Source organism: Chryseosolibacter histidinae (assembly GCF_018598225.1).
Classification (GTDB): Bacteria; Bacteroidota; Bacteroidia; order Cytophagales; family Cyclobacteriaceae; genus Chryseosolibacter; species Chryseosolibacter histidini.
Map to the genome: position 1 here is coordinate 1 of NZ_JAHESF010000021.1, position 115,343 is coordinate 115,343.

Genomic DNA, 115,343 nt, shown 5'->3' on the forward strand with positions numbered 1-115,343 from the left:
GCGCCCATTCACTCCGTTATTGCAAACGTTGTAATAAAAAACTTTCGCACCGAAACCGATTCATGCCTGTTTTAAGCGGCATTTTTTTGTGAATCATGCACCTGCTTTTCCGCAAACGTTATTTAAGAAATTAAAACAGGTTTCCTTACAAGTTTCGAACCCGCGCATACACCTGCCGTATATTTGTACAGTAAACAAAAACAAAATACAATCATGAAAACAAAATCACTTTTCTTCGCAGCGCTGGTGTTAGTGAGCTCGGTTGCCTTAGCCGCTGGAAAGGATGAGCCACGTAGAACTGGTATGGCTATCGTACCCGTTAAAGGATCTGAAGTGTTCAAAGTTATTTATAAAGGTGAATCAACTGGAAAAGTAAAGTTGAACATTTACAATGCCGAAGACAAAGTAATTATGGCTGAAGTATTCACTGGCGTGGATGGTTTCATCTGCCCGCTGAATTTCGCTGGCCTGCAACCTGGTGAATATACGATCGAACTGATCGATGCTGCCGGAAAGAAGATCGAAAAGATCGTTTACGGTTCTAAAAAATCTGCAAAGTTTGTACACGTAAGCAAACTCGTGAACGCGGAAGGTAAATACCTCCTGTCAGTAGTGAACGCAGGTTCGAACGAGCCTATCAACGTTAAAATATTCGATGCAAAGAACAACCTCATCCATTCTGAAACTAAAGAAGTGGATGGTGACTTTGCTCAGGTATACAAATTGAACAATGTGTCAGGCGCCTATACATTTGAGGTTTCTGACAACTCAGGAAATTTAAGAACCATTCGGTTTTAATTAAGGGTAGATTGATTGGAAAAGAGCCTTCCCGGGAAACCGGGGGGCTTTTGTTTTTTTATGGCTTGCCTGATCGATCAATTTCCTATATTTCCCTAACATTGATCATCAATTTGTCATTATGAAACCTCTGTTCTCCCTATCATTGTTTCTCTCGGCTTGTGTGTGTTTCGCACAACAGAATGCCCCGGCGCTGTTCAAAGCTACAGACCATACCGCCGAAAATCTTTTTACCAACAACATCGAAGGGCCGGCCTTTGACAAAAAGGGAAACCTGTACGTGGTGAACTTTCAGCAGGATGGTACCATCGGCCTGGTGAAACCCGACGGTACCGTGAGCCTGTTCGTAACCCTTCCCCAGGGCAGCACCGCCAACAGCATCCAGTTTGACCGTAAAGGCAATATGTACCTTGCCGACTTCACGGGGCACAATGTGCTAAAGGTGGAGCGCAAAAGCAGGAAGATCAGCGTGCATGTGCACCGCGACGATTTCAATCAGCCGAACGACCTCTGCATCAACAGCAAAGACCAGCTCTTTGCCTCAGATCCCAACTGGAAAGAAAGCACGGGCAAGATCTGGCGCATCGATCCCGATGGAAAAGCCACGTTGCTGGACGGCAACATGGGCACCGCTAACGGCATCACGCTCAGTCCCGATGAAAAAACATTGTATGTGAACGAGAGTGTTCAACGAAAGATATGGGTCTTTGATGTGGATGCATCGGGCAACATTTCCAATAAAAGACTCTTTGCCGAGTTCCCCGACTTTGGCTTCGACGGAATGAAGTGCGACAAGAAAGGTAATCTCTACGTAACGCGGTATGGCAAAGGTACCATTGCTGTGTTGTCACCCGATGGGAAACAGATCCGCGAAGTAGCGCTCAAAGGTAAAAGGTGCAGCAACCTTGTGTTCGGTGGAAAGAAAGGCCGCGAAGTTTTTGTGACCTTACAAGACCGGAAAGGCATGGAAAAGTTTCTGAACGATATCCCAGGGAGATAAAGTACGAAATACGAGGTACGATCGGTGCACCCCCGTACCTCGTATCTCGTACCTCGTACCTTTTTCTACCCGCATTGGGCAACAAGCGCTAACCTCCCCACAACGCTGCGTGGTTCGAGTATCGTACCCGGTGACAGGACCGCATTTGCGCCGATCTTGGTGTGGTCACCTATCAGTGCTCCGAATTTCTGACAACCCGTAGGCATACATTTTCCATTGATCAGCACCGCGATCTCTTTTTGCTCACGTTCATTGTAGTGGTTGGCGATCACCGATCCCGCTTCCATATTCACATGTGCGCCGACGATGGAGTCTCCTACAAAATTGAAATGTGCCAGCGCGCTGTTGGCCAGTACGATGCTGGTCTTCACTTCACAACCCGGTCCGATGGTGACGCGCTCATCCAGGAATACGCCACCCCGCAGGTAAGCATGCGCGGCGATGAAGCAGTTTGCCGAGATGATGGCGGGCCCTTTGATCACGGCATGGTCTTCGATCCTGGCCGACTTATGAATGGCCACGTCGTCTTGGATCCTGTATTCACCCGTAAGCGCGTTGAATTTTTCGGTCAGCATCTGTCCGAGCAGCTGCGGAATGTGCCAGGGATTTTCCTTCAGTTGTGAGGGGAAGATCTTCGAGAACGTTTGCAGGTAGGCGCCAAGGTCGATGCTATTTTTCATAAAATTCGATGGGAAGGTTATCGGGATCAGCAAAGAAGGTAAATCGTTTGCCGGTATACTCGTCAATGCGTACGGGCTCGGCTTCGACCTGATGTTGCTGCAAATGGCGGAGGGCGAGCGAAAGATCTCCCACTTCGAAGGCGAGGTGCCGCAGGCCGCGGGCTTCGGGTCTGGATACGCGCGGGGGAGGATCGGGAAAGGAGAACAGCTCGATCACATATTTTCCATTGAGGCTCAGGTCAAGCTTCCACGATTGTCTTTCCTGCCGGTAATGTTCAGCCGCCACGGTCATTCCCAACACCTGTGTGTAGAACTTTTTAGATCTTTCGTAATCGGAGCAGATAATGGCTACGTGGTGAATGCCGTTGGGTGTGAACATAGTTGGGTATATTGTCTTTCAATTTGTGAATTTTAAACCAATATTGAAATCATGGATATTTTTCTGCTGGTACTCGGTTCTCTGCTGATGCTGCTTGGGCTGGCAGGTTGTGTTCTGCCATTCCTGCCGGGACCTCCATTGTGTTACGTGGCGCTGCTCATCCAGCAGCTCCAGACCGACGCACCCTACACAACCCGTTTCCTGGTGATCTGGGCCGTGGTTACTGTGGTGGTTACTTTACTCGATTATGTGATACCTGTCTACGGCACTAAAAAATACGGCGGAACGAAGTATGGTATGTGGGGATGTGTGATCGGGCTGATCGCAGGGTTGTGGCTCGGACCTGTGGGCATCATTGTCGGGCCCTTTGCCGGAGCCTTCATCGGTGAGCTGGTGGCCAATAGCAGTTCTGAACAGGCGTTGCGCGCTGCGTTCGGTTCTTTTTTAGGATTTCTGGTGGGAACGTTGTTGAAGCTGGTGGCGTGCTTTGTGATGGTGTGGTATTTTGTGAAGGCTTTTTAATGATCCTCTAATCCGGTGCACTGACAAACGGCATTTTTAATTTTATCTGAAATAGCTACTTTTACCCTCTTCATACAATAAACCTCACGTACATGAAAAAGATACTGGTACCTACTGATTTTTCCAAGCCCGCTCAGATCGCCGTGGATGTTGCTGCAGACATCGCTAAAAAGTCGAATGCCGAGCTGGTGCTGCTCCACGTTGTGGAGGAAGCCACCGGAGATTCGCTGACCATCGATGGCGAAGTTTCTACGGGCACAGACTGGGAAGACAGGATCTTCACCATGCGCCTCATCGAGCGTGGAAAGAAACAGCTGGCCAAGATGGTGGAAGATGCGAAGCTCACAGGCGTTAAAGTAAGGCAGGAGCTGCGACTGGGTACACCTTTTCATGGCATGAGAACGATCATCACCGATCAGAAAGTAGACCTTGTGGTGATGGGAACCGCAGGTAAGACCAAGCTTGAAGAAATGATCATCGGGTCTAACACAGAGAAAGTAGTGCGCCACGCCAACTGCCCCGTGCTCACCGTGCATAAGAAACCCGCCAAGTCTGACTTCAAGAATATCGTCTATGCAACCTCCATGAGCAAAGACGAAGAGGTGTTTTCAAGGATCGTGAGAAGAACCCAGCAACTGTACGACGCCACGGTTCACCTGGTGCGCATCAATACACCTGGAAATTTTCAACGCGATACCGTGGTAAAAAAATACATGCAGGATTTTGCGAAGAAGCTTCAGTTGAAAAATTTCACCATCAATGTTTTTAACGATCTCACCGAAGAGGAGGGCATCGTTTATTTTGCTGACAGCATTAACGCCGACATGATTGCGATGGCTACGCATGGCCGCACAGGTTTTGCACACGTGCTGGCAGGAAGCATTGCCGAAGATGTGGTTTCACATTCCAAACGCCCCGTGCTGACGTTTGTGACGAAGCAGAGAAAATAATACTGACACTGGAGGCCCCGCAAGGGGCTTCTTTTTTTTCAAAGGCCCGGTGAAAAATTATTATTCCATTCTCGGTGTACAGACCTCTGCTTCCATGGCGGAGATCAAACGTGCTTATCGCAGGCTGGCGGTGCTTTATCACCCCGACAAGAATCCCGATCCACGCGCACATGCGCTGTTTCAGGAAGTAAATGAGGCATACGATGTGCTGGGTGACCCGGAAAAAAGACAAACCTATGACCTGAGGCTTGCCAATCCTTTTGCGGAGATATTGGATCAGGCGCCGGCTCCACCCGCACACCGCGATCCTGCTTACAGAAGAAGACGGCCGAATCCCGGCGTACGGCGCGATCCTACACCGCGCGACCTGATGGGACAGTACCTGCCGTATTTCAGATGGCTCACGGTTGTGGGACTGGTGCTTACGGTGTTCCTTGCAATTGACCTGGCCTTGCCTGCCCGGGAGTACGATGATGAGATCGCCGAAATATACAGCGTCAGGGGACGCCGTGGCGCCTATAGATACCACGTAATGATCACCACCAGCGGAAGAAATTTCAGAATATATGAACGGGAAGCAACCACTTTCCATGAGCAGCCAATACGCATCGTTGCCACACCCATTTTTTCCACTGAATTGAGTGTGTCTAATCGCGAGGGTACGCATGTTGTGAGGCTGGCTTATATTTACAGGGGTGCCCTAAGCTTGTTCCCCCTGGTGCTGTTTATTATTTCGCTGCTGGCTATTATGCTGCCACGGCGAACGGAATTTGTATTCAACGCCAGCATAGTGTGTGGAATCTTAATTGTTATACTTTTGTACCTGGTATTCAGTATATGAGCAAAAAGAACGATTGGAAAAAACGCGAAGGAGTTGTCTATTCAACAGACAACAGCTTCAGCTACGAATATCAGCAGCAGAACGAAGCAGAAACGCTTCCCCCGCAGCAGCAGAACCTGAAAGCTTCGCTCGACAAAAGCGGCAGGGCAGGCAAGCAGGTAACGCTGATCACCGGGTTTGTAGGAACAGCTGCCGACCTTGAAACGCTGGGCAAGCTGGTAAAATCGAAATGTGGCGTTGGTGGCTCGGTCAAAGATGGCGAGATCCTCATCCAGGGCGACGTTCGCGACAAAGTAGTACAGATCCTGACAAAAGAAGGGTATAAAGCGAAACGTGTAGGATAACGTGCATTTACCGATCACCGAATACCGGTTACCGATTACCTGCTTCCGTCAAACCATTCCTTAAACTCACCTACCTTCTCGCGGCTTACGATGATCTCTTTATCGAACTCCTGCTGAAGGGTGATCTTCAGCCTGCTGTTCGAATACACCAGCACATCTTTGATAGCGTTGATATTGAGAATAAATGTGCGGTTGAGCCTGAAGAACAAGGCGGGATCGAGAATGTCTTCCAGCGCCTCGAGGGTATAATCGATAATGAACTTACGGTTTTGTGTGGTGACCAGGTATACGTCGCGGCCGTCGGCATAGAACAGGCCGATCTGGTCGGTCGTGATGGAGCGGATGTGCTCTCCCAGCTTTACCATGAACCTGTTTTTATATTCTTTGGTCTTCAGCGATGAGAAGGCCTGCTGCACTTTTTCTTCCTGGTCTTTATTCCATTGAAACTGCTGCCGGAGGGTTTCCAGTTTTTTCAGGCTCGCGGAAAGGTCGGTAAACGTAATAGGCTTCAGCAGGTAATCGATGCTATTCACCTTGAAGGCGTCGAGCGCGAACTCGTTGAATGCAGTTGTGAAGATCACAGGTTTGCGCACCTGCACCTGTTGAAAGATCTGGAAGCTCAATCCATCGATGAGCTGAATATCCATAAAGATGAGATCGATCTTGTCCTGATTTTCTTTTAACCAGCTTACAGTGTTCTCTACGGAATCGAAACGTGCCATCACCTGGATGGAGGCATCATATTTTTGCAGGTACCGCTCGAGCTTTTCTGCGGCGGGCACTTCATCTTCGACGATAATTACCTTCATGCTACTGTAATGCGATTTCTTCGGCCACACGGATCACGGGCAATTTAACATAATTTTCCTGGTAGGCTTTTACCTTGATCAGCGGAAGATCGCTGTAAAGAGAATATGACTTCTGCAGGCGGGTAAGCGCAAGCTCGCTGGTAGGATGAGTCACCAGGCGGTCGTTAAGCCGGCTTTGAATGGTGATGTAATCGTCTTCAACATAACACCTGATCACAAAAGGTTCAAAGCGTGTGATGATGGTGTTGCGTACCATACTTTCGATGATCACGGGCAACGAACCTGGAATGAGCATGCAATCGAGCTCGTCGTTTTCGAGGGCGGGTTCGAACCTCAGCTGTCCATGATATTTTTCGTTCAGCAGTCGCACCATGATGCGGGCAGCCTCCAGCTCGGTGGCGGCGCTGACCAGTTCCTGTTGACGGTTGCTGAGTACATAACGGTAAGCACTCGCCAGGCAATCGATGTACTCCTCCGCCTGTTCTACATCACGATACATAAGGCCGATCAGGTTCTCGAGGCTTTCATAGAGCAGGTCGGGATTGATGTCATTCTTGAATTCCAGCATTTCCATTTCCAGCACTTCACGCTGTTGCTTTTCTGCATTCAGCTTCAGGGTGTTCTCCTTTTGCAGGTAGTAATTGCTGAAGTAGAGCAGGTTGTAAAGAAACGCGGTAACGGTGAAGATGCTGCCGAAGGTCATCAGCTGGGTGCCGCTGATGGTGAACCCGATCATCAGTTTGAAATAGAAGCTCAGGCACACCAGCACAAGGGCTACCGAAAGCGCCGCCGTGATGACGAACTGAAGCGCTATGCGAACACTCTGGTAGCGATCCTTCAAAAGTTTGTTCATCACGATGATGATCAGGCGTGTGAACTCGAATGAAATATAAGACAACCCGATGCAAACGTATACTTCCTGGCTGATGAACAGCTCGTTTACCTGGGCCACATTGTTGTTGATGAGCAGGATCAGCAGGTAGATGAGCACACCGTAAATGGCGGGTGCCAGTATTCGGAAGAGGGGATTATGGATAAAATAACGTTTCATTTACGCTGAAAATTTTTGCTCTGCCGGCTCGTGTTTATGAATTACCGGCAGGGATACCGTGAATTTCTCCTCGTCCTTAACTTCGATCCGTTTGTCCGTAAAGTAGCTGTACCGTTTCCGGATGTTCTCCAATCCTACGCGGAACGAGCTGATGCTGTCGAGGGTGGCCGTTTTGGTGTTGATCACCCTCAGGTAAGTATTGTCCTGAGCCGTGATGTAGATGAAAAGTTTTTTATCGCTGGTAAGCGTGTTGTGTTTGACAGCATTTTCCACCAGCATTTGCAGTGTGAGCGGTGGGATCTTGCTGTTCATAATTCCCGAGGGAAGATTGATTTCCACATTCAGCTGTTGCTGGAAACGGATCCGCAGTAAATAATAGTAAGACTGAACAAAATCTACTTCCTCTTTCAGTAATACATATTTTTTGTTCTGCGTGGCCATGATATACTGGTAGGTCTGCGCCAGCCGGCGGATGAACTGTTCGGCGGAGGGAAGGTCTTTAAAGATGAGCGACGAAATGGTGTTCAGGCTGTTGAACAGATAGTGGGGACTGATCTGTCCTTTCAGCGCTTCGAACTGAAGCTCGAGCTGCTTGCGCTCGCTTTGCAGGTTCTCGATCTGCGCCACGGCGTAGTGCTGATAAGAATACAGCAGTGCATAGACCACGTTGTAGATGAACAGCGCGCTGAGCATCAGGATGGAGATCTTCCAGATCACGTCTTCATCATTGCGATTGAGGCCCGTCCAGAAAAACGTTTCTTCTGAAAGAGAGATGAAGATCATTGCCATGCCAAGGCTTATTGTCATGGCAATGACCATGTTGCTGAGGTAGCCTGTCAGGAATCGCGCTGCGAAATATTTTCTCCACGGGATCCACCGATCGAGCAGATCGTTGAACAGGTACAGCACAACTCCCAGTATGGCTCCGATCAGCACGCTGGAGAGGATCTCCGTGCTTGCCGAGATCGGGTGCGGGAACCTGGCTGTTTCACTGAAGTGAAGGTACGCGTAGAACAATCCCGCTGCCGCTCCCGCCACGAGCGCTGCTATGGCTATTTTGCGGATCCGCTCATTCATAAGATGACGCAACGAAAGGTCTGACATCGTAACCTAAGTTACCCAAAATTACAGTGCCATTCGATCTCATTTTAACTGTTTTTTATGATGGTCAGAAATAGACTATTATCAGTTGTACGGGATGATTACTCAATGGCTTTGAGTGCTCTGCCGTAATACGTCTCCGATCCGATCTCACGTGCTGCGTTGCGGTAGGCATCGCGTAACGGAACGCTTCCGTTTTTCACCCTGGGGGCCGCCTCCAGCAACACTTCAGTGGCGTAATGATCTGAGTCGATCCTTCGTGTCGTATTGAGCACCGCGATCACTTTACTGTCTTCGATGTTGGGTCTTCTCAGGGCCAGCCGCAGCACCTCGTGCATGTAGTGATCACTGCCGATGTGCCCGGCGTTATCGATTACCTTGCCGAATTGCGCATCTGTCAGGTCTTGTCTGCTCAACAAGGTACGCAGCACGTCTGAGCGATAATGATCGGATTCAATGGAGCCAGTCACATCCAGCAACAGGGTGAGGTGCTCATCGGTAAGTTTGCTGTTCAGCAGGTCTTTGATCACCTCGGTGATGTAGTGATCTGATTCAATGCCCTTTATGGACTCGATCACACGCTGATAGGAGAGGCTGGAAAGGCCGTTCTTCTGCAGTGCCTTTCTCAGGATCTCGGACCTGTAATGATCGGATTCGATGTTGTTGGTGGTGTTGATCATTTCTACCATCACGGCATCGCTCAGGTTGTTCTGATTCAGCAGCGCGCGCAGCACTTCTGAGATGTAGTGATCACTTTCCATCTGGCCCGCAGCCTGCAGGATGATCCTGACGTTCTCCGGCGAAGCTGCCTGCCCGCGCAAGGCTTCTTTGATCACTTCCGTTTTGTAATGGTCAGAGCCTATCCTCCGCGTTGCAGCGAAGACAGCGGTGGTAGCTTCCTTGCTCTGCATGAACTTTGAAATGTTTTTGCGCAGGAACTCAGACATATAATGATCTGAGTTTACCTCTTCCGCTACTTTATTGACGATAGAAACATAATCTTTCGTTTGCACGGGCTGTTTCATCAGCAGGTTGGCATAGTGCGATTTAACGTGGTCGCTGTCGATCTTGTCGATCTCTGCCAGTACTGCGGCCGTGCCTCCCTGTTTGAAGAACCGGTTCACCCGGGCTTCTGCCGCGATGGTGGTATTGCGTACAATGTCAGGCAGGATCTCGCCGAGCCATGCCTTGCCGTTCGGCTCCCAATCCATCTTGGTGCGGCCTTCATAATATTCCCGTTTCATTTTGCCGCCACCGAGCGACTCGATCACAATGGAACGTTTGCTGCCGAACACGGTCTTGTTGATCTCCAGGTAGCCGTCGTCCGAAATACTTTTAATATCCTTGTCGTCTTCGGTAAGCTCGATCCTTCCACGCATCTCGATATTGAAATCGGAGTACCCGTTTGACGTACGCCACCGCATGGTGCCCCCCTTGTCCTGCTGGATGATCGTGGTATTGGATGATTTGGATTCACTGCTGGCTGACACTTCCTGGCTGAACACCGGTTGGAAACTCAGTCCTGCCAAAGCCATGCTTACAACCCAGGAAATCGATCTACGGAAAATCATATCGGTAAAATTTGGTTCTGTACACTATTACGATACAATAATGGTGATTGGATACACGGTACCCAAGGCATGTGTACTGAAGTGTTGAAGGAGTGTATCGAGTTGTAGCGTAAAAGTACGGGATACGAGGTACGAAGTACGATAGCTCGATCTGCATTCATCGTACCTCGTATTTCGTACCTCGTACTTCATATTTCGTACCTCGTACCTTTCTATTGCCACTGGTGTACAACCCTTGTATGCCAGCGTAAACTGATCTATTTTACAGGCTTAACCTAAACCTAATGACATGAAGAGATTCTACCGCAGCCGCATTTGCCTGAAATTCATGGTAATGCTGGCTTTAGGCTGGCCTGCCCTGCTCCAGGCGCAGCAATTTCAGCAGCAACCGCAGGAAGAAAAGGAGCTGTCGCCTGTCAGCCGAACGTATGCCATTACCAATGCAACCGTTTTCCAGGGGCCGGGACGCAAGCTCGATAGGGCCACCGTTGTGATGAAAGACGGCCTGATCACCGCCGTGGGAAAAGGTGTTGCCATTCCGCCGGAGGCCATCATCATCAAAGGTGACAGCCTCTATATTTATGCGGGTTTTATCGATGGCCTTTCGCGGGCCGGTGTAAGCAAGCCCAAAGAAGAAGCCAACCGTGAGCGCCCCAAGGATCCCGGCAACCCCACGCCCGAACTGGCAGGCATCACACCCCAGAATGACGTACGCACTTTCCTGAATCCGTCCGATAAATCAGCAGACGATCTGCGTGCCCTCGGTTTTACCGCTGCACAGGTTGTGCCTTATGGAAACATGTTGCCGGGTAGTGGCGCCATCATCCAGCTCACCGGCAAAACATCTGATGCCATGGTGCTCGCTGGAAAGTCGGCCCTGTTCTCTGAGCTTACCGGCGCACCCCGTGTTTATCCCTCCACCATTCTTGCCGTAATGTCTAAGTGGCGTGAGTTGTATCGCCAGGCCGTTCAGAACAAGAACTATGAAACGATGTATGCTGCCAACCGGGCGGGCCTCAGCCGTCCTGCGTCAGACCGTATCCTGGAAGCTTTTTATCCTGTGATCGACAAACGTATTCCCGTGCTGTTCGAAGCCGACAAATACCTTGAAACACAACGTGTGATGACCCTGCAATCTGAGCTCGGTTTCTCCCTGGTGCTGGGTGATGTAAAAGAGGGATGGGATGCTATCGCCAGGATCAAAAGCTCAGGCGCGAAGGTTTTTTTGAGTCTCGATCTTCCGGAAGACAAGAAAGAAGAAAAGAGCAAAGACAAGAAAGAAGAAGCCGGCACACTGACGCCTGCTGAAAAAGAAGCCCTCGAAAAACGTAAGGCGGAATTCCTCGCGTTATACACAGGCCAGGCCGCAACGTTTCAGAAAGCCGGCGTCACCTTCGGGTTCTCTTCGCTGAGCGCGAAAACATCTGATATTCGCACCAACCTGCGCCGTATGATCAAGGCCGGTCTCACCGAAGACCAGGCACTGGCAGCGCTCACCACAAGCCCTGCGCAACTTCTGGGGTTGTCAGACAGACTCGGCACGGTTGATAATGGCAAGATCGCCAGCCTCGTGTTGAGTGATAAACCTTACTTCCATGAAAAGGCAAGAGTCCGTTACGTATTCGTTGATGGAATCATGTATAAGTACGATGTGAAGGAGACTCCGAAAGCTGATGCAGGTGCAAAAGCGGAGATCACCGGTACCTGGTCTGTGACCACAGAAACGCCGCAGGGCAAAAGTGAAGAGACCGTTACCTTCAAAAAAGATGGCAGCAACTATTCAGGCTCCATCACGGGTGGAAGGTTAGCGCAGGCGGTGTCACTGGAAAAAGTTGAGCTCAATGGAAACGCACTGCGATACAGCTACACGGTGCAGGTAGGAGGCCAGAGCTTCAAAGTGGATGTTGATGCCACGGTAGACGGTAGCAGCTACAAGGGATCGGCCACGGTAGGGCAGTATGGAAGCTTCCCCGTAGAAGGCAAGAAAGATCCGAATCGTTGATCATTAACTGACTGAAATCATGAAAAAGATATTACTGATAATTTGTATTGCTGTTCTGGCACAGCAGCTGAGCGCCCAGGTGGAGCGCGGCAATATGCTGATCAAAGGAGGAACGGTGCTCACTGTCACCAAAGGAACACTGGAAGGCACGGATGTGCTGGTGACCAACGGAAAGATCGCGCAGGTGGGAAAGAACCTGACGGCACCCGCCGGTTACAAAGTTATTGATGCACAAGGAATGTTTGTGATGCCCGGCATCATCGATGCGCACTCGCATGCAGGTCTCGATGCCATCAACGAAGGCACGAGCCCGGTGACAGCAGAAGTGAACACGGGAGATGCACTGAACCCGTTTCAGGTTAATCTTTATCGTGCGCTGGGTGGCGGCGTTACCACCATCCACGCCATGCACGGTTCTGCCAACGCCATTGGTGGACAGTGCGAAACCATCAAGCTTCGCTTCGGTGTAAAAGACCCCGAGTTGTTGCGTATGGAAGGAGCGCCCCGCACCATCAAGTTTGCATTGGGTGAAAACCCCACACGCGTTCACGGTGGTGGCGGTATCGTTCCGCGCACCCGCATGGGCGTTGAGTTTGTGATCCGCCAGGCATTCTCGCAGGCAAAGGAGTACATGGCGGCCTGGGATACTTACAACAAGCAAAAGATCCAGAAAGGATTTCGCGGCGCACCCCCGGCCTACAACATGAGGCTGGAGACGCTGGCCGATGTGCTCAGGGGCAACATCATTGTGCACTGCCACAGCTACCGCGCCGATGAGCTGCAGATGATGCTCAAAGTTTGCAAAGATTTTGGTGTGAAAAGGATCGTGTTCCAGCACGTGAACGAAGGCTTCAAAGTAGCGCCCGAGCTTGCTGCTTACGGTGCCATGGCCTCAGTATTTTCAGACTGGTGGGCTTACAAGCTCGAAGTGTATTATTCAACAGCTTACAACGCTGCCATTCTGACGAAGAACGGCGTTACCACTTCGATCAACTCGGACGATGCCGAGCTGATGCGGCACCTGTATCACGAAGCGGCCAAAACCCAGAAGTATGGCGATCTTAATGACGATGAAGCGTTGTCGCTCATCACCATCAATCCCGCCAGGCAGCTGGGCATCGAAGACCGTGTAGGCTCTATCGAAACAGGCAAAGAGGCTGACATCGCCATCTTCAGCAAACATCCGCTCTCCATCTACGCCATTCCGATGATCACGGTTGTGGATGGCATCGTGCGGTTCGATCGTTCCAAAGACCCGGATGACATGCGCATCTTTGTCGATCCCAGACAGTCGGTAGAGACCACAACGTTACGCGAAACCCGCAATGCCCATGAGCAATGTATGGAAGGCGCTGACTACATGTTTGTAAAAATGTTTGGCTTAAACCTTAACGAGCAATGATCAGAACAATAAAATATATCGCAGGCCTGCTTCTGTTGCTGGTTTGCGTCATGGATCTCGGGGCACAAAGTCCCAAGGGAAAATACGGCACTTTCGCGCTCACCAATGCTTCTATTGAAACGGTCACGAAAGGTGTGATCAGCAATGGCACTGTTATTATCCGCAACGGCAAGATCGAAGCGGTGGGAACAAACATCCAGGTGCCGCAGGGCGCTGAGGTGATCGATTGCAAAGGAAGCTGGATCTATCCCGGCATGATCGATAGCGGAACCCGGCTCGGTCTTTTTGAGTTTGGCCAGGCACCACAGGCTACCGATGTGAGCGAGCTTGGCGACGTTGTGCCGCAGATGAAAGCCCTCACCGCCATCAACCCTAATTCTGCTGCTATTCCCATTAACAGGATCAGCGGTGTTACCACCACGCTTACATTGCCTGAAGGCGATCTGTTCTCTGGCACCGCGGCGCTGGTGAGTCTGCATGGTTATACACCGGACCAGATGTTCGAAGGTTTTGAGGCCGTGCTGTTGAATTTTCCGCGCACCGGCCGCAGGGGACCTTTCGACCGCCGCTCTGACGAAGACATCAAGAAGGCCACTGAGAAATCACTGCTCCGCATCAGCGAGGTGTGGGAACGTGCCGTACAGTACCATAGAATAGACTCGGCAACCAAAGGTAAGGGCACCTATTATCCTGAGATGCAGGCGATGCTTCCCGTGGTGCGTGGAGAAATGGCTTTGATCATCGATGTGAATGCCGCCAGGGATATTCAGACTGCGCTCAAGTGGATCAAGGAGAAAAAGATCAAAAAGGTGATCCTGAGCGGTGTTGCAGAAGGATGGCGCGTGGCCGATGAAATTGCGAAAGCCAACATCCCCGTGCTGGCAGGTCCGGTGCTGGAGCTCCCCACCCGCGACTACGACCGCTACGACAAAGCTTATGCGAACCCCGGTTTGCTCAGAAAAGCCGGTGTGAAGGTGGCCATCAAAACCGATGACGGTCATCTGAACTACCGGAATTTGCCCTACCACGCCGGCTTTGCAGCAGCCTATGGCATGGGACGGGAAGAGGCGCTCAAAGCCATCACCATCGTACCCGCGGAAATCTTTGGTGTGGCCGATAAGCTCGGCTCCATCGAACAGGGAAAAAGTGCAACGTTGTTCGTTTGCAATGGTGATCCCTTCGAGCCCAAAACCCAGGTAAGCCAGGTATTTATCGATGGCTGGCAGATGCCGATGGTCAGCCGCCAGACCTTGTTGTATGACGAATTCTTACAGCGCGATCCCGGTGTAGCCAAGGAAAAATAAAAGATCCGAAAATATTACGTTGCGAAAGAAGCCACAGAATTTCTGTGGCTTTTTTAGTATTTTCCGGCCATGTCTACCTATCAGCGTTTTCAAAAGCTCAATGAACTTCGCATCAAACGCATCAACTTCGAACGGGCGATAAAAGATATTGTCTTTATCTCCTTCGGCGTGATGTCTGCGGCTTTCGGACTGAAAAGTTTTCTGCTGCCCAATGGTTTTCTCGATGGCGGTGTGGTGGGTATCTCGCTGCTCACCAACGTGCTTACACAGATCGATGTGTCTATCCTGCTGGTGCTGATCAATTTTCCGTTTATGGTGATCGGCTACACCCAGGTATCCAAGCTCTTTGCCCTGAAAACATTTGTAGCCATCATCACCCTGGCGCTCTGTCTCGCCTTTATCAATTTCCCACTGGTCACCAACGATAAGCTGCTCATCTCTTTCTTTGGTGGATTCTTCCTCGGTCTTGGTATCGGACTTTCCATTCGCGGCGGATGTGTGATCGATGGAACGGAAGTGCTGGCCATCTATACCAGCCGCAAGACCACGCTTACCGTCGGTGATTTTATCCTGTTCCTGAACATCATTATTTTTTCGGTGGCGGCCTACCTCATCAACATCGAAACGGCGCTGTATGCCATCCTCACATACCTGGTTGCTTCCAAAACGGTCGACTTCGTGGTGCACGGTATTGAAGAGTATACCAGCGTGATCATCGTTTCGCAGAAGAGCGAGCTCATCAAAGATGCCATCATCAATCACATGGGGCGCGGCGTTACCGTGCTTAAAGGGAAAAGCGGCTTCGGCAAGCAAGGACATCGCGATTCCGATATCGACGTGCTTTATACCGTGATCACGCGCCTCGAGCTTCAGAAGCTGAAGACGGAGATCACCAAGATCGACGACGAGGCCTTCGTGGTGGAGAACAGTGTGAACGATATTAAGGGCGGCATGATCAAAAAACGCCCGTTGCAGGAGTAACAACCCTTTGAGGGTTTTGAACCCTCAAAGGGTTACTCTGCTCCGATCCATTTCCTGAAATCAGGCGCCGTCTCTTTGCTCACGTGGATCTCTTCTTTCATTTCGGGTTTCAGGTAAACCCTGATCTTTCCATTGTCGGGTTTGAACTTCTCGATGGCATTGATATGGGCGATGAACTTGCGGTTGATGCGGAAGAATTTCTTGGGGTCGAGGTCCGCTTCAATTTCTCCCAGGTTTTTGTCTACGATGAACTGGTGGCCGGCAAGATCTTTTACAAACACGATGCGGTGTTCGGTAAAAAAGAATGCGATCTCATCGAGGGTGAGGGCAATGAATTCGGTTCCTTTCTTTACAACAATGCGGTCTTTGCCGGAAGCATTTACCTGGCCGATCAGCTTCATGATGTTGCCCTGCACAAAATGCTGCTCGAGTTTTTTAAGTTTTGTTAGCGATCTTTTTAATTTCTCTTCCGTGATCGGTTTCAGCAGGTAGTCGATGGAGTTGAACTCGAAACTTTCCAATAAATATTTGTCGAAGGCTGTGGTGAAGATCACGGGAAACTGCACGGGATATTTTCTGAAGATCTCGAAGGAGTGGTCGTCAGCGAGTTGGATGTCGACAAAGGCAACATCGGGTGACGCGTTTTGCAAGAGCCATGCCAGCGTATCTTTCACACTGCCCAGTCGCGCCAGTACCCGGATGCCAGGGTCGAGACTTAGCAGCATGGCTTCGAGCTTAGCCTGGGCGAGCAGTTCGTCTTCGATGATAATAACTTTCATGTGCGGTGGTTTAGCTTTTCAGCGGTATCAGCGGTAATTGCACTTTGAAAAAGTTGTCTTCATTTTTTCCGGAGAGGATATTCTTTCCTGTCACCAGCCTGAAGCGCTCATCAAGGTTTCTGAGTCCGATGCGGGAAGAGTGCTGAAGGTTCCGCTTCTCGCGGATCTTGTTGCTGATGATCAGGTGATCTTCCTTTAAGTCAATATCAACTTGTAAAGGATGAAGCTCCGAGATCTCGTTGTGCTTCACCGCATTTTCAAGCGCCACAAACACGGAAGTAGGAGGGATGAGATAACTTTTTTCAAGCGCGCCGTTAAAATGTCTTTTAAAATGAAGCGCCTTGCCGAACCTGAGGTGAAGCAGCTCGGTGTACTTGTGTGTGAACTCAAGCTCGTCTTCCAGCAATACCAGCGTCTGGTCTTTCTGGCTCAGGATGTAACGATAAACCTCGGCAAGGTTCTCAGTGAACAATGAAGCTTTCTGCTGATCTTGCGAGATCAGGTAAGACAGGCTGTTCAGTGAATTGAACATGAAGTGCGGATCGATCTGGTTCTTTAGCGCAGCAAGCTCAGCCTCGGCTTTGGCCCGTGAGAGCTCCGCATTCTTGAGCTGCTCACCCTGCTGTTCCTTTACCATAAACACAGTCTCATACACATGCGTTACAAACAGCACACAGATCACGTTGATCAGCACCACGATCTGGATCACATCCCAGCTCACTTTTTCAAAGCCAGCCAGGCGGTACCACAGGCAAAGCCACGCCACAGTGAGTGGTGATGTGTAGAAGACGTTGTTCAGTAATAATAGAATGAGCTTTTCAATGGGCTTGTCGAACCAGGTAAAACGCTTGCGGGTCCTGAAAAGCAGGTAGCGATTACCTTCCCAGATCAGTGCCGCCAGCATGACGAAGTAAACGTATCCCGCCCAGTAGGCTGGGTCAGTTACTTTCAGGTTGCCGAACAAGCCTGACACGTTGGGTATGGTGATGCCAAAGAATGGAATGCCGATCAGCCTGATGAGCGTATCGTTCAGTTTTACATCTCCGCTATTGTTGATCGTGTCAGCCATCGGTCGGTTGAGACAATTATTTTTCCGTTTCGCGCGCTAAGTTCTGTCTTGTGTTTATAAAGTTCGCAAATTCATTGAAGTAAACGATCACCCTGTGCGAATTATCATTTTTATAACCCTGCTCCTGATGTCTTCTTTTACTGATGTTGATACAACGGCTGAGCGCATCAGCAGGTGCGCGGTCATTACACTGAACGGACCGATCGAAAAAGTTTTTCCATTGTTCGGGCCGGTGATGGAAAAGGAGTGGGCCGAAGGATGGAACCCTGAGATCATCTATTCAAGCTCAGGTATTGTGGAAGAGCACATGATCTTCAGAACAAAAGCGCATCACCCGTCTGAGTCTTACTACACATGGGTGATCACACAATACGATCCGGACCGGTATCTCATTGAATATACAGTGTCTACCGCAAACCGGATCTGGTTCATTCGTGTGGCGTGTAAACCCGAGGCATCCAAAACCATTGCCGAGGTGTGCTATACTTATACAGGTCTGAACGAGACAGGCAATGAACTCAATACGAAAGCCCTTGAGAAGATGTATACCCACGACCTGAAGGACTGGGAAACGGCCATTAATTATTATCTTCAGTATGGAAAACAACTTACAAGTCACTGATCACCAATCAATGAAACGAAGATCGGCAACCACAATGATCCGCAGCCTGGCCGGTATACTTTTGCTGATACCGGTGATGTTCTGCGAACAAAATGAAGTATGCGCCCAGGTGCTGTCTGCATCGGAGCAGGCGCTCACCAAAGAAAAGGTGCTGAACCTCTACGTCCGCATCAATGCACCCCTTGACAGTGTCTGGGAAAGGGTGAGCACGGAAAAAGGCTTTCACAAATTTTTCGCGCCTTCGTGCAAGCTTGAGCCGAAAACGCTGGGATTCATGGAAGTTCTTTTTGCCCCCGGAGCGCCTGAAGGACAACGCGGCGCCGAGAACAACCGGGTGCTCGCCATTCAGCCAAAGCAGATGATCTCCTTCACATGGGATGCTCCCCCGCAGTGGCCCGAGATCAGAAAGAACAGGACGGTGGTCTCCCTCCGCCTCTATAAAACGAGCGACCGCGAAACGCTGTTAACCTTGAGCCAGGCCGGTTGGGGAGTTGGCCCTGAGTGGGAAGCCGTCTTCAACTACTTCGAAAAAGCGTGGGGCGGATTTGTGCTGCCCAACCTGAAGTATAGCCTGGAGGTGAAACCCGTCGACTGGAGAGAGTTTCCGAAATACGCGCCGAAGGAATTAAAACCCGCAGAAAGATTTTAAACCCCTAATTGATATCTTATGGAACAACTGAACATCTGGGCGGTACTCGTCGCTGCCTTATCAACCTTTCTGATCGGTGGATTGTGGTATTCACCCGCTGTATTTGGCAAAGCGTGGATGCGGGAGAATGGATTTACGGAAGAAAGTATGAAAGGCTCCAACATGGTAAAAATATTCGGCCTCGCTTTTTTCCTGGCCGTGATCTCGGCCATCAACCTGGCCATGTTCATGGGGCCGGAGAATAAGCCGGAGATGGGCGCCTTGTGGGGATTCCTGGCCGGCTTCGGCTGGGTAGCAACGTTTGTGGGTACTCACTATCTTTTTGAGCGCAAGTCGTTTACACTTTTCCTCATCAACGCAGGTTACAGCGTGGTGGCCCTCACCATCATGGGCGTGATCATTGCCGCCTGGAAGTAGTAAGCGGTATTCGGTAATCGGTAGCCGTCGGATTCAAAACCGATTACCGGTTACTGATTACCGATTACCATTTTACTGACTATCTTTGGTTCTTGTGAGCACAGATCAGCAATACATTTCGGCATTTGGAGAAGTACTTCTGTTCATCATCGGAGGCATCATCTTCGTGGTGGGCGGCCTTATTGCCTCGCGGCTGATCCGGCCCAACCGTCCCAATGCAGAAAAGCTCGCCACCTATGAAAGCGGTGAAGAACCCATCAGCACTGCCTGGACGCAGTTCAACGTACGCTTCTACATCATCGCCCTGATATTTTTATTGTTTGAAGTGGAGATCGTGCTGCTGTTTCCCTGGACAACCGTTTTTGCAAAAAAAGAGCTCATCGAACAAACCAACGGCCGTTGGGGATGGTTTGCAGTAACAGAGGCGGTGATCTTTATTGTTGTGCTTGGACTGGGACTTGCCTATGCCTGGGTGAACGGTTTCCTGGACTGGATCAAGCCAGATCCTCAGCCTACAGAATACAAATCACCGGTTCCCAGAACATTATACGATAAGATCAACGAGCAGTACGCCGGCGGCCCGAAGCCAAAGGCAGATGATAAGTTATGAAAGGATTACTCGATCAGCGATTTGAGAACGGGGGCTTCATCATCACCAAGATGGAAGACCTCATCAACTGGGCCAGGTTGTCGTCCATGTTTCCCATGACGTTCGGCATCGCCTGCTGTGCCATTGAGTTCATGAGCACGGGAACCACCGTTTATGATATGGACCGCTTCGGCATGGCACCCCGTTCATCACCCCGGCAATCTGATGTGATGATCGTGGCCGGCACCGTCACGTTCAAGATGGCTGACCGCATCAAAAGATTGTACGAGCAGATGGCGGAGCCGCGTTACGTTATTTCCATGGGCTCATGCTCCAACTGCGGCGGCCCTTACTGGCAGCATGGCTACCACGTTGTGAAAGGTGTGGACCGGATCGTGCCCGTGGATATTTATGTGCCCGGATGCCCGCCCCGCCCCGAAGCGCTGATCGGTGGCTTTCTCAAGCTTCAGGAAAAGATCCGGAGCGAAAGCCTCGTGGCCCCGAAAGCAATTGAAAAACTAATGCAGCAGGAACATGCTAACGTTTGACGACCTCTTAGTCTTCGTTCAGAAACACTGCAGCCATGGCGAAGCGGTGGCCGATGTCAACGCCACGCCCAAAGCTGTGAAGTTACCCGCTGCCGATCTTCTGAACGTATGCCATGCACTTCACCAGGACCCTTCCACCTACTTCGACTCGTTGTCGTGTGTCACCGGTATCGATAATGGCCCCGAAGCTGGAACGATGGAAGTGGCCTATAACCTGTATTCGATCCCCTTCGGCTATCACCTGATGTTGAAGGTGGCAGTGCCGCGTGAAAAGCCCGAAGTTGATTCCGTCACGGGGATCTGGAAGGCTGCCAACTGGCACGAACGTGAGGTGTTCGACATGTTCGGTATCGTGGTGAAAGGCCACCCTGATCTTCGCAGGATCCTGATGCCCGCCGACTGGGAAGGACATCCGCTACGCAAAGATTACAAGCAACAGGAGTATTATAGAAATATCAAAGTGGAGTATTAATGCCCACAGACCAGATCCAATATAAGAATCACCCGGGAAGCCTGCTTCAATCTGAGCCCAACAAGCTCAGGGTGGAAGATCTGCGGTCGGAGGAGATGATCATCAACCTCGGCCCGCAGCACCCGTCCACACACGGGGTGATCAGGCTGGAAGTGCTCATGGACGGAGAGATCGTGCGAGAGGTGGTTCCCCACATCGGGTACCTGCACCGTTGTTTCGAGAAGCATGCGGAGAACCTTCCTTTCAACCAGATCATTCCTTTCGTAGACCGGCTTGACTATGTGGCCGCCATGAACTGTGAGCATGTGTATGCCATGGGTGTTGAGCGTATGCTGGGCATTACCGATCAGATCCCGAAACGAGTTGAGTATGCAAGAGTGCTGATGGCCGAGCTGAACCGCATCGCCTCTCACTTTATTGCCATCGGTACGTATGGAATGGATATCGGCGCCTTCACACCATTCTTCTGGATCATGCGCGATCGCGAGCACATTCTCCGTCTCCTGGAGTGGGCAAGCGGCGCAAGGCTGCTGTACAATTATATGTGGATCGGCGGACTGTTCTACGACCTGCCCGTGGGCTTCGAAGAGAAATGTGCGGAGTTCATCCGTTACATCAAGCCGAAGCTGAAAGAGCTGGAGTCGATCCTGATTGACAATAAGATCTTCATCAACCGCACTGCCAATGTAGGAGTGCTTCCACTTGACCTCGCCATCAACTGTGGGGTTACTGGTCCGATGCTGCGGGCATCAGGTCTTCGGTTCGACCTGCGAAAAGTGGATGCCTATTCTATTTACCCTGAGCTCGATTTTAATATCCCGATAGGAGAGGGCAGGGTGGGGTCTGTAGGCGACTGCTGGGACCGCACCTGGGTGAGGATGCAGGAGATCCATGAATCGGTGAAGATGGTGGAACAATGCCTGCAAAAGCTTACCGGTGACCATAAGCGTACACGTGATTTCGATCCGCAGGCACTGGTGCCGAAAAAGATCCGTCCCAAAGCACAGGATTTTTACATCAGGGGAGAAACGCCAAAAGGTGAGCTCGGCTTTTTCTTCAGAACTGACGGCCGTAACGATATCCCGTTCAGGTGCAAGGGACGCTCATGCTCTTTTGTGAACCTGTCAGTACTTCCAGAGATCGCGAAAGGCGTGCTGATCGCCGACCTCATTGCCATCATCGGAACGATCGATGTGGTGATGGGTGAAGTGGATCGTTAGAATTGTTCTTCTTTTGTGAAGACGCTGGTAAGATCGAGGGTGAAGCCAGGCAAAACATTCTCTCCATCAAGCGTTTCATGAAAGGCCCTGACTTCCACACTGCCATTTTTGCGGTAGATGGTTGTTTCTTTCTTCCTGGGATTGATCATCCACGAAAGCTCGCATCCGTTCTCCATCCACTCTTTCATTTTTTCGTGTAGAAATCTTTCATGATCCGTTTCAGAAAGCAATTCGATCACAAAATCAGGGCAGACATGAGCGAATCTTTTGCGGTCTGCAGGAGCAACTCTTAGCCACTCTTCTTTTTTGATGTAAGCAGCATCAGGGGATCGCACGGCGTTGTTGGGTAAGGTAAAACCAGCGTTGTATCCAAACACATGTCCAAGTTTGGTTTTCCTGTTCCAATAAACCAGGTCTGAGGCTATTTCAAGATTAGATTCGTCCGTGTCAATTCCAGTAGGTGCCATGATGATAATTTCTCCTTTAGCGTTCCTTTCAAAATTGATGGAATCGTTCTCCTGGCAGAACCAGAAGAACTGCTCTTCCGTCATCCCTCCGATCGATTTGGTCTTGATCAAATATTCCATCGCCTGGCAAGCTATTTATTCAAATATACATAATTTGAGGTGTTATTCTCTTGAGATGGTCAGGATACTCAATACCAAACAGATCAAAGCGCTGGATGCTCACACCATTGAGCATGAGCCGGTAAAATCTATCGATCTGATGGAGCGGGCATGCCGCGCGTTTGTAAACTGGTTTGTGCAGCGCATCGACGCTACTAAAAAGATCGGTATCGTCTGTGGTACCGGCAATAACGGCGGCGACGGTCTGGGTATCGCCCGGATGTTGCACGACTGGGGTTATCCCGTGAAGGTCTGGATCGTGCGGGGACTGGTACCCGAATCGGCCGATTTTAAAACGAACCTCGAGCGGATCAAAGGCGAACCCGAGATCGCGGACATCATCACCGAATCGGATAAAGGATTGTTTACCGACCGAGATGTTTTGATCGACGCCATTTTCGGTTCGGGACTGTCGCGTCCCGCAGACGGCATTTATGCACAGGCCATCCGTTGCATGAATGAAACAGATGCCATGCGCATCGCTGTCGATATTCCTTCAGGCCTGTTGGCAGATAATCCCTCATCAGGAGACATCATCAAAGCGCACTATACAGTCTCGTTTCAGATCCCCAAGCTTGCTTTTTTCTTTCCGCATTCGCATCCATTCACTGGCGAGTGGACCACGGTCGACATTGGTTTGCATAAGGACTTCATCAGGCAATCGGAGACCTCCCATTTCCTGGTGACAGCAAAAGATATCACCAGGATCATAAGACCACGCAAACGGTTTGATCACAAGGGCACTTTTGGCCATGCACTGATCATCGCGGGAGGTTACGGCAAGATGGGCGCCGCATTGCTGGCTTCCGCGGCGGCTTTGCGTTCAGGCCCTGGGTTGTTGTCTGTGCACGTACCTAAGAGCGGTTACACCATCCTGCAGACGGCGTTGCCCGAAGCCATGGCCAGCATCGATACGCACGAGCATTTCTTCACAGAAGCACCCTCGCTTGAGAAATATTCCACGATAGGCATTGGTCCCGGCATCGGGCAGGAGCCCGCCACGGTCAAAGCGCTGGCACAGGTGCTGGCGAACTTCAAGGCACCCCTGGTGATCGACGCCGATGCGCTGAACATCCTTGGCGTCAATCCGGAGCTGATGAAACGGATCCCGGAGAACAGTATCCTCACACCCCATCCGAAAGAATTTGAACGACTGGCGGGCAAATGGGACAATGACTTCCAAAGACTGGAAAAACAGAAACGCCTGGCTTCAGAGCTTAAGTGTGTTGTGGTGCTCAAGGGCGCTTATTCTTCTATTGCCACTCCTGACGGAAAGGTTTATTTCAACCCTACAGGAAACCCGGGAATGGCCAAGGGCGGCAGCGGCGATGTACTGACAGGAATTCTCACCGGCTTGCTCGCGCAGGGCTATTCTGCGGAAGAAACGGCCCTGGCGGGTGTGTATTTGCATGGTTTGGCAGGTGATATCGGCAGTAGGGAAAAGGGGACTTTTAGTCTGATCGCCACAGATTTGGTGGAATTTTTACCCCAATCATTCAAAACCGTTCTAAATAAATTTTAGCCGGTGTTAAACTTTTAGCGGCCGTTTTGCATCTAAATATCAAAAAACGGTGTTTTGACCCGAACTTTGGTGCGAATTTTGTCGTATATTGTAATAACTTAAATGGATATGCGTTTACTCAAATTGTTTCTGGTGTTGATCCTGGCTGCAGCCTCCCAGTTGGGCTGGGCACAGACGGCACATCAGGATGAGCCAGGTATAAGCCTGGAGCGCGATCCCATCAAATCGGTTCAGATCTTTCCCAACCCTGCTACCGAATTCCTTCATGTAAAAGTTGAAGACCTCCCCGCCGAAAAAGTAAAGCTTACGCTGCACAGCATCATCGGCAATCAGATGGAGGTTGAATCTGAAGTAGTGAACGAGCACGAGCTGCGCGTGAAGGTTAAAGACCTGGCTTCAGGATATTATTTCATCGCTGTAAAAGATGCCGAATCCAAATTCCGCGGCACCTACAAATTCCTGAAACGTTAACGCGCTGTTAACGATCTCAGCTTCTCAGAAAAGCTTCTCACATCTTCTTCCGTAGTATCGAACGAGCACATCAACCGTACCTCAGACGTTTTTTCATTCCAGATATAAAAGAAGTGCTCTTGCTGGAGCTCCGGGATGATCGCTGGAGGCATGATCGCAAAGATGCCATTGGCGTCCACCGACTGGGTTATTTTCACACTGCTGATCTTTTTGAGCTCCTGCTCCAGCAGCTTCGCCATTTTGTTGGAATGTATAGCGCTTCGTTTCCAGAGGTCGTTGGAGAGCAGTGCTTCGAACTGGGCGCTGATAAAACGCATCTTCGAATGCAGCTGCATGCCCTGCTTGCGGATGAATTTAAAGTATCCGGCCAGCTCGGGCTTGAAGAAGATCACCGCTTCTCCGAACATCATGCCGTTCTTGGTTCCGCCAAACGAAAGCACATCCACGCCGGCATCACGGGTAAAGGATGCAAAGTCGGTATTGAGGCTTGCCGCTGCGTTGGCCAGGCGTGAGCCATCCATGTGTAGATAAAGATTATATTTTTTGGCTACCGCCGATAGCGCTTTCACTTCTTCAACAGTATACACAGTAGCATACTCCGTGGTCTGCGAGATGGAAATGACCTTCGCCTGCGGATGGTGCTGGTCGTCAAGCCTGATGACCCTGGCCTCGAGCTGGTCGGGATAGATCTTGCCGTTTTGCGTGGGCACCGGTATCAGCTTGCAGCCCGTGAACTTCTCCGGGGCGGTTGATTCATCCACATTGATATGCGCTAGCTCGGAGCACAAAACAGAATGAAAGGAATGGGTCTGTGCCTGCAGGCCGAGCACATTGGCGCCTGTTCCGTTGTAAACGAAAAACACTTCAGCGGTCTCCCCGAAATATTCCCTGAATTTTTTTACTGCCCGGTCCGTGAATCCATCGGCGCCGTAAGAGGCAGCATGGCCCTGGTTGGCGCGTTGCAATGCTTCCATGATCTCGGGATGAACTCCCGCATAATTATCACTGGCAAACGTATTTTTTGTCATCGTTCTTGTACTCTGGGGCTCAAAATAAGGCTAAGATCACTAAAAACCATTACTTTAGAAGAGATATATGGTTATCCTCTCATGATCAACATCCTTGTTCCCACCGACTTCTCAGCGTTGTCGAAAGTAGCAGTTCTGTACGCCATCAAGATCGCCAATCAGCTCGACGGTCATATAACGCTCCTGCATGTGGTAACCATTACACAAACGGTTCGCCACTCCATGCACGACAAGATCAAAGACCTGGAAGACGACCTGATCACCTTTGCCGAACGGGATCTCAACAAGCTCATCAAAGAAGTGTGCAAGTCCGTGAAGACCACCGAACCCATCAGCTGCAGGGTTGTGCGCGCATCTGATTTTCATGATGCCATAAAAAAGGAAGCAAAACGGTTAAAGACCGGGCTGATCGTGATGGGCACCAAGGGAGCAAGCGGACTGAAAAAAGCTGTTGTGGGAAGCAACACCGCATCGGTTATCGAGCTCAGCCAGGTTCCGGTACTGGCTGTTCCGGAGCGTGCGAAGTTCAAAGGTTTTAAAGAGATCGTTTACGCCTCTGATCTGAAGAATGCAGAAAAGGAGCTGAAGATGCTCATGCCCTATGCTGAGAACTTCGGCGCCACCATTCACCTGCTGCACATTGCGCCCTCCGGCAAAGATGTTGAAGCGCTTGAAGAAAAAGTTGATAAAATTGTTCAGAGGCTCGGGTACACCAATGTGGTGACCCTCGTGCTTGTCGACTATTTTATTGAAGGCGCGATCGACCAGTATCTGGGGGTGTGCAAGGCCGACCTGCTGGCAATGTTCACCCACAACCTCACCTTCTACGAGAAGCTCTTCGACCGCAGCATGACCCGCAAAATGGCGTTTCAAAGCAGTGTGCCGCTGCTGGCGTTTAAGCAGAAGAGATAGTTGCCGGTTGCCAGTTGCCGGGTAGCCGGTTTAGAGCCGCGTGTATAACGTCTTCAACTCCGATCAGGCAAATTTGAGATAGCGTAAAAACCAAGTCTCATATCGATCTCCTATTCTTTGCACTAAGCATAGAAAATGGCACGTCACCAAACTGGCAACTGGTAACCGGCAACTGGCGACCATTCTAAAACTCCGCGTTACCCGGGAACCTCGGGAACGGTATCACGTCACGGATATTGGTCATGCCTGTAACAAACAGGATCAGGCGTTCGAAGCCGAGGCCGAAACCACTGTGCGGGGCCGAGCCGAACTTGCGCAGCTCAAGGTACCACCACAGGTCCTTATCCGGTAAGCCGAGCTCCTGTACACGTTTCAGCAGGCGGTCGTACCGCTCTTCACGCTGCGAGCCTCCGATGATCTCACCGATACCCGGGAAGAGCACATCCATGGCAGCTACGGTTTTTCCGTCCTCATTCTGACGCATGTAAAACGATTTGATGGCTGCCGGATAGTTATAGAGGATCACCGGTTTTTTGAAATGTTTCTCCACCAGGAAACGCTCATGCTCTGACTGAAGATCGGCACCCCATTCATCGATGAGGTACTGGAATTTTTTCTTCTTGTTGGGCGTAGAGCTCCGGAGTATGTCGATGGCTTCCGTATAGCTGAGTCGCTGGAAATCATTTTCTGAAACGAACTTCAGGCGGTCGATCAGGCTCAGCTCGCTGCGTTGCTCCTGCGGCTTGGTCTGCTCTTCTTCCAGGGCGCGTTTGTTGAGGAATTCGAGATCTTCAGCGCAATGCTCCAGCGCATACCGCACGAGGTATTGCAAAAAATCCTGCGCAAGCTGCATGTTATCCTGGATATCGTAGAACGCCATCTCGGGTTCGATCATCCAGAACTCGGCCAGGTGACGGGTGGTGTTGGAGTTTTCAGCACGGAATGTAGGCCCGAAGGTATAGATATCACCCAGCGCTAGAGCATAGGTCTCGCCTTCAAGCTGGCCCGATACAGTGAGGTTGGTCTCGCGGCCGAAGAAGTCCTGCTTGTGATCTACCTTTCCCTGCTCATCGCGCGGCGGGTTGTTGGCATCCAGCGTGGTTACCCTGAACATGGCACCAGCACCTTCGGCATCGGAGCCCGTGATCACCGGCGTGTGAACGTAGACAAACCCGCGTTCGTTGAAGAATTTGTGTACGGCAAAAGCCATGGCATGCCGTACCCGCATCACAGCGCCAAACGTGTTGGTGCGGGCGCGCAGGTGGGCGATCTCACGCAAAAATTCGAGTGAATGTTTTTTGGGCTGAAGCGGAAATTTCTCGGCATCGCTGTCGCCCAGGATCTCAAGTTTCTGCACCTTTACTTCCACGGGCTGACCTTTGGCCGGCGAGGGCACAAGCTCGCCCGTGATGGAAACGCACGCACCGGTGGTGATCCTTTTAAGTAATGTTTCGGGTGTATTATTAAAATCAACTACGGCCTGAATATTCTGAATGGTAGAGCCATCATTGATGGCTACGAACTGGTTGTTCCTGAAAGTTCTGACCCATCCCTGCACCGTAACCTGTTGTCCGGAAGGGGTGGTAGTTAAAAGTTCTTTTATTTTGGTACGTTTCATGTTAGGAGAACGTGTTATTGCCGGTTTTAGGCCACCGGAAGGTTCGCAAAAAACGAAAAAACTTGTTGAATTTCATAGCCAAAGCGGCCGTTTGGCGCCTAAAGATTGATTGATAGAGGGGCAATAATAGATATTTGAAAATAGTGATAAAGGCCTGTGAGAGGCAAAATTCGAGGCGTTCTGAGCAAATACAGGTTTTACTAAGTGACCTTAATTAATAACTTTGCGGTTAATATTTAGTGCGAATTAGCGATTCAGAATGCAAAAACTCGGTTTAAGCCAATCCTTACAACAAAAGCTGTCACCCCAGCAGATCCAGTTCATTAAGCTGCTGCAGGTGCCTACAGCTGAACTGGAAAGCAGGATCGAGGAGGAGCTCGAGGTGAATCCAGCGCTGGAAGAAGGGGAAGACCAGGAAACTCCGGCGGAGAGCACAAACGAAGAAGAATACCAGGAGTCATCGGGAAGCGAAGAGGAGATCGACATCAAAGACTACCTCCGCGACGACGACTACAGTGGATACAAAATGCAGGGTGACGGCGACGATGACGACGATCGCGAGATGCCGATCCCCATGGCCACCTCCCTGCATGAGCAACTGATGAGCCAGCTCGACTTTTTGGGATTGGACGATCGCCAGTATGCCATCGGTAAACAATTGATCGGAAGTATTGAAAGTGACGGATACATCCGCCGCGAGCTCGAAGCCATTGTGAATGACCTCGCGTTCTCACAGGGTATTGAAACCACGGTAGATGAGGTGGAGGCTGTGCTGAAAAAGATCCAGACCTTCGACCCCCCCGGAATTGCAGCGCGTACTTTACAGGAGTGTTTGCTGCTGCAGCTAGACCGGATGGACAATGGCCACGATATCGATGTGGCGGTAGCCAAAAAGATCATCGCTGAATGTTTCGATGAGTTCACCAAGAAACACTACCACAAGATCCAGAAGAAGCTCGATACCGAAGACGAGGATTTTGTACGCGACGCCATAGACCTCATTGTGAAGCTGAACCCCAAGCCGGGTGGCGGAAGCATGGCTACGATGGCCAAGAACCAGTACATCATCCCGGACTTTATCCTCACCAACAACAACGGCAAGCTTGAGCTGGCCCTGAACAGCCGCAATGCTCCCGAGCTGCGCATCAGCCGGTCGTATACCGAAATGTTCAAGGCGTATGACAAGAGCAATAAGAAAGACAAGAAACTGAAGGAAGCGGTGACGTTCGTGAAGCAAAAGCTGGATGCGGCCAAATGGTTCATCGACGCCATCAAACAGCGCCAGCAGACCCTGTTGCGTACCATGCGTGCCATTGTTGATTTTCAGTATGACTTTTTCCTGGAAGGGGATGAGACCAAGCTGAAACCTATGATCCTGAAAGACATCGCTGGCATGATCAATATGGACATCTCCACCGTGTCGCGGGTGGCGAGCAGCAAAGCCGTGCAGACCGACTTCGGTATTTATCCACTCAAATACTTTTTCTCTGAAGGCATCTCCACCGATTCAGGCGAAGAAGTGAGCAGCCGCGAAGTGAAGCAGATCATCAAAGACATTATCGATGCTGAAGATAAGAACAAACCCCTTTCTGACGATAAGCTCGAAAAGATCCTCAACGACAAAGGTTATAACATTGCACGGCGTACGGTAGCAAAATACCGGGAGCAACTCAATATTCCTGTTGCACGCTTAAGAAAGGAGATCTGACGTGAACGCCCTGGCCCGTATCATTTCCGTTATATTCCACCCGCTGCTGATGGCAACCTATCTTTTTTCGTTGCTGGCGTGGGCATTACCATCGGCGCTTGCCCCGCTTCAGCCCGGGTCGCAGCCTGCCTACATCGTGCTCGTCTTCATCGTCACGTTCCTGTTGCCGCTTTCCAATATCGTTATCTTCAGGATCTTCGGTACCATTCGCTCATTTGCCATGGTTGAAAGGAAGGAACGGCTGATACCTTTTGTTTTTATCTCGGCGATCTATGTTGCCGTGACTTACCTGCTGTATGTGAAAACAGGCCTTGGCCCTGATCATAATTTCTTAAAGCTGATGATCATCATCGATCTGCTGGTGGTTGTTTCTACGATCGCTACCTTTTTCTTCAAGGTGAGTGTTCACAGTGTAGCCATCTGGGGATTTGTAGGCATCACGTTGCTGCTCACCAAGATCGCAGAGGTGAACACGCTTTTTTATGCCACGATAGGCCTGATACTGCTGGCGGGTGTGGTGATGTCGTCGCGGCTGCAGCTGGCGGCGCATAGCTCACACGAGGTGATGCTGGGAGGCGTGCTGGGCCTGGCAACGAGCATTGCAGGAATGTTAATTTTGTTCTAACATAAAAAATTCCATGAGCGCTTATCAATTTTTGCTTTTCCGGCAGGAACAGGGCGTAGCCACTATCTCGCTGAACCGTCCCGAAGTTTATAATGCGTTGAACGACGAGATCACCTACGAGCTTCAGGATGCCCTCAAGGCCGTAGCGAAAGATGAATCCGTTCGTGTGGTGGTGCTCACTGGCGAAGGAAAAGCGTTCTGTTCAGGCCAGGATCTGAAAGCCGCCTCCGGACAGGAGAAGCGCTCGTTCCTCGATTCGTTACATAAACGTTACAACCCGATCATCCGCGCCATGCGTACGCTGCCGAAGCCCATCGTGTGCAGACTCAACGGTGTGGCTGCCGGAGCGGGGTGCTCCCTCGCGCTGGCCGCCGATGTAATTGTGGCATCGGAAGAAGCAACCCTTATTGAAGTATTCATCAACATCGGCCTGGTGCCCGACTCCGGTTCGTCTTATTTTCTGCCGCGCCTCGTAGGCATGGCCAAGGCGTTTGAGCTCTGCAGCATGGGCACACGTGTAAAAGCGAAAGAAGCTGCCGAGATGGGACTGATCAGCAAAGCGGTTGCCCCAGATCAGCTCGATGCTGCTGTAAAAGAATATGTCGATTATTACGCCCAGGCACCCACCAAAGCCATCGGGCTCATCAAAAAGATGCTGAACAAGTCAGCCACGTCATCGCTGGACGAAATGCTGGAGTACGAAGCCTACGCTCAGGAGATCGCAGGATCATCAAACGATTATAAGGAAGGTGTGGCAGCTTTTCTCGAAAAACGGAAACCCAGATTCCAGGGGAAGTGATAGAAAAAAGTTGATATTAGGTACGGGATACGAGGTACGAAGTACGGAAATCCCGACACCTCGTACTTCGTACTTCGTCCCTCGTACTTTCATTTTATCCTGTTACATAACTTTTGCTCCGGGTGCGTTCGGAGCCGGCAACACCGGATGTGCTTTGTGATGCAGTAGCTTGTGTGCCGGTGCTCTGCGATTCTTTTTCAGGGTTCCTGTAATCGGAGGTTTGCCCCACGCGAATGCGGTTTTCAACGTTCTTCACGCCTGATACCATTTCGGCCAGGTCTTCTGCACGTCTTTTTGTGCTGCGATGATCAACGGTTCCGGTGAGTGTCACTTCACCATTCGATACTGACACTTCGATCTCTGTTGCATCGATGAACGGATCGTCGGCGAGACGGTCGTTGACATCGTCTTTGATACGTTCGTCGGAGCGGCTATAGTTCTTGGGACCTTTGCCTCTGTATTGTCCCATCTGCTTGTCGCGCTCGCGCCTGCGTTCGGCATCCTCATCTCCAAACCATGATGAAACTTCGTCTGTGGTGCGGTCCCACCAGCTGCGGTCTCCACGGTTGCGGCTTTCGTATTCTCCACCCGAGCCACTGTAGCCATATCCGCCGCGACCCTGGCTGCGGCCTTCATTCTCATAACGGCTCATGTCACCGTAGTTTCCATAATTGCCGGCGCCGAAGCGTGTGCCACTGTTGGAGTAACCCTTGCGGCCCATTCCTTCAAAGTCACGGTCATACAGGTTGCGGTCACGGTTCTTATAGTCGCCGCTTAGGCCGCCATAATTCGTCGATCCACTTCCGTAGTATGATGCATAACCATAGTCACGGTCGCCCGCATAGTTTCCAGCGTTGAAATCACTTTCGTAGTGACGGCCATACCTGCCAGTGCTGTACATATCGCCACGGCCATAGTCATCGCGCTCACGCTCATGGCGGCTCTGCCAGCCAGCAGTACCTTCATCATAGTCGCGATTTTCGCTTCCACGATATTCAGATGATCCATAATTACGGTCGCTATCTTCATAACGACTGCTGCGGCTGCGATTGTCATTCCAATCCTGATTTGAGGTGCGGTAAGGACCCCGGTTGCGATTGTAGTCTGCCATAGTTATTATTTTTAGATTGTGGAAATTGTAAAAGAAAAACATCGGGTAACAAAAATGTGCCTTGACGTTTTTTATTGCATAATAGGGAGGATGTAGACGACCGTACTCAATAGTAGGCAGTAGGCAAATTCACGATAGCTTCGCTACCGTGACAGTAGGCAAAGGTTGAGGCCTACTGGAAAAGTTGAGTTCTGTTTGAAAAAAAGAAAAGCGACAGCACCATTGCCCACTGCCCCGATGACCATCGGGTTTGCCTACTGCCTACTGGTTCCTGAAGTGGAGAAAGAACGAAGTGCCTTTGTTGACTTCCGAATGTACGGTGATCGATCCGCCGTGCAGGCTCATGATCTGTTTGGATAAGCTCAATCCTATTCCTGAACCATCTTTTTTGGTGGAAAAGAATGGAATGAAGATCTCGCCCAGCTCTTTGGGGGATATTCCCTTTCCGTTGTCAGCTACTTCTATGACGGTCTGCTTGTCTGTACGGTAAGCCCTGAGCCCGATGTGCGGCGCGGAAGAATGTTCGAGCGCGTGAATGCTGTTGGTAATAAGATTGATGAGCACCTGTTCAACCAACGCCGGATCCATGCCGATCTCCAGATCGGACGTGGCGGATACTGTCAGTGTAATATTTTTGCGTGTCAGCTCTTTCGACATCAGGTTCCTGACCGCTTCCAGGAATTCTTCTGCATTTACCTTTTCAGGATTGGGTTTCGGCACCCGCGTGAGCTTGCGATAGTTCTCGATGAAGTGAAGCAATCCATCGCTGCGTTTCTGGATGGTGTTCAGTGAAAAGCTGATGTCGGAGATGGTTTCCTGTTTCAGCTCGTGAAGCTGCTTCTCGTTGCCTGCCTTGTCTTTCAGAAAACCTTGCATGGTTTCCGTGAGCGACGAAATGGGAGTCACGGAGTTCATGATCTCGTGCGTGAGGATGCGGATCAGCTTGTGCCATGCTTCGATCTCCTTCTGCTCGATCTCGGAGTTGATATCCTGCAGCGTAATAAGCTTTAGGGGTTTGTCGAGGATAAGCAACGTGCGCACATCCACTGTGAGGAAATGTGTTTCAGATGATGACCGCATTTCCACAAGCTTTTTTCCATTGCTGCCCAGGTGTTCGATCTCGCTTGCAAAAACCGGATTGCGTTGTTGCACGAGCTTCCAGTTTTTCAGGCCGGGGATGCCCAGCATGTTTTCGGCGTGTGGATTGATCAGCGAAATGCTTTCATTTTGTTCTATGGCAATGATGCCGATGTGAAGCTGGTTGACAAGCATCTGCAGAAAATGGAACTGCGCCTCTTTTTCGATCTTCACCTGCTTGTATGCCTGGATGATGCCGCCCATGCTTTCGTGAAGCTCTTTGAACGACCTGCCCATGATGGACTGCTTGAAGGAGATGGAGAAATCCGAATGACGGATGGCATAGAAGAATTTGGCCAGCTCGCGGTTGGTATGGTTCACGAAGCGCACAAGCTCCGCTACCTGTACGATCAGCAGCAGTCCGAGAATGATCTGGTTGAAGAAAAGACGTTTGTCACCAAAGATCAATGAGATGACGATCACGTTCGCAAGCAGGAGAACGATGCGCACAATGACCAGGAAGGTGAAACGTTTGTAGATCATTCTGTAGCAGTTGACAGTTGATGAAAGGTCCACGGTCCACAGTCGATAGTCCATGGCAGGTAGTGTGAATTGAGCGGCGCATACCTCTCAAATCGCGTCTTGTTCCAGGACTTTACGTCGATCCTCACACCGATCGTCCATGGACTGTTGACCGTCGACCGTGGACTCATATTCCGTGTTTCTTCATTCTCCGGTACAGCGCGGTGCGGGTCATGCCGAGCGCAAGGGCCGTCTGGCTTACGTTGCCGCCGTTGTCATCCAACGATTGAAGGATGAAGATCTTTTCCATCTCTTCCAGCGTTCGTGGCGGACTATCCTGTTTGGGTTTTGCGGCACTTCCGCTGATCAGTAGCTCCGGCGAAGCGATCACACGGTCTTCGCTCAGGATCACCGCGCGCTCAACGGCATGCTGCAGCTCGCGGATATTGCCGGGCCAGAAATATTTTTTCATTTTCTGAAGCACGGCTTTATCGATCTTCATTCCCGGCCGTTTGTACTTCTTTCCATACGCTTGTAGAAAATGATCGCACAGCAGTGTAATGTCATCAACTCTTTCCCGCAAAGGCGGTACACGGATCTCCACGGTGTTGATCCTGTAAAGGAGGTCCTGCCTGAATTTTTTTTCGTACACCATTTCATTCAGCGGCATGTTGGTGGCACAGATCAACCTGAAGTCCACGGGAATTTCCTGCGTTGCGCCAACCCGTTGTACTTTCCGGTGTTGCAGCACGGTCAGCAGTTTTGATTGCAGGGCCATCGACAGGTTGCCGATCTCATCCAGAAAAATGGTGCCACCCGAAGCGAGCTCGAATCGCCCAGGCTTGTCCTGCCGTGCGTCGGTGAAAGCGCCCTTAACATGACCAAAGAGCTCGCTTTCAAAAAGTGTTTCCGTGATGGCGCCCAGGTCCACGCTGATAAAAACTTTATCCTTCCGCAATGAATTTCGGTGAATGGCGCGTGCTACCAATTCTTTCCCGGTGCCGTTCTCACCCAGGATCAGCACGTCTGCATCCGTGGCAGCCACGCGGTCGATCAGCTCGTGTACCCGTTGTATGGCAGGGGAGTCGCCGATGAAGTCGATGTAAGGCTGGTCGATGGCATTGCTCAGCTTCTCCTGCGTCAGCTTCAGCTTCTCCACTTCCTTCTTCGACTGCCGGAGCTGCAGGGCGGCCATGATCGTGCCCAGCAGCTTCTGATTTTTCCACGGCTTGAGCACGAAGTCTGTGGCGCCATGTTTCATCGCCTTTACGGCAAGATCAACTTCGCCATAAGCGGTGATGAGAATGACCACGGCCTGAGGATCGGCTTTCAGGATCTCGCCCAGCCAGAAAAAACCTTCTTCACCGTCGTTCACACCGATCTTGAAATTCATGTCGAGCAGGATCACATCGTATTCGGCAGACCTGACCAGCGCGTTGATACGCTGCGGATTTTCTTCGATCTGTACGTGTGAGAACTCCTGCTTCAGGAACATTCGTGCCGTTTCAAGGATGTCGCGGTCGTCGTCTACAATGAGTATTTTAGCAGTGATCATGTTTGTAAAGAGTCATATGAAGGTAGTTATAAATGTATCACTTGCAAACACAACGGTGTATCGGATGCGATACAATAGAGGGGTTTCTGTTGTTTTAAATAACTGATTTTCAAAACATTGTGATAGTGGCCTGATTTTAGCAAAAAGCCTGGTATCAATAAATCATAATCCATGTTCCGCAGCCATATCCGAACCGCGCTCAGAAGTTTCAGGAAGAACAGCTTTATATCAGTGATCAACCTTTCCGGGCTATCGCTCGGACTGGCTTCGTGTCTGGTAGCGGGACTTTATATCAGGCATGAGCTTTCGGCTGACCGGTTTCATCACGACATCGACGCCATCTATCATGTATCCGCCAGCATGCGGGACCTGAACATCAATGGAACACCGTATCCCTTTGCGGAGGCCATTGAAAAAGACCTGCCTGCCATCACAGCCACGCTTCGAACGGCCAATGAAGAAACGTTTGTGCAGATCGGCACGGAGCGGTTCAAACATGATGTTGTGCTCTCTGATCCCAATTTCCTTTCTTTCTTCACCTTTTCGTTGCGGGAGGGCAATGCCGCCAAAGCGCTCACCGGTTTGAAGCAGGTTGTGATCAGCGACGAGATCAGGCAGAAATATTTTGGCGCACGCAACGCGCTTGGAGAGGTGTTGCGCATTCAGCTGAACAATGAATGGGTTGACTTCATGGTATCAGGTGTGGTTGCTTCACCGGAGGCTTACTCCAGCATCTCGTTCGATTTCCTCATTCCGCTGGAGAATCGTTATGTCAATGATCAGGCAGCCAAGAGCGATTGGAGTTCTTTTTACATCACAAGTTTTGTGAAGGTGGCCCCCGGAACGATCGGGTCTGTGCGTGAGGTGCTGCCGGATTTTTCTGACCGTCACCTGCAACGGAAGAAAAATCCTGATGGTACCCCGTCCATGATCTTTGTGCTTCGTTCACTGGCCGACCATCATCTGCATGAAGGATTTCAAGGTGCGGGCCTCCTGGCCGGACGCAACATTAAATCGCTGTATGTATTTGCCGGTGTTTCATTGATCATTCTTTTGCTGGCGTGTTTCAATTTTATGAACCTCACAAGCGCTCAGGCTTCGCGCAGGGCAATAGAAGTGGGTGTACGGAAAGTAGTGGGCGCGGGGAGATTGCAGCTTGTCAGACAGTTTCTTATCGAAGCGCTTGTGCTGAGCGCGTTTGCTGCTGTGCTGGCGCTGGGGCTGGCAGAGCTGGTGCTGCTGGCTTGCCGCGATATGCTGGGTGTATCAGTCTCTGTTTTCGACTGGAGCCATCCTGAGGTGTATGCGGGTTTCGCGATCGTCACCATCATCGTGGGTATACTGGCAGGTCTTTATCCGGCCATGATCTTGTCCGGGCTCAGCGCGCTTAAAAGCTTCAAACGATATCTTACCATTGGTGGCAGCAACTGGCTCACCCGTTCTGTGCTTTCGTTGCAGTTCGGTTTATCGGTGATCCTGATCGTGTGCGCCGTGGTGATGTGGAAACAACATCACTACATGATGAACAAAGACCTCGGCTACAATAAGGAGCAGGTGCTGGTTATCTCGTTCAATAGCCGTGACACTGCTTCTGCGGACTTTATCAAAACGGAGATCAAAAAATTTGCTGAAGTAGTGAACGTGACCAAAAGCTCCAGCGCTTTCACCCGTGGCAACAACATCACATTCCTGGAAATGCCCGGTGGTTCGCGCGCGCCTATCTACACCATCAGCGTTGATGACGATTACCTCCGCACCATGGATATGAAAGTAGTGCTTGGAGTGCCGTTTCAGGAAGGTCAGGCCGAGGGAAGTGCAGCGATCATGATCAACGAGACCATGATGAAAACGCTGAACCTGCAGGATTCCATCGGCATGAAGCTAAACCGTTCCATCGGTTGGGTGAGCAATCCCACGATTGTTGGCGTGGTGAAAGACTTTCACCATTCACAATTGCAATGGCAGATCCAACCTTTGATGTTCCTTCATAACCGGAAGCTGACCGATACTTACCTGATGGTGCGGCTTGCGCCGAGGCAGATCGTTGCCGGACGCCAGAAGATCGAAGACGTCTGGAAAAGGACGAACGCTGATTCTCCATTCGAGTATTTTTTCCTGGACGATGACATCAATAACCAGTATGCTTCTGAAGCACGATGGTCCAGGGTCATTACCGTTGCCACGGCCATGGCGATCTTTCTCTCGATGCTCGGACTGTTGGGTTTGGCCATGTTCACCGCAGAACGCCGCAGAAAAGAGATCGGCATCCGCAAGGTGCTCGGCGCATCGTTGCGTCAGCTGGTAGCGTTGCTCTCCCGTGATTATTTCCTGCTCATCGTCATCGCCTTCGCGGTGGCGGCCCCTGTGGCATATTTTATCATGACCAGCTACTGGCTTAACAATTTCGCTTACCGTACCCCAGTGGATGCCATCGTGTATGTTTCTGCGTTCGCGATGGTTTTTCTGATGGCAGCCATTGCCGTAGGAAGCCAGACTATCCGCGCCGCTACACAGAATCCCGCCGAAACGTTAAAAGAAGAGTAGGAGGAGATGAGGTACGATTTAACGGAATGATAAGAAGGTCTTTAACGCCAACAGCCATGTGCGTTAGCCCGTACGTTTTTGGTTGGTCATGGGCACAGTGATTACGGTATGTATCGGCACACTTGTCTATATGGCCATTAACGGTGAGCTCGTTTGAGTGTGCTGTTATAGAGATCTGTAACTTCCCTGATCACCGGTTTGTTTAACCGTCGCTCGCCATCCCGCATGTAATTGAATTCCTCCAGCAGTTCGGCAAGTTTCGATTTGGATTCTTCCGCTCTGTTCGTGGCCATCAGAAATTTACAATACTCCGTCCGGTGCCAGTAATTTGTATAGGACTTGTCCATGTCATTGAACACTTTCCAGGCCAGCGTGGTGTTGCCATTGAAGTGGAGCGACCAGGCGTAGATCGTTCGTTCCTCCGCATTTCTGAAACTCTTCTCTGTTTCAAGCTCCTGGCCCAGCGCGATGGCTTCGTTATAATGTTTGCTGAAAAAATATGCCCGTAACAATTTCAGCCGCAGCGGAACATCGTCGGCCATAAACCCCTGAAGGCAGCCGCTGTAGAGCGGTATAGCATCGTCATATCTTTCATAGTGCATGTAGGCATCCGCGAGCCTGACCCTGTTGGATACGTTGTCGCTGAACTTCAGGTCCCGTTCAAGTTGCTCGAGCTTGTAGTTGCTGTTCATCATACCTTTTACACCTTCCGTGAGATTTCTGATATTTCCCCTGGTGTAAAATGTATCGAAGAGGTAAAGAAGACTTCCGAAGAAAGGAAAGAAAATGATGAGCCAGTACCATTTCTGCTGTGAGTTGCTTTTGTAAGCATGGTACAAACAGAAGATCTGCAGAATGAGTATGGGAGTGTAAAATCTGAGCATGATGTGGGGGATCTTGCCTTGAAAGTTAGCATTCCCCCGACACTTTGCCAATACCGCTCATCATTCGGCGCTTACATGACAGGCTCCCGCAGTATGGTTTTTAATTTGGCAGGTGCCGTTTTTCTGAAATCCGAAAGGTAGATCTCATGGTGAAGCCCGTTGCGCTTGAAGTTTTTGTCGCGCATAAAGGCTGCCATTTGCTCCAGTGTTTCAGGTTCTTTATCGAACGGGCCTACATGCAGCATTTGTACGGTCTTTCCCTCTGCCATTTCAAACAGACCGGTTTCCGCGGCAAGAGCAATGCCTTTTTTCGAAACTACGGTATGTCTGGCGGTTTCTATGTGCTGGCGGGTAACGAAATCAGGCATCCTGATCAGCAGCCGATACTCCCACTCACTTCTGGGCACTTTTTGGGGTGCCTCTGAGATCGAAGGCGCTCCGTATTTTTCTTCATCGTACCACCACAAGCCCTCCAGTTTGGCAACAGTGAAATCTTTGCCTTTCTCCTTCATCATAAATTTGATGGTATAAGCCATGGAGTACAAACCCTGGAGCTTTTCAGCAAAAGCCTGGCCGGAAGGATCGCCTTTGCCTGTGATCGACAGAAATTGCGCTTTTTCAATTTCAACCACCTCGGGTTTTGCCTTGGCCGTATAGTAACTTTTGTACTTTTTTGTGAGATCAAGTTTGTCCATACGAATAGTTTTGATGGTGTAAAATAATCCACCACCAGTGACAGCCCTATGTCAGTATGGTTTCAAAAAAAGTCTGGATGCGAAACGCCGGGGCTTACAAGTAGTATACCTTAGGCGAGGGGGCAGTCAGTCACGCCAGCCCTGAAAGGGCGCCAAGCAAGAAGCGTAGGGTGTAAGCCCTACGCTTCTAACGTGAAACTCGGTGAAAGCCCCAACGGGGCGTAATACGTTCTTACGCGCCTTGATACTCCTGGACACACCCATCAATCCCATACATACCGTTCGTCGTACTCGATTTTGTGCTTGGTAAGTAATTGTCTGAACTCATCCTGAAAAGTTATTTTTGTATGATGCTCGTGTTGTCTTTCGATGTAACGTTTAACCACTTCGATTCCTAAAGGGTTGACGGAAAAAGCACCGTACCCATCCTGCCAGTAAAAGTTTCTAAGACTTTCGTCTTTGGTTTTCATCCACTTCGAAGAATGTGATTTTACTTCTTCGATGAGCTTTGATAATGAGAGCTTCCTCGAGAGCACGCACAGAATATGAATGTGATCTGTGAATCCTCCCACCTTGATTGGATAACATTGAAGGTTATAACAGATGCCTGCGATATACTGATGAAGATCATCTTCGAAGGGTGGCTGTATTAACGGCTGCCGATGTTTAGTAGTGAATGTAATGTGAACGAGGTTTTTGGCCAGTGACTGTGGCATAGGAGAGAGGGGTTATTTATTTGGGGTGATCGAGTTATCGCGCCCTTTCAGGGCTTGTGGGCATAACCTTAGCGACACGCAGGGCTGACACCCTGCGTTTTGAGTCTACGCCCTTTCAGGGCTAAAAAGCTTTAGGCGTATAAGACATGAATTCTTCCATCGTAAAGCTGATCAGATTTGCTTCTTGTTCGGCTTGCCTGATAGAACGATCGAGCTCGTCATTATATCTGGGATCGAATTCATTAAGTGAGATGGTGATCTCTATATTTTTTCTGTTGCCGATGAAGTCTTTTATTTTCTGAAGCAATTCAATATTTAGTTCAGACGGCTTTACTTTAATTATTGTCTCCATAATAAAAGCATTTCAAGCAATTTATCAATTCATATCCTCATCCACAATAAAAAAAAGACCGCACGGATACTTCGTGCGGTCTTTGGTATTGTTGTTAACCGGAAATGTATTAGTCGATTCCGATCATCATGAAGGCACCCCAGTAGATCGGTTCAGGGTACTCCACGCGAAGCTCTTTTTTGGCGTCGATGAAGCTCTGACGCAGGTTGTTTGAGTTCAACCACTTCTGATAAAATTTCAGCATCAGTTTTTGCGTGGCATCATCGTCTACCTTGAACATACTCATGATCAGTACCTTCGCACCTGCCACGAGAAATGCACGCTGCAGCCCGTACACACCTTCACCGGCTTCGAGATCGCCGAGACCGGTTTCACAGGCACTCAGCACCACCAGGTCAGTCTTGTCGAGGTTGAGGCTCATGGCTTCGTAGGCAGTCAGGATACCGTTCTCCATGTTGTAGTTGTAGTCAGTTTTGTCGAGCAGATCGCCCGCGCCCCTCAGCAGCAGTCCGGTGCGCATCAAAGGGTTCTGGGCCAGCAACGCCTCATTCCCTTCGATCTCTTTCTCGAGCGTCAGGTTTGTGGAGGGCCTGTAGAGACCGTGTGTTGCAATGTGAAAGATCTTGGGACTGTTCAGCTCTTTTACTTTTTCTTCGGCGGCAGAACGTTCAACATATTCAGATGTATTCCATCCTTTTTGCTTGAGCATGAACTGAAGCTGGTTGATCTCCTTCTCGGTGCCAGGCAGGGAGGCGATGTTTTTGTTATCGGCTGAGGCTGTCAGGTAGAAGGTGGGGTTACCGAACATCATTGCTGTGTTGTCTGTAGCTGCCCGGGTCTTTGCCTTGCGCAGGAAAATATCTTTCGTGTTGCTCACCAGCACGATGTTGGAGTTGTCGATCACGAACCGGCCGTCGGGGGTGGCAATGGCCTCCAGGTTGATCTGGTTATAGATGCCATCGGCGGAAAGATAGATGGTTGCTACCTGCCCGATCTCTTCGATGATCGGTTGCCAGAACACGCCATAAGAAATGTTGTCTTCGAGTTTACCTGTGATAGCGTTGCGATAGAATTTGAAGAAACGTGTTTCCATGCGGTGTCCATCTTTCAGGATGATCGCTTTGGGTTTGGTGAGCTCCGGTTTTACATAAAGCGCTGCATAGATCACGGAATCGGTGAGGCTATGATTGAAATAACGGTACCGCACCATTTCGATGGCAGCTTCATTGGGCTTCAGCGACTTTCTTACATCGTCAAAGGTGATACGTTTGTTCTCGAAGCTTTCGCCGAAGATCTCTGAACGCTGGCTAAGCTCTTTCTCCAGGCGCTCTACTTCCTGGTGAAGCTGATTCGGGTCGATCTCGTTTTCGGTGAGCTGGGTGGCGCTCATGGACAGGGCAAGGGTCAGCAGCTCTTTCTTCTGGATCCAGGTGTTGTACTGCGCCTTGAGGGGCTCATCGGTGCTGTTCATGATGCGCTCACGGATCTTAATAGAGGAGCTCAACAGCAGCGCTTTGGTGAGCAGCTGGTAATCGTATACTTTTTTGGTGAGGTCCTTGAAATCGTCGAGGTTACTGAAGGCAAGGGTGTTGTAGAACTCGAAGTCGCCCTTGATGGTATTCCAGTACTTTGCTTTTTCACGCTCGCTCAGGGCAGGGAAAAACTGCTTGATAAAGTTCTCATAGTTTCCAAGCGCATCTTCGATGTTCTTCTTCGAGCGTTTGAAGTCCTGCTCCATGTAGTACACCTTGCTGAGCTTCGACAGCACCTTCACGTATTCGGGGTGCGTGGTGCTGAAGAAACTTTCATACAGGTTTTTGGCTTTGATGTAGAACTCTTCTGCTCTTTTATAATTCTTCTGCTGGTAGTAAACGTCTCCGGTGAGCGTGTAGATGCTGGCGGTGTTGATGTTGTTCTTCCTTCCGGCCTTGGCCTTCCAGATGCTTTCAGCCACGGTGAGGGAGTTGAAGGCGATATCGAACCTGCGTTCCGAGATGTAGAGCACCGCTACGTTCTTCAGGATCTCGGCATACTGCGGATTGTCTTTGCCGAGCTTTTCGGCCATCACATCCCTCGATTCGATCATCAGCTTTTCCACCTGCTGGGCGTTATCTCCCTTGTAGAATTTGATAAGCGCCAACTGCGACAGTGATTTGGCCACTTCAATGTGCTTGCGCCCGAACTGTTTCTCCTGGCTGGCCATGGCCTTGGTTACGTTGGCCTCCGCTTTTTCGTAGTCGCCGAGGGTGTAATAAATGTCACCGAGCAGTTTTTGGGTCGGCGCTGTTTTGGTTGAATTGTCACCATAGATGCTGTTGGCGATCTGGTAAGCCCGGAGCGCGGTTTTTTCGGCTTCGGTATAATCTCCTTTGGCAAGCAGGATGCGGCCTTTGTCTACCAGCGGGTCGATAAGGCGCAGGGTGCTTTTTCCGAAGAGGCGTTCATATTCCTCGATCAGGTTGTTCAGCAGCTTATCGGTGGCTGAATAACGGCCCAGCTGGATCAACAGGGATGAAAGCTCTTTCGCTGTTGAAAGCTCATCTCCCATGGGACCGTCGGCTTTCTGGATCAGCTTGCGTGTACGCTCCAGGTTGCTTTCCGCTTCGTCGAACAGACCTTTCAATCCATACAGCTTGGCCTGGCTCTCCAGCGCGCTGATGTATGATGGCCGCCATTCTGCATACTCCCGGTTCTCTTTCAGGTCAATGATCTCGAGCGCTTTCAGGATGTTGGCCTCGGCTTCGTCATACTCACCGAGCTTCAGCTGAAGTTTGGCGATGTTGTTCAATTCCATTCCCAGCAGGATGTCGTCGTTCTTGAATTTCTGGATTGTAGCTTCCCTGGCATCCTTCAGGGTCTTGGCAGCGAGGTTATACTTGTCGGTGAACTCATACCACTGTGCAATGTGGTTGAGGATCGTGATCATGTCCTTGTGGTTCTTGTCGATCTCCTTTACCACGATGCGGAAGAAGCTTTCCTCGTAGATCTTTCCTGCCTCATCCATTTTGTTGGTGTAGTCGAGGTAGAAGTTGGCGAGGTGCACCCTGGCCAGGTGATATTCGGGAGAGTTTTCGCCGCAAAGGTCTTTTTTGATCTCCAGCAGCTGGTTGAGGTACGATTCGGCGTTGGTGTAACGTTGCTCTGCGAGCGCTACCTCGTACAGGAACTCATAAATACGGATGGTGGTTTTGTAGTTCTTGGGCAGCGATTTGGAGCTGATGAGGTTCAGCGCGTTTGTTTCAAGATTGCGGGTCTGGTCTCTTTGCATCTTGGTATCGAACTCCACCGCTTTCAGGTTCACGCGGTGCAGGCTGGCCTTGGGATAGTACTTGTCGATCACTTTCTCATATTCCAGCTTTGTATTGATGTAACGGGCATTGATCCCTTTAGACATCAGCAATTCCAGGTAGCTGATATAGATCTCATGCGCCAGGGCGTTCGTGGGATTCGTTTTCTTTTTCAGATCGCTGAGCATGTTGTCGAACTCGAGGCGTGAATCGTCGAGGTCCTTGTTCCCATTCTCCTTAAAAGCTTTAGCCCACACGTAGCGGTATTCGATGTCCGCAAGGCTCGTCTCACCCAGGAACCTTCGCTTGCCTTTGAGCCAGCTGTCCAGCTCCAGGAATGCCGCGTCAACATCAGGATTTTCTGCATCGGCGCCGATAATGGAGATCCTGCCTTTTTTGGCGATGGCGCTGCCGATCAGTGTTTTTAATTTTGCATAGTCGTTGAAGCGCTGAAACAGCTCGCCTTCGGGAATACGTTTGGTTTTGATCTCGTTGCCTTCAACAATGGTTTCTTTTTCCACGGCACGGGCTGCAAAGTATTTCTCGTATTCGCGCAGCAGGTCCAGCGCGGTGTTGGCAAATCCCTGGCCGATCATCGCTTCTGCTTTGGCAAGGGCAATTCTGCCTTTCATGGCATCGTTAAGCTGATCTGTCTTTTTGAGAACAGCTTCTGCTTTTTCGATATACTCTCGGCTGATGCGGAAATTGCCATAATCGAGGTAGATGTCGGCAACATCCAGCATGGTGGTGGCATAGCTGGTGCTGTTTTCTCCGTAAACGTTAAGGCTTGTGGCCAGCGCATTGGTCAGGGAGGTCTCAAATCCCTCGATAATACCCATGGCCAGGTTGATGCGGGCGTCCTGCAGGTAGTACACTACCATGTAATTGCTGTTCGCGCCGGCCTTCAGGGCTCCTTTTTTGAATTTGCCCAAAGACGAAAGCGCTTTTTCAAGGCGGCCGGAATTATAGTAGTTGTCAATTTTTTGCAGGGCTTTGTCCAGCTTTTTGTTCTGGCAGTAAGCGGCCTGGCTGGCAAAAAGACATAACAGTACAGACAGTGTTAGAAAACTGACTTTCTTCATGGTAAGGTTGTTTGAGCTAAGCAAATTTAAGCAATTCGGGGCATTTGCTGCCGCTCCATGTATAAAGGAGGGGGCAATTAGTGCCGAGGTCCTGGGTTTATCCAAATAACCCGAATAGACCTGTATACCACTTTAGCATGTTTAGTGAACGGGCAGCTGGGTACGGCCGGCATTATTTACAAAAACCTTGACAACACATGTCACGAATAGTTGCTAAACTTGTTGCCATTTTCAGATAAGCACGTTGGTCAGAACTTTTTCCATTTACCGAAGCTCCGCCGGAAGCGGCAAAACCAGAACCCTTGCCAAGGAATATCTTAAACTGGCACTGCAATACCGTGCTGACTACTATAAATATATACTGGCGGTAACTTTTACCAACAAGGCCTCACAGGAGATGAAAGACCGGATCCTGGCCTACCTGGACGATTTTGCCCGGGCAAGGCCCAGCGAGCTGGCCGAAGAGCTGAAATCGGAGCTTTCCCTTGACGCTCAGACCTTTCAACAATACAGCCAGGCCGCACAGGCTGCCATTCTCCATCAATACGCCCAGTTTTCCATCAGCACCATCGATGCGTTTTTCCAGAAGGTGATCCGATCGTTTACCCGCGAATCGGGGCTCATAGGCGACTACCGGCTTGAAGTTGAGCACGATACAGTGCTGGAAGAGGTGATCGACAACCTCATCGATGAGCTGGGCAACAACCGGGAGCTTACCGAGTGGGTGGTGGAGTTCGCCAAAGAGAACCTCGAGAACGAGCGCGCCTGGGATGTACGTTACAGCCTGATCGAATTTGCCCGTGAGATCTTTCGCGAAGAGTTCAAGGCCATAGAAGACGACGTGAACACCACAACCGCCCAGCCGGGATTCTTTAAGCGATTGAAGAACCAGCTGTGGGCGCAGAAAAATATTTTCCTCGGTAAGGTTTCAAAACCTGCCCAGGAAGCGCTGGAGATCATTCAGGCCAACGGATGGATCGCCGAGGATTTCAGCTACGGAAAGGGTTCCGGCATCATCACGTTCTTCAGCCAGTATGCCGGCGAGAAGAACCTAAGCCGGTTCAAACCTCCGAGTGGTCGCCTGCGCACTTATTTCACGGAACCGGAAAACTGGCCCGGCAAAAGATCACCTCATGCCGCCGTGATCAGGCGTGTGGCAGGAGAAAAACTGGTGCCCGGGCTGCTCTCGATCATCGCAGCGTACGACGAACACTTCACCAGTGCCCTCAGCGCAGAGATGGTCTTGAAGAATCTCTACGTTTTCGGGCTCATTGCCGACATCGCACGCAAGCTGAAAGAGTACAAGGACGAGAACAATGTGATGCTGCTGGCCGATGCGCCGAAATTCTTGAACGGTGTGATCCGCGACAGCGATACACCTTTTATATATGAGAAGGTGGGATCTTTTTACCGGAACTACCTGATCGATGAATTTCAGGATACTTCCGGCATGCAGTGGAAGAACTTTCAGCCACTGATCATGAACAGCCTTGACCAGGGATATCCCGGCCTGGTGGTGGGCGACGTGAAACAGGCCATTTATCGCTGGCGCGGAGGAGACCTCAACCTGCTGCAGCATGAGATCGTCTCGCACGTAGGTGAGCAGCGCGTGTCTGTGAAGGCGCTCGACAGGAATTTCAGAAGCGCCCAGCAAGTTGTGAGCTTCAACAACGCAGTGTTCGGCACAGCGTCAAAGATCGTGGCTACCGAGACAGGTGCATCGATACCACTACAGGCCTATACGGATGTTGTTCAAAAAACATCCAGGCTGGACGAGGGGTTTGTTCAGGTAACGTTTATCCGCGAGCCGGCGCCAGAAGAAAAACAACTTTCCATTCAGGAAGAACCCGATGCCGAAGCAGTTGCCTCCAAGTGGCATGCGGCGGCACTCGATCAGCTGCCACTCACATTGGAAGAGCTTCAGCAAAATGGTGTAGCGCTCAAGGATATCGCTATACTTGTACGCAAGAACGACGAAGGCCAGCGCATTGCAACCCACCTGTTGCATCACAAGAATTCGGGCAAGGCAAAACCAGGCTGCCACTATGATGTGGTCTCCAACGAGTCGTTGCGGATCGATGGCGCTTCTTCGGTGAACTTGCTGCTGGGTGCCATGCGGTACCTGCTGAATCCGGAAGATTCCATTGCCCGGGCGCAGCTTGGCTACGAGTTTTCGCGGCTTCATGAACCGGAGCGCGACCTCTCGCTGGTATTTGCGGTAGCTAATCAAGCCATCTTTGAGAACAATTTGCCGGAAGCTTTTACAGAACGGAAGCCAGCGTTGAAGAAGCTGTCGCTGATCGAGCTCACCGAATCGCTGATCGGCATTTTTGATCTCGGCAGCCAGCAGGGAGAGCTCGTCTACCTTCAGGCGTTTCAGGACCTTGTGCTGGATTTTTATAACCGTGAGCGCAATGACCTCGGCGCGTTCCTGGAATGGTGGGAAGATAATCGCCATAAAAAGTCGGTGCAGATCTCGGGCGATGTGAACGCTGCCCAGATCCTCACCATTCATAAATCGAAAGGATTGCAGTTCAAGTATGTGATCATTCCTTTCTGTGCTTGGAGCATGGACCATGACAACTGGCAGGCGCCGAACCTTTGGGTGCGGTCAGAACAGGAACCGTTCGCCAACGCGGGCTACCTGCCGGTGCGTTATTCGAAGATCCTGGAGCAGACCTCTTTTGCGCCGTATTATAAGGAAGAGCACACGCGCAGTTATCTCGACAACCTGAACCTGCTATACGTGGCGCTCACCCGTGCAGAGTACGGCCTGATCATCACGGCACCCCACCCTGACATCCGCAGCACAAAAAATACAGTAGCCGCCCTGTTGTGCAACAGCATCCGGGCCAGTGAAACGCTTCAGCCGGCATGGAACGAAGCTGAAGCTATGTATAAATCCGGCGTGCACAAGGCAGGTGTGGCCCAGCAGCATGAAGAAACGGGCCACCTCAGTCTTTCGGCTTACCTCTCTTCACCCTGGCGCGAGAAGCTGGTGATCCGTCAGTCGGGTGCTAGTTATTTTAATGGTGTGGACGAGGAGCAGCGCGGTAAGGTCACCTATGGTATTCACATGCATGCCGTGCTTTCGCGCATGAAGTACGCCGACGAGATCGAGAGCAGGCTCGATGAGATCATTCTCGAAGGGTTGATCACCGCTGCGGAAAAGAGCACGTTATATAAAGAGCTTATTGCCCTGCTTGCCATCAACGAGGTTGGGCAGTGGTTCACGCGTCAGTGGAAAGTGCAGACGGAGGTGCCAATCCTGTTGCCCGGTGGCGGTGAAAGCAGACTCGACAGGTTGATCTGGAAGGATAAAAAAGCGATCGTCATCGACTTCAAAACCGGCGACCAGAAGAAAGATGACAACAAGCAGGTGCTGGCTTACATCGAGACATTGCGGCAGATGAATTTTCTGGACGTCACCGGCTACCTGCTTTACCTGCGCGACAAGGAAGTGGTTGAAGTGAAGCCTGGCGGAAAACAGAAGGTGGTTAAAAAAGTTGAAGATAAAGATCAGATGTCGCTGTTTTAAGCGGCAGCATAAAGATGAAGACATTCTTACAGGAACTGGCAGAGAAAGTATATAAGCAGCACCCCGCGCTGGAAGAGGTTACCATGGTATTCCCCAACCGCCGGGCTATCCTGTATTTCCGGCAGCACCTGAGCAACCTGCTGAACAGGCCACACTTTTCGCCAGCGCTGCTTACCATAGAAGACTTCGTTGGCAGCTTCACGTCTTTGAAGGTGCCCGACAAGCTCGAACTCATCTATCAGCTCTACAAAGTATACAACACGGTGCTTCCATCCGCTGAGACCAGCCAGGGTGGGGTGGAGCAGTTCTATTTCTGGGGCGACATGCTGCTGCGCGATTTCGACGAGATCGACAAGTATCACGTTAACGCCGTGCAGCTTTTTAAAGATCTGAGCCATCAGAAGGAGCTCGATTCAACCTTTGATTACCTCACCGACGAGCAAAAGGAGTTTCTCAGAAGCTTCTGGGGGAATTTTGATGAAACGCAGTCGGCCAACAAGAAGAAGTTCCTGTATCTGTGGAGGCAGCTGCCCCAGGTCTATACGGCGTTCAAGCAGAAGCTTGCGGAGCTGGGAATGGCCTATGAAGGCATGCTTCACCGGTGGATTGCCGAACGTTTAACCGAAGGAAAGATCACCACCTTTCCCAGGAACCCGGCATTCATAAAATTTGCGGGCTTCAATGCGCTGACCACAGCGGAGGAGAAGATCATTTCTTTTTTTGTGGAGCGTGGCGCAGAAGTTCATTGGGACATGGATGCCTATTACGTGAACAACGCGGCGCAGGAAGCAGGGAAATTTTTCCGGGAGTATCAGCAACATCCCGTGCTGCGCAACACCTTTCCGCAACAGATCCCTTCTCATTCACTACTGAGCGCGTCGTCCTCTGAAGCCCCGCGGGTGAGCATCTTCGGCGCGGCCCAGCCAGTGGGGCAGGCCAAGCTCATGTCGCAGGTTTTGAAAGAACAGCTTGCCAAGGGTATGAAACCCGAAGAAACGCTGGTGGTGCTGCCGGATGAAAAACTGTTGCTGCCTGTATTGCACGGCCTGGCTTCAAGCGTAGAGAAAATGAACGTGACCATGGGGTTCCCCCTGAGCAGCACGCCCATGTTCAATTTTATCGAATTGCTCATGGATCTCCAGATCAGCCGCAAAGACGATCACTTCAATCATCGGCAGGTGCTTGCGCTGATGGGGCATCCATACGTGGTTGCTGCCGATGCCGCTTCTGCCAATGGCAAACGCAAGGAGATCCTCAAGCATAACTGGGTGCATATCCCGAAAGGGTATCTTGCCACGGAAGTGCCGCTGCACAGGCTCATCTTTCGTGAGCTGAGCGAGCTGACCCCACCTTCCGATAATGTAATGAAGTCACTCGTGAATTATCTTAAGTCTGTGGTGATCGAGGTGGGTTCGCTGGCTGCGCTGGGTGACCTGGACAAAGAATACGCTTTTCATTTCCTGAAATTCTTCAACCGTCTGGAAGAAGTATTTCTTGAAAAGGATGCTCACGCTGAAGCAACGCCTGAGAATGACGTTACGGGAATGAAATCTTTTCTGCGACTCTTTCGCCAGCTGATCCGCTCGCACAAGATACCTTTTGCCGGCGAGCCGCTGAAAGGCCTTCAGGTGATGGGGGTGCTGGAAACAAGGAACCTCGATTTTAAAAATGTGTTCATCCTCTCGCTGAACGAAGGAGCGTTTCCATCCATGGGTGGCAAGGGGTCTTATGTCCCTTACACTATACGCAAGGCATACGGACTTCCCACCGTTGAGCACCAGGATGCCATTTACTCGTACCTTTTCTACAGGGTGCTGCAGCGGGCCGAAAATATTTCCATCTTTTATAATTCAGAGACCGACGTGCTCGGCCAGGGTGAAATGAGTCGTTACCTGCAGCAGCTGCTCTTTGAATCAGGGCTGCCGGTAGAGAAGAAAGTACTTCACAATCCCATACAACCTCAGGGCATCAAACCCATCGTGATCGGTAAGACCGAGCAGGTGATGGAAAACCTCATGAAGCTCAATGAGGGCAACACGTACTTCCGCGGTATGTCTCCGTCGGCGCTGAACAGCTACATCGAGTGCCGCCTTAAATTTTATTTCCGGCATGTAGCCAAGATCAGAGAGGCAGACGAAGTAGAGGAAGAGCTTGATGCCCGGGTGCTTGGAAATTTCCTTCACGATGTGATGGAACGTTTTTACAAACGGATCGGGGAACGGAAGAAAAGCCGCCAGATCGAAGTGGCCGACTTCAATGATTACGAAGCTGCGATCGATGCGCTGATCGACGAAGTGTTCATTGAAGCCTATCGCCTGGATCCTGCAAAAAAAGTGAAGTATGAAGGGCAGCGGCTCGTGGTGAAAGAAATCGTAAAACGTTTTGCGCACCGCATTGTGGAGATGGATAAGGCCTACGCGCCGTTTACGATGGAGGCGCTGGAACAGGAAGGGCTTACCTTCTCGCTGCGGATCGTACACCCGCCGCACACGGCCGTGGTGAGTGGTAAGATAGACCGTGTAGACCGCAAAGGTGATCAGCTGCGGGTGATCGACTACAAAACGGGAAAGGATAAGCTGAACTTCGAAAGTGTTGCCTCACTTTTCTCACGCGAGTCAGATAGGAACAAAGCTGCCTTTCAGACGATGCTTTATGCGCTGCTTTATAAAAAGAATTTCCTGATGCAGCCTTCCGAGCATACGGCCAATGTGAAGCTGATCCCGGGACTGATCAACCGCATGAATCTCTTCGATGACGGATTTTCGTTTGGACTTAAAGCGGGCAAAGATCCCGTAACAGATGCAGAAGTGTTTCTGCCCGAATTTGAAATGCGCCTTCGTCTGCTTTTTGAGGAGCTGTTCGACCCGGCAATCCCTTTCGATCAGACAACCGAGCTCGAGAACTGCAAAACCTGCCCTTATACACAGATCTGCTATCGCTGATCAAGGATGACATCTTTTAAAAAGATGTCATCCTTTTTACGAGCTCTTCCAGGGGCGTTTCTTCCAGCACCTGGCGTTGTGGTATGTTGTTGACCTTCTTCCAGCGGATGAGTCGGATGTTGCCATCAGTGATCTCGATGCCGGTGATGTCGCCATCGGCAAAACAGCAGCAACCGGAATTAAAATACGTGGGCTTCATGTTCAGGTAATCGGGTGACACTTCGTTTTCGCTGCTTCGCCACTGGATCTCATCTTCCAGCGATTCGGCCCATTGTGGATTCTGATCGTGCAGCGCCTTCTTTTTTTCACGGTAAAGACGTTCGATGCGGGTAAGCGATTCGAACACGGGCTGATGGGTATGCCCCGTGATCAAAAGCAGATTGTTTTGCAGCGAAGACCATTCATACATGATGCTGTTGTGGAGCGACTTCAGCTCTTTGTCATAGGCGGGTGTATTCGGGTTGATGCGCAGGTAAGCCTGCAGCGGCGCCCAGATCTTGGAAACAAAGAACTTGCTGAACCAGTTGCCATCACTTTGCAGATCGCCCTGGTGTCCGTGCGTGCACAGGATGTTGAGTGGTTGCCCTGAAACGGTGGCCTGGAGCATGATGCCTTCCAGCGCGGCAACTTTCACGGTATAGATATCTTCGAGGTGTTTAGGAGAAAGCGGATCGATCTCCCAGTCGAGGTCGTGGTTGCCAAAGATCTTGGTGAAGGCGTGACGTACGGCGAACTTTCTTTCCACGGCAAAAGACGCTTCGTTGTGTTTTTTTACCTGCAACAGCGTGTTCTCCCAAAGCTCTTCACAATCGCCCAGGCTGATGAAGTGAAAACCCTGCCGGTTGTAAAACTCCAGCGCAGCAAGGTAGTTGTCTTCAGCGGTCATAAAATCATCGGCACCGTTCTTTCTGCCCTTGTGCTGATCAGAAAAAATGATGTAGCGATGCACACTGGGCTCAAACGGGATCACGAAGCCTTTTTTACCTTCGGGACTTTCGATCTTGTTCCTGAGCTTCGTCAACGCTTCAAATATGCGCTCACGGTCAGGATCAGAGGAGAATGTTCTCGTTAACCAGAGAATCGGATTCAGCAGCAGCAGTCTTGCCAGTCGACGCACGGGAGGGAAGTTTGGAGTTTGAAGTTTAAAATTTAAAGTTAAAAGTTTAAAGTTCATTGCCGGTTACCATTTACCGGCTTTGCATGCCGAAGCTTTAGCGCAGGTATGGTTTGTAGCTGTTTGGTTCACAACCTGGTTTCAAATATACAGATTGTGTTTTTACTCACACTTCCCTTGCCCGCCATAGCTTGCGATGGCATTAGCGCGATGTAGCGACGGAGGAACTCCTGGCTTTTATTCTTACTCCTTAATTCTTACTCCTTGCTACTTCTAAAGAGAGTATGTATTTCTTCTCCTTCAACGTTTTTCCAAAGGCTGACGACTCTACTTCTTCGGCGGGATGAAAGCCATATTTCTGGTAAAGGTGGGCGGCAGTGTAGAGTTCATGGGTGGTCCAGAGGTAGCTCAACTGATATTGGCACTGGCGGAGAAAGTCCATATACAGGTCCATGAGCTTTTTGCCGAGGCCGATGCCGCGATATTCGGGCAGGATGAGAAAATAGCGCAGCTGTGCAGCGGTGCCGCGGTTCATCAGCAGCAGGAAGCCGATCATTTTCGATTGGTGCTCGCAAACCCATACCCGGTTGGTGGCGGGGTTATACTGTTCATAGAACTCGAGCATTCCTTTGGCTACGTACGCTTCGAAGGAGAGTCCGTAATTATATTCGCGGCTGTACAAAGAGCCATGCAGGTAAGTAATGTATCCAATGTCTCCAGGCCGGAGCTCGGTGCGGATGGTGATGTCTTCCAGTGAAAGTTTTGCGCTCATTTTCCGTTATCGGCTTGATGTTGTATAAACAGGGTTCTGATCTCGCCCATGTGATGCAGCAATTTTTTGCGTTGTGCCTCCGTCATCGGTTTCAGCAGCGTCTCCACCTGCCTGTGCGTTGCGGCATCCAGTCTGGCGAACATTTTTTTGCCGGTTGCCGTAAGCGAGAGAAAATAGGCGCGTCCGTCTTCCTTCGATCTTTTGCGCGCGATGATCTTTTTCTTTTCGAACTGGGCCACGATCCGGCTCAGGTATCCGCGGTCCATGCTCAGGCTCTCCAACAGATGGCTGGCGGTGCAGGGCTGATGCTGGTTCAACTCATACAGGATCCGTGCTTCCGGAAGTGTAAAAGGACTTTCCGGCAGATGTTGGTTCAGCAGTCCGATGATGTTCGTATAAAACCTGCTGAATTCGCGTACGGCCCTGATCTGATCGTGATCCATAAGCCCAAGATATCCCAAATGGTTGACAAAGTCAACTAAATGACCCGCGCAAGGAAAATAGCGATGGAGCAGCTCCTGTGTAAATGGAATTCATTCTTGTGTGCGGATGATTCTTTAAAAAGAAAAGAGCCCGCCACAGCTGTGTTTCCCTCCAGTAGCTGCAACGGACCCTTAACCTGCCTTGCGGCAAGATCAGTGAAAGGTTAAACTAACTTTTCTTCTTTCTTTTCTTCTTTTTGTTTTTCCGGCCATCCGCCCTGGTGTCTGCCTTCACGCGGCTTTTCAGGTGTTTGCATAGCAGGTCCAGCAGTTTACCTGGGTCCATGCCTATGGTGATCGCTATCAGGTACACTTCACTTGCGAGGATCCTGATATTCGTTTCTCTCGACAGCCGGGTCAGCCGTTGTTTGGTGATGCCGGTTCTGCGTGAGATGCTTGCTTTATTGACAGACCTTTTTACAAACAGGCCTCCCAGCGCGGTCAGTTTTGTGGCGGCCATGTATTATTTGTTTTTTCTCCGGCCATCCACTTTTGTGTCCTCCTGAAGCTGCAGGTGGCCACAAACGAATTCAAGAAGTTCTGCAGGTTTTGTGCCGGTGGCCAGGGCGATCAGGTATAACTCGTCCGCCCTCAGCTTGGTGGTTTCATTATTAGAGAGCTCATTCAGCCTGGTCTTGCCAATGCCTGTTTTTCGCGATACGCTGGCCCTGTTAACTGATTTTTGCGAAAGAAACTCGCCTATTCTGGTCATTTATAATGTTTTTGTGAACATTAAGTTAGACAATTTGGAAGACTGATCATAAAATATGAACGAAAGTATTGCATTTAGATTGAATTTAGGTATAATTGTTCTTAAAATCGGAATAAAAACCCACCAATATGATTGAGTATGACAACAGCCAAAACCCCAAAAAGATCGTAATTCCGGTCTCTGGGGTAGAAGATGTCCAGAAGTATCAAAAAGGCATTCTTGGGATCCTCGGCAAGATCGAGATCGACCAATGTAAGCCAGGGTTCAAAGAAGACCTTAAGGCAGTGTATGAGCTGCTCTCGCACCTGGCGCTGAGCAAGGAGCTTTTACTGGATGCAGTCTCCGATTCGATCAACCGGAATAAAAAGCGAAAGGTATCCGTCTCCAGGTCGTAAGCTGTGGCACATTTATTTAAGGCTGGTTAAGTGCGTTTGAAATCAGGCGCCAAGAGTAAACAACCAAACTTCCCTCAGAGAATGAACATGCTGCACACCAAGTCAGGCAGGAGTGATGACGAATTGCTTCGATTGATCCAACAGGGCGATGACCGGGCCTTTCGTGAAACGTTTGACAGGTATGCGAATGTTTGTTTCTCCGCGGCCATGAGCTTGCTGAAGTCGCGCGACCTTTGCGTTGACTTGGTTGTGGAAGTATTCAGGAGTGTGCGGGCCAATGCAGCGGAAATAAAAGATCTCAAGGCCTATATTTTCGACAGGGCCAAACAACTGACTTTGGCCGGACTTCGCGAAATAGCACGAAAGTATTTTGAAGAGAATGAGTTGCAGGGTCAGGATTTATAGCCAGGATTATAAGATTATAGGATTTACTGGATCAAAGGGATGTGGTGGAAGTTGGCCAGGATGACGGGATACTGAGCCCAGGCGGATCAGCTTAGTGGGAAGCTTCGGCGCGGTGTGAGCAAACCGGATCTACTGTCTTACCAGTCCCAGCATCACCTGGAGCTTGGTCTTGTTCTGTGTATTGCCCGATTCCCGCTGCTGGCGTGTGATCCTGGCCTTATAAGTGTCACTGTTATCGTTTCCGTAGAAGATCTCTACCTCGTCGCCTTTCCTGAACAGGTTGGCTGAGGGACTCATGATTACACTCACCTCGATCTCTTTGCCCGAAAGAAAGGATTTGAATTTTTTCGCCTCGTTCTGCGTGATCAAAAGATAACTCATAGCTGACCCATTTACTTCCTCTCTGGGTATGTAAAAAAACATGCCAGCGGTTTTCGGAATCCTTTGTTTTCACGGGGTGAGCTTGAACCGGTGCCCGCAGCACTGGGGTTACAGGCTGAGACTGAAGCGTTTATCAGTCAACAGAATAACAACCGAAAGCACACACACCAACAACGAGTTACAATAATGGCCGAACCCGTGCTGGTAGCACATGTGTGCTGTGAAAGCCCCGATGGCAAAAGGCATCAGCCACAACACTGCTGCATTTTTAAGGGCTGGAAAGAATATTCCCGCAAGGAGCGCCAGCACACCGATAGTTTCTGCAACACCGATGGCTATGGTCCAGGATTCATTAAAGCCCATTGCCATCATGCCGTTCATCATGCCCGGAACTTTCAGGATCTTGTAAAGGGCTGCATATCCGAAAATGTAGGTGAACACTGCAAAGGCACTCCAATGCAGTATGGTGGCGAATGTAGTGGCCTTCAAGGCATGCAAAATATTTGTGGTCATGTTGTGATTATTTGACTTTGAATTTTTGTTCCAAAACTACGGGCCTATACTTTTACAAAACAGATAGGGCAAGTGTTGTTAGCCACTAACAAAAATGTAAGTCATGCGAAAACACAATTCTACCAACGCGTTGAATGAACAAGCCATCCTGGACCAATGTGGTATGGCTTATACCTTGTCACTGATCGGTGGAAGATGGAAGCCCAGCATCTTGTGGGCATTGATCAGGAATGATAAAGTGAGGTATAGTCATTTTAAAAAAGTGATCCCCGAGATCTCAGACCGCATCCTGGCGTTGCATCTGCGCGAGCTGGAAGCGGACAAGCTCATTCGCCGTGTGGTGTATGCCGAGGTGCCACCGCGTGTGGAGTATGAGCTTACTGATCTCGGCAGGTCCATGGAGGTTATGCTCGAACAGATGACAACATGGGGAGCGTTCCATAAGGAGGCTGTGAAAGGATCAGCAACCTGATCGTTCTTGCTATGTCATTGCAAATGACTGGTTTTAGATGCATCTTTAACGAAAGTCCTTCCCATGCGCAAGATCGGTGTGCTCATTCTTTTGTATTGTGGTTTAGTTTCAATTTCCGCTGCTCAGAACAACGCCATTAAAACAGACCTGATCAGGCCGTTGCGCGGTCAGTATTCTTTGGCCTATGAAAGAAAGCTGGGCTCATTCCTTTCTGTGCAGCTGGGTGTTGAGGCAGGCGATTATGCCACCACTTCCCTCAACGGTTCTACAGATTACAGACTCTCAGGCTTTGGTATTATCCCCGAAGTAAGATGGTATCCGTTCAATAAGCGGCGCGGCGCACCACTTGGTTTTTTTACGGGCGTAGCTTTCCGTTATGCTTCTTTTAAGGAAGAATATTATCCTGATCCCTTTTCCAGAACATTCAAGGACACCAACGAGGGCAACGTGTTCAATTACGGTATCGATGCAGGTTATAAATTCAAAGCGAGGCGCATCGCCATTGAAATTCTTGGTGGACTGGGTGGTGGCACGCTGAGCAATTTCGATGCGTTCAAAAGTGCCAGAATTCCCTATTCACATCTCCACGAAGATGAAAAGCATTTTTATAGGATAGAGCTTTCTTTTGGTTATCTGTTCCCGTCTTTCAAAAGTACGCTTTAGGCTTCAGTAGAAGAGCCGATGTACAACTCCGGACAGCCGTATGTACGCATATGAATAGCGCCCCCGGAAAGAACCCGGATCTGATCTAAAATGATGTGTTTTAAAAACTGGCCGGCAGTTTGCAAAGCCTGATCAAAACAATTTGCGATGCGTACGTTCCTGACAATTATTCTCTGGTGTCTGTTGTTTGTGATCTGCTGGCCCCTGGCATTAGCGGCACTCTTCCTGTTCCCGCTCATCTGGCTGATCCTTCTCCCATTCCGGATCGTTGGGCTCACCATCGGACTGGTGTTCAAAGTGATCGGCGCCATTCTTTTGTTCCCGTTCCGGATGATCAAAGCAGTTTAAGAGTCCACGGTCCACAGTCGACGGACCACAGCCGAGTGTGCGTTGCATTTTTGCCTATTACTTTTAGATAGCCAGCGGGATACGAAGTACGATTCCTTAATGTCACGCTTGCTCTGCCGTGGACTGTGGACTGTCGACCGTGGACTCTCTATCCAATTCCTGTTTTCCCCGCAAAATGTTCCACCGCTTCATCCACGATCATGTCTCTGGCGGTGAGCATGGTCTTCAGTGTAATGCCATCGAGTGTTTTGCACCGGCTCAGGGCTACGTAGAGTTGCCCGTGCGCAAAGGCTCCTTTCCCCATGTCGATAATGATCCTGTCAAAGGTGAGGCCCTGGCTTTTGTGAATGGTGATGGCCCAGGCGAGCTTGATGGGATATTGTGTGTACGTGCCCTGGATCTCGAACGTGATGCTGTTCGAAGATTTGTCCCAGGTGTATGTTTTGTTATCCCAGATTGTTGGTTCCACTTTGTGCGATGAGCCATCGGCAAACTTTACCATGATGGCGCGGTCTGTCAGCTGTACGATTTTGCCGATGCTTCCATTCACCCATCGGCCATGCGGATCGTTCCGGACCATCATCACCTGCGCTCCCTCCTTGAGCTTCAACAATGGCGGCGCGGGATACAGGTGCTCGTGAAAGGTGCCGTCTACTTCAGCCTTGTAAGTAAACGATGCATGAGGAAGCTCCATCAGCTTTTTCAGGTTCACTGCGTCTGCGATGGCGTTGACGGATGAAAGTGTAACAGCGAAGTCGCCGGTTGAAGACTCATCCGGGTCATAACGTTTGTTCAGCTCACAGAGGTCGTCGTGTGTGGCGATGCCCATGCGTACGCGGTTGAGCAGGTAAATAAAGTCTTCGTCGTGCTGGCGGTAGATCTTTTTGAGCTCGATGATCTTCGGATGACAGGCCCTGAACGCATCGGAGCTGAAAAAGTAAGGATTGTAGTACGGGTCGTCCTCGGCATACATGCTGTTCTCGCGGGTTGTGACCACCGGAGGAAGCTGAAATATGTCGCCGATGAGGACCAGTTGTTTGCCGCCGAAGGGAATATCGTTACGCATGTTCAGCCGCAGCGATTGATCGATGGCATCCATCAGGTCGGCGCGCACCATGGAAACTTCATCGATGATGAGCACATCCATCTTGTGCACGATATTCAGCCGCGGGTGACCTTTTCCCCAAGCGCGGATCTCGGGATCGTTCTTCACCAACGCGCGTAACGGGAAACCGAAGAACGAGTGGATCGTGTTGCCACCCACCTGCAAGGCAGCGAGTCCGGTAGGTGCTAATACGACGTATTTTTTAAGCGTGTTCTTGCGGAAATAATTCAGGAGGCTCGACTTACCTGTGCCGGCGCGGCCTGTAAGGAACAGCGTTTCGTGTGTATGCTCCATCAGGTGCCAGGCAGCCGCCAGGTCCTCGTCCAGTTGAAATCCCGGAGGAACGACGATGGAATCACGGTCTCGATGATCTTCCCCGGGTTTAATCATGAACAACGATAGCTAAAAAAAACCGAGGGAAAAAACAGATCGTGTCAAGCTTCCAGTTTTTAGCTGCAAGCTGCGAGAGGGCTACCTCCTCGAAGCTCGTGGCTCATAGCTCAAAGCTTCGAGCTGCGCGATCTCCGCTAGCAGCTCGTATGATCTCACGCGGTCTTCAAAAGTATCAGCAAACGTGGCCACAACAATTTCATCCACCTCGTACGATTGTGCCAGCGCGAATAATTTTTCTTTCACTTCGTCGGGCGTCCCCACGATCATCCTGTTCCGGTTGAACAGCACGTGCCTCCATTCTTCCGGTGTGTACACATAATCTTTCACCGACTCATACGAGGGCGCTTCATCCACTTTACCTTTCGAGATGCTCAGGAGGCGGTAGTCCATCACGGCCTGCATACGCGCAGCTTTCTCTTCGGTATCGCCGCAGAATACAAAAATACCGACGCTGGCCTCAGGTTGCTGAAGCTCTTCCGAAGGCGTGAACAGCTTCCGGTAGGCATCGATGGCTTCGGGGCCTCCGGTGGGGTTGATGAAGGTGGCAAATGACAGGGCCATGCCGAACCGTGCTGCGAGGTAGGCGCTCTCACCGCTGGAAGTTAGCATCCACAGCGCGGGCTTGGTGCTGATGCGCGGAATGGCTTTTACTTTTTCATGCACAGTGCCGGGCGTGGAATCATCTGAGAAATACGCCTTGAGCGCCATGATCTGCTGCATGTATTCTTTCGGGTCGAAGGTGTTGGAAGGGTTGAGCAGTGAAGCGGTAAGCCTGTCGCCACCGGGAGCGCGGCCAACACCCAGGTCGATACGCCCGGGGAAAAGCGCCTCCAGCAAACGGAAGTTCTCTGCAACCTTGAGCGCGCTGTGGTTGGGCAGCATGATGCCACCTGAACCGAGGCGGATGTGGCGGGTCTCGCTGCCAAGCCGGGCCAGCAGTACTTCGGGTGCGGCTCCCGCCAGGGTTGCAATGTTGTGATGTTCCGAGAGCCAGTATCGTTTGTATCCGAGCTCTTCGGCTATTTTTACCAGTTGAATCGATTCCTGCAAGGCCTCCACGGCATTGCTTCCCCTGCGAATGGGGGTCTGATCCAGAACGCTAAGTCTGAGTTTCATAAAAAAAGTTGGGCGCTAAACCTTCACTCAACAAATCCTGGAGACAGGAAGTGCCACACGGTTCGATTTTTTTATGGATAGGCCGTTATTTTCCGTGTTGGAAAACAATTCTCTCGTATTTTTATCCGGCATGACAGGAGGCAAAGATTACCTGCGCGAGGTTCAGAAATTCACCACCAGCCAGCACTGGAACTCCGGAGCACGGATCACGGCGGGTGTTATGCTGCCCCTGCTTGTGCTGGTGAAGACGGATTATCTTTCACAGGGCATTCCTTTTCTCTGGGGCGCGCTGTTTGTAAGTCTCACCGACACACCCGGCCCCATCCATCACCGGCGCAACGGGATGATGGCCGCCATCGTGCTCAACGCCGTGGTGGTCATGCTCACCGGTTTCACCCGCGACCACCAAGTGCTGCTTGTATCCCAGATCATGGTAGCGGGATTTTTACTTTCCATGACAGGCATCTACGGCTCAAGAGCGAGCGCGGTGGGCTCACTGGCACTGGTGATCATGCTGCTCAACCTGCTGACGATACGCGCAGAACACAATTCGCTGCGCGACAGCGTGCTCATCGCTGCCGGAGGAACATGGTATATGGTACTCAGCCTGCTGCTCTACAGGCTCAGGCCTTACCGTCTTGTGGAGCAGGGCCTTGGAGAAAACCTGATCGCCATCGCCGATTACGTACGTGCCCGTGCATCTTTTTATAAAGACAACGCAGACCTTCCTGAATGTTATAACCGGGTGATGGATGAGCAGCGCGCTGTCAAGAGCATCCAGGACCAGATCCAGGAGCTGCTTTTCAAGACGCGGAAGTTCGTGGCCGACGCAAGCCCCAAGAGCCGGAGCATGATGATGATCTACCTCGATTCGCTGGACCTGTTCGAGCAAACGATGTACGCCTACCAGGACTACGGACTGCTTCACAAGGCACTCGGCAGAACCAACCTGCTCACCGGTTTTTACGGCCTGATCCTGCAGCTTGCCGCCGGACTGGAGTATATCGGCATCTCTGTTCAGCGCGGCGTTGCTGTGAAGAAAGACCTTGACCTCAATGTGCGCATCGATAAGCTCGGGCAGCTGATCAGGCATCACCAGGAGCAGGCGACAGACCCGGAAATGATCACTGGTTTGCAGGCGCTCGAAAAAACGCTTGACAACATCCGTAACATCGCCAACCGTATGAACAAGCTTGTGTTGTATACACGGCTGGAGGTGGCGGATAGTGAATTGCCTCCCGATGTGGCGCAGCAGGTGAGCAACGTGGCAGTATCGCAGCCGTTGAGCACGCGGTTGTTCCTGGAAAATCTTACACTGCAATCCAACACGTTCAGGCACGCCCTCCGGATCACCATTGCCATGCTCTTTGCGTATGGTGTTGCCGTGCTCTTTTCGCTTTCACATACTTACTGGGTGCTGCTGACCATCGTCACCATCATGAAGCCCGTGTACTCGGTTACACGGCGAAGGAACATCCAGCGCTTGTCGGGCACGTTCACAGGTGTGGTGCTGGTGTCAGTGATCCTTTACTTCGTCTCCAACAACACGGTGCTGCTGGTCACGCTTGTTTTGTGCATGCTCATCGGCTACAGCCTGCTGCGGGTGAACTACTTTGCCTTCGTGGTGTTCCTCACCATCTTTGTGATCATCACGTTCCACTTTCTCGATCCGCTGGAGTTCAAGACCCTCATTATGGAGCGCCTCGTGGATACGGTGATCGGTTCGGTGATCGCGGCACTGGCCGCCCGGTTCATTTTTCCGGCGTGGGGAAGCAACGAGATCCGGGCGTCTATGTCCCGGATGCTCGCGGCCAATCGGGCATATTTTATCAAGGCGTGGGAGGCGCTCAAGGCGGGCAATACAGAAACTGCGGTGTATGAGTCGGCCCGGAAAGATGCCGTGGTGGCACTGACCAACCTCTCGGAAGTTTTTCAGCATACGCTGGCGGAACCTCAGCAGACCAGTGAATCGGCAGCGTTCCATCAGTTTGTGATCGCCAATCACCTGCTCACCAGTCACATCGCGGCGTTGTCAACCGACAGGAATGTACGCATTCAGGCAGACCCTGCCGATTTAGAGGCGGTGCAGCAAGCAACGGTATGGCAACTGGAACACGCCGAAGATCATCTGCACAACGCATCCATCGGCATAGCCTCATCGAATGAGCCTCAGGTACGCCTGCCCCACCAGACCCTGAACCAGCTGTCCATGATCTACACGCTGTCGCGCGATGTGAGGAGGATCTGTTTGAAGTTTAAAGTTTGAAGTTTCAAGTTACAGGTTACAGGTTTAAGGTTTCAAGTTGCCGGTTGCCAGTTGCCGGTTTTGGGAGGGGTCTATCATCACCGTGTCCCTGCTGATCAAATGTTGAGTCATGGGACGCTCCACAACTTTAAACTTTAAACTTCAAACTTGAAACCAACTCCCCCCGGTAACTGGCATCCGGTAACCATTCAAGTTTTTTAAACCTGAAAAGCTTAACTTCGTACATGAGTCAAGCATTTGTAAGAGAAGGTGATGATCAATGGCTGAATGAGGTTCAGCCGACGGTTCCTGCGTTGATCCATTTTCTTACCCGTGAGAATAATGGTATCCGTGTGTATGAGCAAAAAAGTTTCACTGACGACAAAGGGCGCGTAGTGCATGTTATGAGCAACGGCCTGTCGTACGCCAAGAATGACAAAGGGGAGTGGGAGGTTCGGTAGTGGTTTAAAGTTAGAAGTTAGAAGTTTAAGGTTGCAAGTTGCCAGTTACCGGTTGCCGGTTTCGTGAGGTGTATCATTTATAGTGCCCCACATTTTGGGGCGTACAACTTGAAACTTGAAACTTGAAACTAACTCCCCCGAACTGGCCAGCCGGCAACTATCCACACTGAGAATCGACAGAAGAATATTTATTAATCGATGTCGACTCTTAGTTCATAGGATACGAGAACTCCATCCCTATCAGCTTCCTGATCTCTTCTTTTGAAAGCGGCTTGTTGAAATAATACTTGATGCCGAGCTCGCGTGCTTTGGCCAGGTCACCGGGGTCCAGCGATGAGGTGAGGATCACGATGGTGATCAGGTGCTTGTCAGGAATATCGAGGCTGGCGAAGGCTTCGATGAATTCGTAGCCGTTCATCACGGGCATGTCTATGTCCAGGAAAATGATGTCAGGCTTCTGCACTTTTCCTTCCTTGTAAAGCTTGAGGATCTTGAGCGCCTGTTCGCCGTTTGACGCAAAATGGATCTCGTTCGCCAATCCCAGGGAAGTGATCGTTTTTTCGCTTAAGAAATTGAAGATCTTATCGTCATCCACCAACATTATATTCTTTTTCATAGCTGCCTCCTGTTAATTCGGTTAAAGGAACATAAATCTCCAAAAAAAAGAAAATATATAGGGCCATGACAAAGAAAATTAATCGACTAAATAGTGTGCAGTTTTTGCCCCACGAACCGGCCATAATTAGTCGCTTAAATCGACGCCTGGAAGAATACCACGTGTCTTCTTTTTCTTACCTTTAACTACCTAAAGTTAAAAATCGTCATGAAAGGAAGGAAAATATTGATCGGCATTCTTGCGATCGTTCTGCTGCTGGCTGCGGCCTTTTTTTACTTCAACTACCGCAACCGCACGCTGAGCCCTCCGGGAAATGAAACGCTCACATCCGGAGGAATAACCGTATCTGTTTCATACAGCAGGCCCTCCGTGCGGGGAAGGGTCATCTTCGGATCTGAGGACCAGAATGCGCTTCAGCCCTACGGCAAATACTGGAGGCTTGGCGCCAATGAAGCAACGGAAGTGACCTTCAACCGTGATATCCTGTTCAATGGCTCACCCGTAAAGGCAGGCACCTATACCATGTACGCCATTCCCGGACCCGAGAGCTTTGAGGTGGCATTGAACAGCGAAACCGACAGATGGGGGGCAAGGGAACCCGATTACGATCTGGATGTGCTGCATACAAAAGTACCTGTTGAAAAGATCAGCGCACCTGTTGAACAATACACCATCTCGCTGGCTCCTGCTGGTGACGGCATCAACATGATCTTCGAGTGGTCAGACGTACGTTTTGTGGTGCCGCTGAAAGTGCAATAAGAGTCCACGGTCGATGGTCCACAGTCCACGGCCGTGCGGTGTTGCGTCACCGTTCTGCCTTCTGTTCCTTGCTAACTGCCCACTGCTTAGGTGCGAGGTATGATTACGACGTACGATAGATAGGGTAGCACTGCCCGTCCGTGGACCGTCGACTGTGGACCGTGGACTATTTTAATATTTTTCGAACCGGTTCTTGTAGCCGTAGGGGCTGCTGAAGCTGTTATAAACCCGTGGACCGGTGCTTTTGGGTTTTGCCTCGTTTACTTTTAATCTTCTGTTCTGGAATTCTTTCGCGTTCAGCTCCCGGATCGCCTGGTTGCCGGCATCGCCGTCAGGCATCTCCACGAATGCAAACCCCCTGGGCTCGCCGGATTCGTTGTCTTTAATGATCTTCACTGATTTCACTTCGCCGAACTCTGCAAAAAGCGCGCGCACTTCATTCTCACCCGCCTGGCGGCTGAGATTTCCTACATAGATGTTCATTCTCTGAATAAAATGGTAAAAGTTAATGTACTGGTATTCTGGGCCGAGATGTAAAAGGACAGGACGGAAGCGGAAATACCCATCGGGCCGCAAAGATGGAATATTATTCCTGATGTTTCCCTTTTACGTAAATTATTTGTTTATAGAACTGCCGCGCCCGATCATTTGTTCCCCGCGATCACGATAATTTAGGTCACACAATTGGCATTGGGAAATTAGGCATTGGGAACCCTCGGTCAAAGACTCATCAATGAGTCAATTGATGTGTCCGTATCTGGAATGCCTATGCCTAATGCGAAATCGGGCAAATCTGGCCTAAGTTTATAAAAAAACCTAGAATTTCTAAATTTCCCACATTTCACAGGCTTCCGTGTCTCGACCTGTTTCTGTGTTTTATTAGTTTGTAGGTGTCTCTGTTACTCCCCTGTTATCCACAAAATATCACTGAGGCTACTTGAAAGTTCATGAACCCGACTGTTCCGAAAGCAATGCTATAACTTGCTTTCGGGAGGTCGGGGTTATAAACCCAACACGAAAAGTAACATGGCAGTAAAACTTTATGGGAAAAAGACTGCCAAACGGCCAAGTGCTTTTTACCTGACATCTACTACAATCAAAGGCGATGGTATGAATTTCTGAATATCCGCATCAACCGGAGAAAGCCGACTGAGGAAGACAAGGAAAAAGAAACTAGCCAGTGAGATCAGAAACCAAGCGTAAGCATGAATTGATTGTGGAGGATAAAAGTCTGATTGATAAAAAAAAGAAACTTGCAGATTTTATTAAATTCTTCGAGGGTATCTAAAGACCAAGGCCCACAACTGCCAACGTTGGAGCAACTACAAACATTAGACGATACGCCTTGTAATATTGAGCCACAGTTTAAGCAGACCTACTTCCTTACTTGCTTCACTGGCCTGCGCTGAAGCGATGTTAATGGACTTATGTGGAGAAATTATAGAAGAATGAAAAGCTATAGGAAACCCTGTTGAAAAGTGAGCGCGAAAAAAATGCTTTGCTTGAAAGGATTTTGAGTGAGAAGGAAGAAATGATTTGACATAGGCTGGTGTTAAGTCAAACAACAATTTTCGGATGGAGTTTCTTTAGCTTAATTCTGGCCAAGTGAATATTATTTAATGAAGATTAGGAATTCCGAGAGATCGGCATAAACACGAACAAATACGGTCCGCACATTGATAATTTGGGATTTGTTCCGATGCGTCCGGATGTGGTACTCTAACTGGTTAGGTTCTTTAAAGAGTGAAAGCATGCTTCATTGCTGTGACTGACTTTGCAGTTTCAATTGACAGAACCGCCACTTTTAGCAATTTCAATGAATCATTAACTTTGATAACTGACGAGGTTCTTTTGTCTTAAGAAATAGCAATCAAATATTCAGTTCTTGCTGTCGAGTTATACTGCATCTCGTTAACTGTAATATGCTGTCTAGGATTAGATAATGCCATTGCGATATACAAAATCGATCAATTGAGCTGTATTTTTAACGTTAGTTTTGTTGATTAAATTAAATTTACACGATTCGACAGTTCTGTGGCTTATTTCTAGTTCATGCGCTATTTCTATGCTTGTTTTACCGGCGGTAATCATTTTTATTATTTGCAATTCCCTATGAGTGAAATTAAAATAAGGACTATTTTTTTTTGCCCCATTTTCAGGTTTAACTGATAACATATGGTGAAACCGTGAATGAAAATAATAGTCGCCCGCTAAAACGGTTCTAATTGCCTCCTTTATCTCCGTACCGTCCGTATTTTTGGATACAAATCCCCTGGCGCCAAGACGCAAGAAGTTCATAATTACATCCAATTCGTCATAAAGGCTGATCACAATTATCCGCACGGCCGCATTTTTCCGCAATATTTCCTTTGTTGCTTGCATGCCATTCATAATCGGCATTTTGTAATCTATTAATACGACGTCAGGAAAGACTCTTGTGGTCATGTGTACTGCTTCGGCACCATTAGCTGCTTCAAACAATGTAGCGCTTAACGTTTCGCTTAGCTCTGTTACAATTGCCTTTCTATACAACTGATGGTCGTCGACTATTAAAATGTTTAAGTTTCGCATCCTTCTTAAGTTTAAAAAATAACGCTTGAACTACTGTATGACTATTGGATAAGTTACCCCAACGAAATGTCAAGCGATATAGAACTTTCCACTAGCGGTTTGTGATGAAGCTAAGAGTGGAAAAATTTAAGGCCTACGGATTAGACCCCAGATGTATAGAAGCGAGCTCGATTTCCTTCATAAGGAAATTGGTCAGATGTAAGAAATGTGATTGATTGTTGGCTTTTCAAGCCTTTAAGTAGGTACTCGATATTAATTTACAGTGTTTTTACTTAAATAGTCGAAGTGATAAAATAGCCAACTATACTGCTTAATACGAAGAACAGAGATTGATTTAAGGATTAAATTGTGTGGGTATCAAATGACCCGAACTATGAATAGTGTAACTTCCGCTTATGACTTACTTTCTTCCAACCTCTGGTTCAATTTAACTAATTATGAAAATGATAATATCAATGGCCTTCTAATAGACTTTACGAATATTGTTCAAGGGAAATCCCAGATGTCGTTGGCGATGCAGTCAATAACATCTTCAGTTAATTGGGTGCCTCAAACATATTCAGAAGGATTGCCCAAGAAAGAAAATTTAATAATCAAATGCTCATTGCCCTCACTTTTCATTTTAGACATTTTCTATCTTATAATTAGTGAACGCAGGACTCATACCGTTTTATTGATGATTGAAAGCATTAGTGAAGAAGGGCTACGGTTTGTTAAGCAATTAGGGGTGCAGGACGTCATAGACCAGGATGCAAAGACGAAAACCAATTCCATGTCGCACGTCACCAATCCGTATTTCAATCAAATAATAAAATTAACAACTACCGAAATAGGTGTTCTATATCTGATTTCTAAGGGGTTTACTAATCATCAACTGGCTAATTTTTTGTCGCGAAGCTATCACACTGTTAAGAACCATAAAATCAACATCGTAAGAAAGATTGGGCTAAATCATTGTAGCGAACTCGTTGAACTGACAAATGCCATGAAGTTCCACCTGGTTTTGTGATCGTTAGCAAGATTGTGCATATGACGCAATGTCAGCTCTAAAGTGAAGACCATTAAAAGTATAAAGCGACCACTTGTGATTTGAAGAAAATTAGCGAGTAGAGTTAATTAAAATTGAGGTAGCTGCAAGGCGCTTGAAACAATTGTCTCATTAAGCGACTATTATCGCTACATTTTCTTTATAACTTCAGGTACATCAGTAATCTCGGAAGAAGCCTCCAGAAGAATATTTTGTGCCTCTTTAACCTTATCCTTCAAGCTTGGATTTTTATCTAACCACTGATGCCAGAATGTCTCAGTGGTAGGTCATTTTTCTTTGTGTAAAGTCCAATAAATAAAGGACTCATCCTTCAACACATCCTCGATACTTGCCAATTCATTTTTCATGCCTTTTGGACATTTCAAATTAATTAATGGTATGCAGAAAATTAGTAAAAAATTACTAAAGTCTAAATATGCCATTCTCCTAATATTACATTATTAAGATTTAAAATTTATGAAACAAAAAACAAAAGCAAAGCTCAAAAATCCAAAGCTGCACATAGCTGCTGCTTTGACGGTTGCTGCGGTTTCTTGGTTAGCTCCAGGTGACTCGGAAAGTTACGGTTGCGCATACCCTGAATTTGGCCCAGATGGTCAGTGTATAATGTATCCTTATGGATATGATTGCGTGCCTACTCCATTTTGGGATGCGTGGAATTGCGATCCAGTGTAAACCGGAACTTCAATAATAGTGGGAATATTTATTTTCCCACTATTAACACATCCGCCAAATCAGTAAAAACTTCCTCCCTTGCATGAATTATAAAAAAAGATACATCTATGTCTTATCAATAGTATCAATACTATTGATAGGGGCTTTTTGTTTTCATCGATTCAAGTACGAAAAAAAGCTTGTCAATAGGAAATCTTTAGATGGAGCAACGGTAAGAAGAAATGTCAAGATTAATGTTGTTGAGACTAAAACTTATCATTTGGATTCGGCGACGTCACCATACACTTTAAACTATTTCCAGCTATATAACCACGGTAAGCGGCAGTTGTTGACATTTCTAAATAAAGAAGCCAATACGATATACTTTTATGATTTTTGTTCGCAAAAGATTGATTCGATAATTCACTTAGCAGATTTAGGCTATAGAAGCAAGCGCGTATCGGGGTACAAAATAATCAGCTTTGATACGCTGTTGCTTTATTGTTCTTACCCCTCTGAAATGACTCTTCACAATGCCACTGGGAACCCTATACTGAAGAAAAGTTTTAAAAAGGACTACTCAGTATCACCGTGGGAGATAACCTACCCCGTTGCCAGCACAAGGACACCGATAATATATTGCAAGCCAGAAAAAATGTTTTTGTTCGGCGGGCATTTTTTGAATGAATTTGTCAACGAGGAAATAGCTAGCAGAGTAACGTCGTTTACATCTTTAAATATGGACAATGGACTAGTGTCACATTTTATCAATTATCCGGACTTCTATAATAAAAATGTCTGGGGGGGCGGGACTATGCGCCAGTTTTTTTTTGATTATAATGATTCAACTCAGCACCTAGTTGTAAGCTTCATGGCGGATCATGCTATAAGGATTTATGATTTAAGTGGGAAGGAAAGCATATGCAAAGAGGCAAGCAGTTACTACTTTGACGAAATAGTGTCTATGGAATACGATAGAATCTATTCTGATCTAATTGCAGACAACGAGATATATACTCATTATTTAAAAAACCCAACCTATGGAATGATCCTTTATGATAAATACAGGAAGCTGTACTATCGCGTCGCAGAATTGCCACTTAAAGGGCCGTTCGACCGTCGTTTGTTTAGCAATCGAAAAACCGAGGCTTTGATAATATTAGACGAGAAGTTTAACAAGCTGGGTGAATTACTATTACCCGAGAGAGCATATGATCTCAATAACATGGTTGTTACCGAAAAAGGCCTAGGATTAAAATTCAACGATCGTTCCGACGATAAATTAGTTTTTCACATAGTAACTTTTGAAGGTGTTTAATATCACATTGATGGAGCCTGCTAGTACGTGCTAGGTTTTTTAATAGAAGTTTTCTTCCAATTATTACGGAATCGATTGGTACAATTGTTTAGATAATTTTCAAGTGTTATGCGCAAAGTCTACTACATCCTATTTTTGTCGCTTTTTTCCTTCATTGTATCGTCTTGCGTTCAACGTGTTGATCAGAACATGTTGGACGAAATTGAAACGATTACCAATAGAAACATTTCGAATCAATATAAGGCTATAGTTTTGGTACCATCAAGTGGATGCACAGGTTGTATCAACGGTGCGGAAGATTTTTTGGTGAACAAATATTTAGAAAAGGGAAAGAACGGACTATTTTTCATAGTCTCAGGGCATAGGTCGATCAAGGAGGCGAAACTTAGATTAGGACAATCGGTTGTTGCAAGAGATGTGTACTTGGACCTGGATAAGTACTTCAACAGAGATCCATTTCTTAAAGGATACCCACAAGTACTCTTTATTAAGGACGGTGAATTGACATCGGTTGAGGAAATCACACCGGAGGCTAGCGAAGGGATCTACAGGAGGTTATTAACATTAGCGTACTAACATTCTTGGTTGCTAACACTAACTGTTTGAAATCTTAAAACCATTGTATCATGACCGTACTTTTCATGATTTATCCAACGCTATCCCATTTCTATTCAGTACTTGGATTGGCCAATGCAATGCAAAATAGCGGCTATAGAGTTGTTTTTCTTGGGGCAGTTAATAATTCTATAAACAAAATAGTAATAGAACATGGATTTGAAGTAATTGTCGCAGATAGCATTCCGTTTGCACTTAGCTATTCAGACGAATTGAAAAACTATAAGACTCAAAAGAAGGGAAAGAAGGAGCTGATACTTGATAGGTTAAATAATTCCAATTTGCATGACAGAGTGAACGTTTTGGGCGAGGTGGTGCAAAAGATTAAGCCTACAATAATTCTATTGGACTCATTTACTGGTGGTGACTTCCTGTGTCTTTATCCATTTGTTATCCATAAACCTGTAAAGATTGCGCTAATAAACACGATGATCGAGCAGTCTGGTTTCGACTCGGAAATTATTGACAGCATGAAGATTTCGAACGTATTCAAAAGAATAAGAATTCGTTATAAGCGGTTTTTAGAATACTTATTTTGCTTTGGCAATACTACATCGAAACTACTCGCCCTTGCAATTAAAGAAATGGAAGTGCCTTCTAAGTTTAAGGTCATTTGCAACCTGCCCTTAAGTATTTCTTTTGAAAATGTCAAAGAGTTCGTGATAGCTCCCTCTGAATTTGATTTCCCTGTAGCCAAGCCGAGAGGTGACAGGCATTATATCGGTTTTTTAACTCATGTAAAACGTAGGATTAAAGTAGATGATGCTGATTTCAAAAAATTACAGGAAATAATGAATGGTGAGGGAGGTAAGATTTATATATCCTTTGGAACTCTTTCCTTTGAACATTTGAAACGATTGGATAAATTTTTTAAAGCGGTTGATTTTGCGGCTAAACATTTCACAGATTACAATTTTATAATTACCTGCGCTAAAAATTTCGGCAGACCAGTTTTTTCTTTCGGATCAAAAAATATTCATGTCTTTGGATTTCAACCACAAACATATATTCTTTCCAAATCGGCTGTTTTTATAACTCATGGAGGGTTGAATTCTATCAAGGAAGCGATTCTTTACAATGTGCCCTTAATTGTTTATCCATTGAATCGAAATTACGATCAATACGGCAATGCTTCTCGGGTTACTTTCCACAAGCTAGGATTGCAAGGTGATCTAAAGGATGCAGGTGGAAAAAGACTAATTCGTGAAATTAAAGAGGTGTTGAATAATGGTTCCTATAGGGGCAATATTTCTAAAATGTCTTCAATAGATTCCGAGTATTCTTTAAAACGATTTGTTATGGGCTTAGAGGCAATAGAAGTACTAAAATGAGTAACGGAATAAACTTGCGTTCAAATGGAGCTTATATATTTCAAAGGAAAAAATTTTGGTGATGCTTTAAATGCTTACTTGTGGAATGCGCTTATTTCTGACGTTATAAAGCCTGTAAACCCCGAGATTGGGTTTTTAGGCATCGGGTCACTTCTAGGGTTGCATCAGAACTATGCACCTCCCTCCATAAAAAAGATCGTGGTTTTTGGATCCGGATATGCGTATGGGAATCCCCCTGTATTGGATAATCAATATGATCTATTTTTTTTGCGAGGACCTATCTCAGCAAAGTTTCTGAAGGTGGAGGAAAAGGAAAATGTCATTACAGATAGTGCGCTATTGATCAGAACACTGAAGTTGGCTAACCAGGAGAAAAAGTATAAATATTCATTTATGCCTCATTGGTGTACTGAGTTTTTTTTTGATTGGAAAAAAATATGCGAGGATGCCGATATAAAATATCTAAGTCCATCGCTACCCGTAGAACAACTTTTAACGGAAATACTCAAAAGTGAAAGGCTACTTACAGAAGCTATGCATGGAGCAATTATAGCCGACGCATTTAGAGTACCATGGGTGGCGCTGAGATGTTACGATCACATTAATAAGTTGAAATGGCATGACTGGTGTTATTCGGTTTTCATGGACTACACTCCAATTGAAATGCCATCTTTATATGATCTGCAACACAGCAACGGGAAATTGTCGCAATATGACAGTAAAGAGAACGGGGATTTTAATATGTCACAATTTGTTCAAAAAAGGTTTGTCGGCAATAGTTCTGTTTCCGGCATAGATCGCGCTAAACGCGAGCTTAGTAAATTAAAAAATGCGTCGTTTAGCTTAACCAATTCCTCGATGTTGAAGAAACTGGAAAATCGAATGATCTCAAAATTGGATTTGCTCCGGTCAAAATATGGTTCAGGAGGGTATATATAGGAAAAATTTGTTCGAAATCGAGCTTGATAAATATTCAACGATGTATAATCTAAAAATGTTTTTAAAGACCTTGCTAATCTTCGTTGCTGGTACTTTATTCATTAGGGAATTTTTATTTGAATTATATAATGTCTCAGGTGCATCGATGCAGGGAGAACTATTTGCAGGCGACAGAGTATTGATTTCAAAAGTACATTATGGGGCCAGAATACCAAATGTGATGAAGGTGCCTTTCATTGATAAGGACAATCGCATACTCCTCAGTCGTCAGTTTCCATTCTACACTCCGCCATTGTTCAAATACCTGAGATTGCCCGGATTAGCATCAATAGAAAGGAATGATATTTTATTATTTAATGCGCCTCACCAAAAGAAGCCCTCTTATGAATTGAAGGATAAATATTTAAAAAGATGCATTGCAATTCCAGGTGACGAAATAGAGTTAGTTGATGGCACTGTCTTGCTGAACGGAAAAATAAGCACCGAATTAAATTCTTGTATTCACTTGTACAAAGTAGTCACTAACCGACCATTATCAGAATCAGAACTGCGTGCACTTACCGTTTTTGATTTAAGCTATAGCGGTTTTTCTGGGAACTCACGTAAGATGAATGAGTTAAATACCTATTACCTGTATCTTAATTTAACAACCTTTCAAAGAATTAAATCCGATTTGGTAATCAAGGATATAGATCGTTATGAATATTCTATTGGCTTAAAGGACTTGGACATATATCCTCACTCACCGAAATATTCCTTTAATCTTAACAATTTCGGTCCCCTCTTGGTACCCGGAAAAGGTAAAATTATACATCTAGATTCAGTTAACAGTGCTCTCTACTACGAAATACTTAAAAATTATGAAGACATGCAGTATGTCACTTTGACAAACAGCCGAATCTATGTAAAAGACTCCTTAATTACTTCATTTGAATTTTCAAAAAACTATTATTTTATACTTGGAGATAACAGAGATTTGTCGATCGACTCGCGGCACTGGGGCCTATTGCCAGAAGATCATATTATTGGCAAGGCTACATTTGTGTGGTCGAACTCCGCCGAAGTCAAAAGCGGGGATTTGGAACTTGAATGAGTAGTCGCTCAGGAATTAAACTCTTTTTCCGGAAACCTCCAATGATTCTAATTCGATTAAAACTACTTCAATTCAGGCTGTGTTGAATTTTTTCCTTCAAAAGTCAAGGAGATTATCGGATGTGATAATCTACTAAACATTGCGAATCACATAGTATGGCCACAATCTCTACTACACAAACAATGCCAAGTATAGATTTCGGACTGATCTTGTTTATATTGTATTTGACTTCTTTGAAATTTGCCGGTGTTTAAAGACGGACAAACAGCTAATATACCAGACGAACACTAAACAGCTTCACGAACACTTACGGTCGTTTTTGGTAAATCTTGTTACTGATTGTTACCTATCCCATCTGTAAGATTCATTAAAACCGAAGGAAACCTATATTTGACACTCAAGGTAATTTTACCAATTTCCCAATGCCAATTCTCAATGCCTTTTTCAACGCACCGAAATGATGACACCATGACTAATCCAGCTGTGGACGGTGGACCGTAGATAGTGGTCCGACGACTTATTAAATCGTTTGAATTCGCTTTTGTGGAAAAAATAAGTTTACTTGTCTGTAACAATCAGACTATGCACGAAGATCCGGAGGTTGGTTTGGAGTTGCGCTATTGGGAAGCGATGCGGAAAGGGGATAAGTCATCTTTTGGCTGGATCTATGATCGTTATTTCAAACTGCTCTATAATTATGGTAAGAAAATAGGTGTTGAGCGTGCCGCACTGGAAGACGCTATTCATGACCTGTTTGTTGATCTCTGGCGCATGCGTGACAATCTTTCGTCCACCAGCTCTGTGCGCTTCTATCTTTACCGATCACTGCGCAGACGGGTATTACGAAATGATACCGCTAAGAATTATTTCACTGAAAGCGGACTTATCATTGAAGGTGCGCTGGCCATGGTCTCACCCTCCCTCGAGCAGGAGATCATTGACGAAGAAGGACGCAACCAGCGTATCCACCGGTTGAAAAAACTTTTGAACGATCTAGCCCCTCGTCAGTATGAAGCTTTGGTGCTTCGTTTCTACGATGAGTTCAGCTTCCAGGAGATCGCCGATATTCTGCACGTCAACGAACAATCTGCCCGCAACCTCGTTCAGCGCGGACTGGTACAGCTCCGGCAATACGCCAAACATGTGATCACCCTGGCGTGTATCATGCTTCTTTTTTAGTTTCTTCTCCTTTTGAATATCGAACAAGGAATGTCGAAGGCTGAATTTCGAACGTAGGTCCTTCGAAATTCGGCGTTTCTTGTTCAATATTCGATATTCCAGATTTTCAATGGGTTTCAACCGCTCCCGATAGCTATCGGAATTCCGTACTGCAAATTTTTAAGAAAAGGTGAGTTAAATTCCGAAAACGTTGCTTTTGGTATTGGAAACGTTTGAATGCCGTTCAAAAAGACCACGTTGGCCCCCTGTTATGAAACATTATTTAACCTTCAGTGCTGCAGATTTTGCTCAGGATGAGGAGTTTTTGAAATGGGTAAAATACCCGGAACAGTATCCGTTGCTGCACGATCGGTGGCTGAGGTTTCTGAGGGATTATCCCCATAAAAAAGAGGAGGTGGAAGAGGCGCGGCTGATGATCCTGGCGGTAGTGAAAGAAAAACAATTGATGCCTGACGATGCGACCCAACAGAACGTGTGGCACCGCGTGCAGGAATCGATCCTTGAAATGGAAGATGCTCCGAAGGAAGTGATGTTATGGCAGCGCTGGTACTCCAAGGCAGCGGTGGTGCTCATGATCTTCGGCGCGGGTTGGTTCCTGATCGGCACAAAGAACGATGCCCCCCGGCTTGCTGAGGTAGAAAAAGAAGCCGTTGCGCTGGAGAAATACATCAACAACGCCGATGTAGCGAAGACCATCGTGCTCAGCGATGGCTCGTCTATCGTGCTGCAGCCGCACAGTGTGCTGGAGTATCCCCGCACCTTTAAACCCGATGTGCGCGAAGTGTATCTCACGGGTGAAGGTTTTTTTGAAGTAAAACGAGACGTGAACAGGCCCTTCATGGTTCGCACCCATGAGATTGTGACGCGTGTGCTCGGAACCAGTTTTACGGTGCGTAATTCCGAAGGCGGAAAACAGGTGCTGGTGCAGGTGAAGACCGGCAAAGTATCGGTGTTCAAAGAAAAAAGCAACGAAGAAGGTGCCAAGGATGAGAGCGTGGAAGGTGTGGTGCTGATGCCCAACCAGCAGGTGGTGTATGAGCGTGACCAGATGAAGCTTACCAAATCGTTGGTGGAGAATCCGAGTGTGCTCATTCCCGTGGCGAAGCAGGAATTTGAATTTAGCGACGCGCCCATTGGCGACGTGTTCCGGGTGATCGAAGAAGCGTACGGTGTGGATGTTGTTTACGACGAGGAGGTGCTGGCGAGCTGCTATCTCAATGCGTCGCTTGACGATGTGCCGCTCTATGATAAATTAAAACTGATATGCAAGGGTATCAACGCAACCTATGAGATCATGGACTCCCATATCATCATCTATGGAAAAGGTTGTAGCGAGCCCGTTGACGATACGAATTCAACTACCCAAACAAAACCAAATTAAAACCTATGAGAACATAATTACCCGAATAAAGAACCGGTGATGCGCCAACATCACCGGCCTGGAATGCCCCGATGGACCATCCGTGCGGGATGCGGGGCGTTTGTCTATCCGCAGTTAACGTCAAGACAAAACCATTCAAAAGTATGAAAAAAGAACTACAAGTTCATGGACGGCTATTGTTCATTATGAGAGTTTCACTGCTTCAGTTCCTGCTTTCCTTCGCCATCATCAGCATGGCCAGTGCCCATGAGTTGGGTGCCCAGGTACTGGAGCGTAGAGTGAGTCTCAAACTCGAAAACATCACACTTCGTTCAGCGCTCGCAAAGATCGAACGCGCCGCAGATGTGAAGTTCCTTTACCAATCGCAGGTGATCGCCTCACAGGATCGCCTTCATTTCAATTTCAGCGACGAGCGCCTGGCCAGTGTGCTGGACAAGATCCTCGGCCCGCGTCACATCCGCTTCGAGGCTGATGGCAACCAGATCATTCTTACCAAGGCAGCGCTGGGTTTGCTGGAAGAAGCTTTGATGAAACAGGAAGCAGCTGTTGATATCACCGTGTCAGGAAAAGTATCTGACGAAGATAACCTGCCCTTGCCCGGCGTGAATGTGATCCTCAAGGGAACATCAGAGGGTACCACTACCGACGTCGACGGTAAGTATTCGATCAGCGTACCGAACGCGGATGCCGTTCTTGTTTTCTCCTTTATCGGTTATGAGACAAAGGAAATTATAGTAGGTGCTCAGACAGAGATCAGCATCAGCATGAACCCTGACATCAAGGCACTGGAAGAAGTTGTGGTGGTGGGTTATGGTGAAGTGCGCAAATCAGACCTCACCGGTTCTGTATCAAAAGTGAAGGCGGAGGAATTGAGCGCGTATCCTACTACCAACGTAATGCAGGCGCTCTCCGGAAGAGCAACCGGTGTTCAGATCTCGCAAAACAATGGATCGCCAGGAGGCGACATCAGCGTGCGTATCAGGGGTACCAACTCTATCATGGGATCGAACGAGCCACTTTATGTGGTGGATGGTTTTCCGTATTCTGGCAATCCCACCTTATTGAACAACGCAGACATTGAATCCATAGAAGTATTGAAAGACGCTTCCGCTACCGCGATCTACGGTTCCAGGGGTGCTAACGGTGTTGTGATTATCACCACGAAGAAGGGCAAAAAGGGAAAGACAACCGTGGACTACGATGGATACATGGGCTGGCAGACGGCGCGGAAGAAGATCGACATGATGAGCGCACATGAGTATGCACAGTTCTACAATGAGCAGGCCGCGAATGATGGACTGGCACCTCACTTCACCCAGGAAGAGGTTGATTCTTTTGGCAAAGGTACAGACTGGCAGGACCTGGTGCTGCAAACAGCACCCATCCAGAATCATGCTGTTACACTAAACGCGGGATCGGACAACACCAGGTTGTCAGTTTCAGGAAGCAATTTTAAACAGGAGGGCATCATCATCGGCAGTAATTACGTGCGTAACTCCATCCGTGCCAACCTGAGCAGCGACATCAGCAAAAAATTCACCTTTGACCTGAATGCCATCCTGAGCCGGGTGGATTCAGATCGCCAAAATTCCGATCGGGGAAACAGGGGTGGCTCATTGATCTCTGCGATGTTGTCGGGATATCCTACACAACCTGTTTACGCAGCCGATGGAACCTACAGTAATCTTTCTGCGGCTTACGGCTGGGGATCGAACGTGATCACCAACCCGCTCAACTATATAGAGCAGACATCGAATCATATTCGCTCCAATAAAGTGTTGACCAATGCCGCGGTTACCTTCAAACCCATTGAGGGACTGTCTATCAAGGTCTTGGGTGGTATTGAAAATACAGATGATCGCACAGACGAATACACGACAAAAAAATATATCAACTCCCTTGGTTCTGCCAAGATATCGACGGTGCAGACCAGCAGCTTGCTGAATGAGAACACCATCAGCTATGTTAAGAGAACAGGTGCTCATAATATCTCCGCGGTTGCAGGGTTTACCTACCAGAAGTGGAGCCAGACTGGGTTAAGCACTTCCGGAAACGGATTTGTGAGCGATGTGCAGGAGTCATACGATATCGGCGCAGCAGCCACGCAAGGTGTGCCAAGCTCATATTTGTCTGAGTGGACCTTGATGTCTTACCTCGGCCGGGTTAACTATACTTTCAATGATAGGTACCTGGCTACCGTGAGCTTCCGTGCAGATGGCTCCTCACGTTACAGCGAAGGAAACAAGTGGGGCTACTTCCCTTCTGCCTCTGTGGCCTGGAGACTTTCTGAAGAAGAGTTCATTAAAAATATTCCGTTCATCTCTAACATGAAGCTGAAGGCTGGTTATGGTGAAACGGGAAGCACAGCCATCGATCCTTATAAGACGCTGAATCAATTGGTTTCAAGTAAAGTGGTCTTCGGTGACGCGTTAACTACAGCATACGCTCCGGGAACACAGCTGGCAGGGCCGCTGAAGTGGGAAACGACAGCTCAATCAGACATCGGCCTTGAGATGGGCTTCCTTGAAAACCGGTTCTCGCTTGAAGTGGATTATTACGTCAAAAATACCCGTGACCTGCTCAACAGGGTTCCGCTTCCCTCATCGTTCGGATATGCGTATACGATCCGGAACATAGGTAAAGTGCAGAACAAGGGAATCGAGATCGGTGCCAGCGCAGTAGTGTTGGAAGGTCCTTTTAAATGGAATGTGGCTGCTAATTTCTCCGCCAACAGGAACAAGGTGATCGCATTGTATGACGGAGCCGATATACTGGGCGATCGCGTCGATATCTCTGTGATCAACGACGTTGTGAACATCGTACGTGAAGGATATCCCATTGGATCTTTCTTCGGATATGTAGAGAAGGGGTATGATGCAGCTGGTAAGATCACGTACGAAGATTACAACCCCAATGGCGCGCTTGATAACGGAGACAAACGTCTCATCGGTAATCCATTCCCTGATTTCATCTACGGTTTCAATTCAACCATGTCGTTCAAGAATTTTGAATTGAATGTGTTCATCCAGGGATCACAAGGCAACGACATCTTTAATGTGAGTGCCGTGAACCAGACCCTGGATTATGGTCAGGCGTTGAACATGCCCAGGGAAGTATTTCTGAATCACTGGACACCGGAAACGCCTAACGCAAAATATCCTGTGATCAGTCGTACTACGTCTACACAGGTTTCAGATCGCTGGGTTGAAGATGGCTCGTACCTGAGATTCAAGAACATCCAGCTGAGCTATAACCTGCCGGTGAGTGCGTTAGACCTAAAGTGGCTGACCAAAGCGCAGATCTATGTAAGCGCCCAGAACCTGATCACGCTGACAAACTATTCGTGGTATGATCCCGAGATCAACACTTACGGAGGCTCGACATCGATCCGTCAGGGTATTGATCACTATAGCTACCCTACAGCGAAAACCACTACGGTGGGTATCAGACTTGGTTTTTAATTCAATCCATGATCAAAATAATATACATCATGAAAAAAACATTTCTTTATATCGCTGCAGTGCTGGCCTTTACCGCCTGTAACGATGAGCTTATAGAGAAGCCTAAGTCCCTGTCGGCCGAAGTGTTCTACAACACTAACGATGAAGCGTTGGCTGCAGTGAACGCTATTTACGGACCGATGCGCGGTGATGGTGCATTAGGTCTCAATTATCCCGCCCAGCTCGAAGGTCTTCCCGATTACGGTAATTCGAGAGGAAGCCAGACGAACGTGAGTCTATACCAGGGGTTGGATAACACCAATGCGTCGCGGGTAGGTACCATCTGGGACGGTCTGTATCAGTCGATCCGCAATGCCAACATCGTGATCAAAAATGTGCCCAACGGCAAAGAGATCACGCCGGCTGCCGCCGATGCCTTTGTAGGTGAAGCCAAATACCTGCGTGCCCTCATGTACTTTGCCCTGGTACGCAACTGGGGAGGTGTACCGCTGCGCACGGAGCTGAACATGACGGAGCCAGACATGAAACGTGCCAGCGTGGAGGAAGTGTACGCGCAGATCCTGGAGGATGCATTGTTTGCCGAGACAACGCTGCCTAACGATCCGACAGCGCCCGGCAGGGCTACGAAGTGGGCAGCCAAAACATTACTGGCAGAAGTATACCTTACGCTCGGTCAGTGGGAGAACTCCCGTGTGAAGTCTCAGGAAGTGATCAGCTCCGGCAAGTTCTCGCTGGTGCCTGTAACGGTGTCTGAAGATTTTCAGAAGATCTATGGCCCCGAAGTTGTTACCACCAGCGAAGAAGTGTTCTACCTGAAATATTCACGGCAGCAGGGCTTCGGACTGGTGGGCTACGCACACCGTGCCATCGGTCCTTATAAATATTTCGGCGGTGGCGGTGTGTATGCGCAATACACAGACTCCACTTCGAACTCATTTATCAAAACCTGGGACAAGAAAGACCTTCGCAAATCACACATTCTTTATAATGTTGATGTAGGATTAGGTCCCAACACCTGTCTGTACCGCAAATTCAGAGATCCTGTTGCAACTGCTGCCGGTAACGATTATCCCTGGTATCGTTACGCCGATGTGTTGTTGTTCCACGCCGAGGCCGCAAGCCGTGCTAACGGTGGCCCTACAGCCGCTGCCATGGAGAGCCTGAACAAAGTACACCGCAGGGCTTATGGCTACGATGCCAACGCAGTTTCACCCGTCGACTTCAATATCGCCAGCTACGACGCCACAACTTTTGTAGACCTTGTGGTTCGCGAAAGAGGTTATGAGACCATGTACGAGGGCAAACGCTGGCTCGACCTGAAACGCCTCGGCATTGCCAAGCAGCGGATCAAGGAAGTGAAGGGCATCGATATAGCCGATAAGCACATGAACTGGCCGATCCCGAATTCGGAGATGCTGTATAACAAGGCACTCACGGCGGCAGACCAGAACTTAGGATATTAAAGACACCCATTAGGGTTAGGTTGGTGAAGACATCTCCTCGGCCGGAGGGATGTCTTCCTTTTGAAAACACTTTACTAAATACAGCAATCATGCGTATCAACAGAATTCTACTGGTGGCAACCTTTTGCTCCGCCCTCGTTGTCAATCCCGTTCTAGCCCAGAAGACGGTGGAGGTGGATGTGTGTGTCTATGGCGGAACATCAGCCGGTGTTATCGCGGCTTATACAGTGCAGAAGCTTGGGAAAAAAGCCGTCCTCATCGAGCCGGGAAAAAACCTTGGCGGTATGAGCTCGGGCGGACTGGGCTACACCGATATCGGCAACAAATACGCCATCACCGGTCTTGCGCGTGATTTCTACAGGCGCATAGGCAAACACTACGGAAAATTTGAACAATGGATCTTCGAGCCGAAAGTTGCCGAAGCCCTCTTCAACGATTATGTGAAACGCGGTGGCTACCAGGTTTTGTACACCACCCGTGTGAAGGAGGTGAAGAAGGATGGCAAACGAATTACGGAAGTAACTTTCGAAAATGCAGATCGCCCCGATCGCAGCACGGACATCATCGTGAAAGCGAAAATGTTCATCGACTGCGGTTATGAAGGCGACCTTATGGCAAAAGCCGGCGTATCGTATACGGTTGGGAGGGAAGCCAATAAAGATTACAACGAGACCATCAACGGTGTGCAGCTGATGCATGGCCACCAGTTTCCCGATGGCATCGATCCTTACAAGATCCCGGGCAAACCGGAAAGCGGATTGCTCTGGGGCATCAGCAAAGAAACATTGCCACCCAACGGCACCGGCGACAAAAAAGTGCAGGCTTACAATTACCGCATCTGTCTTTCTTCCGATCCGCAGAACCAGGTTACCATCACACGCCCTGAAGCATATGACTCCACACGTTATGAGCTGCTGCTCCGGTTGTTCGATGCGTTTCCGCAAAAGCGTACACTCAACGACTACATGATCCTGAGCCACATGCCGAACAAAAAAACAGACATCAACAACCGCGGCGGTTTTTCGACCGACATGATCGGCATGAATTACGGTTACCCCGATGGCACCTACGATCAGCGCAGGCAGATCATCCGTGACCATGAGCTCTACACCAAGGGGCTGCTGTATTTCTACGGTCATGATCCCCGCGTTCCCCAACAGCTCAGGGATGAAATGCTGAGGTGGGGTTACCCGAAAGACGAGTATGTGAACAACGGCAACTGGTCTCCGCAGCTCTATGTACGCGAGGCGCGAAGAATGATCGGCAGCTATGTGATGACCCAGGCCAATTGTGAAAGTAAAGAAGTGGTGAAAGATGGCGTTGGCATGGCGGCCTATACCATGGATTCGCACAACATCCAGCGACTGGTGGTAAATGGCCAGGTGAAGAATGAAGGTAACGTGGAAGTAGGCGGCTTCGGTCCCTATCCCATTGCCTATGGGTCGCTCGTGCCCAAAGCTTCCGAGGTCACCAATATGCTGGTGCCGGTTTGTTTGTCGGCCACGCACATTGCCTACGGTTCCATCCGGATGGAGCCGGTGTTCATGGTGCTTGCGCAGTCGTCAGCCACGGCAGCGGTCATGGCCATCGATGCAAAAACTGACGTTCAACGCATCGATGTAGCCAGGCTTCAGCAGCGCCTGAAGACAGATCCTTTGTCTGATGGAAAGGTCTTCGATATCCTGGTGGATAATGACGATGCACAGCAGGTGCAGGTAAAAGGAAACTGGACTGCCGAGAAACGTGGCGGTTACGGTCCTTCATTCCTCGTAAGCCAGGCAGGTGATGCCAGTGTGAGGTTCACTCCCGAGGTGCCAAAAAAAGGTAAGTACACCGCTTATATCTATTTCCCGAAAACACAGGGCAGCGCTTCCAGCACTACGGTAACGGTACACGACGGTAAACAAAGCAAAGAGGTTGTGATCAAAGAATCGGATGTTCGTGTGGAAGGACAAACCTCAGGTGAGTGGGTATCGCTCGGCACGTATGAGCTGCCGCAGGGAAAGAAAGGCTTTGCTGAGGTGTCCGCAAAAAATGCCGATGGGAAAGTGATCGCTGACGCAGTGATCTGGGTGCCCGCCCAATAACAGATCAATCAATGTAATCTTGAATGAAGAACATGATGAAAAAATTTAGCTTACTGGTTGCAGCATTCTTCATCGCATGCTCGGCCTATTCACAATACGATATAGTGATTGTAGGAGGAACACCCGGAGGCATCATGACGGCCATCGCTGCGGCAAAACAGGGAAAGACCTCGGTGCTGTTGGAGCGTACCAGTCATATCGGCGGACTGCCGGCCAACGGACTGGGTGCTACCGATATTGCTACACGCGGCGCTACAACAGGCTTGTTCTCAGAATTTGTGAACCGTGTAAAGCAACACTACATCCAGAAGTATGGCGCGGAATCTAAGCAGGTGCAGGATTGCTCAGACGGTTTCCATTTCGAACCTTCAGTAGGGGAGATGGTGCTGGAGCAGATGCTGGCGGAGCAAAAAAGCAAGGTCACCGTACTGAAGATGCGACAGTTTGATAGTGAGTCGCAGAATATCTCTATGCGCAACGATCGTATCGAAAAGATCAGGATCCTCAACCGTGAGTCGAACAAGATCGAGGAGTATACGGGAAAGATCTTTGTAGATGCCACTTACGAAGGCGATCTGGGTGCGGCTGCCAATGTGCCGTTCCGCCTGGGCCGCGAAGGCAAAGATGAATTCAATGAGGTAGGCGCCGGACGCGTGTATAAATACTGGGGAGGCACAGAAGGCGAAGGCAGCACTTTTCAGACCGATAATGCCGTACAATCATACAACTATCGCCTGTGTCTTACCAACAACCCGGCCATTCGCCTGGAAGTGAAGAAGCCGCTGAAGTATAACCGCGATGAGTATGTGTCGATGATCGAAGACGTGTGGACGGGGCGCCATACCGGTGTACAAATGTTGCAGGTGACGGAAGCGATGCTGGAAGAGAATCGCAAGCACATCGCCAAAGGAAACGTGAGCAAGATCCCCGGTGACGTATGGGGCATTGCCAGGATCACCAACATGGTGAAGCTCCCCAACGACAAAACGGATGCGAACAACCAGCACATGGCGTTTATTTCTACAGACCTTCCGGAAGAGAACTGGCCCTGGCCCACTTCGAGCTGGGCATGGCGTGACACTTACGCCCAGCGACTGAAAGACTACATCCAGGGACTGATCTGGTTCGCCCAGAACGACAAAGAGCTTCCGGAACATTTCAGGAAGGCCGCGAAGGAGTGGGGATTTGCAAAAGACGAGTATACTGACAATGGTAACTTTCCACGGCAGGTCTATGTGCGTGAAGGCAGGCGTTTTGAAGGAATGTACTTCTTTACGGCCAACGATGCTACCGCAGTTGCCCCGGGTAAAAGACCGGTGATTCATACTTCGAGTGTCACCGCCAGCCACTATGCCCTCGATTCGCATGCCGTTCGCAAACGCGAGCCCGGCAAAGTTCACCTCGATGGATTTCTCAGCTATCCGTCAGCCGTTTACACCGTTCCTTTTGGCGTAATGGTGCCCAAAGTGGTTGATAACCTGCTGATCCCTGTGCCGGTGTCCGGAAGTCATATCGGTTTTTCTACCCTGCGTATGGAACCCTGCTGGATGGCACTGGGCCAGGCTGCGGGTGTGGCGGCATCACTTGCCATTGACGATCAGGTGAAAGTTAAATACATCAACGGCGAAAAACTTCAGAAGATCCTGTTAGGACAAAAGGCTACATTGATCTACTACCGCGATGTAAATCCTGCCGATGCCAATTTCGAAATGGTGCAGCAGCTTGGCTTGCGCGGATACCTGCCCGACTGGGAAGCAAGGTTGAACGATGCCATCGATCAGCAGACTGCCATGGCCTGGGAAAAGTTGTCAGGAAAAAAACTGAGCTACGAAGCTGGCAAGACCACACGCAGCGAAGTGCTGAAAAGCATCTATACCAACACGGCACCAGATAACAGGAATGCTTCTTCACATTAGAACGCATTGGGAATTAGGCGTCGGGAATCCCGATAGCTATCGGGAGGGCATTAGGCATTGGAGAGACAGTCTCAGCTTCTAATGCCCAATGCCTGATTTCCTAATGCCTGTTTTTTTAACCACATTACAGAATGAAAGATACTAATGTTGTAGAGACCGCCTTATCAAAGAAGAGTACCCTGAGGCAGGTCTTGCAGGCGCCGGTGATTATTGCTGCGCTTGGATATTTTGTGGATATCTATGACCTGTTGCTGTTCAGCATTGTGCGGGTGTCGAGTCTGAAGGCACTTAAGCTCAGCGGCGATCAGCTTTTGGAGAAGGGCATCTTCCTGATCAATGTGCAGATGGCGGGTTTGCTCGTGGGCGGTATCCTCTGGGGCATCCTGGGCGATAAACGCGGGAGGCTCTCGGTGCTGTTCGGCTCCATCTTGCTGTACTCACTCGCCAATCTCGCCAACGGTTTTGTAACAGATGTACCGCAGTATGCCGTGCTTCGTTTCATTGCCGGGGTTGGCCTTGCGGGTGAGCTTGGCGCGGGCATCACGCTGGTGGCCGAGATCCTGCCGAAAGAGATCAGGGGATATGGCACCACGCTGGTAGCCTCCGTGGGTTTGTTCGGTGCGGTGCTCGCCTATTTTGTGGCCAACGCCACCAACTGGCAGGTGGCTTACTGGATCGGCGGCGGACTCGGTCTTTGCCTTTTGTTGCTGCGTTACAGTGTTGCCGAGTCGGGCATGTTTGCATCCGTTGCGAAAAAGCATGTGGAACGAGGGAATTTTCTCGCCCTGTTCACTGACAGTGGACGACTCGTTAACTACCTTAGATGTATCCTGATCGGTTTGCCTATCTGGTTTGTGATCGGCATCCTCATCACCTTTTCACCTGAGTTCGGTACAAAACTTTCACTCCCTGGTCTTGTGGACGCCGGCAAAGCAGTGATGTTCGGTTATGTGGGCTTGTCTGTGGGCGATCTTACCAGCGGCAGCCTGAGCCAACTATTCCGGAGCCGGAAAAAGATCGTGTTCCTCTTCGTGCTGCTGACAGGCGCAACGATGGCGTTTTACCTGAAGGGTGCAGGGAGTTCGCTGGGAACGTTTTATTTCGCCTGTTTCCTGCTGGGCCTCGCTATCGGCTATTGGGCATTGTTCGTAACCATTGCGGCAGAACAGTTCGGCACCAACCTCCGGGCTACGGTAGCCACCACCGTTCCGAATTTCGTTCGCGGCACAGTTTTGCCCCTCACGTTCGCTTTTGAATTTCTGCGTGCCCGCACCGACATGATCACCAGCGCCTGGCTCGTCGGCGCCTCCACCATCATCATCGCCCTGCTCGCGCTATGGAAAATGAAAGAGACGTTTGGGAAGGATCTTGATTACGTTGAGTAGTCCACGGTCGACAGTCGACGGACCACAGCAGGTCAGTGTGAATTCACAGGGCATTCTAAAAACATAAATTCGGTTTCAAGGCTTCGCTTCCAGATAAGCGGAGCCTTTTTTTATCACCGCCTACTTACTCCTTAATTCTTACTCCTTACTTCTTTTTCTTGAACTCTCCTTCTGACTCCTAACTCCTGGCTCCTGACTCCTGACTTCTTGCCCCTTGACCACCCGTGGTTGCAGCGAAGAAAGCTGTCTTCGTTTCAAACCTTCGGTACATTTAATCTGATCAAATTCAACGCAGCTATCGAAGCTGCCTTAATATTGATCTGCCGGTCTTTCGACAGCTGAAGCTTGCGCGTCACAGTCTGATGTTTATCAGAGTATGCGATCCACACAGTGCCTACGGGTTTTTCAGGTGTGGCGCCGCCCGGTCCTGCGATGCCGCTGGTGGCTACGCCGATGTCGGTGTTGAACTTGGCGCGCACGAGGTTGGCCATTTCTATGATGGTGGGCTCGCTCACGGCCCCGTTCTTTTCCAGGGTCTCGGGTTTCACACCCAGCTGACGCATTTTGATCTCGTAAGCATAAGGCACCATGCTGCCCAGAAAATAATCTGAGCTGCCGGGTACGCTGGTGATCAGGTGCGACAGGTATCCGCCCGTGCAGCTTTCGGCAACAGCAAGGGTGAGCTTCTTTTCGCGCAGCAGGTTGCCCACCGCCACTTCGATCGGATCTTCACCATAACCATAGATGAACTGTCCTACGCGCTCCTTTAATTTCTCTGTGAGCATGTTCGCTTCTGCTTCCAGGGCGGGCAGCGAATCGCCAATGGAGGTAAGTCTCAGCTTTACTTCGCCGAGACCGGGCAGGTACGCCAGCTTGATGTGTGGGGGCAACGCTTTTTCCCAGTCGGCGATCTTTTCGGCCAGGAACGATTCGCCCAGTCCTATGGTGCGGATCACTTTGTGATGAATGGTAGGCGGGCTGAATGTTTTGCGCAGCTTGGGAATAACAATGTCGCTCATCATTCGTTTCATTTCGTGCGGCACCCCCGGCATCGACACAAACACTTTTCCATTGCGCTCGAACCACATTCCGGGAGCGGTACCTATCACATTGGTCACCTTCTCGCAGCATACGGGCAGTGCCGCCTGCTGACGATTCACCTCCGTGAGCTCACGGCCCCGGCTTTTGAAAAATTCAGTGACCTCGGCAAGGGCCTCTTCGTGTATTTTCAGCTCACAGTTGAAGTATTTTGCCAGGCATGGTTTGGTGAGGTCGTCGTTGGTGGGACCGAGGCCGCCGGTGATCAGCACGATGTCGGCACGTTTCTCCGCTTCCGCGAAAGCGGTCATGATCTCATCCTCCTGGTCGCCCACCGTGGTTTTCCTGATCACTTTGATACCTGCCTTGCTCAATTCCACGCTCATCCATTGGGAATTGGTGTCTACGATCTGCCCATAAAGGATCTCATCGCCAATGGTGAGCAGCTCTGCGAGAACAATCTTCGTCATATTCAGTCAAATAAAAATCTCTCCTGTTTCCAACGTTCTGCAAAGGAAGCCAGTCTTAGCAAATAAACAAACTATTCCTATGTTAGCAACCCGCCAAAGAAAAGCAGTTTTTGCATACCTGCTGATGATCCCGGCCTGCTTGTGGCTGTATGGCTGTGATGTGCTCGAACCGGATGTTGATCCCGACAATCCCCAGGTGCAGATCATTGATAAAGAACTCTACGTGACTCCGAATGGTTCCGGCTACATCGACCTTTATTCGATGGTGAAGACGCAGGGTACTGTGCGACTCGATATCGTGTCACAGCCGCGCAGGGGAAACCTCACCGAGATGGGCAAAGGACTGTTCCAATACACTGCGGGCACTGATTTCCGGAAGGGAACGGATGCTTTTACATTCCAGATCTACTCGAAAAACAATACGCTGCTGAAGGAAGACAGCGTCGTCATTGTTGTTGAACCCGATACGACCCATTTTCCGCAGGGATTCTATCCTCAGGATGATATCGCTTACAATATCGTCAGCGAGATCACCATCGATGTGTTGGCTAATGATGTGCTGGGGGCCAACCGCTCACAGGTAGGCATTGAGATCTACCGGCCCGGCCCTGATTTCCCGCCACATGCAGGGGTTGCGACAGTGACGAGTGGAAACATGATCTGGTATTCACCCCGTGGTGCTGTTAATGGATACGATTCCATCTTCTACAAAGTGTTCAGCCTCGCAGACCCGTCGAAGTTTGGGATCGCGAAAGTGCTGATCGCTCCGGCGCCATCATGCTGGTTCCAGCTTGTGGATGACGATTTTGTTTTTGGGACAGACACGCTCAGGAGCGATACGGTGTGGCTGAACGTCTTCCAGAACGATGAGCTTTGTTCCACCCCGGTCAGAGACTACCAATTTGAAATACTCGATGATGGCAGTGCTGGAACTGCATTCTATGACAGTGCCGGAGGTTTGGGGTACCGGTTACCGGAGCAGACGTACATGGTGATCGACAGCGTGCGCTACCGCATGTGCTACAGGCAGCAGTGTCAGACCGCCAAAGCGCGCATCAAATTGAAATCATAAATGCATTAAACGACCCGGAGAGCCTTCTGCTTCGAAGCGAAGGCTTTTACCAATGTATGGTGAACAACGAACTGTTTGAACGATGCAGAAAAAACGAAGGCCAGGCGCAGCGTGCCATGTACGATCAGTTCAAGGCAACGCTCATGGGACTTTGCCGGCGTTATGCGCGCAATAAGGAAGACGCACAGGATATGCTTCAGGAAAGTTTTATCAAGATCTTCTCCAAAATGCACCAGGTGGAATCTGCCGATAAATTTGAAAGCTGGATGAAGTCAGTGGCGGTGCGCACGGCCATCGATCATTATCACAAGCTGAAGCGTACGGACCATCATGCCTTTACGACTGACGAATATGATGTTGCCGACCTGGACTATGGAGGAATACTCGAGAGCGTCTCTGACGAATACCTGGTAGGCATCATCAACGATCTGCCCGAAGGATGCAGAATGGTATTCAATCTTTTTGAAGTGGAAGGATATTCACACACAGAGATAGCGGAGCTGCTGAAGGTCAGCGAAGGAACATCGCGGTCGCAGCTTCATCACGCCAAATATTTGCTGAAACAGAAACTTAGCCGACTGGGGATCAAACGTTATGAAAAGCTTGCCTGAAAAAGATTTTTGGAACGCCATCAGGAACCGCCTTGAAAACTACAAGGAAGAGCCGCAGGACGACTGGCTGAAGATTGCCGGCGCCATCCCGGCAGCAGGAGAGAGACAGGGGAACAAGCCTGTGAACTTGGCCGCTGACCTGCTCTCGGTCGCCAGTGTTGTTATGCTGGTGTGGACATTGTGTGCGGTTACTCCGGCAGCACGCATCTGGACGTTAGCCAACGTTTCCACTCCGCCTGTAACTGAAAAAGTGAATGGCCAGGAGGCAGACAGATTGAAAGAAGACAATGAGCGCGAACTGAAGGAGCATAAAGTCGAACAAAATGAGAAGGGCCTGCCTCCAGTGACCAAAGAAACCGAAAGCAAAGGCAACAGATTCGGTGATGTACTTAAGAAAGTGGAACACAATGACGCATCCCAGCAACAGGCGTCTCTGCCTGAATTGGACAACGACGCAAAAACCAACGGGCGAGACACACGTTCTGCTCATATCGATGGCCCAGAAGAATCCCAGGATACCACTGACAGTGTGCAGACCGTTGTGGCTGCTAAAGCTGATACCGTTTTCTTTGCGGTGCCACCGATTTTGCAACAAAAGTCAAAAACCCGGCGCAAGTTCCGGCCATCGGTGTATGCCGTCATCACGCCTTCCTTTGCTTATCAGAAGATCGTCCCCCGGCGCGATGACAACATCAATATCCAGAAGCTGAACAGCGCAGGACTCGTTTCCGCAGATCGCCTTGGTTACAGCCTGGAGGCCGGGTTCCAGATGCAGGTAAGCAATCATTTTGAATTGTATGCCGGGTTCTTGTATTATCAGCAAAACCTGCTGGTGTCTTACAGCTATGTGACGGACGGAGATGTTGAGACGGTAAACGGTACACGCGAAAAATGGAGCTTCGAGCTCTCACCGGGCGAGGCTACACGCACGTTCAGGTATGCGATGAAGAACGGTGGCGCATCCGCAGGCGTGCTCTATCATATCAGGGGAAGAAAGCTGATGCACAAGCTGGGCGCGGGATTGCAATATCAGAAAGGACTGGTCAGATCGCAGGGCGAATACAGCTACAACAATGCGTCATCGTCTTACCTGAATTACCAGCTCCTGTACCGGATGGAATACAGTCTCAGTGGAAGAACAAGTATCTTCCTGCAACCGCAGTTCGTTCATTCGCTCGTGGCTGATGAAGTATTGCGGGAACCCTTTACGGTCAAACCTTACCGTGCAGGTTTAGGATTCGGACTGTTGTATCATTTCTAGTTATCAGATCAGGTGTGGCGGCGATAAAACGGAAGCTGGCTTATTTACAAGTGACGTTGGTCCACTTCCTGGTGTCGCTCGCCACCCTGGATACCTATAAGGATGATGAATAAAAAAAATTAATGTTCCGGATTTTTAGTAATTTTTAACGGTGCATGCGCCATGTGCAGGAGAAAGTTCCTGCATGATGGAAGCGCATGATCACGATAACACCGGTAAAAATGAATTCTTCCGCGCTCGACTGGCAAAAGCAGATCTATCTCAACGGATTTGCGGGCATCCTCCCGAAAGTTGAAATCAATCTTCAATCCCTGGAAGACCACGCGCGCGCCGTGATGCGACCTGAAGCGTTTGCTTATATCGCCGGTGGTGCCGGAAATGAGCATACTATGGCAGCGAATCGTGCTGCTTTCGAAAAGTTCAGGATCGTACCGCGCATGTTGTGCGATGTAGGTGCGCGTGATACAACACTGACCCTTTTCGGGAAGAAACTTCCATCGCCATTCTTGCTTTCACCGGTAGGTGTTCTGGAAATGGTGAGCGCGGATGCAGACGTTGCTGTTGCCCGCGCTGCTGCCGCGCTTGGTGTACCATATATATTTTCGAACCAGGCATCGCGGCCGATGGAAGCGTGTGCCGCCGTGATGGGTGACCAGCCCCGGTGGTTTCAGTTGTACTGGAGCAAATCGAATGACCTGGTGGCGAGCTTCGTGCAACGCGCCGAGAAATGTGGATGCTCCGCCATTGTGGTAACGCTTGACACAACAATGCTGGGATGGCGTACCCGCGATCTCGAGATAGCCTACCTGCCTTTCCTCGAGGGAAAAGGTATCGCTCAATATACCTCAGACCCTGTGTTTCAGCGCATGCTGGATGAGCCGGACGACGCTCCTGACCTGAAACGGAAAGTGACCTGGCGTACCGTGCGTGGGTTGATCCGCATGGTGAACCGTTATCCCGGCGATGGTTTTTTCCGCAAGCTCCGCTCGGGCCGCCCTGTGAAAGCCGTGCGTAAATTTATCGCAACGTATTCCAACCCCTGCACTACCTGGTCTGACCTCCGGTTTTTGCGAACCTGCACGCGCCTGCCCATCGTGCTGAAAGGTATTCTTCATCCCGATGATGCGCGTAAAGCCCTCGATCATGGTGTGGATGGATTGATCGTCTCCAACCATGGAGGCCGGCAGGTAGATGGAGCGGTTAGTACTTTTGAAGCGCTGCCCGATATTATCCGTGTTGTGGATTCAAAAATTCCCGTGTTGCTCGATAGTGGCATCCGTGGTGGTGCCGATGCATTTAAAGCCCTCGCGTTAGGAGCCACAGCCGTTTGCATCGGAAGGCCTTATGTCTATGGACTTGCGCTGGCGGGGCAGCAAGGCGTTTATGAGGTGTTGCGCAATTTTATGGCCGACTTTGAGCTTACCATGGGGCTGGCCGGTTGTAAGAATCTCTACGAAATCGATCAGAAATCGATGAAAGTTGCGTTTTAAGTTCCGGTTCCCCTCCATTGAGAATAGATAATTTTTTACTTTGGCCCTTACTTTGCGCTCGCTGACGGCGCACGGAATTCAATACATTAACCAATCCAAAATGAAACGTATCTTTTTAATTGCAACCTTGTGTTTGTTGATCGCAGGCACCGCTTCTGCGCAGTTGGAGTCGCTTAAAAAAGCTGCCAAGTCGATTACTTCAGGCGGAACCAAACTTTCGTCTGAAGAAATAGCAGAAGGCCTCAAGGAAGCATTGACCAATGGCATATCTAAGGGCTCTGACCTTGTATCACAAGTAGACGGATATTTTAAAAATCCCGAGATCAAGTTACCTTTCCCCCCTGAGGCGAAAAAAGCAGAAGAAAAGCTCCGCCAGATGGGAATGGGGGCCGAGGTCGACAAGTTTGTGCTCACCCTGAACCGCGCAGCAGAAGATGCTGCCAAGGAAGCCAAGCCGATCTTTGTTACCGCCATCAAATCCATGACCATCCAGGATGCTGCCGGGATCCTGAAAGGAGAACAAGATGCCGCCACGCAATACCTGAAGCGCACCACCTCCTCGCCGCTGAAAGACAAGTTCAAACCGGTGGTGCAGAACTCGCTGAGCAAGGTGAACGCAACAAAATATTATGCAGACCTCATCAACACGTATAACAAGATCCCGCTGGTGCAGAAGATGAATCCCAATCTCGACGACTACGCTACAGACAAAGCCATCGAAGGTCTGTTTACCATGATCGCCAAAGAAGAAAAGAACATCCGCCAGAACCCCGGTGCGCGCACTTCGGAGCTGCTGAAGAAAGTGTTTGGATCGAAATAGAAATCTGTTGCCAGTTGCCAGTTACCGGATAGCCAGTTGGGTGGCCCCAAGATTCGCACAAGTGTTTCAACTCAATATTTTGTTGTAAAACTCAACCGTTCTGCAACACGCACGAAACCGGCAACTGGTAACCGGCAACTGGCAACCGAAAAAGACCTATCTTTAAATCTCGTTATAACTATCTATGAAGAAACTATCCATCCTTTACATATTCATCCTCACCGCCTGTACTTCGGCACAGATCAACCAGACCCTGGGTGATGTGAACAAAACGCTCGGTAGCAGCGGCGCAAAACCTGTGACCACTGCTGAGGTGGCCGAAGGTTTGAAGGAAGCCCTGATCAAAGGTATTTCGAACGGCGCAGACCTGGCCTCACAACTGGACGGCTACTTCAAAAATCCCGAGATCAAAATACCGTTTCCACCTGAAGTGAAAAAAGTAGAAGACAAGCTGCGCCAGATCGGCCTGGGCGGCGAAGTGGATAAATTTGTGATGACCCTGAACCGCGGCGCGGAAGACGCTGCCAAGGAAGCCAAGCCCATCTTTATCACGGCCATCAAGTCGATGACCATTGAAGATGCGTGGTCCATCCTGCGGGGACAACCCGATGCCGCCACGCAATACCTGAAACGCACCACGTCTGCACAGCTGAGAGAAAAATTCAAACCGGTGATCCAGACATCGCTGAACAAGGTCAACGCTACGAAATATTACGGTGACATTGTGAACCGTTACAACCAGATCCCGCTTGTGCAGAAGGTGAATCCAAACCTGGATGAGTATGCCACAGACAAGGCCATCGAAGGACTGTTCATCATGATCGCCAAAGAGGAGAAGAACATTCGTGAAAACCCTGTTGCCAGAACCACAGAGTTGCTGAAGCGGGTTTTTGGAGCGAAATAAGTTGCCGGCTGGCCGGTTGCCAGTTACCGGCTCCGATGAGCGTTGAATGTCACCTTCTGGTTTCAATTCGGTACCTATGATGGGTTACACTAATTGTGATATGGCACTGGCAACCGGTAACCGGCAACTGGCAACCAACTAAAGAGAACTCAATCAATCTAAACAACATGAGCCTTTACAAAAAACACGACACCACCATCAACAAAGCCGTCCAGGCGCTGCATGAGCGGACGTTCTATGCGGCTTTCCCGGAACACCCCGCCCCGGCTGTTTATGGCGAGACCGCGGATGCCGACGGACAAAACAAGTTCAAGGCCACCCTCGGAAAAAAATTTGAAGAGCTGAAGCAGGCCAGCCCTGAAGGATGGGCGGGAGAGGAAGAGTCTCCTTACCTGCAGGAGCCATTGAAGATCTCATATCCTACATTCTCTGTGAAGACCCTGACAGAACGCGCCGGGCGTGCGTTTCATCAGTGGCGCAAGGTGAATGTTCACGAACGCGCCGGCATTCTTACCGAGTCGCTCGACAGAATGAAAGCACGTTTTTTTGAGATCGCCTACGCTACCATGCATACTACCGGCCAGGGTTATATGATGGCGTTCCAGGCTTCAGGCCCTCACGCTGCAGACCGCGCGCTGGAGGCCATCGCTGCCGGATACGAAGAGCTTCAGCGGTTCCCAACCCACGCGGTATGGGACAAGCCCATGGGTAAATTCAACATCCAGCTGAACAAGGAGTGGCGTGCCGTGCCCAAAGGCATCTCCGTCGTGATCGGTTGCTCTACTTTTCCTACATGGAATTCCGTGACAGGTATTTACGGAAGCCTGATCACCGGCAACGTGGTGATTGTGAAGCCACACCCGGGCGCCATTTTGCCTATCGCCATCGTTGTGGCGGAGATCCAGAAAGTGCTGGCTGAAAATAACCTCGACCCCAATATTTGCCAGCTGGCAGCCGATACGTTCGACAGGATGATCACCAAAGAGCTCGCAGAGCATCCTGACGTAAAGCTGATCGACTTCACCGGCAATTCTGTTTTTGGCAGTTACCTCGAAGCACTGCCAGGCAAAGCAGTGTTCACTGAAAAGACAGGTGTCAACTCTGTGATCCTTGATTCAACGGAGGATATCGATAAGGTGGCAGCCAACCTCGCTTTTGCCGTTACGCTTTACAGCGGACAAATGTGCACGGCACCACAGAACTTTTACATCCCTGAGGGTGGGATCAAAACATCTGCGGGAACAGTTACCTTCGATCAGTTCGCACAAAAGTTTGCAGACAACATCAATGCGCTGGTGGATAACCCGAAGGCCGGACCGTTTGTGCTGGGAACCATCCAGAATAAAAAGACCTGCGACCGGGTAACAGAAGCTGAAAAGCTGCCCGGAAAAGTGTGGCTGAAGTCGCGCAGTGTAGAAAACCCGACGTTCAAAAATGCACGGATCTCCACGCCGGTTGTGGTAGAGGTCGATGCTTCCAAGAAAGATGTATTCGGCAAAGAGCTTTTTGGTCCCATAGCGCTGCTGATCAAAACCAGGAACACAGACCAGTCTATCCAGCTGGCGCAGGAAATGGCGAGAGATCATGGTGCCATCTCATGCGGTGCGTACACCACCGATCCGCAGGTACGCGAGAAGATCGCCGATGAAATGTCGCTGGTAGCAACACCGGTATCGTTCAACCTGGTGGGCGGAATATACATGAACCAGCACGCCGCGTTCTCCGACTTCCATGTTACAGGCGGAAATCCTGCGGGCAACGCGTCGTTCACAAACCCGGAATATGTCACCAAACGTTTTACCTGGGTGGGTCACCGCGAACCTGTGAAAGCCTAAAATCAGTTGCCAGTTGCCGGTTGCCGGATGGCCTGTTGGATGGAGTAAATTCGAGTACAGCGTTTCAACTCGACATGTGATTATTGTAATCAGTAGTTCTGCAACACCTCACTAAACCGGTAACTGGCAACCGGCAACTAGTAACCGGTTAATGTTACGCCAGCGGCCGGATTATATTAAACAGCTCAAGGAAAAGTGAATCGGGATAACCAGATCCTGATCGCTTCAGTTGAGCTGTTTTTTCTTTATAGGCGGAATTGGTGATCAGTTCCTGCAGCTTTTCTTCGATCTGTGCTTCTGTGTCACGTTGCAGATTGCCAATGAGTCCAAGGCCGTGATAAAGCACGCGGGCGGCATTTCCGCGCTGATCGGTGTGTTTGTAGACCGGGTAGACCAGCATGGGCACCGTGGCATCAATGGATTCTTTGATCGAGTTGAATCCGCCGTGGGTGATAAAAACGCTGGCACGCGAAAGTACATCGAGCTGTGGTACTGAATCTGCAATAACAACGTTGGGCGGAAGTGTTTTAAAATTGTCTCTCACGGCGCGGATAGGGGAGGCGATGAGCAGCACATACGCTTTGGCTTTGGCTACTGCGATGAGCTTTTCCAGGAAAGTGATGATGGGACCGGTATGCTCGTAAGCAAGACTTCCGAATGAACAGTAGAGCACCGGTTGTGTCGACGTGGATAACAAGGTTTCGATTTCCCGGAACGATTTGCTAACGGCATCTGTCCTCTGTGCATCGATCATAAACCCGATGGGATGCTGATGCGGAAGCAGTGGCCGTCCTGGAAAATCCATCTCGATCGGAGCCAGGATAAATTCATCGATATCATTAAAGGCAGGACTGAGCAGCGACTTTTTTTTCGAAAGATAGCGCCTTGGGATCTTGTTCTTTTTTATACCATAGTTGATCTGCGCCGTATTGTCTTTCCCGATGAATTTCAGTTTTTGAAGCAGCGTCCACATCGATTGATCGGCATGGAACTGCCAATGTGCTTTGCGGCTGGCTTGTGGCGGAGCCAGGCTGTTCAACGGAGGAACACCTTTGTCAAGCGTTGATGATAGCATTGTTTGAACGAAGGCTGCTTTAATGCCGTGTGTACGCAGATATGGATACAGCACAATAAAGTCGGTTGACTGCCAGGCGTCGATCAGCAGATAATCGGGCCGTAAGGTTGTAAGCATTTGGCGCAGCTCTGCATCTCGTAAGTGGAAGAGCCGGTCACTCCAGCGATCTTTCAATGAATGCCAGTATGCATTCTTTTTCTTTTCAAGGGTGGTATTTACCCAGTGCTCGAAACCGAGTCCGAACGGCACTGTTTTCAAGGGGTAGAATGGAAAGCCCTGTGCCTTCACATGCGATTGAAAGAACCCGAATCCCGCAAAGGTCACCTCGTAATTCTCTTCCAGCAAACGGGCCATGCGAAAGCACGCATTGAAATGACTCATGCCATGATATAGGAGAAATACTACCCGTTGCATAGTAGATTAAAGCCGGCGAAAGATAGCTATCAGTAGGCAGTAGGCAAAACACGATCGCAAGCGCCCGGACAGTAGGCAAAATTTGGTGTGAACCGGTCATCTGCATCCTTCGATCGAAGGGCAACCACAGAATTTTGGGCTATCTATTGCCTACTGCTCCGATGACTATCGGGGTTTGCCTACTGCCTATTATTAGCGCACGGCAACCTTCCTGATCACCCTCGAGAACAATGAAGGGAAAAATCTCTTGATATAAACGCCCAGCACTTCTCTTCCGCCGATGTATACCTCCTCTTTTTTGCTTTCCATTGCTTTGGCGATTTTGGCGGCACACCAGTCGGCGGGTTTGCCTTTGTATTGTGCTTCGTCCATTTGGTTGAGCACAGAGCCATCGCCCGTGAGCGCAGAGTAGGTGATGGGTGTATGGATGAAACCGGGACAGATCATGGTCACTTTGATATTGTCGCTGTAATGTTCGGCACGCACGGCATCAAAAAAACCGTGCAAAGCATGCTTCGATGCCGCATAGCCCGAGCGATAGGGTGTTCCAAACTTGCCGGTGAGGCTGCTGACCACTACAAAGTGCCCCTGCTTTCGTTTTATGAAATGCGGCAGCAGGTATTTGGTAAGCGAAACCGCGCCGAAATAATTTACCTCCATCAGCTTTCGGTCAACTTCTGCTGACGTTTCCTTAATAAGACTGCGCTGGCTGATGCCACCGTTGTTCACCAGGATGTCGACATGTCCGAAAAGTTGGATCGCGGCTTCTGTAGAAAGTTGCAGCATGGCCGTCTGCGTGAGGTCCAGCGGCAGCACACGGATGTTGGGCTGGGCTTCCGCGGGGCAGTTGCCCTTCACCCGTTCAAGCTCCTCTTTTCTGCGGGCCGACAAAATGAGCTTGGTTCCTTTCTTTGCCAGCTCGTAAGTGAGCGCTTCTCCGATGCCAGACGATGCGCCGGTGATCCAGATAACTTTGTTGGTGAGGTAAGTCATACAATCAGATATGAGATGTGAGTCCCGATAGCTATCGGGATGAGACAATATCGGGTTAGCCTGGCTCTTTTTCGTAGATCACAAAGTCGAATGCGAATGGATGGCGTTCATCCGCCGGGTGCGGCACACGCGATACTTCTTCCCACTCCTTTTTGTCAAAGTCGGGAAAATACGTATCGCCCTGCACATCGGCATGGATCTCTGTGAGGTATATGCGGTGCGCCATCGGCAGTGCGATCTTGTAGATCTCAGCGCCACCGATCACATACGTTTCCGGTTCGTGGGCCTGCTGCGCAATTTGCAGCGCCTGCTCCACGGCGTTCACTACAATACAACCCGGGGCGTTAAGATTTTTTTGCCGGGTCACCACAATGTTGGTCCTGTTGGGCAGTGGCTTGAACTTTTCCTGCAACGAATCATAGTTCTTTCTTCCCATGATCACATGATGTCCCTTGGTCTGCTGCATGAAAAACTTCATGTCGTCGGGCAGGCGCCACGGAAGATCGTTGTTCCTTCCGATCACACGGTTCTGCGCCATGGCAGCAATGAGCGATATAATCATAAATCAATTTCTCTTTTTTAATCTCTGGCGCCTCAAAACTAAAAGCTCGCGGCTAGAGCCTGTTGCCCCTGAAAAAATCTTCAATTCCCATTTTGCGTTTCCCTTCTGGCTGAAGCTCATCTACCGAGACCCACCCGTCTTCGGTTTTGAAATAAAGATAACGCTTGTGGTCCGTGGTGTACTCGCCTGCTGATTTCTTTTCGTTGTCCGAAACAATGGAGACCTTGAAGATCTTGTAAGTTTTGCCTTCAATCGTAGCCCAGGCCGCGGGATAGGGGCTCAATCCCCTGACAAAATTCCGCACCTGTTCACTGGTCTGATTCCAATTGATCTCACAGGTCTCTTTAAAAATTTTCGGCGCAGGTTTCGAGGCAGCACCTTTGGGCTGGGGAGTAGACTGATATTTTCCTGCTGCAATGCCTGTTACCGTCTTCAGTACCAGCGCAGCACCACGGTTCATGAGCCGCTCATACAACGAGCCTGCGGTATCGTTGGCATCGATAGGTTCCTTCTCCTGGAAAATAATACTTCCCGTATCGATCTCCTGCTCCAGAAAAAAAGTAGTGACACCCGTTTCCTTTTCGCCGTTGATGATCGCCCAGTTGATAGGGGCTGCACCCCGATAATCGGGCAAGAGCGAGGCATGCAGGTTGAAGGTGCCGATCTCAGGCATGTCCCACACGGACTGCGGCAGCATGCGGAAAGCTACCACCACCTGGAGCTGGGCGTTATAACTTTTTAACTCCTCCAGAAACTCAGGCGATTTCAGATTGGTAGGTTGCAGCACCGGGATGTTGTGCTGAAGCGCGCAGGCCTTTACCGGTGAGTGAACAATTTTTTGCCCACGCCCCTGGGGCTTATCAGGCGCCGTGATCACAGCCACAACATTGAGCTTGTTGGCAACGAGCATCTCGAGACTGGGTACCGCAAATTCCGGCGTTCCCATAAATATGATCCTTAAATCAGCCATAATGGGGAGTTGATCTTTTGGGAATCAAAACGTGAAGTAAATAAATAACCGGCAGAAAAATGCATTTCCCGCGGATTTCGCAGATGTACGCAGATTCATTTTGCGCTAAAAATCAGCGATTATCCGCGTGATCTGCGGAAAACCGATGTGTCAAACTCAATCTCTCAATTCCTTTCGCATATACTTGGAACAGATCGGGCATTCCGTCCACACATGCCCGCGCGCGGGGCAGTACGTTCTGCCGAAATAAATGATCTGAAGGTGAGCCTTGTCCCACTTCGCTTCGGGGATCAGGCGTTTTAGATCGTGCTCTGTTTGCTCCACACTTTTACCGGTCGACAATCCCCACCGGTATGCAAGCCTATGGATGTGAGTGTCCACAGGAAAGGCCGGGAAACCGAAGCTCTGGGTCATTACTACCGATGCCGTTTTGTGTCCCACCGCAGGTAACGCCTCGAGCTCCTCGAAGGTGCGCGGAACTTCGCCATTGTATTTTTCGATCAGGATCTTCGAAAGACCATAGATGCCTTTTGATTTCATAGGCGAAAGACCACACGGTTTGATGATCTCGCGGATCTCCTCCACACTCATCTTCACCATATCGTAAGGATTATCCGCACGTTTGAAAAGCAACGGGGTGGTCTTGTTCACACGTTCATCCGTACACTGTGCCGACAGCAGCACAGCGATCAGCAATGTGTAAGGATCTTTGTGGTGAAGCGGCACTTCCGGGTTCGGGAAATATTTTTCCAGGATCGATAAGATGTCGTTTACTTTTTCAGCTTTAGTCATCTGGAATTTACGAGTTCAGATTTTTTGAGTGACGATTTCAATCCCGCATTCATAAACCTGAGATTATGGATACATAAGGTATTTCTGTCGTATGGTTCTGTAAGTGTCCAGATCTTTCTGCCACGTTTTCCTGATCGCCTCTTCGGTCATGCCGCCTGTGATCTGTTGGCGCAAAGCCGTGGTGCCGGCAAGCTTGTCGAAATAACTGGTGAAGAATTTTTCCTTTTCAGGATAACGTTGATAAAGGTCTATCAGGTATTTCAGGTCCAGTCTCGGCTCAACTTTCACCTGGCGCAGATCAAGCCCATAGTACAATTTGTTCTGGTGCAGCGGTGTATTCGACATGGCAGGAATGGCTACCGGTGTGAACTGGAAAGGAAGGTCCTTCAGCAGCGGATTGCCTACGATCAGAAAAGGTGTTTGTGTTCCCCGGCCTACGCTGATCACGGTGCCTTCAAACAGGCAGAGTGAAGGGTACAACCTGATGGCCTGATCGTTGGGCAGGTTGGGTGATGGTTTGGGCGATAACGAATACGGATCCTGGTGGCTCCAGTTCTTCACCGGCACAACCTCCAGGTCACATTTCACACCCTTGTCGAGCCAGCCTTCGCCATTGATCATGCGGGCAAGCTCCCCGACCGTGACTCCATGAACCACAGGTATCGGATGAATGCCTACGAACGATTTCAATGCAGGATCCAGCACGGGACCATCGGTGTAGCTTCCATTGGGATTGGGCCTGTCTAACACCAACACTTTTTTTCCTTGCTCGGCGGCAGCTTCCATCACGTAGTGAAGCGTGCTGATGAAGGTGTAGAAACGCACGCCCACGTCCTGGATGTCGAAGATCAGCACGTCAACATCTGCCAGTTGTTCGGGTGTGGGCTTCTTGTTGTTGCCATAAAGCGAAATAACAGGCAGGCCTGATTTGGTATCGAAACCGTCTTTGATGGTCTCGCCATCGGGAACAGCGCCACGAAAACCGTGCTCAGGCGCGAATACTTTTTTGATGGTAATGCCCTGCGCCTTCAGGGTATCGGCCAGGTGTGTCTTTCCCACCAGTGCTGTATGGTTCACCACCAGGCCCACGTTCTTTCCCTTGAGCTTCGGTAAAAAAACATCCAGCTGTGCTGCACCAACCAGGGGCGAAGTTTTTACGGTGGTCCGGGCTGGTGGTTCCGTGAGAACAGGTTGTGTGTTGCCGCACTGAAACCATACCGAAGCCAGCAAAAGCCAGGTGAACAGATTAATATTTCGCATATTTATTTTCGTGGGGAATGGACTTGAACTACTTATTTTTATTTTGCACAACATTGCGGCCGAAAAGTTACAAAAATTGAACCTTTCCTACTTTATATCGCAGCGGATAAGCAAAGGGCAGAAAGAAGGTTTTTCTTCTATCATCCATAAGATCGCCATTGCCAGCATCGCCATCGGTCTCGCGGCATCCATTGTCTCTTTCCTGATCATGAAAGGTTTCCAGGAAACTGTCAAGAACAAGATCTACAGCTTCAGCGGCCACATCATCGTAACAAAATTCAGCATGAATAATTCACCGGAAGAGCAGCCGATGGATTATGACATTGACCTCTACAAATCACAACATCAGTTACCGCTCATCAGCCATGTGCAGGAGTATGCCCATAAGGTGGGCGTGGTAAAAACAGACGATGAAGTGCTGGGCGTGGTGATCAAGGGCGTGGGCAAAAGTTTCGATACGGAGTCGTTCCGCCAGAACCTGATCCAGGGTGAGTTCATCCAGTTCCCTGATTCCGGCTACGCTAACCAGGTAGTGCTGAGCAAGACCATCGCCAATACATTGAAGACGAATGTTGGTGACGATGTGGTGGTGCATTTTTTTCAGAACCCGCCGCGTTTCCGAAAGCTGAAGGTTGTGGGCATCTATGAGACCAACCTCTCGGAGTATTTCGATAGCAAAGTGATCATCGGTGACATCCGGATGATCCAACGGCTCAACAACTGGGCGGATAGTGTGGCCGGGGGATTGGAGGTTTTTGTGAAGGATCCAGAGCAGGTAGATGCTGCGGCAGAATCGATCGGTGAAATGATGGACTATGACCTCAACATCGAGCGGGTAAGCGACCGTTACATCCAGATCTTCGAGTGGCTGCATTTGTTGAGCCGGCAGGTGAACATCCTGCTGGGCATCATCCTCACCGTGGTTTGCGTTAACATGATCTCCATCGTACTGATTTTGGTAATGGAGCGTACCCAGATGATAGGCATGCTCAAAGCGGTGGGCGCCTCCAACGGGCTTGTGCGATCTATTTTCGTTTACAATGGCGTGGCCCTCATCCTGAAGGGACTGCTGCTGGGCAACCTGCTGGGACTCGGCTTGTGCTTCATTCAATACAAGTTCAAGCTGATCACCCTTAATCCGCGGGACTACTACATGGAATTTGTGCCCATCAGCTGGCACTGGGACATCGTTCTCATGCTTAACCTCGTGATCCTGCTCATTGTCACCCTGGTGCTGCTGCTGCCTACCATGGCCATCGCCAGCATCAACCCCATCCGGTCGATCAAGTTTGATTGATAGCGGGTTAAGAACTATTTCACCTCGAACCTTTTTGGATAGCCTTTGATCCCTTCTATGATGAAGAATTCGTCGAAATCTTCCGGTTTTGTGGTCTCGTAATATTTGTTCAGGGAGCCGATAAAAGCTTCGAGGCTTGGTGCCGTAACATTTCTGCCGGGTGAATCATGCCAGAAATCAACAATCTGTCCTGCATCGCCTGTAAAGATCCCTGCCATATCAACACAAATGTGATCGCCGCTTCCATTCTCGAAAAGTGGAATCCAGTGTTCGTTCCACCAGTTTTTGATCTCAAAGTCGTAGCCGATCATGCCGGTAAGCAGTTCATAACTTTCCAAAGCACTTTCCAGCGGCATAAACGTCGAGTTATTGACAAAGCGCTTATAGTCGTCTTGTCCATTTTTCCATTGATAGAGCAGCCTGACATCGGATGGTAGCTGGAGGTTATACTTTTTCTCAAGGTCTCCGATCTGCTGGTCGGTAAGTGGAGGCCTGAGATCCTTGTAATAATCGGGGCGCTTTTCCTGAAGGTGTTTGTCAAGGGTATTGAGAAGGGTCTGCATCTGTGTAGTGATTGGGTTAATGTTTTTTGCCCGCACAGGTTATGAACAGGCAGCGCAAAATACGATACAAAACCGGGGAAGCAGCCCGAAAAAGGTATGGCTGGCTTTTGGGCTCATCCGGTGGCAGGATAGCCGGAGGTTTCAATCGGTCCTTAAACGTTCCTTTTAAAATCCGAAGACCAAGCCATGCAATAATGCCACTTCGTGCGGTCCAAATCAGGGCTATTTCAGGTCATTATGTCTTGAAATTCATTCAAAATAATCAAAAACAGGTCATTATGGCTTAAAAAGCCTTCCGGCATGTTTTTCCCTGATAGGGTCCTCGAAACATTTAAAACTGAAATGTATAATCCTAAAAAAAACAATACTATGAGCATCGTACGTTATAACACCTCGCTGAATGACTTTGTACCCACAACCTTCAGCAACATGATCGATCGTTTCTTCAACGAGAGCCTGAGCCGTTCGGGCGGAGCCGCTTACTCCTTCGTTCCCAAGGTAGATGTTGTTGAAAATGAGAAGGCATTTGAGATCCATGTGGCCGTTCCTGGCATGAACAAGGAAGAATTCAAAATCGACCTGAACGACAATTTTCTCACCATCAGCGGCGAGCGCAAATTCAGCCGCGAAAAAAATGAGAACAACTACCGCACCATCGAAACCCAGTACGGTACTTTCAGCCGTTCTTTCTCGCTGCCTGACAATGTAAATGCTTCTGCGATCAGCGCGAAGTACAACAATGGCATCCTGGAAGTGTTGGTGCCTAAAGACGAGAAGAAAACATTGAAGACCACCATCAAGGTTGGTTAAGAGATATAGGTTTTAGGTTTAGGTTAAGGTTAAAGCGCTTTTCCGGTCTTCCGGAGGCGCTTTTTTTATTTTGGCCAGGATCGTTTTTTAGAAATTAACGTTAACTTTCTTATCCTAAAGGGTCTGATATGAAGCGTTCTCTGTTTATTTTTCTGGTGCTGGTAATAGTTGCCTGCCTGGGTGGCGTGTTAGGTTCAATTTTTACGATCCGGTATCTCGACATCGAGTCGGCCCCTTACAATTCGATCGATGAACGACAGCAGCTTGTGCTCGCTTCCAACACAGTAGATACGGCGTATAAGATCCCCGAGGGCCTCGATTTTCTCGATGCCGCCAAAATGGTAACGGCCGCTGTGGTACACATCCGCACCGGTTACGGCCCCGGGAACTTCAGTCTCAATCCGCTGCTCGACTATGACAGACCCATTCACTCATCAGGCTCAGGGGTGATCATCTCCGACGACGGTTATATCGTCACCAACAACCACGTGATCGAAGATGCCACCAACATTGAAGTAGTGATGAACAACAACCAGCGGTTCTATGCCAAGCTGGTGGGTACTGATCTTACCACAGACCTGGCGCTGCTCAAGATCAAAGCGAAGGATCTGCCTTTTGTGAAATATGGAAATTCTGACAACGTTCAGCCGGGAGAGTGGGTGCTGGCCATCGGCAACCCGTTCGATCTTAACTCTACCGTGACAGCCGGCATCGTCAGCGCCAAGGCGAGGAACATCGGTATACTGCGTGAAAAAAATAATTACCAGGTAGAAGCTTTTATTCAGACCGATGCCGCAGTGAATCCCGGAAACAGCGGCGGCGCCCTGGTGAATCTCAGGGGCGAGCTGATCGGCATCAACACGGCCATAGCAACATCGTCCGGAAGTTACCAGGGTTATTCGTTTGCCATCCCTGTTGCGCTGGTGCGGAAGGTGATGGATGACCTGCTGGAGTATGGCGAAGTGCAGCGCGGATTGCTGGGCATCGGCATCGGCGATGTGAATGCCTCCATCGCAGAAACATTACACTTAACGGTGAGTCAGGGCGTGCTGGTGAGTACTGTTAATCCGGGAAGCGCGGCAGAACAATCGGGCATTTTGCGTGGTGATGTGATCATTGAGATCGACAACCACATTGTAAATTCTGTGTCAGAGCTGCAGGAGTGGGTGGCCCGCAACCGCCCCGGCAAAGAGATACAGGTCACGTTCATCAGGGAAGGTGAAAAGCGTACCGTGAAGGCACGGCTCAAGAACAGCAACGGCAACGAGGTGATGGAGAAGAAGGAAGTGAGCTACAGCATCGATGGTGCCACCTTTGAAAATGTGCCGTACCGCGAGCTTGCCAAGCTGCTGCTGGAAGGTGGTGTGAAGGTAAAAGATGTGGATGATGGCAAGTGGAAAAAAGCCGGATTGAGAAGAGGTTTTGTCATTGGCTACATCGATAAGGTGCCCGTAGATAACGTGGAGGACCTCAACCGCATACTCGACTACAAGAAAGGTGGTATTCTCATAGAAGGTTACTACAGCGATGGGAAAAAAGGAACCTACGGTGTAGACTGGTAGGTGTAACCGTACGAGCTGTGAACTTCCGTTTTTGCGAGACCCAATGCGTGGTAACGGCTAATCGTACCTCGTACTTCGCACTTCGTACCTCTTCGTCACTGTAAACAGTGAAATTGCTCCCAATCCTGTTCCGTTACCTAAATAAAAGCTAGCTTTGTGCCTCAATTTCCGGAATTCCCATGCAAAAATTCGGCATACAAGAGGCATTGTCATCACTGGGTGTTAAAAAGAAAAATCCTGGTGTCTCCACCGGCAGCAAGTGGCTGAAGTCCACCGGCGCGCTGATCGAATCATTTTCTCCCGTAGATGGAAAACTCATCGGTGCGGTTTACGAAGCCGATGAAAAGGCGTACCGTCAGGTCGTAGAAAAAACAACACAAGCTTTCAAGGAATGGCGTAAATGGCCCGCACCCAAACGTGGCGAAGTGGTTCGTCAGGTGGGGGAGGCGTTGAGAAAATACAAGGAGCCCCTGGGTAAGCTGGTCTCTTACGAAATGGGCAAATCCTATACAGAAGGGTTGGGTGAAGTGCAGGAGATGATCGACATCTGCGATTTTGCCGTGGGCCTTTCAAGACAGCTGCATGGCCTCACCATGCACTCTGAGCGCCCGCAGCACCGCATGTATGAGCAATGGCACCCGCTCGGGCCTGTAGGCATCATCACGGCTTTCAATTTCCCGGTAGCCGTATGGTCGTGGAACGCGATGCTGGCATGGGTCTGCGGTGATACGTGCGTCTGGAAACCGTCAGAAAAAACTCCGCTCTGCAGCATTGCCTGCCAGAATATTGTGAACGAAGTATTTGAGCGCATGGGTGTGCCCGAAGGTGTATCATGTGTGGTGAACGGTGGCGCGCAGGTGGGCCAGTGGCTGTCTGCCGATGAGAACATTCCGCTGATCTCGGCTACGGGCTCGGTGCGTATGGGCAAGGCCGTTGCAAGAACGGTGAGCGAAAGGCTGGGACGTCCATTGCTGGAGCTGGGCGGTAACAACGCCATCATCATTACGGCGAACGCTGACCTCGACATCGCTATCAGAGGCGCGCTCTTCGGTGCGGTGGGTACCGCGGGCCAGCGCTGCACAACCACGCGCAGGCTCATCGTGCACGAGAACGTTTATGAAGAAGTTAAGTCGAGGCTGGTGAATGCCTATGGCAAGCTCTCCATCGGCAATCCGCTCGATCCAGCCAACCATGTGGGTCCGCTCATCGACAAACAGGCTGTAAAAATGTATGAGGACGCGCTGCGCAAAGTGAAGAAAGAAGGAGGCCGCATTCTGGTTCAGGGCGGCGTGCTCAGTGGTAAAGGTTACGAATCAGGCTGTTATGTGAAGCCCGCCATTGCCGAGGTGGAGAACGAATACGAGATCGTGCAGCAGGAAACGTTTGCCCCGATCTTATACCTTATCCGCTTCAGCGACATCGAGGAAGCCATCGGTATGCAGAACGGTGTGAAGCAGGGATTGTCGTCGTCCATCATGACCGGCAGCATGCGCGAGATGGAATTGTTCCTCTCTGCCGATGGATCTGACTGCGGTATTGCCAATGTTAACATCGGTACTTCCGGCGCTGAGATCGGAGGCGCTTTCGGAGGCGAAAAAGAGACAGGTGGGGGCCGGGAGTCAGGATCAGACGCCTGGAAAGTTTACATGCGCCGGCAAACCAACACCATCAACTATGGCGATACCCTTCCCCTGGCGCAGGGAATAAAATTTGCTATTTGAAACAAAGTTTGGAAATAAGCGTCAAACAATTATTTTTATACAGCTTTCTAAAAACAGCCTATGCCCGGAAAAAAATACCGCACCGTCATGCTCATTGATGATAATGAAATTGACAACCTCATTAACCAGAAAATGATAGAAGCGGCTTCCATTACAGAGAACATTTATACACACACCGGGGCAAAAAGCGCCATTGAATTCTTACGCAACATGGAGAAGCTCGATGTTGCCGATAAAGTGCTGCCCGATGTGATCTTCCTGGATATCGATATGCCTCTCATGGACGGGTTCCAGTTCCTGGATGAGTTCGAAAAGCTGAGCAACGTAGCAAAGAAAAAATGCAAGATCGTTATGCTCACGTCGTCCATCAACCCACAGGATTTTAACCGCTCAAAGAAATACGAGAATGTTAAGCTTTACCTTAACAAGCCCCTTTCTCACGATAGCATCGTGAAGCTGGAATTATAACCGTATAACAGAATTACGGAGCGGCAGGCGTCACACCTTTAGTCGTCGGAGACGAAATATTGGTAGATAATTGATGCGCAGGCAATCAGGATCCCGTTAGGGATGACATATACGCATATGTCGCCCCTAACGGGATTTGTAGTTCTTAAACTTCTGTCAGCAACCGTACGAACTTGTCGTCGAGCTTGATGAGCTTGGTGGGGGCGAAATAACCTACCGTGGTAGTGCTCAGCCGGGGGATCAGCGCCGAGATCTTTTTGGCTTTCTCCTTTTTGGCTTCGCTGGTGGCGATCTTCAATATCTTGAGGAACAGCATGATGTTCTCACAGCTGTCTTTTCCGAAGAGCCTGATCTGTCGCTGAATGCTGTTGGAAAGCTGGTTGAACAGCTCGTAATCCCTCACCAGCACATACTGCAGGGCCAGCAGCGATTTGATCTCGAGCTGTGCATAAGGATATTTCTTCAGGCTCACCTCGTTCAGCAGGTTGTTGATCAGCTTCGCAGCCTCGTCAAACTTATCCGCGTAATAGCAGGAGATGGAGCGGTAAACCGTATATACAATGTGCTTGGGTACGTCCATCGAATCGACCTCGTAGTCTTCGAAAACATTTTCGTTCTCGATGTACAGCTCAGCTTCGGTGCCGTTCCGCAGGTGCCGTTCGATCTTTGAAATAAGGAACTGGGCAGGGAACGTGAAAGTGGAGTAGTTCACCATCAGGTTGGCGCAGGCGTCGTTCACCTCTTCGAAGTACTTCTCGGCCTGCCGGTACACCTTATAATGGTTGTAGTATTCCAGTTTCAGGAACTCGAACACCAGGTTGAGGTGGTAATAAATGGCATCCAGGTGGTAGCTTTCGAAGATCTTCTGAACCTTGTCAAAGATATCCTCGATCGACTCACCATCCTGCTGCATATTGTCGTCCACTTCCACAAACAGCCGGTGGAATACGTACATGCAGCTCTGGTAAACGTAAAGCCGGTGTGATTCGTAAAGCTTGGCCACGTTCTGCATCTCCTTCATCACCAGGTTCAGTCCCAGTTTTTCGATCTCGGCGCCATTCAGCAGGTAGTCGCCAAATTTTTTGAAGTAGTCGGCCAGCAGGTCCTCCGATTTGTCAACTGCCAGCATATAGGCTACGTGCCTGTTGTAAAGCTGGGAATACTGGAAATAATCGGGCGAATTGATGTTCAGCCGTTTCAGCGACTTGTAAATAATGGTCAGCTCGTTGGCCAGGTCGTAATCCAGCAGCTCTTTCTCCAGTTTCTTGAGCGTGGCGATGGAAATGGCTTTCTTTTTGGTGAAGATCACCTCGTTGATATTGGCAACTTTCCGCAACACGTCCGTTCGCGGGCTTTCCAGCTGCTCCATCAGGTATTCTTCGATCTTGAGGTTCAGCCGCGAGCGCAGGGTGTAATAGGCATTGGCGTTAACGTCCAGCTCTGTCATGATCTTGTTGTCTGACAGCGAACGTTCGCGCAGGGCCTTCAGCAGGTAAGCTGACTTTTCTGCGTTACTTTCGATAAGGGAGTTGTAGATTGCGGTGAAGTCTTTTTCAGATAGCTGTTTGATGATATTCTTTAGCTTGGCCATGAAAGCGGTTTTACAAAGTGAAAATTTACAAAATTTATCCTTGTATACAATAATACCCGGATAAGCCTTTGAGCGTAAAATTGCATTTTTCCGGGCTTCTGTTAAAGTAACGCGGCTTGAATTAAGTTTGTAGTTTCGCATCCAGTAAATGAGCGTCGTGGTCAGACAAATAGCTTTAGTCGTTGCAATCTTGTTTTTAATAGGGGAAAACTTTGCCCAGGTGGCTGGTGCGCCGGAACGGGCCGCCATGAAAAGCCTCCGGAAAAAAGGCTGGGAAAAAGCTGAAACTCAACTTCGTAAATCGATCCGTAAAGACAGCGTCAACGTGCCTTCGCGGTACCTGTTGTCGGCCTGTTTCTTCAACCGCGAGAACCCCGCCTACAACCTCGACTCGGCTTACAGCTATGTTATGGGAGCGTTAAAAGACCTGCCGCTCACATCCTTAAAAGAGCGTGAACGTATGAAGCGCATGCCGCTCGACAGCAACGTGCTCGTGAACCTGCGTGTCTCCATAGACAGTGCCGCCTTTGAAGCCGTGCGCCTCGTCAATACCGAAGAAGCCTTCATCCGGTACCTGAAAGAGCACCCGTTTACCCGGCAGCGCCAGGCAGCCACGGACCTGCGCGATGAAGTAGCCTACCTCCATGCCGCCACCGTGAACACCTACGAGGCCTTTCTCGAATTCCTGAAAAAGTATCCGCAGGCCGCCAAAGCTCCCATGGCCAGGACCAAGTACGACAGACTTCTGTACGAGACCCTCACCAAAGACAAACGCCTGGTGAGCTTTGAGAACTTTCTGCGGAACTATCCTGAGACACCTTTCCGCCGCGAGATCGAGCAGAACATTTTTGAGCTTTTCACCTTGTCGGGAGAAGTGGAACGCTACATTTCGTTCCTTCAGCTTTATCCGGCGAGCACACAGGTAAAGCGGGCCAACGACATCCTCTTCCACCTCCTGCAGGAGAGGGACGACCCGCAGACGCCAGGCCTTTATCTTTCCGATTCGTTGCAGAACATTATTCGCCTGCAGGAAAACTACATCGTACCTTTTTTACGCAATGACCGGTTCGGGTTCATGGATCACGAAGGCAAAGAGATCATTCCCCCCACCATCGAAGCACTCGGCGACGACTACAAGTGTGGCAATATCACCGAAGACATCCTGGTGCTGCCCGGCAGGGTGCTGGCCCGTGACGGCCACGTGGTGTATACGGGAGAAGTGGAGGAAGCCGACGACCTCGGGGCCGGGTTCCTGAAGCTGACCTCGGGCAACTGCCGTGTGGTGGTTCACAAGTCGGGGCGTGTCTTCACCCCCTGCACCGCTGATGCCCGCATCCTGGGTAACCGGTTTCTTTCCCTGCAGCGAAACGACCAATGGTATATTTATAGTCTCACAGGCCGGCCCATATTGCAGCAGGGATGGGATGCTGTGATGATGGACCATAACGTGCTTGCGCTGAAGAAAAAGAACAAGTGGCATCTGCTCACGTTGCAACAGGTAGTGGCGCTGGCCGACGAGCAAAGAACTGTGACGTCCGATGCTTATGACGAGATCAAATTCCTGCCCGGTGGCCTGGTCTCAGCCAGTGCCGGCGACTCGCGCATCATCCTGAATCAGACCCTCGGCGAGATCATCTCCCGGAGCAGGCAGGAGATCGTTCCTACATTCTTCGGTTTCATGGGGCGCTCTTATGAAGGATACAGCATCTATGATCGTGCGGGAAAACAAGCTTCGGCATTCGAGCAGGTGAAGCTTTCTGAACCCTGGACAGCCGTGCGGAAGGATGGAGCGTGGCACCTGTTCGACACCAGCCTGCAGCAATATAAGAGCCCCGCGTATGACAGCATCAGGTTCGAAGGACCTTTTGCCGTGGGCGTGAAGGCCGATACACTCTCCGTTTATTTCAACGAGCATACCACGATCGGATTTCCGCGGCCCGCGAAAGCCCTCTTCATTCCTGGAAAAGATTCAACGTCATTCTTATGCGTAGAAACGGCGGAGGCTCCGGCGTCAGGAAAAGCAAGCCGGAACAGGAAGGCCACGGAGGTTGTAAAATCACTGTATAACCGCCAGGGAAAGAAACTTTTTACAGCGTCTTTTGACCAGGTACAGCATGCCGGCCGCGACCTGTTCATCGTTCATAAAAAGGAGAAGAAAGGACTCACCGACGCCGAAGGAAAAACTGTGCTGCCCGTGGAGTACGATGCCATCGGAAGCGTTACCGATAACGTTGTGTCGCTGCTGAAGGCTATGAAATTCGGACTGTATCATACAGAACGCGAGAAGCTGATCAAGCCCCAGTCTGACAAGAACCTGATCCCCTTCATGGATCTTGTTGCCGTGTATCGCGATGGGCAGTATCATCTTGTGGACTGGAACGGAAGACCTGCCGACAAAACAACCTTTGAGGAGATCCGCTTCTGGAACGACACCGCTGCCCTGATCAAAGTAAACCAGCTCTGGTCACTGTACGATATCCGCTCGAAAGAGGTCTCCATGCCGGGCATCCGTAACATCCACATGGTGCGCGATGCTCCGGATGAAAAAGTGGCCATCGTTCAGCGCGACAATGCGTATGGTGTGCTGAGCAACAAACGCGGCACCGTCATTCCCATTACTTTTTCAGACCTGGTGAACATCGGCTCGGCAGAGGAGCCCATGTATTTTACAGAAAAGCATGTGACCGAGGCCTCCATTTTTGTGGTGATCTATTATGATAAGAACGGAAAACTGCTGCGGCGCGAGGTCTACGACAATGCTGACGACTACGAGAAAATATATTGTCCGGATAATTAATGAACCATTTACATAGGATTTATTTTCACTGTGCCGTTATTCAGTATATTAAAGCCGGAATTTTAAAAGTGTGTATGAAGCCCAGTATAATCATTTTAGCATTTTTTGTGTCAGCCAATGTGCTGGCCCAGCCTGCCAGGCAGGTAAATGAACGCCCTAAACTTGTGGTAGGCATTGTAGTTGACCAGATGCGCCAGGAATATCTGTACCGTTTCTATAATAAGTTCGGTAACGGAGGTTTCAAAAAGCTGATGAACGACGGCTTCATGGTGAAGAATGCACATTATAACTATGCCCCTACCGTAACAGGTCCGGGCCATGCTTCCGTCTATACAGGCTCCACGCCTGCCTACCATGGCATTATCAGCAATGAATGGTACGACAAAAGCCTGAAAAAAGAAGTGAACTGTGTGAACGACCCCACGCAAAAAGTAGTGGGTAGCCCCGAAGGCAAAGGCGACATCTCGCCATGGCGTTTGCTCACCACCACGGTGACAGACGAGCTCAAGCTGTTCACGCAGAAACGTGCAAAAGTAGTTGGCGTCTCTATTAAAGACAGGGGTGCTGTATTGCCGGCGGGTCACATGGCAGACGCAGCATACTGGTATGACAGCAAAACGGGAACGTTCGTGAGCAGCACCTGGTACATGAGCCAGCTTCCGCAATGGGTGGAGAAGTTTAACGCGTTAGGGCTACCCGATAAATACCTTTCGCAGGAATGGAAGACCTTGTACCCGATCGAGCAATATGTGGAAAGTGGTGCTGATGATACCCCGTACGAGAACAAGCTGGGCGGCAAAGACAAACCCACATTCCCTTATAACCTGAAAGAGCTTCGTGCCAAAAGTGGTGGATATGACCTGCTGGTGAACGTGCCTTTTGCCAATGATTTCCTTGTTGAAATGGCGAAGGCTGCCATCGATGGCGAGAAGATGGGTCAGGACGAGATAACGGACTTTTTAACCATCTCGTTTTCACAACCCGATATTCTCGGGCACGGTGTGGGGCCCAATGCCGTGGAGATCGAAGACACTTACCTTCGCCTCGACAAGAGTCTTGAAGAGCTGTTGAAGAACCTCGATTCAAAAGTAGGTGCCGGAAAATATACGGTGTTCCTTTCTGCAGATCATGCTGTGGCCGATGTAGCCCAATACCTGAAAGACAACAAGGTTCCTGCAGGTTACTTCAGCGCCTCTAACATGAAGGCAACACTGAACGACTTCCTGAAAAAATATTTCCCCGGCAAAGACGTGATCGAGTATGTTGACGGAGAGCAGATCTTTTTCAATCATGACGCCTTCCAGAACGATCCCAAAGCATCGGGTGTGGAGCTGATGGTGGCCGCCGAGCTGGTGGTGAATTTCCTGATGACACAGGAGGGAGTTGCCAACGCTTACGCCGAGAACGTGCTGCGGCAGGGGAGATATGATGAGGCCGGCGTGAAGGGTATGGTGATCAGGGGACATCACGCCAAGCGCTCAGGCGACGTGGTGGTGGTGCTGGAATCAGGATGGTATGGCGCAGGCCGTGTGCAGGGAACCACACATGGCTCTCCGTATACGTATGATACCAATGTGCCGATGTTGTTCTATGGATTTGGTGTGCGTAAAGGATCTTCCGTCAGGTATCATCCCATCACGGATATCGCGCCCACGATCTCGTCTATCCTTCATATCAAATTCCCCAGTGGTTGCACAGGTCAGCCTGTAGCGGAATTGTTCGAGGACTAGTTTTTCAACTCGTGTAAAAAAGTGGCTTGTTTTATCACGAAATCCTTATCTTCAAAAATTATTTAGATCAGGATTTTCATGAGCGAAACAAAATTTAAGCCCGTATTGGGTCTTTGGGATGCAACCATGA

The 115,343-nt window shown here is 49.5% G+C and carries 103 protein-coding genes (1 of these 103 running past the window's edge); 63 read left to right on the forward strand and 40 right to left on the reverse strand.

The window, feature by feature from the left end:
• Window positions 1-213 precede the first annotated feature (213 nt).
• Window positions 214-798, forward strand: coding sequence for a hypothetical protein (locus tag KK083_RS19410; RefSeq protein WP_254166476.1), 585 nt, complete (start codon window positions 214-216; stop codon window positions 796-798).
• A gap of 121 nt (window positions 799-919) precedes the next feature.
• Entirely contained in the window at window positions 920-1,798 is an 879-nt protein-coding gene (locus tag KK083_RS19415; protein ID WP_254166478.1) for an SMP-30/gluconolactonase/LRE family protein, read from the forward strand.
• 65 nt (window positions 1,799-1,863) lie between these two features.
• On the opposite strand, the gene KK083_RS19420 is transcribed toward KK083_RS19415, so the two are convergent.
• Window positions 1,864-2,478: an LbetaH domain-containing protein gene (locus tag KK083_RS19420; protein ID WP_254166480.1), complete on the reverse strand. Its 615-nt coding sequence runs from the start codon at window positions 2,476-2,478 to the stop codon at window positions 1,864-1,866.
• Complete coding sequence (gene gloA2, locus KK083_RS19425; protein ID WP_254166482.1) at window positions 2,468-2,857, reverse strand: SMU1112c/YaeR family gloxylase I-like metalloprotein; 390 nt, start codon at window positions 2,855-2,857, stop codon at window positions 2,468-2,470. Before gloA2 ends, KK083_RS19420 begins: the two co-directional genes overlap by 11 nt.
• A gap of 51 nt (window positions 2,858-2,908) precedes the next feature.
• On the opposite strand from gloA2, the gene KK083_RS19430 reads away from it, so the two are divergent.
• The 4 genes from KK083_RS19430 (at window position 2,909) to KK083_RS19445 (ending at window position 5,514) form a co-directional block, all read left to right on the forward strand.
• Entirely contained in the window at window positions 2,909-3,379 is a 471-nt protein-coding gene (locus KK083_RS19430; RefSeq protein ID WP_254166484.1) for a DUF456 domain-containing protein, read from the forward strand.
• 92 nt (window positions 3,380-3,471) lie between these two features.
• Window positions 3,472-4,329, forward strand: a complete 858-nt coding sequence (locus tag KK083_RS19435) for a universal stress protein (protein WP_254166486.1) — start codon at window positions 3,472-3,474, stop codon at window positions 4,327-4,329.
• Window positions 4,330-4,378: 49 nt separating this feature from the next.
• A complete protein-coding gene (locus KK083_RS32675; protein ID WP_317195237.1) occupies window positions 4,379-5,170 on the forward strand; it encodes a J domain-containing protein in 792 nt (263 codons plus the stop codon).
• Window positions 5,167-5,514 carry a translation initiation factor gene (locus tag KK083_RS19445; protein ID WP_254166488.1) on the forward strand — a complete coding sequence of 116 codons (348 nt, stop codon included), beginning with the start codon at window positions 5,167-5,169 and terminating at the stop codon, window positions 5,512-5,514. Before KK083_RS32675 ends, KK083_RS19445 begins: the two co-directional genes overlap by 4 nt.
• Window positions 5,515-5,549: 35 nt before the next feature.
• On the opposite strand, the gene KK083_RS19450 is transcribed toward KK083_RS19445, so the two are convergent.
• From KK083_RS19450 to KK083_RS19465, 4 genes are all read right to left on the reverse strand, one after another.
• Entirely contained in the window at window positions 5,550-6,323 is a 774-nt protein-coding gene (locus KK083_RS19450) for a LytR/AlgR family response regulator transcription factor (RefSeq protein ID WP_254166490.1), read from the reverse strand.
• Window position 6,324: 1 nt separating this feature from the next.
• Window positions 6,325-7,374: a histidine kinase gene (locus tag KK083_RS19455; protein WP_254166492.1), complete on the reverse strand. Its 1,050-nt coding sequence runs from the start codon at window positions 7,372-7,374 to the stop codon at window positions 6,325-6,327.
• Window positions 7,375-8,478, reverse strand: coding sequence for a sensor histidine kinase (locus KK083_RS19460; protein ID WP_254166494.1), 1,104 nt, complete (start codon window positions 8,476-8,478; stop codon window positions 7,375-7,377).
• A gap of 98 nt (window positions 8,479-8,576) precedes the next feature.
• A complete protein-coding gene (locus KK083_RS19465; protein ID WP_254166496.1) occupies window positions 8,577-10,010 on the reverse strand; it encodes a hypothetical protein in 1,434 nt (477 codons plus the stop codon).
• A gap of 325 nt (window positions 10,011-10,335) precedes the next feature.
• Here KK083_RS19465 and KK083_RS19470 point away from each other — a divergent pair, with 325 nt between their 5' ends.
• From KK083_RS19470 to KK083_RS19485, 4 genes are all read left to right on the forward strand, one after another.
• Complete coding sequence (locus tag KK083_RS19470; protein ID WP_254166512.1) at window positions 10,336-12,048, forward strand: amidohydrolase family protein; 1,713 nt, start codon at window positions 10,336-10,338, stop codon at window positions 12,046-12,048.
• A gap of 19 nt (window positions 12,049-12,067) precedes the next feature.
• Window positions 12,068-13,450, forward strand: a complete 1,383-nt coding sequence (locus tag KK083_RS19475; protein ID WP_254166514.1) for an amidohydrolase — start codon at window positions 12,068-12,070, stop codon at window positions 13,448-13,450.
• Window positions 13,447-14,754, forward strand: a complete 1,308-nt coding sequence (locus KK083_RS19480; RefSeq protein ID WP_254166523.1) for an amidohydrolase family protein — start codon at window positions 13,447-13,449, stop codon at window positions 14,752-14,754. Before KK083_RS19475 ends, KK083_RS19480 begins: the two co-directional genes overlap by 4 nt.
• Before the next feature lie 69 nt (window positions 14,755-14,823).
• A complete protein-coding gene (locus KK083_RS19485; protein WP_254166525.1) occupies window positions 14,824-15,735 on the forward strand; it encodes a YitT family protein in 912 nt (303 codons plus the stop codon).
• Window positions 15,736-15,767: 32 nt separating this feature from the next.
• Here KK083_RS19485 and KK083_RS19490 read toward each other — a convergent pair whose 3' ends face one another.
• Window positions 15,768-16,514, reverse strand: coding sequence for a LytR/AlgR family response regulator transcription factor (locus tag KK083_RS19490; protein WP_254166527.1), 747 nt, complete (start codon window positions 16,512-16,514; stop codon window positions 15,768-15,770).
• A gap of 10 nt (window positions 16,515-16,524) precedes the next feature.
• Entirely contained in the window at window positions 16,525-17,583 is a 1,059-nt protein-coding gene (locus tag KK083_RS19495) for a sensor histidine kinase (RefSeq protein WP_254166529.1), read from the reverse strand.
• Between the two features lie 127 nt (window positions 17,584-17,710).
• On the opposite strand from KK083_RS19495, the gene KK083_RS19500 reads away from it, so the two are divergent.
• The 7 genes from KK083_RS19500 (at window position 17,711) to KK083_RS19530 (ending at window position 22,100) form a co-directional block, all read left to right on the forward strand.
• Entirely contained in the window at window positions 17,711-18,205 is a 495-nt protein-coding gene (locus tag KK083_RS19500) for a hypothetical protein (protein ID WP_254166531.1), read from the forward strand.
• A 10-nt stretch (window positions 18,206-18,215) separates the two neighbouring features.
• Window positions 18,216-18,854: an SRPBCC family protein gene (locus tag KK083_RS19505; protein WP_254166533.1), complete on the forward strand. Its 639-nt coding sequence runs from the start codon at window positions 18,216-18,218 to the stop codon at window positions 18,852-18,854.
• A gap of 18 nt (window positions 18,855-18,872) precedes the next feature.
• Window positions 18,873-19,271 carry a DUF1761 domain-containing protein gene (locus tag KK083_RS19510; protein WP_254166535.1) on the forward strand — a complete coding sequence of 133 codons (399 nt, stop codon included), beginning with the start codon at window positions 18,873-18,875 and terminating at the stop codon, window positions 19,269-19,271.
• 94 nt (window positions 19,272-19,365) lie between these two features.
• Window positions 19,366-19,881 carry an NADH-quinone oxidoreductase subunit A gene (locus KK083_RS19515; protein ID WP_254166537.1) on the forward strand — a complete coding sequence of 172 codons (516 nt, stop codon included), beginning with the start codon at window positions 19,366-19,368 and terminating at the stop codon, window positions 19,879-19,881.
• Window positions 19,878-20,408, forward strand: coding sequence for an NADH-quinone oxidoreductase subunit B (locus KK083_RS19520; protein ID WP_254166547.1), 531 nt, complete (start codon window positions 19,878-19,880; stop codon window positions 20,406-20,408). Before KK083_RS19515 ends, KK083_RS19520 begins: the two co-directional genes overlap by 4 nt.
• Window positions 20,395-20,880, forward strand: a complete 486-nt coding sequence (locus KK083_RS19525; RefSeq protein WP_317195238.1) for an NADH-quinone oxidoreductase subunit C — start codon at window positions 20,395-20,397, stop codon at window positions 20,878-20,880. Before KK083_RS19520 ends, KK083_RS19525 begins: the two co-directional genes overlap by 14 nt.
• Window positions 20,880-22,100, forward strand: coding sequence for an NADH-quinone oxidoreductase subunit D (locus KK083_RS19530; RefSeq protein WP_254166549.1), 1,221 nt, complete (start codon window positions 20,880-20,882; stop codon window positions 22,098-22,100). The genes KK083_RS19525 and KK083_RS19530 overlap by 1 nt, the downstream gene beginning before the upstream one ends.
• Here KK083_RS19530 and KK083_RS19535 read toward each other — a convergent pair.
• Complete coding sequence (locus KK083_RS19535; protein WP_254166550.1) at window positions 22,097-22,687, reverse strand: Uma2 family endonuclease; 591 nt, start codon at window positions 22,685-22,687, stop codon at window positions 22,097-22,099. The two genes, KK083_RS19530 and KK083_RS19535, sit on opposite strands and share 4 nt — an antisense overlap.
• A gap of 55 nt (window positions 22,688-22,742) precedes the next feature.
• Between KK083_RS19535 and KK083_RS19540 the strand changes: the two genes are divergently transcribed.
• Window positions 22,743-24,248, forward strand: a complete 1,506-nt coding sequence (locus KK083_RS19540) for an NAD(P)H-hydrate dehydratase (RefSeq protein WP_254166552.1) — start codon at window positions 22,743-22,745, stop codon at window positions 24,246-24,248.
• A 108-nt stretch (window positions 24,249-24,356) separates the two neighbouring features.
• Window positions 24,357-24,719 carry a T9SS type A sorting domain-containing protein gene (locus KK083_RS19545; protein ID WP_254166554.1) on the forward strand — a complete coding sequence of 121 codons (363 nt, stop codon included), beginning with the start codon at window positions 24,357-24,359 and terminating at the stop codon, window positions 24,717-24,719.
• Here the strand turns inward: KK083_RS19545 and KK083_RS19550 are convergent.
• On the reverse strand, window positions 24,716-25,747 hold the full coding sequence (locus KK083_RS19550; RefSeq protein WP_254166556.1) for a threonine aldolase family protein: 1,032 nt from the start codon (window positions 25,745-25,747) through the stop codon (window positions 24,716-24,718). The two genes, KK083_RS19545 and KK083_RS19550, sit on opposite strands and share 4 nt — an antisense overlap.
• A gap of 81 nt (window positions 25,748-25,828) precedes the next feature.
• Here KK083_RS19550 and KK083_RS19555 point away from each other — a divergent pair, with 81 nt between their 5' ends.
• A complete protein-coding gene (locus tag KK083_RS19555) occupies window positions 25,829-26,659 on the forward strand; it encodes a universal stress protein (RefSeq protein ID WP_254166558.1) in 831 nt (276 codons plus the stop codon).
• Window positions 26,660-26,843: 184 nt separating this feature from the next.
• Here the strand turns inward: KK083_RS19555 and asnS are convergent, their stop codons facing one another.
• Entirely contained in the window at window positions 26,844-28,277 is a 1,434-nt protein-coding gene (gene asnS, locus KK083_RS19560) for an asparagine--tRNA ligase (RefSeq protein ID WP_254166560.1), read from the reverse strand.
• Between the two features lie 259 nt (window positions 28,278-28,536).
• On the opposite strand from asnS, the gene rpoN reads away from it, so the two are divergent.
• Genes rpoN through KK083_RS19575 form a run of 3 tightly spaced genes read left to right on the forward strand, consistent with a single transcriptional unit; the run spans window position 28,537 to window position 31,409 of the window.
• A complete protein-coding gene (gene rpoN, locus KK083_RS19565; protein ID WP_254166567.1) occupies window positions 28,537-29,985 on the forward strand; it encodes an RNA polymerase factor sigma-54 in 1,449 nt (482 codons plus the stop codon).
• A gap of 49 nt (window positions 29,986-30,034) precedes the next feature.
• Window positions 30,035-30,610 (forward strand): hypothetical protein, encoded by a 576-nt coding sequence (locus KK083_RS19570; RefSeq protein ID WP_254166569.1) that lies wholly within the window; start codon window positions 30,035-30,037, stop codon window positions 30,608-30,610.
• A gap of 13 nt (window positions 30,611-30,623) precedes the next feature.
• The gene (locus KK083_RS19575; RefSeq protein WP_254166571.1) at window positions 30,624-31,409 is read left to right on the forward strand and encodes an enoyl-CoA hydratase-related protein; all 786 of its coding nucleotides are present in this window, start codon (window positions 30,624-30,626) and stop codon (window positions 31,407-31,409) included.
• 94 nt (window positions 31,410-31,503) lie between these two features.
• Here the strand turns inward: KK083_RS19575 and KK083_RS19580 are convergent, their stop codons facing one another.
• From KK083_RS19580 to KK083_RS19590, 3 genes are all read right to left on the reverse strand, one after another.
• Window positions 31,504-32,520, reverse strand: a complete 1,017-nt coding sequence (locus KK083_RS19580) for a BON domain-containing protein (RefSeq protein WP_254166572.1) — start codon at window positions 32,518-32,520, stop codon at window positions 31,504-31,506.
• Between the two features lie 261 nt (window positions 32,521-32,781).
• A complete protein-coding gene (locus tag KK083_RS19585; RefSeq protein ID WP_254166578.1) occupies window positions 32,782-34,194 on the reverse strand; it encodes a sensor histidine kinase in 1,413 nt (470 codons plus the stop codon).
• A 112-nt stretch (window positions 34,195-34,306) separates the two neighbouring features.
• Window positions 34,307-35,674 (reverse strand): sigma-54-dependent transcriptional regulator, encoded by a 1,368-nt coding sequence (locus tag KK083_RS19590; RefSeq protein WP_254166580.1) that lies wholly within the window; start codon window positions 35,672-35,674, stop codon window positions 34,307-34,309.
• A gap of 171 nt (window positions 35,675-35,845) precedes the next feature.
• On the opposite strand from KK083_RS19590, the gene KK083_RS19595 reads away from it, so the two are divergent.
• The gene (locus tag KK083_RS19595; RefSeq protein WP_254166582.1) at window positions 35,846-38,218 is read left to right on the forward strand and encodes an ABC transporter permease; all 2,373 of its coding nucleotides are present in this window, start codon (window positions 35,846-35,848) and stop codon (window positions 38,216-38,218) included.
• 137 nt (window positions 38,219-38,355) lie between these two features.
• Here KK083_RS19595 and KK083_RS19600 read toward each other — a convergent pair whose 3' ends face one another.
• The 5 genes from KK083_RS19600 to KK083_RS19620 form a co-directional block, all read right to left on the reverse strand.
• Complete coding sequence (locus KK083_RS19600; RefSeq protein ID WP_254166584.1) at window positions 38,356-39,102, reverse strand: PLDc N-terminal domain-containing protein; 747 nt, start codon at window positions 39,100-39,102, stop codon at window positions 38,356-38,358.
• A 71-nt stretch (window positions 39,103-39,173) separates the two neighbouring features.
• A complete protein-coding gene (locus tag KK083_RS19605; RefSeq protein ID WP_254166592.1) occupies window positions 39,174-39,797 on the reverse strand; it encodes a GyrI-like domain-containing protein in 624 nt (207 codons plus the stop codon).
• Between the two features lie 263 nt (window positions 39,798-40,060).
• Window positions 40,061-40,513: an IS200/IS605 family transposase gene (gene tnpA / locus KK083_RS19610; protein WP_254166600.1), complete on the reverse strand. Its 453-nt coding sequence runs from the start codon at window positions 40,511-40,513 to the stop codon at window positions 40,061-40,063.
• A 121-nt stretch (window positions 40,514-40,634) separates the two neighbouring features.
• The gene (locus KK083_RS19615) at window positions 40,635-40,865 is read right to left on the reverse strand and encodes a hypothetical protein (RefSeq protein WP_254166602.1); all 231 of its coding nucleotides are present in this window, start codon (window positions 40,863-40,865) and stop codon (window positions 40,635-40,637) included.
• Window positions 40,866-40,974: 109 nt separating this feature from the next.
• Window positions 40,975-45,234: a CHAT domain-containing protein gene (locus KK083_RS19620; RefSeq protein WP_254166604.1), complete on the reverse strand. Its 4,260-nt coding sequence runs from the start codon at window positions 45,232-45,234 to the stop codon at window positions 40,975-40,977.
• A 244-nt stretch (window positions 45,235-45,478) separates the two neighbouring features.
• Here KK083_RS19620 and KK083_RS19625 point away from each other — a divergent pair, with 244 nt between their 5' ends.
• Together KK083_RS19625 and KK083_RS19630 are read left to right on the forward strand one after the other, a co-directional pair.
• The gene (locus tag KK083_RS19625; protein ID WP_254166613.1) at window positions 45,479-48,772 is read left to right on the forward strand and encodes a UvrD-helicase domain-containing protein; all 3,294 of its coding nucleotides are present in this window, start codon (window positions 45,479-45,481) and stop codon (window positions 48,770-48,772) included.
• A gap of 14 nt (window positions 48,773-48,786) precedes the next feature.
• Complete coding sequence (locus KK083_RS19630; protein ID WP_254166621.1) at window positions 48,787-51,714, forward strand: PD-(D/E)XK nuclease family protein; 2,928 nt, start codon at window positions 48,787-48,789, stop codon at window positions 51,712-51,714.
• A gap of 16 nt (window positions 51,715-51,730) precedes the next feature.
• Here the strand turns inward: KK083_RS19630 and KK083_RS19635 are convergent, their stop codons facing one another.
• The 5 genes from KK083_RS19635 to KK083_RS19655 all read right to left on the reverse strand — a co-directional run bounded on the left by KK083_RS19635 (window position 51,731) and on the right by KK083_RS19655 (window position 54,794).
• Window positions 51,731-52,831, reverse strand: coding sequence for a metallophosphoesterase (locus tag KK083_RS19635; protein ID WP_254166628.1), 1,101 nt, complete (start codon window positions 52,829-52,831; stop codon window positions 51,731-51,733).
• 247 nt (window positions 52,832-53,078) lie between these two features.
• Window positions 53,079-53,600 carry a GNAT family N-acetyltransferase gene (locus KK083_RS19640; RefSeq protein WP_254166636.1) on the reverse strand — a complete coding sequence of 174 codons (522 nt, stop codon included), beginning with the start codon at window positions 53,598-53,600 and terminating at the stop codon, window positions 53,079-53,081.
• A complete protein-coding gene (locus KK083_RS19645; RefSeq protein WP_254166638.1) occupies window positions 53,597-54,043 on the reverse strand; it encodes a MarR family winged helix-turn-helix transcriptional regulator in 447 nt (148 codons plus the stop codon). The genes KK083_RS19640 and KK083_RS19645 overlap by 4 nt, the downstream gene beginning before the upstream one ends.
• Window positions 54,044-54,251: 208 nt before the next feature.
• On the reverse strand, window positions 54,252-54,542 hold the full coding sequence (locus KK083_RS19650) for a helix-turn-helix domain-containing protein (protein WP_254166647.1): 291 nt from the start codon (window positions 54,540-54,542) through the stop codon (window positions 54,252-54,254).
• 3 nt (window positions 54,543-54,545) lie between these two features.
• Window positions 54,546-54,794, reverse strand: coding sequence for a helix-turn-helix domain-containing protein (locus KK083_RS19655; RefSeq protein WP_254166649.1), 249 nt, complete (start codon window positions 54,792-54,794; stop codon window positions 54,546-54,548).
• 128 nt (window positions 54,795-54,922) lie between these two features.
• Between KK083_RS19655 and KK083_RS19660 the strand changes: the two genes are divergently transcribed.
• The gene (locus KK083_RS19660; RefSeq protein WP_254166651.1) at window positions 54,923-55,189 is read left to right on the forward strand and encodes a hypothetical protein; all 267 of its coding nucleotides are present in this window, start codon (window positions 54,923-54,925) and stop codon (window positions 55,187-55,189) included.
• Between the two features lie 81 nt (window positions 55,190-55,270).
• The gene (locus tag KK083_RS19665; protein WP_254166653.1) at window positions 55,271-55,594 is read left to right on the forward strand and encodes an RNA polymerase sigma factor; all 324 of its coding nucleotides are present in this window, start codon (window positions 55,271-55,273) and stop codon (window positions 55,592-55,594) included.
• 129 nt (window positions 55,595-55,723) lie between these two features.
• On the opposite strand, the gene KK083_RS19670 is transcribed toward KK083_RS19665, so the two are convergent.
• Window positions 55,724-55,975, reverse strand: a complete 252-nt coding sequence (locus KK083_RS19670) for a hypothetical protein (RefSeq protein WP_254166655.1) — start codon at window positions 55,973-55,975, stop codon at window positions 55,724-55,726.
• A gap of 108 nt (window positions 55,976-56,083) precedes the next feature.
• Window positions 56,084-56,488: a DoxX family protein gene (locus KK083_RS19675; protein WP_254166657.1), complete on the reverse strand. Its 405-nt coding sequence runs from the start codon at window positions 56,486-56,488 to the stop codon at window positions 56,084-56,086.
• Between the two features lie 103 nt (window positions 56,489-56,591).
• On the opposite strand from KK083_RS19675, the gene KK083_RS19680 reads away from it, so the two are divergent.
• From KK083_RS19680 to KK083_RS19690, 3 genes are all read left to right on the forward strand, one after another.
• Window positions 56,592-56,960: a winged helix-turn-helix transcriptional regulator gene (locus KK083_RS19680; RefSeq protein WP_254166659.1), complete on the forward strand. Its 369-nt coding sequence runs from the start codon at window positions 56,592-56,594 to the stop codon at window positions 56,958-56,960.
• A gap of 63 nt (window positions 56,961-57,023) precedes the next feature.
• Window positions 57,024-57,623 (forward strand): DUF3575 domain-containing protein, encoded by a 600-nt coding sequence (locus KK083_RS19685; RefSeq protein ID WP_254166661.1) that lies wholly within the window; start codon window positions 57,024-57,026, stop codon window positions 57,621-57,623.
• Between the two features lie 147 nt (window positions 57,624-57,770).
• The gene (locus KK083_RS19690; RefSeq protein ID WP_254166663.1) at window positions 57,771-57,971 is read left to right on the forward strand and encodes a hypothetical protein; all 201 of its coding nucleotides are present in this window, start codon (window positions 57,771-57,773) and stop codon (window positions 57,969-57,971) included.
• Between the two features lie 148 nt (window positions 57,972-58,119).
• Here KK083_RS19690 and KK083_RS19695 read toward each other — a convergent pair whose 3' ends face one another.
• Together KK083_RS19695 and KK083_RS19700 are read right to left on the reverse strand one after the other, a co-directional pair.
• The gene (locus KK083_RS19695) at window positions 58,120-59,466 is read right to left on the reverse strand and encodes an ATP-dependent DNA helicase (RefSeq protein ID WP_254166665.1); all 1,347 of its coding nucleotides are present in this window, start codon (window positions 59,464-59,466) and stop codon (window positions 58,120-58,122) included.
• Window positions 59,467-59,547: 81 nt separating this feature from the next.
• Complete coding sequence (locus KK083_RS19700; protein WP_254166667.1) at window positions 59,548-60,585, reverse strand: LLM class flavin-dependent oxidoreductase; 1,038 nt, start codon at window positions 60,583-60,585, stop codon at window positions 59,548-59,550.
• Window positions 60,586-60,715: 130 nt separating this feature from the next.
• Here KK083_RS19700 and KK083_RS19705 point away from each other — a divergent pair, with 130 nt between their 5' ends.
• Together KK083_RS19705 and KK083_RS19710 are read left to right on the forward strand one after the other, a co-directional pair.
• Window positions 60,716-62,851, forward strand: a complete 2,136-nt coding sequence (locus KK083_RS19705) for an FUSC family protein (protein WP_254166669.1) — start codon at window positions 60,716-60,718, stop codon at window positions 62,849-62,851.
• A 224-nt stretch (window positions 62,852-63,075) separates the two neighbouring features.
• Window positions 63,076-63,291: a hypothetical protein gene (locus KK083_RS19710; RefSeq protein WP_254166671.1), complete on the forward strand. Its 216-nt coding sequence runs from the start codon at window positions 63,076-63,078 to the stop codon at window positions 63,289-63,291.
• Window positions 63,292-63,499: 208 nt separating this feature from the next.
• Here KK083_RS19710 and KK083_RS19715 read toward each other — a convergent pair whose 3' ends face one another.
• A complete protein-coding gene (locus tag KK083_RS19715; protein ID WP_254166673.1) occupies window positions 63,500-63,907 on the reverse strand; it encodes a response regulator in 408 nt (135 codons plus the stop codon).
• A gap of 207 nt (window positions 63,908-64,114) precedes the next feature.
• Between KK083_RS19715 and KK083_RS19720 the strand changes: the two genes are divergently transcribed.
• A complete protein-coding gene (locus KK083_RS19720) occupies window positions 64,115-64,666 on the forward strand; it encodes a DUF2911 domain-containing protein (RefSeq protein WP_254166675.1) in 552 nt (183 codons plus the stop codon).
• A 171-nt stretch (window positions 64,667-64,837) separates the two neighbouring features.
• On the opposite strand, the gene rbp is transcribed toward KK083_RS19720, so the two are convergent.
• Entirely contained in the window at window positions 64,838-65,149 is a 312-nt protein-coding gene (gene rbp / locus KK083_RS19725) for an RNA-binding regulator (protein WP_254166677.1), read from the reverse strand.
• A 1,452-nt stretch (window positions 65,150-66,601) separates the two neighbouring features.
• Window positions 66,602-67,237: a response regulator transcription factor gene (locus KK083_RS19730; RefSeq protein WP_254166679.1), complete on the reverse strand. Its 636-nt coding sequence runs from the start codon at window positions 67,235-67,237 to the stop codon at window positions 66,602-66,604.
• A 373-nt stretch (window positions 67,238-67,610) separates the two neighbouring features.
• Between KK083_RS19730 and KK083_RS19735 the strand changes: the two genes are divergently transcribed.
• The 14 genes from KK083_RS19735 to KK083_RS19800 all read left to right on the forward strand — a co-directional run bounded on the left by KK083_RS19735 (window position 67,611) and on the right by KK083_RS19800 (window position 87,107).
• Window positions 67,611-68,246, forward strand: a complete 636-nt coding sequence (locus KK083_RS19735) for a helix-turn-helix transcriptional regulator (RefSeq protein ID WP_254166681.1) — start codon at window positions 67,611-67,613, stop codon at window positions 68,244-68,246.
• A gap of 495 nt (window positions 68,247-68,741) precedes the next feature.
• The gene (locus tag KK083_RS19740) at window positions 68,742-68,960 is read left to right on the forward strand and encodes a hypothetical protein (protein ID WP_254166690.1); all 219 of its coding nucleotides are present in this window, start codon (window positions 68,742-68,744) and stop codon (window positions 68,958-68,960) included.
• Window positions 68,961-69,042: 82 nt separating this feature from the next.
• Window positions 69,043-70,257, forward strand: coding sequence for a DUF4221 family protein (locus KK083_RS19745; protein WP_254166692.1), 1,215 nt, complete (start codon window positions 69,043-69,045; stop codon window positions 70,255-70,257).
• 189 nt (window positions 70,258-70,446) lie between these two features.
• Window positions 70,447-70,833, forward strand: coding sequence for a hypothetical protein (locus KK083_RS19750; protein WP_254166694.1), 387 nt, complete (start codon window positions 70,447-70,449; stop codon window positions 70,831-70,833).
• A 50-nt stretch (window positions 70,834-70,883) separates the two neighbouring features.
• The gene (locus tag KK083_RS19755; RefSeq protein ID WP_254166695.1) at window positions 70,884-72,203 is read left to right on the forward strand and encodes a glycosyltransferase; all 1,320 of its coding nucleotides are present in this window, start codon (window positions 70,884-70,886) and stop codon (window positions 72,201-72,203) included.
• A gap of 24 nt (window positions 72,204-72,227) precedes the next feature.
• Window positions 72,228-73,142 carry a polysaccharide pyruvyl transferase family protein gene (locus KK083_RS19760; protein ID WP_254166698.1) on the forward strand — a complete coding sequence of 305 codons (915 nt, stop codon included), beginning with the start codon at window positions 72,228-72,230 and terminating at the stop codon, window positions 73,140-73,142.
• Between the two features lie 7 nt (window positions 73,143-73,149).
• Entirely contained in the window at window positions 73,150-74,235 is a 1,086-nt protein-coding gene (gene lepB / locus KK083_RS19765) for a signal peptidase I (protein WP_254166700.1), read from the forward strand.
• A 582-nt stretch (window positions 74,236-74,817) separates the two neighbouring features.
• A complete protein-coding gene (locus tag KK083_RS19770; RefSeq protein ID WP_254166702.1) occupies window positions 74,818-75,414 on the forward strand; it encodes an RNA polymerase sigma factor in 597 nt (198 codons plus the stop codon).
• Window positions 75,415-75,664: 250 nt separating this feature from the next.
• Entirely contained in the window at window positions 75,665-76,795 is a 1,131-nt protein-coding gene (locus KK083_RS19775) for a FecR family protein (RefSeq protein WP_254166704.1), read from the forward strand.
• 143 nt (window positions 76,796-76,938) lie between these two features.
• Entirely contained in the window at window positions 76,939-80,256 is a 3,318-nt protein-coding gene (locus KK083_RS19780; RefSeq protein WP_254166712.1) for a SusC/RagA family TonB-linked outer membrane protein, read from the forward strand.
• Between the two features lie 29 nt (window positions 80,257-80,285).
• Window positions 80,286-81,719 (forward strand): RagB/SusD family nutrient uptake outer membrane protein, encoded by a 1,434-nt coding sequence (locus KK083_RS19785; RefSeq protein WP_254166715.1) that lies wholly within the window; start codon window positions 80,286-80,288, stop codon window positions 81,717-81,719.
• 89 nt (window positions 81,720-81,808) lie between these two features.
• Window positions 81,809-83,806: an FAD-dependent oxidoreductase gene (locus tag KK083_RS19790; RefSeq protein ID WP_254166717.1), complete on the forward strand. Its 1,998-nt coding sequence runs from the start codon at window positions 81,809-81,811 to the stop codon at window positions 83,804-83,806.
• 32 nt (window positions 83,807-83,838) lie between these two features.
• A complete protein-coding gene (locus KK083_RS19795; RefSeq protein ID WP_254166719.1) occupies window positions 83,839-85,722 on the forward strand; it encodes an FAD-dependent oxidoreductase in 1,884 nt (627 codons plus the stop codon).
• Between the two features lie 131 nt (window positions 85,723-85,853).
• A complete protein-coding gene (locus KK083_RS19800) occupies window positions 85,854-87,107 on the forward strand; it encodes an MFS transporter (protein ID WP_254166721.1) in 1,254 nt (417 codons plus the stop codon).
• Window positions 87,108-87,361: 254 nt separating this feature from the next.
• Here the strand turns inward: KK083_RS19800 and KK083_RS19805 are convergent, their stop codons facing one another.
• Window positions 87,362-88,615 carry a competence/damage-inducible protein A gene (locus tag KK083_RS19805; protein ID WP_254166723.1) on the reverse strand — a complete coding sequence of 418 codons (1,254 nt, stop codon included), beginning with the start codon at window positions 88,613-88,615 and terminating at the stop codon, window positions 87,362-87,364.
• A gap of 79 nt (window positions 88,616-88,694) precedes the next feature.
• Here KK083_RS19805 and KK083_RS19810 point away from each other — a divergent pair, with 79 nt between their 5' ends.
• The 7 genes from KK083_RS19810 to paaN all read left to right on the forward strand — a co-directional run bounded on the left by KK083_RS19810 (window position 88,695) and on the right by paaN (window position 96,608).
• Window positions 88,695-89,687 (forward strand): hypothetical protein, encoded by a 993-nt coding sequence (locus KK083_RS19810; protein ID WP_254166726.1) that lies wholly within the window; start codon window positions 88,695-88,697, stop codon window positions 89,685-89,687.
• A gap of 56 nt (window positions 89,688-89,743) precedes the next feature.
• Window positions 89,744-90,298, forward strand: coding sequence for an RNA polymerase sigma factor (locus KK083_RS19815; RefSeq protein ID WP_254166728.1), 555 nt, complete (start codon window positions 89,744-89,746; stop codon window positions 90,296-90,298).
• On the forward strand, window positions 90,282-91,559 hold the full coding sequence (locus tag KK083_RS19820; protein WP_254166730.1) for a hypothetical protein: 1,278 nt from the start codon (window positions 90,282-90,284) through the stop codon (window positions 91,557-91,559). The genes KK083_RS19815 and KK083_RS19820 overlap by 17 nt, the downstream gene beginning before the upstream one ends.
• Before the next feature lie 221 nt (window positions 91,560-91,780).
• A complete protein-coding gene (locus KK083_RS19825; protein WP_254166746.1) occupies window positions 91,781-93,049 on the forward strand; it encodes an alpha-hydroxy-acid oxidizing protein in 1,269 nt (422 codons plus the stop codon).
• Between the two features lie 100 nt (window positions 93,050-93,149).
• Complete coding sequence (locus KK083_RS19830; RefSeq protein WP_254166748.1) at window positions 93,150-93,869, forward strand: DUF4197 domain-containing protein; 720 nt, start codon at window positions 93,150-93,152, stop codon at window positions 93,867-93,869.
• 184 nt (window positions 93,870-94,053) lie between these two features.
• Window positions 94,054-94,773 (forward strand): DUF4197 domain-containing protein, encoded by a 720-nt coding sequence (locus tag KK083_RS19835; protein WP_254166757.1) that lies wholly within the window; start codon window positions 94,054-94,056, stop codon window positions 94,771-94,773.
• Window positions 94,774-94,940: 167 nt separating this feature from the next.
• Window positions 94,941-96,608, forward strand: a complete 1,668-nt coding sequence (paaN, locus tag KK083_RS19840) for a phenylacetic acid degradation protein PaaN (protein ID WP_254166763.1) — start codon at window positions 94,941-94,943, stop codon at window positions 96,606-96,608.
• A gap of 154 nt (window positions 96,609-96,762) precedes the next feature.
• On the opposite strand, the gene KK083_RS19845 is transcribed toward paaN, so the two are convergent.
• From KK083_RS19845 to KK083_RS19870, 6 genes are all read right to left on the reverse strand, one after another.
• Window positions 96,763-98,064, reverse strand: a complete 1,302-nt coding sequence (locus KK083_RS19845; RefSeq protein ID WP_254166765.1) for a nucleotide disphospho-sugar-binding domain-containing protein — start codon at window positions 98,062-98,064, stop codon at window positions 96,763-96,765.
• 225 nt (window positions 98,065-98,289) lie between these two features.
• Window positions 98,290-99,090: an SDR family oxidoreductase gene (locus KK083_RS19850; RefSeq protein ID WP_254166773.1), complete on the reverse strand. Its 801-nt coding sequence runs from the start codon at window positions 99,088-99,090 to the stop codon at window positions 98,290-98,292.
• Window positions 99,091-99,145: 55 nt separating this feature from the next.
• Window positions 99,146-99,652 (reverse strand): dihydrofolate reductase, encoded by a 507-nt coding sequence (locus KK083_RS19855; protein WP_254166775.1) that lies wholly within the window; start codon window positions 99,650-99,652, stop codon window positions 99,146-99,148.
• Between the two features lie 52 nt (window positions 99,653-99,704).
• Window positions 99,705-100,625 (reverse strand): methionyl-tRNA formyltransferase, encoded by a 921-nt coding sequence (gene fmt / locus KK083_RS19860; RefSeq protein ID WP_254166836.1) that lies wholly within the window; start codon window positions 100,623-100,625, stop codon window positions 99,705-99,707.
• Between the two features lie 153 nt (window positions 100,626-100,778).
• Window positions 100,779-101,414, reverse strand: coding sequence for an endonuclease III (nth, locus tag KK083_RS19865; protein WP_254166783.1), 636 nt, complete (start codon window positions 101,412-101,414; stop codon window positions 100,779-100,781).
• Between the two features lie 63 nt (window positions 101,415-101,477).
• Window positions 101,478-102,674 (reverse strand): exo-beta-N-acetylmuramidase NamZ family protein, encoded by a 1,197-nt coding sequence (locus KK083_RS19870; RefSeq protein ID WP_254166785.1) that lies wholly within the window; start codon window positions 102,672-102,674, stop codon window positions 101,478-101,480.
• Window positions 102,675-102,750: 76 nt separating this feature from the next.
• Between KK083_RS19870 and KK083_RS19875 the strand changes: the two genes are divergently transcribed.
• Complete coding sequence (locus KK083_RS19875) at window positions 102,751-103,971, forward strand: ABC transporter permease (protein WP_254166789.1); 1,221 nt, start codon at window positions 102,751-102,753, stop codon at window positions 103,969-103,971.
• Window positions 103,972-103,985: 14 nt separating this feature from the next.
• Here the strand turns inward: KK083_RS19875 and KK083_RS19880 are convergent, their stop codons facing one another.
• Window positions 103,986-104,534, reverse strand: coding sequence for an SMI1/KNR4 family protein (locus KK083_RS19880; protein WP_254166794.1), 549 nt, complete (start codon window positions 104,532-104,534; stop codon window positions 103,986-103,988).
• 369 nt (window positions 104,535-104,903) lie between these two features.
• Here KK083_RS19880 and KK083_RS19885 point away from each other — a divergent pair, with 369 nt between their 5' ends.
• The 4 genes from KK083_RS19885 (at window position 104,904) to KK083_RS19900 (ending at window position 109,095) form a co-directional block, all read left to right on the forward strand.
• Window positions 104,904-105,344, forward strand: a complete 441-nt coding sequence (locus tag KK083_RS19885; RefSeq protein WP_254166796.1) for an Hsp20/alpha crystallin family protein — start codon at window positions 104,904-104,906, stop codon at window positions 105,342-105,344.
• Window positions 105,345-105,472: 128 nt separating this feature from the next.
• Entirely contained in the window at window positions 105,473-106,906 is a 1,434-nt protein-coding gene (locus tag KK083_RS19890) for a trypsin-like peptidase domain-containing protein (RefSeq protein WP_254166798.1), read from the forward strand.
• Window positions 106,907-107,085: 179 nt separating this feature from the next.
• Window positions 107,086-108,627: an L-piperidine-6-carboxylate dehydrogenase gene (amaB, locus tag KK083_RS19895; protein ID WP_254166800.1), complete on the forward strand. Its 1,542-nt coding sequence runs from the start codon at window positions 107,086-107,088 to the stop codon at window positions 108,625-108,627.
• A gap of 60 nt (window positions 108,628-108,687) precedes the next feature.
• Window positions 108,688-109,095 carry a response regulator gene (locus KK083_RS19900; RefSeq protein WP_254166809.1) on the forward strand — a complete coding sequence of 136 codons (408 nt, stop codon included), beginning with the start codon at window positions 108,688-108,690 and terminating at the stop codon, window positions 109,093-109,095.
• A 145-nt stretch (window positions 109,096-109,240) separates the two neighbouring features.
• On the opposite strand, the gene KK083_RS19905 is transcribed toward KK083_RS19900, so the two are convergent.
• Window positions 109,241-110,686, reverse strand: coding sequence for a hypothetical protein (locus KK083_RS19905; RefSeq protein ID WP_254166811.1), 1,446 nt, complete (start codon window positions 110,684-110,686; stop codon window positions 109,241-109,243).
• A gap of 190 nt (window positions 110,687-110,876) precedes the next feature.
• Here KK083_RS19905 and KK083_RS19910 point away from each other — a divergent pair, with 190 nt between their 5' ends.
• The 3 genes from KK083_RS19910 to KK083_RS19920 all read left to right on the forward strand — a co-directional run.
• Window positions 110,877-113,483 carry a WG repeat-containing protein gene (locus tag KK083_RS19910; RefSeq protein ID WP_254166813.1) on the forward strand — a complete coding sequence of 869 codons (2,607 nt, stop codon included), beginning with the start codon at window positions 110,877-110,879 and terminating at the stop codon, window positions 113,481-113,483.
• Window positions 113,484-113,557: 74 nt separating this feature from the next.
• The gene (pafA, locus tag KK083_RS19915) at window positions 113,558-115,213 is read left to right on the forward strand and encodes an alkaline phosphatase PafA (protein ID WP_254166815.1); all 1,656 of its coding nucleotides are present in this window, start codon (window positions 113,558-113,560) and stop codon (window positions 115,211-115,213) included.
• Between the two features lie 78 nt (window positions 115,214-115,291).
• Window positions 115,292-115,343 carry the start of an APC family permease gene (locus tag KK083_RS19920; RefSeq protein ID WP_254166821.1) on the forward strand. It continues 1,355 nt past the right edge of the window, so the window shows 52 of its 1,407 coding nt (coding positions 1-52); its start codon is at window positions 115,292-115,294; its stop codon lies off the right edge, out of view.

Excerpts from the sequence above, each read along its gene's own strand:
- KK083_RS19415 (WP_254166478.1), top strand. The coding sequence starts at position 920 with ATGAAACCTCTGTTCTCCCTATCATTGTTTCTCTCGGCTTGTGTGTGT.
- KK083_RS19505 (WP_254166533.1), top strand. The coding sequence starts at position 18,216 with ATGAAACGAAGATCGGCAACCACAATGATCCGCAGCCTGGCCGGTATA.
- KK083_RS19785 (WP_254166715.1), top strand. The coding sequence starts at position 80,286 with ATGAAAAAAACATTTCTTTATATCGCTGCAGTGCTGGCCTTTACCGCC.
- KK083_RS19655 (WP_254166649.1), bottom strand. The coding sequence starts at position 54,794 with ATGACCAGAATAGGCGAGTTTCTTTCGCAAAAATCAGTTAACAGGGCC.
- KK083_RS19485 (WP_254166525.1), top strand. The coding sequence starts at position 14,824 with ATGTCTACCTATCAGCGTTTTCAAAAGCTCAATGAACTTCGCATCAAA.
- KK083_RS19650 (WP_254166647.1), bottom strand. The coding sequence starts at position 54,542 with ATGGCCGCCACAAAACTGACCGCGCTGGGAGGCCTGTTTGTAAAAAGG.
- KK083_RS19845 (WP_254166765.1), bottom strand. The coding sequence starts at position 98,064 with ATGAGTCATTTCAATGCGTGCTTTCGCATGGCCCGTTTGCTGGAAGAG.
- KK083_RS19740 (WP_254166690.1), top strand. The coding sequence starts at position 68,742 with ATGAAACAAAAAACAAAAGCAAAGCTCAAAAATCCAAAGCTGCACATA.
- KK083_RS19535 (WP_254166550.1), bottom strand. The coding sequence starts at position 22,687 with ATGGAATATTTGATCAAGACCAAATCGATCGGAGGGATGACGGAAGAG.
- KK083_RS19575 (WP_254166571.1), top strand. The coding sequence starts at position 30,624 with ATGAGCGCTTATCAATTTTTGCTTTTCCGGCAGGAACAGGGCGTAGCC.
- KK083_RS19555 (WP_254166558.1), top strand. The coding sequence starts at position 25,829 with ATGATCAACATCCTTGTTCCCACCGACTTCTCAGCGTTGTCGAAAGTA.
- KK083_RS19835 (WP_254166757.1), top strand. The coding sequence starts at position 94,054 with ATGAAGAAACTATCCATCCTTTACATATTCATCCTCACCGCCTGTACT.
- KK083_RS19470 (WP_254166512.1), top strand. The coding sequence starts at position 10,336 with ATGAAGAGATTCTACCGCAGCCGCATTTGCCTGAAATTCATGGTAATG.
- KK083_RS19750 (WP_254166694.1), top strand. The coding sequence starts at position 70,447 with ATGTTGGACGAAATTGAAACGATTACCAATAGAAACATTTCGAATCAA.
- KK083_RS19495 (WP_254166529.1), bottom strand. The coding sequence starts at position 17,583 with ATGGCTGACACGATCAACAATAGCGGAGATGTAAAACTGAACGATACG.
- KK083_RS19480 (WP_254166523.1), top strand. The coding sequence starts at position 13,447 with ATGATCAGAACAATAAAATATATCGCAGGCCTGCTTCTGTTGCTGGTT.
- KK083_RS19450 (WP_254166490.1), bottom strand. The coding sequence starts at position 6,323 with ATGAAGGTAATTATCGTCGAAGATGAAGTGCCCGCCGCAGAAAAGCTC.
- KK083_RS19710 (WP_254166671.1), top strand. The coding sequence starts at position 63,076 with ATGAGTCAAGCATTTGTAAGAGAAGGTGATGATCAATGGCTGAATGAG.
- KK083_RS19900 (WP_254166809.1), top strand. The coding sequence starts at position 108,688 with ATGCCCGGAAAAAAATACCGCACCGTCATGCTCATTGATGATAATGAA.
- KK083_RS19445 (WP_254166488.1), top strand. The coding sequence starts at position 5,167 with ATGAGCAAAAAGAACGATTGGAAAAAACGCGAAGGAGTTGTCTATTCA.
- KK083_RS19600 (WP_254166584.1), bottom strand. The coding sequence starts at position 39,102 with ATGCTCAGATTTTACACTCCCATACTCATTCTGCAGATCTTCTGTTTG.
- KK083_RS19585 (WP_254166578.1), bottom strand. The coding sequence starts at position 34,194 with ATGGACTATCGACTGTGGACCGTGGACCTTTCATCAACTGTCAACTGC.
- KK083_RS19460 (WP_254166494.1), bottom strand. The coding sequence starts at position 8,478 with ATGTCAGACCTTTCGTTGCGTCATCTTATGAATGAGCGGATCCGCAAA.
- KK083_RS19595 (WP_254166582.1), top strand. The coding sequence starts at position 35,846 with ATGTTCCGCAGCCATATCCGAACCGCGCTCAGAAGTTTCAGGAAGAAC.
- tnpA (WP_254166600.1), bottom strand. The coding sequence starts at position 40,513 with ATGCCACAGTCACTGGCCAAAAACCTCGTTCACATTACATTCACTACT.
- KK083_RS19640 (WP_254166636.1), bottom strand. The coding sequence starts at position 53,600 with ATGAGCGCAAAACTTTCACTGGAAGACATCACCATCCGCACCGAGCTC.
- KK083_RS19675 (WP_254166657.1), bottom strand. The coding sequence starts at position 56,488 with ATGACCACAAATATTTTGCATGCCTTGAAGGCCACTACATTCGCCACC.
- KK083_RS19665 (WP_254166653.1), top strand. The coding sequence starts at position 55,271 with ATGAACATGCTGCACACCAAGTCAGGCAGGAGTGATGACGAATTGCTT.
- KK083_RS19690 (WP_254166663.1), top strand. The coding sequence starts at position 57,771 with ATGCGTACGTTCCTGACAATTATTCTCTGGTGTCTGTTGTTTGTGATC.
- KK083_RS19410 (WP_254166476.1), top strand. The coding sequence starts at position 214 with ATGAAAACAAAATCACTTTTCTTCGCAGCGCTGGTGTTAGTGAGCTCG.
- KK083_RS19500 (WP_254166531.1), top strand. The coding sequence starts at position 17,711 with ATGTCTTCTTTTACTGATGTTGATACAACGGCTGAGCGCATCAGCAGG.
- KK083_RS19805 (WP_254166723.1), bottom strand. The coding sequence starts at position 88,615 with ATGACGAAGATTGTTCTCGCAGAGCTGCTCACCATTGGCGATGAGATC.
- KK083_RS19705 (WP_254166669.1), top strand. The coding sequence starts at position 60,716 with ATGACAGGAGGCAAAGATTACCTGCGCGAGGTTCAGAAATTCACCACC.
- KK083_RS19870 (WP_254166785.1), bottom strand. The coding sequence starts at position 102,674 with ATGCGAAATATTAATCTGTTCACCTGGCTTTTGCTGGCTTCGGTATGG.
- KK083_RS19880 (WP_254166794.1), bottom strand. The coding sequence starts at position 104,534 with ATGCAGACCCTTCTCAATACCCTTGACAAACACCTTCAGGAAAAGCGC.
- KK083_RS19590 (WP_254166580.1), bottom strand. The coding sequence starts at position 35,674 with ATGATCACTGCTAAAATACTCATTGTAGACGACGACCGCGACATCCTT.
- KK083_RS19550 (WP_254166556.1), bottom strand. The coding sequence starts at position 25,747 with ATGACAAAAAATACGTTTGCCAGTGATAATTATGCGGGAGTTCATCCC.
- KK083_RS19545 (WP_254166554.1), top strand. The coding sequence starts at position 24,357 with ATGCGTTTACTCAAATTGTTTCTGGTGTTGATCCTGGCTGCAGCCTCC.
- pafA (WP_254166815.1), top strand. The coding sequence starts at position 113,558 with ATGAAGCCCAGTATAATCATTTTAGCATTTTTTGTGTCAGCCAATGTG.
- KK083_RS19540 (WP_254166552.1), top strand. The coding sequence starts at position 22,743 with ATGGTCAGGATACTCAATACCAAACAGATCAAAGCGCTGGATGCTCAC.
- KK083_RS19770 (WP_254166702.1), top strand. The coding sequence starts at position 74,818 with ATGCACGAAGATCCGGAGGTTGGTTTGGAGTTGCGCTATTGGGAAGCG.
- KK083_RS19680 (WP_254166659.1), top strand. The coding sequence starts at position 56,592 with ATGCGAAAACACAATTCTACCAACGCGTTGAATGAACAAGCCATCCTG.
- KK083_RS19815 (WP_254166728.1), top strand. The coding sequence starts at position 89,744 with ATGGTGAACAACGAACTGTTTGAACGATGCAGAAAAAACGAAGGCCAG.
- KK083_RS19670 (WP_254166655.1), bottom strand. The coding sequence starts at position 55,975 with ATGAGTTATCTTTTGATCACGCAGAACGAGGCGAAAAAATTCAAATCC.
- KK083_RS19790 (WP_254166717.1), top strand. The coding sequence starts at position 81,809 with ATGCGTATCAACAGAATTCTACTGGTGGCAACCTTTTGCTCCGCCCTC.
- KK083_RS19810 (WP_254166726.1), top strand. The coding sequence starts at position 88,695 with ATGTTAGCAACCCGCCAAAGAAAAGCAGTTTTTGCATACCTGCTGATG.
- KK083_RS19660 (WP_254166651.1), top strand. The coding sequence starts at position 54,923 with ATGATTGAGTATGACAACAGCCAAAACCCCAAAAAGATCGTAATTCCG.
- KK083_RS19755 (WP_254166695.1), top strand. The coding sequence starts at position 70,884 with ATGACCGTACTTTTCATGATTTATCCAACGCTATCCCATTTCTATTCA.
- KK083_RS19645 (WP_254166638.1), bottom strand. The coding sequence starts at position 54,043 with ATGGATCACGATCAGATCAGGGCCGTACGCGAATTCAGCAGGTTTTAT.
- KK083_RS19580 (WP_254166572.1), bottom strand. The coding sequence starts at position 32,520 with ATGGCAGACTACAATCGCAACCGGGGTCCTTACCGCACCTCAAATCAG.
- KK083_RS19850 (WP_254166773.1), bottom strand. The coding sequence starts at position 99,090 with ATGACTTACCTCACCAACAAAGTTATCTGGATCACCGGCGCATCGTCT.
- KK083_RS19700 (WP_254166667.1), bottom strand. The coding sequence starts at position 60,585 with ATGAAACTCAGACTTAGCGTTCTGGATCAGACCCCCATTCGCAGGGGA.
- KK083_RS19830 (WP_254166748.1), top strand. The coding sequence starts at position 93,150 with ATGAAACGTATCTTTTTAATTGCAACCTTGTGTTTGTTGATCGCAGGC.
- KK083_RS19430 (WP_254166484.1), top strand. The coding sequence starts at position 2,909 with ATGGATATTTTTCTGCTGGTACTCGGTTCTCTGCTGATGCTGCTTGGG.
- KK083_RS19780 (WP_254166712.1), top strand. The coding sequence starts at position 76,939 with ATGAAAAAAGAACTACAAGTTCATGGACGGCTATTGTTCATTATGAGA.
- amaB (WP_254166800.1), top strand. The coding sequence starts at position 107,086 with ATGCAAAAATTCGGCATACAAGAGGCATTGTCATCACTGGGTGTTAAA.
- KK083_RS19620 (WP_254166604.1), bottom strand. The coding sequence starts at position 45,234 with ATGAAGAAAGTCAGTTTTCTAACACTGTCTGTACTGTTATGTCTTTTT.
- KK083_RS19525 (WP_317195238.1), top strand. The coding sequence starts at position 20,395 with ATGCTAACGTTTGACGACCTCTTAGTCTTCGTTCAGAAACACTGCAGC.
- KK083_RS19885 (WP_254166796.1), top strand. The coding sequence starts at position 104,904 with ATGAGCATCGTACGTTATAACACCTCGCTGAATGACTTTGTACCCACA.
- KK083_RS19570 (WP_254166569.1), top strand. The coding sequence starts at position 30,035 with ATGGCAACCTATCTTTTTTCGTTGCTGGCGTGGGCATTACCATCGGCG.
- paaN (WP_254166763.1), top strand. The coding sequence starts at position 94,941 with ATGAGCCTTTACAAAAAACACGACACCACCATCAACAAAGCCGTCCAG.
- nth (WP_254166783.1), bottom strand. The coding sequence starts at position 101,414 with ATGACTAAAGCTGAAAAAGTAAACGACATCTTATCGATCCTGGAAAAA.
- KK083_RS19760 (WP_254166698.1), top strand. The coding sequence starts at position 72,228 with ATGGAGCTTATATATTTCAAAGGAAAAAATTTTGGTGATGCTTTAAAT.
- KK083_RS19510 (WP_254166535.1), top strand. The coding sequence starts at position 18,873 with ATGGAACAACTGAACATCTGGGCGGTACTCGTCGCTGCCTTATCAACC.
- KK083_RS19720 (WP_254166675.1), top strand. The coding sequence starts at position 64,115 with ATGAAAGGAAGGAAAATATTGATCGGCATTCTTGCGATCGTTCTGCTG.
- KK083_RS19465 (WP_254166496.1), bottom strand. The coding sequence starts at position 10,010 with ATGGCTTTGGCAGGACTGAGTTTCCAACCGGTGTTCAGCCAGGAAGTG.
- KK083_RS19695 (WP_254166665.1), bottom strand. The coding sequence starts at position 59,466 with ATGATTAAACCCGGGGAAGATCATCGAGACCGTGATTCCATCGTCGTT.
- KK083_RS19615 (WP_254166602.1), bottom strand. The coding sequence starts at position 40,865 with ATGGAGACAATAATTAAAGTAAAGCCGTCTGAACTAAATATTGAATTG.
- KK083_RS19420 (WP_254166480.1), bottom strand. The coding sequence starts at position 2,478 with ATGAAAAATAGCATCGACCTTGGCGCCTACCTGCAAACGTTCTCGAAG.
- asnS (WP_254166560.1), bottom strand. The coding sequence starts at position 28,277 with ATGAAACGTACCAAAATAAAAGAACTTTTAACTACCACCCCTTCCGGA.
- rpoN (WP_254166567.1), top strand. The coding sequence starts at position 28,537 with ATGCAAAAACTCGGTTTAAGCCAATCCTTACAACAAAAGCTGTCACCC.
- rbp (WP_254166677.1), bottom strand. The coding sequence starts at position 65,149 with ATGAACATCTATGTAGGAAATCTCAGCCGCCAGGCGGGTGAGAATGAA.
- KK083_RS19735 (WP_254166681.1), top strand. The coding sequence starts at position 67,611 with ATGAATAGTGTAACTTCCGCTTATGACTTACTTTCTTCCAACCTCTGG.
- KK083_RS19825 (WP_254166746.1), top strand. The coding sequence starts at position 91,781 with ATGAATTCTTCCGCGCTCGACTGGCAAAAGCAGATCTATCTCAACGGA.
- KK083_RS19435 (WP_254166486.1), top strand. The coding sequence starts at position 3,472 with ATGAAAAAGATACTGGTACCTACTGATTTTTCCAAGCCCGCTCAGATC.
- KK083_RS19685 (WP_254166661.1), top strand. The coding sequence starts at position 57,024 with ATGCGCAAGATCGGTGTGCTCATTCTTTTGTATTGTGGTTTAGTTTCA.
- KK083_RS19800 (WP_254166721.1), top strand. The coding sequence starts at position 85,854 with ATGAAAGATACTAATGTTGTAGAGACCGCCTTATCAAAGAAGAGTACC.
- KK083_RS19730 (WP_254166679.1), bottom strand. The coding sequence starts at position 67,237 with ATGCGAAACTTAAACATTTTAATAGTCGACGACCATCAGTTGTATAGA.
- KK083_RS19715 (WP_254166673.1), bottom strand. The coding sequence starts at position 63,907 with ATGAAAAAGAATATAATGTTGGTGGATGACGATAAGATCTTCAATTTC.
- KK083_RS19775 (WP_254166704.1), top strand. The coding sequence starts at position 75,665 with ATGAAACATTATTTAACCTTCAGTGCTGCAGATTTTGCTCAGGATGAG.
- KK083_RS19605 (WP_254166592.1), bottom strand. The coding sequence starts at position 39,797 with ATGGACAAACTTGATCTCACAAAAAAGTACAAAAGTTACTATACGGCC.
- KK083_RS19890 (WP_254166798.1), top strand. The coding sequence starts at position 105,473 with ATGAAGCGTTCTCTGTTTATTTTTCTGGTGCTGGTAATAGTTGCCTGC.
- KK083_RS19520 (WP_254166547.1), top strand. The coding sequence starts at position 19,878 with ATGAAAGGATTACTCGATCAGCGATTTGAGAACGGGGGCTTCATCATC.
- KK083_RS19820 (WP_254166730.1), top strand. The coding sequence starts at position 90,282 with ATGAAAAGCTTGCCTGAAAAAGATTTTTGGAACGCCATCAGGAACCGC.
- KK083_RS19745 (WP_254166692.1), top strand. The coding sequence starts at position 69,043 with ATGAATTATAAAAAAAGATACATCTATGTCTTATCAATAGTATCAATA.
- KK083_RS19855 (WP_254166775.1), bottom strand. The coding sequence starts at position 99,652 with ATGATTATATCGCTCATTGCTGCCATGGCGCAGAACCGTGTGATCGGA.
- KK083_RS19905 (WP_254166811.1), bottom strand. The coding sequence starts at position 110,686 with ATGGCCAAGCTAAAGAATATCATCAAACAGCTATCTGAAAAAGACTTC.
- KK083_RS19630 (WP_254166621.1), top strand. The coding sequence starts at position 48,787 with ATGAAGACATTCTTACAGGAACTGGCAGAGAAAGTATATAAGCAGCAC.
- KK083_RS19795 (WP_254166719.1), top strand. The coding sequence starts at position 83,839 with ATGATGAAAAAATTTAGCTTACTGGTTGCAGCATTCTTCATCGCATGC.
- KK083_RS19490 (WP_254166527.1), bottom strand. The coding sequence starts at position 16,514 with ATGAAAGTTATTATCATCGAAGACGAACTGCTCGCCCAGGCTAAGCTC.
- KK083_RS19475 (WP_254166514.1), top strand. The coding sequence starts at position 12,068 with ATGAAAAAGATATTACTGATAATTTGTATTGCTGTTCTGGCACAGCAG.
- gloA2 (WP_254166482.1), bottom strand. The coding sequence starts at position 2,857 with ATGTTCACACCCAACGGCATTCACCACGTAGCCATTATCTGCTCCGAT.
- KK083_RS19455 (WP_254166492.1), bottom strand. The coding sequence starts at position 7,374 with ATGAAACGTTATTTTATCCATAATCCCCTCTTCCGAATACTGGCACCC.
- KK083_RS19530 (WP_254166549.1), top strand. The coding sequence starts at position 20,880 with ATGCCCACAGACCAGATCCAATATAAGAATCACCCGGGAAGCCTGCTT.